The sequence below is a fragment of the Streptomyces niveiscabiei genome (assembly GCF_033794345.1).
Classification (GTDB): Bacteria; Actinomycetota; Actinomycetes; order Streptomycetales; family Streptomycetaceae; genus Streptomyces; species Streptomyces niveiscabiei.
Map to the genome: position 1 here is coordinate 288,358 of NZ_JARAYJ010000005.1, position 107,291 is coordinate 395,648.

General features: G+C 72.6%; 96 protein-coding genes, 1 rRNA gene, 1 pseudogene and 1 riboswitch (1 of these 99 running past the window's edge). Of the genes and pseudogenes, 67 read left to right on the plus strand and 31 right to left on the minus strand.

Features of this window, described 5'->3' with window-relative positions:
• From aroB to nusB, 5 genes are all read left to right on the plus strand, one after another.
• On the plus strand, window positions 1-840 hold the 3' portion of the coding sequence (gene aroB / locus PV682_RS09580; protein WP_319726091.1) for a 3-dehydroquinate synthase. 237 nt of this gene lie to the left of the window's left edge; the window shows 840 of its 1,077 coding nt (coding positions 238-1,077); its start codon lies beyond the left edge, outside the window; its stop codon occupies window positions 838-840.
• Between the two features lie 181 nt (window positions 841-1,021).
• Complete coding sequence (locus tag PV682_RS09585) at window positions 1,022-1,999, plus strand: AAA family ATPase (RefSeq protein WP_319726093.1); 978 nt, start codon at window positions 1,022-1,024, stop codon at window positions 1,997-1,999.
• A 122-nt stretch (window positions 2,000-2,121) separates the two neighbouring features.
• The gene (locus PV682_RS09590) at window positions 2,122-3,213 is read left to right on the plus strand and encodes an aminopeptidase P family protein (protein WP_319726096.1); all 1,092 of its coding nucleotides are present in this window, start codon (window positions 2,122-2,124) and stop codon (window positions 3,211-3,213) included.
• Window positions 3,214-3,259: 46 nt separating this feature from the next.
• Entirely contained in the window at window positions 3,260-3,826 is a 567-nt protein-coding gene (gene efp, locus PV682_RS09595; protein WP_319726099.1) for an elongation factor P, read from the plus strand.
• Window positions 3,827-3,828: 2 nt separating this feature from the next.
• Window positions 3,829-4,254, plus strand: coding sequence for a transcription antitermination factor NusB (gene nusB / locus PV682_RS09600; protein WP_055718956.1), 426 nt, complete (start codon window positions 3,829-3,831; stop codon window positions 4,252-4,254).
• Window positions 4,255-4,463: 209 nt separating this feature from the next.
• Here nusB and bldD read toward each other — a convergent pair whose 3' ends face one another.
• Window positions 4,464-4,964 carry a transcriptional regulator BldD gene (gene bldD, locus PV682_RS09605; protein ID WP_010357917.1) on the minus strand — a complete coding sequence of 167 codons (501 nt, stop codon included), beginning with the start codon at window positions 4,962-4,964 and terminating at the stop codon, window positions 4,464-4,466.
• Window positions 4,965-5,216: 252 nt separating this feature from the next.
• Here bldD and pyrR point away from each other — a divergent pair, with 252 nt between their 5' ends.
• The 13 genes from pyrR (at window position 5,217) to metK (ending at window position 19,542) form a co-directional block, all read left to right on the plus strand.
• Complete coding sequence (gene pyrR / locus PV682_RS09610) at window positions 5,217-5,774, plus strand: bifunctional pyr operon transcriptional regulator/uracil phosphoribosyltransferase PyrR (protein ID WP_010357918.1); 558 nt, start codon at window positions 5,217-5,219, stop codon at window positions 5,772-5,774.
• 85 nt (window positions 5,775-5,859) lie between these two features.
• Window positions 5,860-6,864 (plus strand): aspartate carbamoyltransferase catalytic subunit, encoded by a 1,005-nt coding sequence (locus PV682_RS09615; protein WP_319726105.1) that lies wholly within the window; start codon window positions 5,860-5,862, stop codon window positions 6,862-6,864.
• A gap of 5 nt (window positions 6,865-6,869) precedes the next feature.
• Window positions 6,870-8,156, plus strand: coding sequence for a dihydroorotase (locus tag PV682_RS09620; protein ID WP_319726107.1), 1,287 nt, complete (start codon window positions 6,870-6,872; stop codon window positions 8,154-8,156).
• Entirely contained in the window at window positions 8,153-8,722 is a 570-nt protein-coding gene (locus PV682_RS09625) for a PH-like domain-containing protein (protein WP_319726109.1), read from the plus strand. The genes PV682_RS09620 and PV682_RS09625 overlap by 4 nt, the downstream gene beginning before the upstream one ends.
• Window positions 8,719-9,876: a glutamine-hydrolyzing carbamoyl-phosphate synthase small subunit gene (gene carA, locus PV682_RS09630; RefSeq protein WP_319726111.1), complete on the plus strand. Its 1,158-nt coding sequence runs from the start codon at window positions 8,719-8,721 to the stop codon at window positions 9,874-9,876. The genes PV682_RS09625 and carA overlap by 4 nt, the downstream gene beginning before the upstream one ends.
• Window positions 9,869-13,177, plus strand: coding sequence for a carbamoyl-phosphate synthase large subunit (gene carB / locus PV682_RS09635; RefSeq protein WP_319726113.1), 3,309 nt, complete (start codon window positions 9,869-9,871; stop codon window positions 13,175-13,177). The genes carA and carB overlap by 8 nt, the downstream gene beginning before the upstream one ends.
• 67 nt (window positions 13,178-13,244) lie before the next feature.
• Window positions 13,245-14,345: a quinone-dependent dihydroorotate dehydrogenase gene (locus PV682_RS09640; RefSeq protein WP_319726116.1), complete on the plus strand. Its 1,101-nt coding sequence runs from the start codon at window positions 13,245-13,247 to the stop codon at window positions 14,343-14,345.
• The gene (gene pyrF, locus PV682_RS09645) at window positions 14,342-15,178 is read left to right on the plus strand and encodes an orotidine-5'-phosphate decarboxylase (RefSeq protein WP_055718949.1); all 837 of its coding nucleotides are present in this window, start codon (window positions 14,342-14,344) and stop codon (window positions 15,176-15,178) included. The genes PV682_RS09640 and pyrF overlap by 4 nt, the downstream gene beginning before the upstream one ends.
• 247 nt (window positions 15,179-15,425) lie before the next feature.
• Entirely contained in the window at window positions 15,426-15,749 is a 324-nt protein-coding gene (locus PV682_RS09650; RefSeq protein ID WP_003977346.1) for an integration host factor, read from the plus strand.
• A gap of 59 nt (window positions 15,750-15,808) precedes the next feature.
• On the plus strand, window positions 15,809-16,402 hold the full coding sequence (gmk, locus tag PV682_RS09655) for a guanylate kinase (RefSeq protein WP_055718948.1): 594 nt from the start codon (window positions 15,809-15,811) through the stop codon (window positions 16,400-16,402).
• 68 nt (window positions 16,403-16,470) lie between these two features.
• The gene (rpoZ, locus tag PV682_RS09660; RefSeq protein ID WP_010357929.1) at window positions 16,471-16,740 is read left to right on the plus strand and encodes a DNA-directed RNA polymerase subunit omega; all 270 of its coding nucleotides are present in this window, start codon (window positions 16,471-16,473) and stop codon (window positions 16,738-16,740) included.
• Window positions 16,741-16,889: 149 nt separating this feature from the next.
• Window positions 16,890-18,092, plus strand: a complete 1,203-nt coding sequence (gene coaBC, locus PV682_RS09665) for a bifunctional phosphopantothenoylcysteine decarboxylase/phosphopantothenate--cysteine ligase CoaBC (protein WP_319726308.1) — start codon at window positions 16,890-16,892, stop codon at window positions 18,090-18,092.
• A gap of 241 nt (window positions 18,093-18,333) precedes the next feature.
• Window positions 18,334-19,542 (plus strand): methionine adenosyltransferase, encoded by a 1,209-nt coding sequence (metK, locus tag PV682_RS09670; RefSeq protein WP_319726121.1) that lies wholly within the window; start codon window positions 18,334-18,336, stop codon window positions 19,540-19,542.
• A 60-nt stretch (window positions 19,543-19,602) separates the two neighbouring features.
• On the opposite strand, the gene PV682_RS09675 is transcribed toward metK, so the two are convergent.
• Together PV682_RS09675 and PV682_RS09680 are read right to left on the minus strand one after the other, a co-directional pair.
• Window positions 19,603-20,268, minus strand: coding sequence for a hypothetical protein (locus tag PV682_RS09675; RefSeq protein ID WP_319726123.1), 666 nt, complete (start codon window positions 20,266-20,268; stop codon window positions 19,603-19,605).
• On the minus strand, window positions 20,216-20,812 hold the full coding sequence (locus PV682_RS09680; protein WP_319726126.1) for a TIR domain-containing protein: 597 nt from the start codon (window positions 20,810-20,812) through the stop codon (window positions 20,216-20,218). Before PV682_RS09680 ends, PV682_RS09675 begins: the two co-directional genes overlap by 53 nt.
• Window positions 20,813-20,873: 61 nt before the next feature.
• On the opposite strand from PV682_RS09680, the gene PV682_RS09685 reads away from it, so the two are divergent.
• Window positions 20,874-23,015: a primosomal protein N' gene (locus PV682_RS09685; protein WP_319726128.1), complete on the plus strand. Its 2,142-nt coding sequence runs from the start codon at window positions 20,874-20,876 to the stop codon at window positions 23,013-23,015.
• A 360-nt stretch (window positions 23,016-23,375) separates the two neighbouring features.
• On the opposite strand, the gene PV682_RS09690 is transcribed toward PV682_RS09685, so the two are convergent.
• Complete coding sequence (locus PV682_RS09690) at window positions 23,376-23,909, minus strand: hypothetical protein (RefSeq protein WP_109362927.1); 534 nt, start codon at window positions 23,907-23,909, stop codon at window positions 23,376-23,378.
• Between the two features lie 378 nt (window positions 23,910-24,287).
• Between PV682_RS09690 and fmt the strand changes: the two genes are divergently transcribed.
• From fmt to PV682_RS09745, 11 genes are all read left to right on the plus strand, one after another.
• Window positions 24,288-25,220, plus strand: coding sequence for a methionyl-tRNA formyltransferase (gene fmt / locus PV682_RS09695; protein WP_319726131.1), 933 nt, complete (start codon window positions 24,288-24,290; stop codon window positions 25,218-25,220).
• 150 nt (window positions 25,221-25,370) lie between these two features.
• Window positions 25,371-26,717, plus strand: coding sequence for an RsmB/NOP family class I SAM-dependent RNA methyltransferase (locus PV682_RS09700; RefSeq protein WP_407705632.1), 1,347 nt, complete (start codon window positions 25,371-25,373; stop codon window positions 26,715-26,717).
• A 125-nt stretch (window positions 26,718-26,842) separates the two neighbouring features.
• Window positions 26,843-27,523 carry a ribulose-phosphate 3-epimerase gene (gene rpe, locus PV682_RS09705; RefSeq protein ID WP_319726135.1) on the plus strand — a complete coding sequence of 227 codons (681 nt, stop codon included), beginning with the start codon at window positions 26,843-26,845 and terminating at the stop codon, window positions 27,521-27,523.
• Between the two features lie 109 nt (window positions 27,524-27,632).
• On the plus strand, window positions 27,633-28,643 hold the full coding sequence (locus PV682_RS09710; protein ID WP_319726311.1) for a sugar-binding transcriptional regulator: 1,011 nt from the start codon (window positions 27,633-27,635) through the stop codon (window positions 28,641-28,643).
• Window positions 28,644-28,683: 40 nt separating this feature from the next.
• Window positions 28,684-29,091, plus strand: coding sequence for a ribonuclease (locus PV682_RS09715; RefSeq protein WP_319726138.1), 408 nt, complete (start codon window positions 28,684-28,686; stop codon window positions 29,089-29,091).
• Window positions 29,088-29,342 (plus strand): barstar family protein, encoded by a 255-nt coding sequence (locus PV682_RS09720; RefSeq protein WP_319726140.1) that lies wholly within the window; start codon window positions 29,088-29,090, stop codon window positions 29,340-29,342. Before PV682_RS09715 ends, PV682_RS09720 begins: the two co-directional genes overlap by 4 nt.
• 79 nt (window positions 29,343-29,421) lie before the next feature.
• On the plus strand, window positions 29,422-30,864 hold the full coding sequence (locus PV682_RS09725; RefSeq protein WP_055722654.1) for a GuaB1 family IMP dehydrogenase-related protein: 1,443 nt from the start codon (window positions 29,422-29,424) through the stop codon (window positions 30,862-30,864).
• 54 nt (window positions 30,865-30,918) lie between these two features.
• The gene (locus tag PV682_RS09730) at window positions 30,919-31,419 is read left to right on the plus strand and encodes a GNAT family N-acetyltransferase (protein WP_319726142.1); all 501 of its coding nucleotides are present in this window, start codon (window positions 30,919-30,921) and stop codon (window positions 31,417-31,419) included.
• Between the two features lie 21 nt (window positions 31,420-31,440).
• Entirely contained in the window at window positions 31,441-31,881 is a 441-nt protein-coding gene (locus PV682_RS09735; protein ID WP_055722656.1) for an Lrp/AsnC family transcriptional regulator, read from the plus strand.
• A 151-nt stretch (window positions 31,882-32,032) separates the two neighbouring features.
• Window positions 32,033-32,821, plus strand: coding sequence for a carbon-nitrogen hydrolase family protein (locus PV682_RS09740; protein WP_319726145.1), 789 nt, complete (start codon window positions 32,033-32,035; stop codon window positions 32,819-32,821).
• A gap of 33 nt (window positions 32,822-32,854) precedes the next feature.
• The gene (locus PV682_RS09745) at window positions 32,855-34,552 is read left to right on the plus strand and encodes a flavin monoamine oxidase family protein (RefSeq protein ID WP_319726148.1); all 1,698 of its coding nucleotides are present in this window, start codon (window positions 32,855-32,857) and stop codon (window positions 34,550-34,552) included.
• 2 nt (window positions 34,553-34,554) lie between these two features.
• Here PV682_RS09745 and PV682_RS09750 read toward each other — a convergent pair whose 3' ends face one another.
• Both PV682_RS09750 and PV682_RS09755 read right to left on the minus strand, forming a co-directional pair.
• Entirely contained in the window at window positions 34,555-35,244 is a 690-nt protein-coding gene (locus PV682_RS09750) for a DUF5995 family protein (protein WP_319726150.1), read from the minus strand.
• Between the two features lie 76 nt (window positions 35,245-35,320).
• A complete protein-coding gene (locus PV682_RS09755; RefSeq protein ID WP_319726152.1) occupies window positions 35,321-36,508 on the minus strand; it encodes an MFS transporter in 1,188 nt (395 codons plus the stop codon).
• Window positions 36,509-36,625: 117 nt separating this feature from the next.
• Between PV682_RS09755 and PV682_RS09760 the strand changes: the two genes are divergently transcribed.
• Window positions 36,626-38,008, plus strand: a complete 1,383-nt coding sequence (locus PV682_RS09760; protein WP_319726154.1) for an ROK family transcriptional regulator — start codon at window positions 36,626-36,628, stop codon at window positions 38,006-38,008.
• 88 nt (window positions 38,009-38,096) lie between these two features.
• On the opposite strand, the gene PV682_RS09765 is transcribed toward PV682_RS09760, so the two are convergent.
• Window positions 38,097-38,831: an SDR family oxidoreductase gene (locus tag PV682_RS09765; protein ID WP_319726156.1), complete on the minus strand. Its 735-nt coding sequence runs from the start codon at window positions 38,829-38,831 to the stop codon at window positions 38,097-38,099.
• A gap of 123 nt (window positions 38,832-38,954) precedes the next feature.
• A riboswitch (FMN riboswitch) is annotated at window positions 38,955-39,085 on the plus strand.
• 159 nt (window positions 39,086-39,244) lie between these two features.
• On the opposite strand from PV682_RS09765, the gene PV682_RS09770 reads away from it, so the two are divergent.
• The 9 genes from PV682_RS09770 to PV682_RS09810 all read left to right on the plus strand — a co-directional run bounded on the left by PV682_RS09770 (window position 39,245) and on the right by PV682_RS09810 (window position 46,676).
• Complete coding sequence (locus PV682_RS09770) at window positions 39,245-39,853, plus strand: riboflavin synthase (protein ID WP_319726159.1); 609 nt, start codon at window positions 39,245-39,247, stop codon at window positions 39,851-39,853.
• Window positions 39,850-40,473 (plus strand): nicotinamide mononucleotide transporter family protein, encoded by a 624-nt coding sequence (locus tag PV682_RS09775; RefSeq protein ID WP_319726161.1) that lies wholly within the window; start codon window positions 39,850-39,852, stop codon window positions 40,471-40,473. The genes PV682_RS09770 and PV682_RS09775 overlap by 4 nt, the downstream gene beginning before the upstream one ends.
• Window positions 40,470-41,918: a GTP cyclohydrolase II gene (gene ribA / locus PV682_RS09780; protein ID WP_319726164.1), complete on the plus strand. Its 1,449-nt coding sequence runs from the start codon at window positions 40,470-40,472 to the stop codon at window positions 41,916-41,918. The genes PV682_RS09775 and ribA overlap by 4 nt, the downstream gene beginning before the upstream one ends.
• Window positions 41,915-42,400: a 6,7-dimethyl-8-ribityllumazine synthase gene (ribH, locus tag PV682_RS09785; protein WP_319726167.1), complete on the plus strand. Its 486-nt coding sequence runs from the start codon at window positions 41,915-41,917 to the stop codon at window positions 42,398-42,400. The genes ribA and ribH overlap by 4 nt, the downstream gene beginning before the upstream one ends.
• 33 nt (window positions 42,401-42,433) lie before the next feature.
• Window positions 42,434-42,706, plus strand: a complete 273-nt coding sequence (locus PV682_RS09790; RefSeq protein ID WP_319726170.1) for a phosphoribosyl-ATP diphosphatase — start codon at window positions 42,434-42,436, stop codon at window positions 42,704-42,706.
• Window positions 42,707-42,752: 46 nt separating this feature from the next.
• Complete coding sequence (gene hisG, locus PV682_RS09795; RefSeq protein ID WP_319726173.1) at window positions 42,753-43,601, plus strand: ATP phosphoribosyltransferase; 849 nt, start codon at window positions 42,753-42,755, stop codon at window positions 43,599-43,601.
• 11 nt (window positions 43,602-43,612) lie between these two features.
• Entirely contained in the window at window positions 43,613-44,053 is a 441-nt protein-coding gene (locus PV682_RS09800; RefSeq protein WP_319726175.1) for a PH domain-containing protein, read from the plus strand.
• 213 nt (window positions 44,054-44,266) lie between these two features.
• Window positions 44,267-45,592, plus strand: coding sequence for a hemolysin family protein (locus tag PV682_RS09805; protein WP_319726178.1), 1,326 nt, complete (start codon window positions 44,267-44,269; stop codon window positions 45,590-45,592).
• Between the two features lie 37 nt (window positions 45,593-45,629).
• Complete coding sequence (locus PV682_RS09810; RefSeq protein WP_319726183.1) at window positions 45,630-46,676, plus strand: hemolysin family protein; 1,047 nt, start codon at window positions 45,630-45,632, stop codon at window positions 46,674-46,676.
• A 15-nt stretch (window positions 46,677-46,691) separates the two neighbouring features.
• Here the strand turns inward: PV682_RS09810 and PV682_RS09815 are convergent, their stop codons facing one another.
• Together PV682_RS09815 and PV682_RS09820 are read right to left on the minus strand one after the other, a co-directional pair.
• Window positions 46,692-48,554, minus strand: a complete 1,863-nt coding sequence (locus PV682_RS09815) for an AAA family ATPase (RefSeq protein ID WP_319726184.1) — start codon at window positions 48,552-48,554, stop codon at window positions 46,692-46,694.
• A 450-nt stretch (window positions 48,555-49,004) separates the two neighbouring features.
• A complete protein-coding gene (locus PV682_RS09820; protein WP_407705633.1) occupies window positions 49,005-49,607 on the minus strand; it encodes a uridine kinase family protein in 603 nt (200 codons plus the stop codon).
• Window positions 49,608-49,743: 136 nt separating this feature from the next.
• Here PV682_RS09820 and PV682_RS09825 point away from each other — a divergent pair, with 136 nt between their 5' ends.
• From PV682_RS09825 to PV682_RS09835, 3 genes are all read left to right on the plus strand, one after another.
• Window positions 49,744-51,066: a peptidase C39 family protein gene (locus PV682_RS09825; RefSeq protein ID WP_319726188.1), complete on the plus strand. Its 1,323-nt coding sequence runs from the start codon at window positions 49,744-49,746 to the stop codon at window positions 51,064-51,066.
• A 46-nt stretch (window positions 51,067-51,112) separates the two neighbouring features.
• A complete protein-coding gene (locus PV682_RS09830) occupies window positions 51,113-51,253 on the plus strand; it encodes an SCO1431 family membrane protein (RefSeq protein WP_319726190.1) in 141 nt (46 codons plus the stop codon).
• A gap of 106 nt (window positions 51,254-51,359) precedes the next feature.
• Window positions 51,360-52,022, plus strand: coding sequence for a TetR/AcrR family transcriptional regulator (locus PV682_RS09835; RefSeq protein ID WP_319726193.1), 663 nt, complete (start codon window positions 51,360-51,362; stop codon window positions 52,020-52,022).
• Between the two features lie 100 nt (window positions 52,023-52,122).
• On the opposite strand, the gene PV682_RS09840 is transcribed toward PV682_RS09835, so the two are convergent.
• Together PV682_RS09840 and PV682_RS09845 are read right to left on the minus strand one after the other, a co-directional pair.
• Complete coding sequence (locus PV682_RS09840; RefSeq protein WP_319726195.1) at window positions 52,123-52,374, minus strand: hypothetical protein; 252 nt, start codon at window positions 52,372-52,374, stop codon at window positions 52,123-52,125.
• 142 nt (window positions 52,375-52,516) lie between these two features.
• Window positions 52,517-52,978: a hypothetical protein gene (locus PV682_RS09845; protein ID WP_319726197.1), complete on the minus strand. Its 462-nt coding sequence runs from the start codon at window positions 52,976-52,978 to the stop codon at window positions 52,517-52,519.
• Between the two features lie 265 nt (window positions 52,979-53,243).
• On the opposite strand from PV682_RS09845, the gene PV682_RS09850 reads away from it, so the two are divergent.
• The 4 genes from PV682_RS09850 to fxsA all read left to right on the plus strand — a co-directional run bounded on the left by PV682_RS09850 (window position 53,244) and on the right by fxsA (window position 57,723).
• The gene (locus tag PV682_RS09850; protein WP_010357977.1) at window positions 53,244-53,684 is read left to right on the plus strand and encodes an Lrp/AsnC family transcriptional regulator; all 441 of its coding nucleotides are present in this window, start codon (window positions 53,244-53,246) and stop codon (window positions 53,682-53,684) included.
• Between the two features lie 115 nt (window positions 53,685-53,799).
• Window positions 53,800-55,389, plus strand: a complete 1,590-nt coding sequence (locus PV682_RS09855) for an amidohydrolase (RefSeq protein ID WP_319726200.1) — start codon at window positions 53,800-53,802, stop codon at window positions 55,387-55,389.
• 805 nt (window positions 55,390-56,194) lie between these two features.
• Window positions 56,195-57,022 (plus strand): polyprenol monophosphomannose synthase, encoded by an 828-nt coding sequence (locus PV682_RS09860; RefSeq protein WP_319726202.1) that lies wholly within the window; start codon window positions 56,195-56,197, stop codon window positions 57,020-57,022.
• Window positions 57,023-57,162: 140 nt separating this feature from the next.
• Window positions 57,163-57,723, plus strand: a complete 561-nt coding sequence (gene fxsA / locus PV682_RS09865) for an FxsA family membrane protein (protein ID WP_319726204.1) — start codon at window positions 57,163-57,165, stop codon at window positions 57,721-57,723.
• A gap of 140 nt (window positions 57,724-57,863) precedes the next feature.
• Here fxsA and PV682_RS09870 read toward each other — a convergent pair whose 3' ends face one another.
• The 4 genes from PV682_RS09870 to yczE form a co-directional block, all read right to left on the minus strand.
• Window positions 57,864-58,238 carry an RNA polymerase-binding protein RbpA gene (locus tag PV682_RS09870; RefSeq protein WP_010357981.1) on the minus strand — a complete coding sequence of 125 codons (375 nt, stop codon included), beginning with the start codon at window positions 58,236-58,238 and terminating at the stop codon, window positions 57,864-57,866.
• 266 nt (window positions 58,239-58,504) lie between these two features.
• Complete coding sequence (locus tag PV682_RS09875) at window positions 58,505-59,845, minus strand: MFS transporter (RefSeq protein WP_319726207.1); 1,341 nt, start codon at window positions 59,843-59,845, stop codon at window positions 58,505-58,507.
• Window positions 59,846-59,884: 39 nt separating this feature from the next.
• A complete protein-coding gene (locus PV682_RS09880) occupies window positions 59,885-60,652 on the minus strand; it encodes a glycerophosphodiester phosphodiesterase (RefSeq protein WP_319726210.1) in 768 nt (255 codons plus the stop codon).
• Window positions 60,649-61,311: a membrane protein YczE gene (yczE, locus tag PV682_RS09885; protein WP_055721427.1), complete on the minus strand. Its 663-nt coding sequence runs from the start codon at window positions 61,309-61,311 to the stop codon at window positions 60,649-60,651. Before yczE ends, PV682_RS09880 begins: the two co-directional genes overlap by 4 nt.
• Window positions 61,312-61,409: 98 nt before the next feature.
• On the opposite strand from yczE, the gene PV682_RS09890 reads away from it, so the two are divergent.
• Window positions 61,410-62,909 (plus strand): SCO1417 family PLP biosynthesis transcription factor, encoded by a 1,500-nt coding sequence (locus PV682_RS09890; RefSeq protein WP_319726214.1) that lies wholly within the window; start codon window positions 61,410-61,412, stop codon window positions 62,907-62,909.
• Between the two features lie 79 nt (window positions 62,910-62,988).
• On the opposite strand, the gene PV682_RS09895 is transcribed toward PV682_RS09890, so the two are convergent.
• The gene (locus PV682_RS09895) at window positions 62,989-64,554 is read right to left on the minus strand and encodes a P-loop NTPase family protein (RefSeq protein ID WP_319726217.1); all 1,566 of its coding nucleotides are present in this window, start codon (window positions 64,552-64,554) and stop codon (window positions 62,989-62,991) included.
• 34 nt (window positions 64,555-64,588) lie between these two features.
• The gene (locus PV682_RS09900; RefSeq protein ID WP_010357990.1) at window positions 64,589-64,783 is read right to left on the minus strand and encodes a hypothetical protein; all 195 of its coding nucleotides are present in this window, start codon (window positions 64,781-64,783) and stop codon (window positions 64,589-64,591) included.
• Between the two features lie 272 nt (window positions 64,784-65,055).
• On the opposite strand from PV682_RS09900, the gene PV682_RS09905 reads away from it, so the two are divergent.
• The 5 genes and pseudogenes from PV682_RS09905 (at window position 65,056) to PV682_RS09925 (ending at window position 71,007) form a co-directional block, all read left to right on the plus strand.
• The gene (locus PV682_RS09905; protein ID WP_319726220.1) at window positions 65,056-65,448 is read left to right on the plus strand and encodes an ankyrin repeat domain-containing protein; all 393 of its coding nucleotides are present in this window, start codon (window positions 65,056-65,058) and stop codon (window positions 65,446-65,448) included.
• Between the two features lie 336 nt (window positions 65,449-65,784).
• The gene (locus tag PV682_RS09910) at window positions 65,785-67,203 is read left to right on the plus strand and encodes a HEAT repeat domain-containing protein (RefSeq protein ID WP_319726223.1); all 1,419 of its coding nucleotides are present in this window, start codon (window positions 65,785-65,787) and stop codon (window positions 67,201-67,203) included.
• Between the two features lie 224 nt (window positions 67,204-67,427).
• Complete coding sequence (locus tag PV682_RS09915) at window positions 67,428-68,558, plus strand: glycosyltransferase family 4 protein (protein WP_319726226.1); 1,131 nt, start codon at window positions 67,428-67,430, stop codon at window positions 68,556-68,558.
• A 260-nt stretch (window positions 68,559-68,818) separates the two neighbouring features.
• Window positions 68,819-69,988 (plus strand): annotated as a pseudogene (locus tag PV682_RS09920) (glycosyltransferase); the annotation flags it as partial.
• A gap of 152 nt (window positions 69,989-70,140) precedes the next feature.
• Window positions 70,141-71,007 (plus strand): SGNH/GDSL hydrolase family protein, encoded by an 867-nt coding sequence (locus PV682_RS09925; RefSeq protein WP_319726228.1) that lies wholly within the window; start codon window positions 70,141-70,143, stop codon window positions 71,005-71,007.
• 128 nt (window positions 71,008-71,135) lie between these two features.
• On the opposite strand, the gene PV682_RS09930 is transcribed toward PV682_RS09925, so the two are convergent.
• The 5 genes from PV682_RS09930 to PV682_RS09950 form a co-directional block, all read right to left on the minus strand.
• Window positions 71,136-72,005: a 5-oxoprolinase subunit C family protein gene (locus PV682_RS09930; protein WP_319726231.1), complete on the minus strand. Its 870-nt coding sequence runs from the start codon at window positions 72,003-72,005 to the stop codon at window positions 71,136-71,138.
• On the minus strand, window positions 72,002-72,685 hold the full coding sequence (pxpB, locus tag PV682_RS09935; RefSeq protein ID WP_319726234.1) for a 5-oxoprolinase subunit PxpB: 684 nt from the start codon (window positions 72,683-72,685) through the stop codon (window positions 72,002-72,004). The genes PV682_RS09930 and pxpB overlap by 4 nt, the downstream gene beginning before the upstream one ends.
• A gap of 163 nt (window positions 72,686-72,848) precedes the next feature.
• Window positions 72,849-73,598: a LamB/YcsF family protein gene (locus PV682_RS09940; RefSeq protein ID WP_319726237.1), complete on the minus strand. Its 750-nt coding sequence runs from the start codon at window positions 73,596-73,598 to the stop codon at window positions 72,849-72,851.
• Window positions 73,595-74,470 carry a putative hydro-lyase gene (locus tag PV682_RS09945; protein ID WP_319726240.1) on the minus strand — a complete coding sequence of 292 codons (876 nt, stop codon included), beginning with the start codon at window positions 74,468-74,470 and terminating at the stop codon, window positions 73,595-73,597. Before PV682_RS09945 ends, PV682_RS09940 begins: the two co-directional genes overlap by 4 nt.
• Window positions 74,467-75,726, minus strand: a complete 1,260-nt coding sequence (locus tag PV682_RS09950; RefSeq protein ID WP_319726242.1) for an MFS transporter — start codon at window positions 75,724-75,726, stop codon at window positions 74,467-74,469. The genes PV682_RS09945 and PV682_RS09950 overlap by 4 nt, the downstream gene beginning before the upstream one ends.
• Before the next feature lie 135 nt (window positions 75,727-75,861).
• Between PV682_RS09950 and PV682_RS09955 the strand changes: the two genes are divergently transcribed.
• The 4 genes from PV682_RS09955 (at window position 75,862) to PV682_RS09970 (ending at window position 83,691) form a co-directional block, all read left to right on the plus strand.
• Window positions 75,862-76,566, plus strand: coding sequence for a GntR family transcriptional regulator (locus PV682_RS09955; protein ID WP_109362906.1), 705 nt, complete (start codon window positions 75,862-75,864; stop codon window positions 76,564-76,566).
• Window positions 76,567-76,637: 71 nt separating this feature from the next.
• On the plus strand, window positions 76,638-78,164 hold the full coding sequence (locus PV682_RS09960) for a hypothetical protein (protein ID WP_319726246.1): 1,527 nt from the start codon (window positions 76,638-76,640) through the stop codon (window positions 78,162-78,164).
• A gap of 18 nt (window positions 78,165-78,182) precedes the next feature.
• Window positions 78,183-79,061 (plus strand): hypothetical protein, encoded by an 879-nt coding sequence (locus PV682_RS09965; RefSeq protein ID WP_319726249.1) that lies wholly within the window; start codon window positions 78,183-78,185, stop codon window positions 79,059-79,061.
• A gap of 79 nt (window positions 79,062-79,140) precedes the next feature.
• Window positions 79,141-83,691 carry a coiled-coil domain-containing protein gene (locus PV682_RS09970; RefSeq protein ID WP_319726251.1) on the plus strand — a complete coding sequence of 1,517 codons (4,551 nt, stop codon included), beginning with the start codon at window positions 79,141-79,143 and terminating at the stop codon, window positions 83,689-83,691.
• Window positions 83,692-84,840: 1,149 nt separating this feature from the next.
• On the opposite strand, the gene PV682_RS09975 is transcribed toward PV682_RS09970, so the two are convergent.
• Window positions 84,841-85,278, minus strand: a complete 438-nt coding sequence (locus tag PV682_RS09975) for a hypothetical protein (RefSeq protein WP_319726252.1) — start codon at window positions 85,276-85,278, stop codon at window positions 84,841-84,843.
• A gap of 418 nt (window positions 85,279-85,696) precedes the next feature.
• Between PV682_RS09975 and PV682_RS09980 the strand changes: the two genes are divergently transcribed.
• The 4 genes from PV682_RS09980 (at window position 85,697) to PV682_RS09995 (ending at window position 90,299) form a co-directional block, all read left to right on the plus strand.
• Window positions 85,697-88,396, plus strand: a complete 2,700-nt coding sequence (locus tag PV682_RS09980; protein WP_319726254.1) for a nitrate- and nitrite sensing domain-containing protein — start codon at window positions 85,697-85,699, stop codon at window positions 88,394-88,396.
• The gene (locus tag PV682_RS09985; RefSeq protein ID WP_319726257.1) at window positions 88,393-88,833 is read left to right on the plus strand and encodes a roadblock/LC7 domain-containing protein; all 441 of its coding nucleotides are present in this window, start codon (window positions 88,393-88,395) and stop codon (window positions 88,831-88,833) included. The genes PV682_RS09980 and PV682_RS09985 overlap by 4 nt, the downstream gene beginning before the upstream one ends.
• Window position 88,834: 1 nt before the next feature.
• A complete protein-coding gene (locus PV682_RS09990; protein WP_055720162.1) occupies window positions 88,835-89,230 on the plus strand; it encodes a DUF742 domain-containing protein in 396 nt (131 codons plus the stop codon).
• A 463-nt stretch (window positions 89,231-89,693) separates the two neighbouring features.
• A complete protein-coding gene (locus tag PV682_RS09995; protein ID WP_055720161.1) occupies window positions 89,694-90,299 on the plus strand; it encodes a GTP-binding protein in 606 nt (201 codons plus the stop codon).
• 67 nt (window positions 90,300-90,366) lie between these two features.
• Here the strand turns inward: PV682_RS09995 and glpK are convergent, their stop codons facing one another.
• The 4 genes from glpK to PV682_RS10015 form a co-directional block, all read right to left on the minus strand.
• Window positions 90,367-91,869, minus strand: coding sequence for a glycerol kinase GlpK (gene glpK / locus PV682_RS10000; RefSeq protein ID WP_319726261.1), 1,503 nt, complete (start codon window positions 91,867-91,869; stop codon window positions 90,367-90,369).
• Between the two features lie 10 nt (window positions 91,870-91,879).
• Entirely contained in the window at window positions 91,880-92,050 is a 171-nt protein-coding gene (locus PV682_RS10005) for a hypothetical protein (RefSeq protein ID WP_319726262.1), read from the minus strand.
• Between the two features lie 911 nt (window positions 92,051-92,961).
• Complete coding sequence (locus PV682_RS10010) at window positions 92,962-94,152, minus strand: lipid-transfer protein (protein ID WP_109362899.1); 1,191 nt, start codon at window positions 94,150-94,152, stop codon at window positions 92,962-92,964.
• Complete coding sequence (locus PV682_RS10015; protein WP_319726315.1) at window positions 94,149-94,574, minus strand: Zn-ribbon domain-containing OB-fold protein; 426 nt, start codon at window positions 94,572-94,574, stop codon at window positions 94,149-94,151. The genes PV682_RS10010 and PV682_RS10015 overlap by 4 nt, the downstream gene beginning before the upstream one ends.
• 114 nt (window positions 94,575-94,688) lie before the next feature.
• Here PV682_RS10015 and PV682_RS10020 point away from each other — a divergent pair, with 114 nt between their 5' ends.
• Window positions 94,689-95,495, plus strand: coding sequence for a M15 family metallopeptidase (locus PV682_RS10020; RefSeq protein WP_319726264.1), 807 nt, complete (start codon window positions 94,689-94,691; stop codon window positions 95,493-95,495).
• A 47-nt stretch (window positions 95,496-95,542) separates the two neighbouring features.
• The gene (locus PV682_RS10025) at window positions 95,543-96,079 is read left to right on the plus strand and encodes an NUDIX domain-containing protein (RefSeq protein WP_055720156.1); all 537 of its coding nucleotides are present in this window, start codon (window positions 95,543-95,545) and stop codon (window positions 96,077-96,079) included.
• Here PV682_RS10025 and PV682_RS10030 read toward each other — a convergent pair.
• On the minus strand, window positions 96,070-98,454 hold the full coding sequence (locus tag PV682_RS10030; protein WP_319726267.1) for a glycoside hydrolase family 31 protein: 2,385 nt from the start codon (window positions 98,452-98,454) through the stop codon (window positions 96,070-96,072). The two genes, PV682_RS10025 and PV682_RS10030, sit on opposite strands and share 10 nt — an antisense overlap.
• A gap of 179 nt (window positions 98,455-98,633) precedes the next feature.
• Between PV682_RS10030 and PV682_RS10035 the strand changes: the two genes are divergently transcribed.
• Window positions 98,634-100,601, plus strand: coding sequence for an acetoacetate--CoA ligase (locus PV682_RS10035; RefSeq protein WP_319726269.1), 1,968 nt, complete (start codon window positions 98,634-98,636; stop codon window positions 100,599-100,601).
• 21 nt (window positions 100,602-100,622) lie between these two features.
• Here the strand turns inward: PV682_RS10035 and PV682_RS10040 are convergent, their stop codons facing one another.
• Entirely contained in the window at window positions 100,623-101,942 is a 1,320-nt protein-coding gene (locus PV682_RS10040) for an aminotransferase class I/II-fold pyridoxal phosphate-dependent enzyme (protein ID WP_319726270.1), read from the minus strand.
• Window positions 101,943-101,987: 45 nt separating this feature from the next.
• On the opposite strand from PV682_RS10040, the gene PV682_RS10045 reads away from it, so the two are divergent.
• The gene (locus tag PV682_RS10045; protein ID WP_319726272.1) at window positions 101,988-103,262 is read left to right on the plus strand and encodes an MFS transporter; all 1,275 of its coding nucleotides are present in this window, start codon (window positions 101,988-101,990) and stop codon (window positions 103,260-103,262) included.
• A 29-nt stretch (window positions 103,263-103,291) separates the two neighbouring features.
• Entirely contained in the window at window positions 103,292-104,188 is an 897-nt protein-coding gene (locus PV682_RS10050) for a hypothetical protein (protein WP_319726274.1), read from the plus strand.
• A 99-nt stretch (window positions 104,189-104,287) separates the two neighbouring features.
• Here the strand turns inward: PV682_RS10050 and ptsP are convergent, their stop codons facing one another.
• Together ptsP and PV682_RS10060 are read right to left on the minus strand one after the other, a co-directional pair.
• Window positions 104,288-105,958 (minus strand): phosphoenolpyruvate--protein phosphotransferase, encoded by a 1,671-nt coding sequence (ptsP, locus tag PV682_RS10055; RefSeq protein ID WP_109362892.1) that lies wholly within the window; start codon window positions 105,956-105,958, stop codon window positions 104,288-104,290.
• A 112-nt stretch (window positions 105,959-106,070) separates the two neighbouring features.
• Window positions 106,071-106,520 (minus strand): PTS sugar transporter subunit IIA, encoded by a 450-nt coding sequence (locus PV682_RS10060; RefSeq protein ID WP_319726276.1) that lies wholly within the window; start codon window positions 106,518-106,520, stop codon window positions 106,071-106,073.
• Between the two features lie 674 nt (window positions 106,521-107,194).
• On the opposite strand from PV682_RS10060, the gene PV682_RS10065 reads away from it, so the two are divergent.
• A 16S ribosomal RNA gene (locus PV682_RS10065) occupies window positions 107,195-107,291 on the plus strand; the annotation flags it as partial.

The window sequence follows — 107,291 nt, forward strand, 5'->3', positions numbered from 1 at the left end:
GCCGCGTACTGCTGGAAGGCGCTCGGGCAGTCCGGGTTCACGCGCACCGACGTCATCGTGGGCGTCGGCGGCGGGGCGACGACCGACCTCGCCGGGTTCGTCGCGGCGACCTGGCTGCGCGGGGTGCGCTGGATCGCCGTACCGACGACCGTGCTGGCCATGGTCGACGCGGCCGTCGGCGGGAAGACCGGCATCAACACCGCCGAGGGCAAGAACCTCGTCGGGGCGTTCCATCCGCCGGCCGGGGTGCTGTGCGACCTCGCCGCGCTGGAGTCGCTGCCGGTCAACGACTACGTGTCGGGGCTCGCGGAGATCATCAAGGCCGGGTTCATCGCGGACCCGGTGATCCTCGACCTGATCGAGGCCGACCCCGAGGCGGCGCGCACGCCGGCCGGGCCGCACACCGCCGAGCTGATCGAGCGGTCGATCCGCGTGAAGGCGGACGTCGTGTCGTCCGACCTCAAGGAGGCGGGGCTGCGGGAGATCCTCAACTACGGGCACACCCTCGCGCACGCCATCGAGAAGAACGAGCGCTACAAGTGGCGGCACGGCGCCGCCGTATCCGTGGGGATGCACTTCGCGGCCGAACTCGGGCGGCTCGCCGGGCGGCTGGACGACGCGACCGCCGACCGGCACCGGACGGTCCTGGAGTCGGTCGGGCTGCCGCTGCACTACCGCTACGACCAGTGGCCCAAGCTGCTGGAGACGATGAAGGTCGACAAGAAGTCGCGCGGCGACCTGCTGCGGTTCATCGTCCTGGACGGACTCGGCAAGCCGACCGTCATGGAGGGCCCCGACCCGGCGGTGCTGCTCGCGGCGTACGGCGAAGTGGGGCAGTAGGACCCGGAGATCACCTTCGCCCGATTCTCTTTCCACACCGGGCACTTCGGACCGCCCCCGGTCGTTCACCAAACGACGGCCGGGGGCGGTACCGTTCGGTAGGGGGAGCGGGGTCCGCCCGACCGCCTTCGCGCCCCGGAGGCGAACCGAGCCCGCACAGAACGAGACGGAGTGGCACCGGATGCAGCACGCAGTGGGTTCTCCGCTGCCGCCGCCCCACCAGTGGGGGCACGGTCCGGTCGGCTGGTCGCCGGCCGCACAGCATTCGGGGCCGTATCCCTCCCAGCCCTCCCCTCCCCACCCGCAGGCGCAGCCGGCGCCGGGCTTCACACCGCCGCAGGTCCCGCAACCGCAGGTCCCGCCGGTCCCCCCGGCCCCGCCGGCCGCGCATCCTCCGGCGCCCCACGCCCCGGCGCCCCACCCGGCGGCGCCCCGGCCCCCGGTCCCCCCGGCGGGCCACCCGCAGGGGATGCCGGTCCCGCCCCCGCCCCCGCAGTACTCCCCGCCGCCCCGGCAGACCCCGGGTGACGTCACCGGCCATGTCCCGCTGCCGCCCGGCGAGCCCGTCGCCGCCCCGGCCCCGGCCGTCCCCGACCCGGCGACCGCGATGCTGGCGGTGCTGCTCATCGGCCCCGCGGGCGCCGGCAAGACCAGCGTCGCCAAGTACTGGGCCGACCACCGCCGCACCCCCACGGCCCACATCAGCCTCGACGACGTCCGCGAGTGGGTCCGCTCCGGCTTCGCCGACCCGCAGCGCGGCTGGAACGACCACTCCGAGGCCCAGTACCGCCTGGCCCGCCGCACCTGCGGCTTCGCCGCCCGCAACTTCCTCGCCAACGGCATCTCCTGCATCCTCGACGACGCGATCTTCCCCGACCGCCCCGCGGTGGGCCTCGGCGGCTGGAAGCGGCACGTGGGCCCCGGCCTGCTGCCGGTCGTCCTCCTGCCCGGCCTGGAAGTCGTCCTGGAGCGCAACGCGGAGCGCTCCGGCAACCGCCGCCTCACGGACGAGGAGGTCGCGCGCATCCACGGCCGGATGGCGGGCTGGTACGGCTCGGGCCTGCCGATCATCGACAACTCGCAGCTCGACGTGGAGTCCACGGCGCGCGTTCTGGACGAGGTGCTGGCGAGGGCGATTGCAAGTCCGCCGAAGTGGTAGCCGAACACAGGTAACCCCTATCCGGCATCCCGCACCCGGCAGTCGCTCAGGAGCCCCCCTTGGTCCCCCGAACGGCACTCCCAGAACCGGCACATTTCGCCACAGACTCCTACGCTCGACTCATGTCAGACGCGTACGCAACCCGCCGAACCCGCCTCAGGGACCGGTGCGCCGCGGCGGGCAGCGCCACCGCGCTCGTCACCCGCCCGGCCAACGTGAGATACCTCTCCGGCGCGGCCCCCGAGAACGCCGTCCTCCTCGTCGGCGCGCGGGAGGACGTCCTCCTGTGCACCGAGCCCCCGGACAACCGCCCCGACGACTTGCTGCGGGTCCACGTCCTGCCGGGGGAGGGCGGTGACCCGGCGGTCGCCGCCGCCGACTTCCTCACCGCGCAGGGCATCGACACCCTCGCCGTCGAGGAGCACCACCTCACGGTCGCCCGCCACCGGGCGATCCACTCCGTCGCCCCCCACCTCCTCCTCGCCGACCTCGCGGGCACGGTCGAGCAGCTGCGGATCGTCAAGGACGAGGAGGAGATCAGCTGCCTGCGCGTCGCCGCCGAGATCGCCGACCAGGCCCTCGGCGAGCTTCTGGAGTCGATCCTGGTCGGCCGCACGGAACGCCACCTCGCCCTGGAGCTGGAACGCCGCCTCGTCGACCACGGCGCCGACGGCCCCGCCTTCCCGACGTCCGTCGCGACCGGCCCGCACGCGGGTCTGCGCGGCCACAGCCCCACCGACCGGCGCGTGGAGGAGGGCGACTTCCTCTCCGTCTGCCTGGGCGCGGCGTACCGCGGCTACCGCTGCGAGATCGGCCGCACCTTCGTCATCGGCACGGCCCCGGCGGACTGGCAGATCGAGCTGTACGACGCCGTCTTCGCCGCTCAGCGCGCCGGCCGGGAGGCCCTCGCGCCCGGCGTGGAGTACCGGGACGCGGACCGCGCGGCGCGCCAGGTCCTGGAGGCCGCGGGGTGGTCCGAGGGGCTGCCCAGGCTCATGGGACACGGCGTCGGACTGGAAATCGAAGAGGACCCGCAGCTCGCCCCCGCGGCCATGGGTAAACTGGACGCTTGCGTGCCGGTCACCGTCGAACCCGGGGTTCACCTCCCGGGCCGGGGCGGCGTCCGGATCGATGACACGCTCGTCGTACGCCCCGAGGCGGACGGCGGACCCGAGCTACTCACCATCACGACCAAGGAGCTGCTCGCGCTGTAGCGCTTGCCCCGGGGTCGTCCACGTCAGTCCAGGAGATTCCGCAACCGTGGCTTCCACGAACGACCTCAAGAACGGCCTGGTGCTCAAGCTCGACGGCGGCCAGCTGTGGTCCGTCGTCGAGTTCCAGCACGTCAAGCCCGGCAAGGGCCCGGCCTTCGTGCGCACCAAGCTCAAGAACGTGCTGTCCGGCAAGGTGGTCGACAAGACCTTCAACGCCGGCGTCAAGGTCGAGACGGCCACTGTCGACAAGAGCGACATGCAGTTCTCGTACATGGACGGCGAGTACTTCGTCTTCATGGACATGGAGACCTACGACCAGCTGCACATCGACCGCAAGACCGTCGGTGACGCCGCCAACTTCCTCATCGAGGGCTTCGAGGCGACCGTCGCGCGCCACGAGGGCGAGGTGCTCTTCGTCGAGCTGCCGGCCGCCGTCGAGCTCGTCGTCGCCGAGACCGAGCCGGGTCTCCAGGGCGACCGCTCCACCGGGGGCACGAAGCCGGCGACGCTGGAGACCGGCCACCAGATCCAGGTGCCGCTCTTCATCACCACCGGCGAGAAGATCAAGGTCGACACCCGTACGAGCGACTACCTCGGCCGGGTGAACAGCTAACCGTGGCTGCTCGCAACACGGCTCGCAAGCGTGCCTTCCAGATCCTCTTCGAGGGCGACCAACGCGGGGCCGATGTGCTGACCGTGCTCGCGGACTGGGTGCGGTTGTCCCGGTCCGACGACCGGCAGCCGCCGGTCAGCGAGTACACGATGCAGTTGGTCGAGGGGTATGCGGAGCATGCCGCGCGGATCGACTCGCTGATCTCCCAGTACTCGGTCGGGTGGACGCTCGACCGGATGCCGGTGGTGGACCGGAACATCCTGCGGCTCGGCGCGTACGAACTGATCTGGGTGGATGCGACGCCGGACGCGGTGGTGCTGGACGAGATGGTTCAGCTCGCGAAGGAGTTCTCGACGGATGAGTCTCCGGCGTTCGTGAACGGGCTTCTGGGGCGGTTCAAGGAGCTGAAGGCTTCGCTGCGCCGGTAGGTCGTGGGGGGTTCTGTGTTCGGGCGGCTGCGGGTTCGTCGTGGTTGCTCGCGCAGTTCCCCGCGCCCCTGGGGCGTCGCAGATCCCTGCGTTCTCCAGCGCCGCTGCTTCACAAAAAACGTGCCGCCAGGTGGCTGGAACCGAATCACTCGGTTCTGGCCAACCCGGCGGCACGTTTCTGCTCAGGCGGGGCAAGCGTTGTGGCCTGCTCAGCCTTCCTCGTGGGTCACCGCGCGGCGCGCGTCCGCGTCGAGGACGCCCCAGCTGATCAGCTGTTCCGTGAGGACCGAGGGGGACTGGTCGTAGATGACCGCGAGGGTGCGCAGGTCGTCCTGGCGGATCGAGAGGACCTTGCCGTTGTAGTCGCCGCGCTGGGACTGGATCGTCGCCGCGTAGCGCTGGAGGGGGCCCGCCTTCTCGACCGGGACGTGGGCGAGGCGCTCCAGGTCCAGGACCAGCTTCGGCGGCGGCTCGGCGGCGCCGCCCGGGGTGGTGCCCGGCAGCAGTTCCTGCACCGGGACGCCGTAGAAGTCCGCCAGTTCGGCGAGGCGCTGCACGGTGACGGCGCGGTCCCCGCGCTCGTACGACCCGACGACGACCGCCTTCCAACGGCCCTGGGACTTCTCCTCGACACCGTGGAGGGAAAGGCCCTGCTGGGTGCGGATCGCGCGGAGCTTGGCCCCGAGCTGTTTGGCGTATTCGCTGGACATATAGCTCCCGGCGCTGTGTCGACGCGGACGGCTGTGTTGCCGTGCCGCTCGGCTGGTAACTCATTGTGAGGTTACGCAGCGTGATTCTCCTGCGTCAAGCCGAATGGTCCACACCGACCCTTCCGTGGTATCGATGGCCGATTACTCCAGGGGGGTGATCAGGCCCGTCCCGGCGGCCTGCTACGGTTGATGGCGCAAACCCGACGTCCTTTAAGGTCCGTCCCGTGAGGCGGAGAAGGAGGTCCCTTCCGTATGGACATCCGATCGTCCGATGCGCGGCCCGTTCTCGAAGGCCCCGACATCGCGCGGGTACTGACCCGCATCGCCCACGAGATCGTCGAGCGCGCCAAGGGCGCCGACGACGTGGTCCTCCTCGGCATCCCGACCCGCGGCGTCTTCCTCGCCCGCCGGCTGGCCGAGAAACTCGAAGAGATCACCGAGCGCCCGATCCCGGTCGGCTCGCTGGACATCACGATGTACCGCGACGACCTGCGCATGCACCCCCCGCGCGCGCTGGCCCGCACCGAGATCCCCGGCGACGGCATCGACGGCCGGCTGGTGGTCCTCGTCGACGACGTGCTCTTCTCCGGCCGCACGATCCGCGCCGCCCTCGACGCCCTGAACGACATCGGGCGCCCGCGCGCGGTGCAGCTCGCGGTGCTCGTCGACCGCGGCCACCGGGAACTGCCCATCCGCGCCGACTACGTCGGCAAGAACCTCCCCACGTCGCTGCGGGAGACGGTCAAGGTCCAGCTCGCCGAGGAGGACGGTCGCGACACCGTGCTGCTCGGCGCGAAGCCGGACCAGTAAGCACCTGGAGGGGTCCCGCTTCGCGCGGGTGTGCCCCCGCGTGCCCAGAATCTCCCTGTTTGAACAGTCTTACGGAGCCTGACAGATGCAGCGTCATCTCATCTCGGCCGCCGACCTCACCCGCGACGACGCCGTCCTGATCCTCGACACCGCGGAGGAGATGGCCCGGGTCGCCGACCGGCCCATCAAGAAACTGCCCACCCTGCGCGGGCGCACGGTCGTGAACCTCTTCTTCGAGGACTCCACGCGCACGCGCATCTCCTTCGAGGCCGCCGAGAAACGCCTCTCGGCCGACGTCATCAACTTCACCGCCAAGGGCTCCTCCGTCTCCAAGGGCGAGTCCCTGAAGGACACCGCGCAGACGCTGGAGGCGATGGGCGTCGACGCCGTCGTCATCCGGCACGGCGCCTCGGGAGCCCCGTACCGCCTCGCCACCTCCGGGTGGATCGACGCGGCCGTCATCAACGCCGGCGACGGCACCCACCAGCACCCCACCCAGGCCCTGCTGGACGCGTTCACGATGCGCCGCCGGCTCGTCGGCCGCGACGCCGGGCTCGGCCAGGACCTGAGCGGACGGCGGATCACCCTCGTCGGTGACGTCCTGCACAGCCGGGTCGCCCGCTCCAACGTGGACCTGCTGCACACGCTCGGCGCCCACGTCACCCTGGTCGCCCCGCCCACCCTGGTGCCGGTCGGCGTGGAGAGCTGGCCGTGCGAGGTGTCGTACGACCTCGACGCGGTGCTGCCCAAGTCGGACGCGGTGATGATGCTGCGCGTCCAGCGCGAGCGCATGAACGCGGCCTTCTTCCCGACCGAGCGCGAGTACTCGCGCCGCTACGGCCTCGACGGCGACCGGATGGCGCGGATGCCGGAGCACGCGATCGTGATGCACCCCGGCCCGATGGTCCGCGGTATGGAGATCACCGCCGAGGTCGCCGACTCCCCGCGCTGCACGGTCGTCGAACAGGTCGCCAACGGCGTGTCGATCCGGATGGCCGTCCTGTACCTGCTGCTCGGCGGCAACGAGCCCGCCGTCAGCCACGCCCGCGCCAACGCATCCGACGCATCCGACGCATCCGAGGAGAAGTGAGACCCATGAGCAAGATCCTGATCCGTGGTGCGAAGGTGCTCGGCGGCGAGCCGCAGGACGTCCTGATCGACGGCGAGACGATCGCCGCGGTGGGGGCTGATCTGGATGCGGACGGCGCCGAGGTCGTCGAGGCGGCCGGCAAGGTGCTGCTCCCCGGCCTCGTCGACCTCCACACCCACCTGCGCGAACCCGGCCGCGAGGACTCCGAGACCGTGCTGACCGGCACGCGCGCGGCGGCGTCCGGCGGCTACACGGCCGTCTTCGCCATGGCCAACACCTTCCCCGTCGCCGACACGGCCGGCGTCGTCGAGCAGGTCTACCGGCTCGGCCGGGAGCACGGCTACTGCGACGTCCAGCCGATCGGCGCGGTCACCGTCGGCCTGGAGGGCAGGAAGCTCGCCGAGCTGGGCGCGATGCACGAGTCGGCGGCCGGTGTGACGGTCTTCTCCGACGACGGCAAGTGTGTGGACGACGCGGTGATCATGCGCCGCGCGCTGGAGTACGTGAAGGCGTTCGGCGGGGTCGTCGCGCAGCACGCGCAGGAGCCCCGGCTCACCGAGGGCGCCCAGATGAACGAGGGCGTCGTCTCCGCCGAACTCGGGCTCGGGGGCTGGCCGGCCGTCGCCGAGGAGTCGATCATCGCGCGGGACGTGCTGCTCGCCGAGCACGTCGGCTCGCGCGTGCACATCTGCCACCTCTCGACCGCCGGGTCCGTCGAGATCGTCCGCTGGGCCAAGTCCCGCGGCATCGACGTCACCGCCGAGGTCACCCCGCACCACCTGCTCCTCACCGACGAGCTGGTCCGCTCCTACAACCCGGTCTACAAGGTCAACCCGCCGCTGCGCACCGAGCGCGACGTCCTCGCGCTGCGCGAGGCGCTCGCCGACGGCACGATCGACATCGTCGCCACCGACCACGCGCCGCACCCGCACGAGGACAAGGACTGCGAGTGGGCCGCCGCCGCGATGGGGATGGTCGGCCTGGAGACCGCGTTGTCAGTGGTGCAGGAGACCATGGTGGAGACGGGCCTGCTGGACTGGGCCGGGGTCGCCGAGCGCATGTCGTCCAAGCCGGCCCGGATCGGGCGGGCGAGTGGGCACGGCCGCCCCGTCTCGGCAGGTGAGCCCGCCAACCTCACGCTCGTCGACACGGCATACCGTGGGTCCGTGGACCCCGCGGGCTTCGCCTCGCGCAGCCGGAACACCCCGTACGAGGGGCGTGAGCTGCCGGGCCGCGTGACGCACACGTGGCTGCGGGGCAAGGCCACGCTCGTCGACGGGAAGCTCACGTGACATCTGCACTACTGATCGCGGCCGGCCGGGAGTCGGCCCCGGTGACGGACTGGGCCGCGCGGATCGGCTGGGTCGTCGGACTCTGCCTGTTCGTCGCGCTCGTCTACTGGCTGATGCGCGAGGGCTGGAAGTGGCGCGGCACCCTCCAGAGCGACCTGCCCGAGCTCCCCACCGCGCCGGACGAGCCCGGTGAGCCCAGACTGACGATGACCGGCCGCTACCACGGCTCCACCACCGCCGGGCAGTGGCTGGACCGCATCGTCGCGCACGGCCTGGGCACCCGCAGCCGGGTCGAGCTGACCCTGACGGACGCAGGGCTGGACGTGGTCCGGCCCGGTGCCACCGACTTCTTCGTGCCGGCAGGCTCCCTGCGCGAGGCGCTGCTCGGCAAGGGCATCGCGGGCAAGGTCCTCAGCGAGGGCGGCCTCCTCGTGGTGACCTGGGCGCACGGCGACAAGCTGATCGACTCCGGTTTCCGCTCGGACCACGCGGCCGAGCACACGGACTGGGTCGAGGCCATCAACTCCATGATCAAGAACAACCAGACGGAAGGCGCCGAACGATGACGACCTCCACCAGGGGGACCAGCAAAGTCCCCGCCGTACTCGTCCTGGAGGACGGCCGGGTCTTCCGGGGCCGCGCCTACGGGGCCGTGGGGGAGACCTTCGGCGAAGCGGTGTTCTCCACCGGCATGACCGGCTACCAGGAGACCCTCACCGACCCGTCGTACGACCGCCAGATCGTGGTCGCGACCGCCCCGCAGATCGGCAACACCGGCTGGAACGACGAGGACGACGAGTCGTCCCGCATCTGGGTCTCCGGCTACGTCGTCCGCGACCCCGCGCGCGTGCCCTCCAACTGGCGCGCCAAGCGTTCGCTGGACGCTGAACTGGTGGCGCAGAGCGTCGTCGGCATCTCCGGCGTCGACACCCGCGCCCTCACTCGCCACCTGCGCGAACGCGGCTCGATGCGCGCCGGGATCTTCTCCGGCTCGCAGATCGCGCCGGAAGCCGACCTTGTCGCGCGTGTGCAGGCCCAGCCGCCGATGAAGGGCGCGTCGCTGTACGAGGAGGTCGCCACCAAGGAGGCGTACGTCGTCCCCGCGATCGGCGAGAAGCGCTTCACGGTCGCCGCGATCGACCTCGGCATCAAGGGCATGACCCCGCACCGCATGGCCGAGCGCGGCATCGAGGTGCACGTCCTGCCCGCGACGGCGACCGAGGACGACGTGTACGCGGTGAACCCGGACGGCGTGTTCTTCTCCAACGGCCCCGGCGACCCCGCCACCGCCGAAGGCCCCGTCGCCCTCATGACGGCCGTCCTCGCGCGCAAGACGCCGCTGTTCGGCATCTGCTTCGGCAACCAGATCCTCGGCCGCGCCCTCGGCTTCGGCACCTACAAGCTGAAGTACGGCCACCGCGGCATCAACCAGCCCGTGCAGGACCGCACGACCGGCAAGGTCGAGGTCACCGCGCACAACCACGGCTTCGCCGTCGACGCGCCTCTCGACCAGGTCAGCGAGACCCCGTTCGGGCGTGCCGAGGTCTCCCACGTGTGCCTCAACGACGACGTGGTGGAGGGGCTGCGGCTGCTCGACCAGCCCGCCTTCTCCGTCCAGTACCACCCCGAGGCGGCGGCGGGCCCGCACGACGCCGCCTACCTGTTCGACCGCTTCACGGCTTTGATGGAAAACGCTCTGTTGGAGGGCCAGCGTGCCTAAGCGCACCGATATCCAGTCCGTCCTGGTCATCGGCTCCGGCCCGATCGTCATCGGCCAGGCCGCCGAGTTCGACTACTCCGGCACCCAGGCCTGCCGCGTCCTGCGCGCCGAGGGCCTGCGGGTCATCCTGGTCAACTCCAACCCGGCGACGATCATGACCGACCCGGAGATCGCCGACGCGACCTACGTCGAGCCGATCACCCCCGAGTTCGTCGAGAAGATCATCGCCAAGGAGCGCCCGGACGTCCTGCTGCCGACCCTCGGCGGCCAGACGGCCCTCAACACCGCGATCTCCATGCACGAGCAGGGTGTGCTGGAGAAGTACGGCGTGGAGCTGATCGGCGCCAATGTCGAGGCGATCAACAAGGGCGAGGACCGCGACCTGTTCAAGGGCGTCGTCGAGGCCGTCCGCGCGAAGACCGGGCACGGCGAGTCCGCCCGCTCGGTGATCTGCCACTCCATGGACGACGTCCTCGCGGGCGTCGACACCCTCGGCGGCTACCCCGTCGTCGTCCGCCCCTCCTTCACCATGGGCGGCGCCGGTTCGGGGTTCGCGCACGACGAGGAGGAACTGCGCCGCATCGCCGGACAGGGCCTCACGCTCTCCCCGACCACCGAGGTGCTCCTGGAGGAGTCGATCCTCGGGTGGAAGGAGTACGAGCTTGAGCTGATGCGCGACAAGAACGACAACGTCGTGGTCGTCTGCTCCATCGAGAACTTCGACCCGATGGGCGTCCACACGGGTGACTCGATCACCGTGGCGCCCGCGATGACGCTGACCGACCGCGAGTACCAGATCCTGCGGGACATCGGTATCGCGATCATCCGCGAGGTCGGCGTCGACACGGGCGGCTGCAACATCCAGTTCGCGGTCAACCCCGTCGACGGCCGGGTCATCGTCATCGAGATGAACCCGCGCGTGTCCCGGTCCTCGGCGCTCGCCTCCAAGGCGACCGGCTTCCCGATCGCCAAGATCGCCGCGAAGCTCGCCGTCGGCTACACGCTCGACGAGATCCCCAACGACATCACGCGGGAGACCCCGGCGTCCTTCGAGCCGACGCTCGACTACGTCGTCGTCAAGGCGCCCCGGTTCGCGTTCGAGAAGTTCCCGCAGGCCGACTCGACCCTGACGACCACCATGAAGTCGGTCGGCGAGGCGATGGCCATCGGCCGCAACTTCACCGAGGCGTTCCAGAAGGCGCTGCGCTCGCTGGAGAAGAAGGGCTCGCAGTTCACGTTCGTCGGCGGGACGGGCGACAAGGCCGAGCTCCTTGAGGCGTCCGTACGCCCCACCGACGGCCGGATCAACACCGTCATGGAGGCCATCCGCGCGGGCGCCACGCCCGAGGAGGTCTTCGAGTACACCAAGATCGACCCCTGGTTCGTCGACCAGCTCTTCCTGATCAAGGAGACCGCCGACGAGCTGGCGAAGGCCCCCGAACTCACCGCGGACCTGCTCGCGGAGGCCAAGCGGCACGGCTTCTCCGACCAGCAGATCGCCGAGATCCGCGGCCTGCGCGAGGACGTCGTCCGCGAGGTCCGGCACGCGCTCGGTGTCCGCCCGGTCTACAAGACGGTCGACACCTGCGCCGCCGAGTTCGCCGCCAGGACCCCGTACTTCTACTCGTCCTACGACGAGGAGACCGAGGTCGCCCCGCGCGAGAAGCCGGCCGTCATCATCCTCGGCTCCGGTCCCAACCGCATCGGGCAGGGCATCGAGTTCGACTACTCCTGCGTGCACGCCTCCTTCGCGCTGTCCGACGCCGGGTACGAGACCGTGATGGTCAACTGCAACCCCGAGACCGTCTCCACCGACTACGACACCTCCGACCGGCTCTACTTCGAGCCGCTCACCCTGGAGGACGTCCTGGAGATCGTCCACGCGGAGACGCAGGCCGGGCCCGTCGCGGGCGTCGTCGTCCAGCTCGGCGGGCAGACGCCGCTGGGCCTCGCGCAGGCGCTCAAGGACAACGGCGTACCGATCGTCGGCACGCCCCCCGAGGCGATCCACGCCGCCGAGGACCGGGGCGCCTTCGGGCAGGTCCTCGCCGACGCGGGCCTCCCGGCCCCCAAGCACGGCACGGCGACCACCTTCGCGGGCGCCAAGGCCATCGCGGACGAGATCGGCTACCCCGTCCTGGTGCGGCCCTCGTACGTCCTGGGCGGGCGCGGCATGGAGATCGTGTACGACGAGGCCCGCCTGGAGTCCTACATCGCCGAGTCGACCGAGATCAGCCCCTCGCGGCCGGTCCTCGTCGACCGGTTCCTCGACGACGCGATCGAGATCGACGTGGACGCCCTGTACGACGGCCGGGAGCTGTACCTCGGCGGCGTCATGGAGCACATCGAGGAGGCCGGCATCCACTCCGGCGACTCGGCGTGCGCGCTGCCCCCGATCACCCTCGGCGGCCACGACATCAAGCGGCTGCGCGCCTCCACGGAGGCCATCGCGCGCGGGGTCGGTGTCCGCGGTCTGATCAACATCCAGTTCGCGATGGCCGGGGACATCCTGTACGTCCTGGAGGCCAACCCGCGCGCGTCCCGCACGGTCCCCTTCACCTCCAAGGCGACCGCCGTGCCGCTCGCCAAGGCCGCCGCCCGGATCTCCCTGGGCGCGACCGTCGCCGAACTGCGCGCCGAGGGGCTGCTGCCCGCGCGCGGGGACGGCGGCGAGCTGCCCATGGACGCGCCGATCTCCGTCAAGGAGGCCGTCATGCCGTGGTCGCGGTTCCGCGACATCCACGGCCGGGGCGTCGACACGGTCCTCGGCCCGGAGATGCGCTCCACCGGCGAGGTCATGGGCATCGACTCCGTCTTCGGCACGGCGTACGCCAAGTCGCAGGCGGGCGCGTACGGGCCGCTGCCCACCAAGGGCCGCGCGTTCATCTCCGTCGCCAACCGCGACAAGCGCTCGATGATCTTCCCGGCGCGCGAACTCGTCGCCCACGGCTTCGAGCTCCTCGCCACCTCCGGCACGGCCGAGGTCCTCAAGCGCAACGGCATCAACGCGACCATCGTCCGCAAGCTCAGCGAGGGCGAAGGCCCGAACGGCGAGAAGACCATCGTCCAGCTCATCCACGACGGCGAGGTCGACCTCATCGTCAACACCCCGTACGGCACCGGCGGCCGTCTCGACGGCTACGAGATCCGTACGGCGGCCGTCGCGCGCTCCGTGCCCTGCCTGACGACCGTCCAGGCGCTCGCGGCGGCCGTCCAGGGCATCGACGCGCTCAACCACGGCGACGTGGGCGTGCGCTCGCTCCAGGAACACGCCGAGCAGCTGACAGCGGCACGGGACTAGCAGCCACAGCAGCCAGGGGGACACCGGGAACGGTGTCCCCCTCCTTATGGGGACCCTCTGGGGAGTTATGTACAACCTGTTCTTCCGACTGTTCTTCCAGCGCATGGACGCCGAGCAGGCCCACCACCTGGCCTTCCGGTGGATCCGCCTGGCCGCGCGCGTGCCCGTGCTGCGGACGTTCCTCGCCGCCGCGCTCGCGCCCCGCTACAAGGAGCTGCGCACCGAGGCGTTCGGGCTGCGGATGCACGGGCCGTTCGGGCTCGCCGCCGGGTTCGACAAGAACGCCGTCGCGGTCGACGGGATGGCGATGCTGGGGTTCGACCACGTCGAGATCGGGACCGTCACCGGGGAGGCGCAGGACGGCAACCCGAAGAAGCGGCTGTTCCGGCTGGTGCCCGACCGCGCGCTGATCAACCGCATGGGCTTCAACAACGACGGCTCCCTGCGCGTCGCCGCGCGCCTCGCGTCCCGGGAGGCCGTGTTCAAGACGGTCGTCGGCGTCAACATCGGCAAGACCAAGGTCGTCCCCGAGGAGGAGGCCGCCGGGGACTACGTGAAGTCCGCCGAGCGCCTCGCGCCGTACGCCGACTACCTCGTCGTCAACGTGTCCTCGCCGAACACGCCCGGCCTGCGGAATCTGCAAGCGGTTGATCACTTGCGACCGCTTCTCGCCGCCGTGCGCGAGGCCGCCGACCGGGTCGTTCCCGGGCGGCACGTGCCCCTGCTGGTGAAGATCGCGCCGGACCTCGCGGACGACGACGTCGACGCCGTCGCCGACCTCGCCGTCGAACTGGGCCTCGACGGGATCATCGCGACCAACACGACCATCGCCCGCGAAGGGCTGCTTTCCGGGGCGTCGCTGACCGGAGAGACCGGCGGGCTCTCCGGCGCGCCCCTCAAGGCGCGCTCCCTGGAGGTCCTGAGGCGCCTGTACGCGCGCGTGGGCGACCGGATCACCCTGGTGGGCGTCGGGGGCGTCGAGAGCGCCGAGGACGTCTGGGAGCGCATCCTCGCGGGCGCGACCCTCGTCCAGGGCTACAGCGCGTTCATCTACCAGGGGCCCTTCTGGCCCCGCGCCATCCACAAGGGGCTCGCCGCGCGCCTGCGCACGAGCCCGTACGCCACCCTCGCCGACGCGGTCGGCGCCGACGTGAGGAAGACGGCATGAGCACCTTCGGTACGCGCCTGCGCCGGGCGATGGACGAGCGCGGGCCCCTGTGCGTGGGGATCGACCCGCACGCCTCGCTGCTCGCCGAGTGGGGGCTCGACGACGACGTCGCCGGGCTCGAACGGTTCAGCCGTACCGTCGTCGAGGCGGTCGCGGACCGGGTCGCCGTCCTCAAGCCGCAGAGCGCGTTCTTCGAGCGGTTCGGGTCGCGCGGGGTCGCCGTCCTGGAGAAGTCCGTCGCCGAGGCCCGCGAGGCGGGCGCGCTGGTCCTCATGGACGCCAAGCGCGGGGACATCGGCTCCACGATGGCCGCCTACGCCGAGGCGTTCCTCTCGCCGGACTCGCCCCTGTTCTCCGACGCGCTGACCGTCTCGCCCTACCTCGGGTACGGCTCCCTCGCGCCCGCCGTCGCGCTCGCGCGGGAGAACGGGTGCGGGCTGTTCGTCCTCGCGCTGACCTCCAACCCCGAGGGCGGCGAGGTCCAGCACGCGGTCCGTGCCGACGGACGCAGCGTGGCGGCGACGATCCTGGCCCACCTCGCCGCCGAGAACGCCGGCGAGGAGCCGCTCGGCTCCTTCGGGGCGGTCGTCGGGGCGACGCTGGGCGACCTGTCCGCGTACGACCTCGACATGGGCGGGGCGCTCCTCGCGCCCGGCGTCGGGGCGCAGGGGGCGACGCCCGCCGATCTGCCCGGCGTGTTCGGGGCCGCGCTGCCCCGGGTCGTACCGAACGTGAGCCGGGGCGTCCTGCGGTTCGGGCCCGACGTGAAGGCGCTGCGGGACGCCGCCGAGCGGTTTTCCGGGGAGATCCGCGAGGCGGTGGGATCGGCCTGACCGGCCGGTTCTCGCCGACTTGAGGATGGATACAGTCTCAAATCCGGGGAGTTTTGCGGCATATGTCCGGTCCCGTAGAGGCTGACCAGGACTTTTCCGCTGTTCTCGCTGACTCAGGCGGAGTTGGCCGCTAGTCTCCGACGGAGAGTGAACGGGCAAGCGTGTTGCTCGTCGCTCGCCAGGTGTGGGGCGACTAGGTTCCTCACCGGTCCGTATCCGACAGTTCGACATCCGAGGTGACGTAGGCGTGGCTCTTCCGCCCCTTACCCCCGAACAGCGCGCAGCCGCGCTCGAAAAGGCCGCCGCGGCTCGCCGGGAGCGGGCCGAGGTCAAGAATCGACTCAAGCACTCCGGCGCCTCCCTGCACGAGGTCATCAAGCAGGGCCAGGAGAACGACGTCATCGGCAAGATGAAGGTCTCGGCGCTTCTGGAGTCCCTGCCGGGCGTGGGCAAGGTCCGCGCCAAGCAGATCATGGAGCGACTCGGTATCTCCGAGAGCCGCCGCGTGCGCGGTCTCGGCTCCAACCAGATCGCTTCCCTGGAGCGTGAGTTCGGCAGCACCGGTTCCTGATCCCGGCGCCGCCGGGCAGGGCGTCCCGGGCACTCCGGGATTGCTGGAATAATCGCTGCATGGCTGCATCATTCCGGGGGACGACCCCCGAGCCCCCGGACGTACGTCCGCGGCTGACCGTGCTCTCCGGCCCCTCGGGGGTCGGCAAGAGCACGGTCGTCGCCCATATGCGCAAGGCCCACCCGGAGGTGTGGCTGTCGGTGTCGGCGACGACCCGCAAGCCCCGTCCGGGCGAGAAGCACGGCGTCCACTACTTCTTCGTCGGCGACGACGAGATGGACAAGCTGATCGCCAACGGCGAGCTCCTGGAGTGGGCCGAGTTCGCCGGCAACCGCTACGGCACGCCCCGCGCGGCCGTGCTGGAGCGGCTGGAGAACGGCGAGCCGGTGCTCCTGGAGATCGACCTCCAGGGGGCCCGGCAGGTCCGCGAGTCCATGGCGGACGCCCAGCTCGTGTTCCTCGCGCCGCCCTCCTGGGAGGAACTGGTGCGCCGGCTCACCGGGCGGGGCACCGAGGCGCCCGACGTGATCGAGCGCCGCCTGGACGCCGCCAAGGTCGAGCTCGCGGCCGAGCCCGAGTTCGACGAGACGCTGGTCAACACCTCTGTCGAGGATGTGGCGCGTGAGCTGCTAGCCTTGATGGATGTGGTGTGACCGTTATGGTCACCAATGTTTTTGGACAACACAGTCTGAGATTTTCTCCCATCCACGGAAGGTAGAGCGTGTCCTCTTCCATCTCCGCGCCCGAGGGCATCATCAACCCTCCGATCGACGAGCTCCTCGAAGCCACGGACTCGAAGTACAGCCTCGTGATCTACGCGGCCAAGCGCGCCCGTCAGATCAACGCGTACTACTCGCAGCTCGGTGAGGGCCTTCTGGAGTACGTCGGTCCCCTCGTCGACACGCACGTCCACGAGAAGCCGCTGTCGATCGCGCTGCGCGAGATCAACGCGGGTCTGCTGACGTCCGAGGCCGTTCCGGACCCGGCGTAAGCACGGCTCGTTCGTACGGCCGATAAGTACGATCGTCAGTTCGCGACTGACTTATCCACAGGCCCGGCAAGCAGATTGCCGGGCCTGTGGTGTGTCATGGGGTCGTACGGATTTCCGAGATCGCATCGGTTCGGGGAGTGGGAGTGACGGTGGACAAGCCCAAGGTCGTCCTGGGGGTCAGCGGGGGCATCGCCGCGTACAAGGCGTGCGAGCTGCTGCGCAGACTGACCGAGTCGGGGCATGACGTCCGCGTCGTCCCCACCGCCTCCGCACTGCACTTCGTCGGCGCCGCGACCTGGTCCGCGCTCTCCGGGCACCCGGTCTCCACGGAGGTCTGGGACGACGTCCACGAGGTGCCGCACGTCCGCATCGGCCAGGGCGCCGACCTCGTCGTCGTCGCGCCGGCCACCGCCGACATGCTCGCCAAGGCCGCGCACGGCCTCGCGGACGACCTCCTCACCAACACGCTCCTGACCGCCCGCTGCCCCGTGGTCCTCGCCCCCGCCATGCACACGGAGATGTGGGAGCACCCGGCGACGCGGGAGAACGTGGCGACGCTGCGCCGCCGCGGAGCCGTCGTCATCGAGCCCGCCGTCGGGCGCCTGACCGGCGTCGACACCGGCAAGGGCCGCCTCCCCGACCCGGCGGAGATCTTCGAGGTCTGCCGCAGGGTCCTGGCGCGCGGGGTGCGCGAACCCGACCTCGCCGGGCGTCACGTCGTCGTCACCGCCGGCGGCACCCGCGAGCCCCTCGACCCCGTGCGCTTCCTCGGCAACCGCTCCTCCGGCAAGCAGGGCTACGCCCTCGCGCGTACGGCGGCGGCGCGCGGCGCCCGCGTCACGCTGATCTCGGCGAACGCGAGCCTGCCCGACCCGGCCGGCGTCGACGTCGTCCCCGTCGGGACGGCCGTCCAGATGCGCGAGGCGGTGCTGAAACACGCAACGGACGCCGACGCGGTCGTGATGGCGGCGGCCGTCGCGGACTTCCGGCCCGAGACCTACGCGGCCGGGAAGATCAAGAAGAAGGACGGACAGGAACCGGAGCCTATCGTTCTCGTACGGAATCCGGACATTCTCGCGGAGATCTCCCAGCACCGCGCCCGGCCCGGGCAGGTGGTCGTCGGGTTCGCCGCCGAGACCGACGACGTCCTCGCCAACGGGCGGGCGAAACTCGCCCGCAAGGGGTGCGATCTGCTGGTCGTGAACGAGGTGGGGGAGCGCCGCACCTTCGGCTCCGAGGAGAACGAGGCGGTCGTCCTCGGCGCCGACGGCAGCGAGACCGCCGTACCCCACGGGCCCAAGGAGGATCTGGCCGAAATCGTGTGGGACCTGGTGACGCGGCGCCTCGAATGACGCTTGGATGCGCACCCCGGAACCACTGGAGACTCGGGCGGTTCGCGAGCGGCGGCTCTGGCCAAGGTCGACGGGCATCGGTCAGAATGCCCGTACCGCAGCTCACGGCGCTCCCGAGAGGCGAGACAGGTGGGCCGGTGGTGAGGCACGACCGATAAGCTGTTCCCGGACCACTCCGGGCGCAGCTCCCGGCGGGTCCGCCAATGATCAGCCAGCAGCCGCTGCAACCACAGGGAGCGTTGTGTCCCGTCGCCTGTTCACCTCGGAGTCCGTGACCGAAGGTCACCCCGACAAGATCGCTGACCAGATCAGCGACACGATTCTCGACGCGCTGCTGCGCGAGGACCCCACGTCCCGCGTCGCCGTCGAGACGCTGATCACCACCGGCCTCGTGCACGTCGCCGGTGAGGTCACCACCCAGGCGTACGCGCCGATCCCGCAGCTCGTCCGGGAGAAGATCCTGGAGATCGGCTACGACTCGTCCAAGAAGGGCTTCGACGGCGCGTCCTGCGGCGTCTCCGTGTCCATCGGCGCGCAGTCCCCGGACATCGCGCAGGGTGTCGACACCGCGTACGAGTCCCGCGTCGAGGGCGACGAAGACGAGCTGGACAAGCAGGGCGCCGGCGACCAGGGCCTGATGTTCGGGTACGCGTCCGACGAGACGCCGACCCTCATGCCGCTGCCGATCTTCCTCGCGCACCGCCTCTCCAAGCGCCTCTCGGACGTTCGCAAGAACGGGACCATCCCCTACCTGCGGCCCGACGGGAAGACCCAGGTCACCATCGAGTACGACGGCGACAAGGCCGTCCGCCTCGACACGGTCGTCGTCTCCTCGCAGCACGCCTCCGACATCGACCTGGAGTCCCTCCTCGCGCCCGACATCCGCGAGTTCGTGGTCGAGCCCGAGCTGAAGGCCCTCCTCGACGACGGCATCAAGCTCGACACCGAGAACTACCGCCTCCTGGTCAACCCGACCGGCCGCTTCGAGATCGGCGGCCCCATGGGCGACGCCGGCCTCACCGGCCGCAAGATCATCATCGACACGTACGGCGGCTTCGCCCGCCACGGCGGCGGCGCCTTCTCCGGCAAGGACCCGTCCAAGGTCGACCGCTCCGCCGCGTACGCGATGCGCTGGGTCGCCAAGAACGTCGTCGCCGCGGGCCTCGCCTCCCGCTGCGAGGTCCAGGTCGCGTACGCCATCGGCAAGGCCGAGCCCGTCGGTCTCTTCGTCGAGACCTTCGGCACCCACAAGATCGACACGGACAAGATCGAGAAGGCCATCGACGAGGTCTTCGACCTCCGTCCCGCCGCGATCATCCGCGACCTCGACCTGCTGCGGCCGATCTACGCGCAGACCGCCGCGTACGGGCACTTCGGGCGCGAGCTGCCGGACTTCACGTGGGAGCGGACGGACCGGGTGGAGGCGCTGAAGAAGGCCGCGGGGCTGTAGGTCCCTGATCGTTTCGCGCGAGGCCCGGTGTCCCGGTGGGGTGCCGGGCCTCGGTGCGTGTCACGCCCGCGGGTAACCGGCCTCGGTCAGCTCCTTGGCCAGGGCGGCGAGGGTCACCTCCGGGTTCAGCCGGGTGACGACCTCCTCGGTCAGCGGGCGTGAGGCGAGGACGTGGCGTATCGCCTCCAGGTCGACCTCGGTCTCGTAGTAGTCCTCCGCCCACTCCTGGAACGCTTCCGCGCTGCGGTCCGTGAGCAGCGCGAACAGGGACTCGGCGCCGTCCGGGTCGCCGTGGAACGACTCCGGGAAGTCGATGGCGCCCGCCGACCAGGCATCGTCCCCGGTCCGCCGCCACAGGCACACGGTGACGACGGGCATGCCGTCCTCGTCGCTGAACGCGGGCTCGTCGACGTACGGGGCGAAGACCTCGGGAACCTCGTCGAGAACCCCCGGCCAGGGGCCGTCGTTGCCGTACGGGCTCATGGGCGACTCGTGGGCGTAGCCGCGCAGGTAGGCGCCGGCCGGGGAGAAGACGATCGAGTACTCGTCCCCCGAACCGTCCCGCATCGACGCGGCCTCCTCGGTCTCCGACCAGTCCGTGTCGAAGGAGTGGCAGCGATCCGCCCACTCCGGGCTCAGGATCGCCTCCAGTACGGCCAGCGAGCGGCAGTGGTCACGCAGTTCGGTGATGCCGGGCAGCTCCCGGGCGACGTCGTGTGCGGTCATCCGAACATCCAACCGGCTCCCTCGGCGAAACGGAAACCCCTGCTCGCGCATGGATCGCGTCCAGCATCGCGAGGCCGGGGAGCTGCCGGGTGAGGCGGTTCGCGAGCTGCTCCATGTCGTAGTCGAAACGGCTCAGCTCCAGGCGGATGTACTGACGGGTTGCGAGTGCCGCGATCGACCTGGGTAATCGGCCGGGAGGCAGCTGCTCCACCTTCCGCCCGGTGAACACCGGCACCACCAGGGCCTCCGCCGCGAGCGCTTCCTCGATCTCCCTGCGCACCCAGTCCTCCGGGTCGTCCAGGGCCCGGCCACCGGGGTCGTTCCGGTCCGGAGCCTCCAGCCACTCCTCACTGATCAGAACCAGGAGCGCCTGGCAGTGGCGTGCGGCTCGGAGCAGGGTCTCGGCGTAGTCGCTGCCCAGACCGATCGATCTCCTGGCGAGGAAGACGGCGTCCGGGCCGAACCGGGAGGTCAGGGCTCGGTCGCACAGGTAGGCGAGCTCCTTGCCGCCCTTGGTGCGGTAGTTGACGAAGATTTCGTGCATCGGTCGGCTCCCGGCTGGTGGTGGGCGGGCGTTGTCAGTGGGGTTTGGTATCTATGAGGGTGTGAGCAGTGGGAACGGGTCGGGGAGTGGGGGCGAGGTGGGGGCTGAGCAGTTGGCTTTTATGCGGGAAGGGGTGAAGAAGGCGCGGGCCAAGCCGGGGACGTGGCGGGGGGCGGCGTTGGCGGGGGAGTTGCCGGTGGCTCGGGTGTTGGTGGACAAGGGGGTGCTGCATCTGGATCGGTTGTTTGATTACGCGGTGCCGGCCGAGTTGGATGCGGTGGCTCAGCCGGGGGTGCGGGTGAGGGTGCGGTTCGGGGCTGGGAGGGGGAAGGTGCGAGGGGGGCGGCGGGAGGGGGGTGCGTTGATCGACGGGTTTCTCGTCGAGAGGGTTGCTCGGTCCGAGTACTCCGGGCCCCTGGCCGCGCTGGCGCAAGTGGTGTCGCCTGAAGTCGTGCTCGGGCCTCAGCTGTTGGCGCTTGCCCGGGGGGTCGCGGATCGGTACGCCGGGAGTCTTGCCGACGTGTTGCAGCTTGCTGTGCCGCCCCGGAGTGCCCGGGCCGAGCAGCAGGCTTCGCCGGCGCCGTCGGGGCCGCCCGCGATGCCGTCGGCCGGGTCCTGGGAGCGGTACGAGGCCGGGGCGGCGTTCGTCGAGGCGTTGGGGCGCGGCGGGGTGCCCCGGGCGGTGTGGAACGCGCTGCCGGGGAGCGCCTGGAGCGAGGAGGTGGCCCGGGCCGTGGGGGCTACGCTCGCTTCGGGGCGGGGGGCCCTTGTCGTCGTACCCGACGGGCGGGCCGTCGGGCGGGTCGATGCCGCGTTGACGCGGGTGCTGGGGGAGGGGCGGCACGCCGTGCTGACCGCCGACGCCGGGCCCGAGAAGCGGTACCGGGAGTGGCTCGCCGTGTCGCGGGGGAGTGTGCGGGCCGTCGTGGGGACCCGGGCCGCGATGTTCGCGCCGGTGCGCGACCTGGGGCTCGTCGTCGTGTGGGACGACGGGGACGGCAGCCACAGCGAGCCGCATGCCCCTCAGCCGCATGTGCGGGACGTGCTGCTGCTGCGGGCCGCGCAGGAGAAGTGCGGGTTCCTGCTGGGGAGTTGGAGCTGCACCGTCGAGGCCGCGCAGCTCGTCGAGAGCGGGTGGGCCCGGCCGATCGTCGCCCGGCGGGAGCAGGTGCGGCTCGCCGCGCCGCTCGTGCGGACCGTGGGTGACCAGGACCTCGCGCGGGACGAGGCGGCCCGGGCCGCGCGGCTGCCGACCCTTGCCTGGCAGGCCGTACGGGAGGGGCTGAAGTCCGGGCCCGTGCTCGTGCAGGTGCCCCGGCGGGGGTACGTGCCCCGGATGGCCTGCGCGCAGTGCCGTGAGCCTGCCCGGTGCCGGCACTGCGCGGGGCCGTTGGAGGGGGGCGACGGGGGCGGGCTCTCGTGCGGGTGGTGCGGGCGGGGGGAAGCCGCCTGGAGCTGCCCCGAGTGCGGCAGCGTGCGGTTGCGGGCGCAGGTCGTGGGGGCCCGGCGGACCGCCGAGGAGTTGGGGCGGGCGTTTCCCGCCGTGCCGGTGCGGACGTCCGGGCGTGAGCAGGTGCTGGACACGGTGTCGGGGGCGCCCGCGCTGGTGGTGAGTACGCCGGGTGCGGAACCCGTCGCCGACGGGGGGTACGCGGCTGCCCTGCTGCTCGACGGGTGGGCCATGCTCGGGCGGCCCGATCTGCGGGCCGGGGAGGAGGCGCTGCGGCGGTGGATCGCCGCGGCGGCCCTGGTGCGGCCCCAGGGGGAGGGGGGGACCGTCGTCGTGGTCGCCGAGCCGACTCTGCGGCCGGTGCAGGCGCTCGTGCGGTGGGATCCCGTGGGGCACGCGGTGCGTGAGCTGGCCGAGCGGGCGGAGCTGGGGTTTCCGCCGGTTTCCCGGATGGCCTCGGTGTCCGGGCCGGCGGACGCTGTCACCGGGTTCCTGGCCGTCGCCGAACTGCCTGCCGAGGCCGAGGTGCTGGGGCCTGTTCCCGTGCCGGTGACTCCTGTCGGCCGGCCCCGGAGAGTCGGGGGGCCGCCGCCGGGGGAGCGGTGGGAACGGGCGTTGGTGCGGGTGCCGCCGGGGCGGGGCGGGGCGTTGGCGGCGGCGTTGAAGGCGGCTCAGGCTGCGCGGATGGCTCGGGGGGGTGGGGGAGAGGAGGGGCGAGTTTGGGTTCGGGTTGATCCGGCGGATATCGGGTGAGGGTGGGGGTGGTGGGGCGAGGGTGAGGGCTGGGGCCGTTGGGATGGGGGAGGGGGTGGGTGGTTTTGGTGGTGGGGCGGGTGCGGTGAGGGGTGTGGCCGGCTGTGGCTACGGCAAGGTGGGTGTGGGGTGCGGTGTGGCTGGCCGTGGCTAGGGCAAGGCTGGTGCTGGTGCTGGTGCTGGTGCTGGTGCTGGTGCTGGTGCTGGTGCGGGCTGCGGTGTGGCCGGTCGTGGCTACGGCAAGGTGAAGGTGGGTGAGGGGTGTGGCGTGGTCGGCCGTGGCTGAGAGGGCGGTATATGCCGCTGCCCTCTCGCGGTCGGGCAAGAGGGCAGCGGCGGGGCGGGCGTGCCGGGGTGGGGTCAGCCGTTTCGGGGGCTGGGGAAAGGGGTGGGGCGGGGGTCTTCCCGGAGGGCGGGGCTGCCTGCTGTGGGCTGGGTCGGCATGGAGCGGGCCGCGGGGACGGTGGGGACCGTGGTGATGCCGGTGCCGACGTTCAGGGGGCGGGTGGGGTCCGAGGGGAGGGACGGTTCGGGGGTGGCGGCCGGGGCGCGGCGGGCGCCGTAGCGGCGGTGGACCGCCTGCTTCGTCACGCCCAGGGCCGAGCCCACCGCGTCCCAGGAGAAGCCGAGGGAGCGGTCGAACTCGACCGCCGCCGTCACCAGCGTCTCCACGCTGTCCCGGAGCTCCTGGGCGAGGCGGACGGTGGGGGCGGGGGCGCGGCCGTAGACCACGAAGCCCGTGGAGGGGCCGGAGCGGCGGGGGCGGTAGACGTTGCCCAGTTGGGCGGTGAGGGTGCGGAGTGCGTCCACCTGGCGGCGGACCCGCTCGATGTCCCGCACCAGCAAGTGCAGGCTGGCCCGGGCCTGGGCGTCGTGGGTTGCGTGGTCGGCCATGAACAAGCCTCTCGAACCGGCGTTAAGAGATAGGGGTCAACTCTTTCTTGACCAACGCGGATTCGCTCCGCGGGTCACGGGGTGGGGGCGTATGGGCATATGCGTACGCCCCCCGGCTCGCCTTCGGCTTCGCCGTGGGGGTTCCCCGCCCGCGCACCGCCCGTTTCCAGTTCGTTGAGAGGCTGGACTCTCCCGTGGGGCGTACTCGCCGTCGGCGGCTTTCCCTCGTGGGCAGGAGATCCGCGCGGCTTCTAGACTGCTGTGCTGGTCGTCTTCCTCCCTGTCCTCCCTGTCCTCCCTGTCCTCCCTGTCCTCCCTGTCCTCCCCGCCCCCTCTGTCTCCCCTGTCCCCCTTCTCCCCGAGAGGTTCCCCCCTTCCATGAGGCTTGTCTTCGCTGGTACCCCCGAGGTCGCCGTTCCCGCTCTGGACGCTCTGATCGGGGCGGGGCGGCATGAGGTCGTGGCCGTGGTGACGCGGCCGGACGCGCCGGCGGGGCGGGGGCGGCGGCTTGTCGCGTCGCCGGTGGCCGAGCGGGCGATGGAGGCCGGGATCGAGGTGCTGAAGCCGGGGCGGCCCCGGGAGCCGGAGTTCCTGGAGCGGCTGCGGGAGATCGGCCCGGACTGCTGCCCTGTCGTCGCGTACGGGGCGCTGCTGCCCAGGGTCGCGCTGGACGTGCCCGCGCGGGGCTGGGTCAACCTGCACTTCTCCCTGCTGCCGGCCTGGCGGGGAGCCGCCCCCGTACAGCACTCGATCATGGCCGGCGACGAGATCACCGGGGCGTCCACGTTCCTCATCGAGGAGGGCCTCGACTCCGGCCCGGTGTACGGCACTGTCACGGAGACGGTCCGGCCCACCGACACGAGCGGCGACCTCCTGACCCGCCTCGCGTTCGCCGGCGCCGGCCTGCTCGCGGCGACCATGGACGGCATCGAGGACGGCACCCTGGAGGCGGTGCCGCAGAGCACCGAGGGCATCTCCCTGGCCCCGAAGATCACCGTCGAGGACGCGCGCGTCGACTGGCGGGCACCGGCCCTGCGCGTCGACCGCGTCGTACGGGGCTGCACCCCCGCCCCGGGCGCCTGGACCACGTTCCGAGGCGAGCGCCTCAAGCTGATCCAGGCGGTGCCGCTGCCCGACCGCACCGGCCTCGCGCCCGGTCAGCTGGCCGTGGGGAAGAACAACGTGTACGTCGGAACCGGCTCGTACGCCGTGGAGTTGCTGTGGGTCCAGGCCCAGGGCAAGAAGCCGATGCGCGCGGCGGACTGGGCGCGGGGCGTCCGGGGGGCGGACGGGGAGACGCTGGGGGCGTAGCACGCGGGGCGCGGGCGCGGGCCCGCCCCGGCGTACGCTTGAGCTCTGACCTTTCGTGATGACCCGGAGCACCTTTTCGTGAGCGACACCTCTGCGCAGCCCCGTAAGACCGGTAAACCGTATCGGCGGCCCAAGAAGGACCCCGTACGGATGTTGGCGTTCGAGGCGTTGCGGGCGGTGGACGAGCGGGACGCGTACGCGAATCTCGTGCTGCCGCCGCTGCTGAGGAAGGCGCGGGAGAAGGGGGAGTTCGACGGGCGGGACGCCGCGCTGGCCACCGAGCTGGTGTACGGGACGCTGCGGCGGCAGGGGACGTACGACGCGGTCATCGCCGCCTGCATCGACCGCCCGCTGCGGGAGGTCGACCCGCCGGTGCTGGACGTGCTGAGCCTCGGCGCGCATCAGCTGCTCGGGACCAGGATCCCCACCCACGCCGCCGTGTCCGCCTCGGTCGAGCTCGCGCGGGTGGTGCTCGGCGACGGCCGCGCCAAGTTCGTCAACGCGGTGCTGCGGAAGATCGCGCAGGACGACCTGGACGGGTGGACCGAGAAGGTCGCCCCGCCGTACGACGAGGACCCGGAGGACCACCTCGCCGTCGTCCACTCGCACCCCCGCTGGATCGTCTCGGCGCTGTGGGACTCGCTGGGCGGCGGCCGGGCCGGGATCGAGGAGCTGCTGGCGGCGGACAACGAGCGCCCCGAGGTGACGCTGGTGGCGAGGCCGGGCAGGTCGGTCGTGGGGGAGCTGCTGGAGGAGGAGGCGGCGGTACCCGGCCGCTGGTCGCCGTATGCCGTGAGGCTGACGGAGGGCGGGGAGCCGGGCGCGGTCGACGCCGTCCGCGAGGGCCGGGCCGGCGTGCAGGACGAGGGGAGTCAGCTGGTCGCGCTGGCCCTCGCGAACGCGCCGGTCGAGGGCCCGGACCGGCGGTGGCTGGACGGCTGCGCGGGCCCCGGCGGCAAGGCCGCACTGCTCGCCGCCCTCGCCGCCGAGCGCGGCGCGACCCTGCTGGCGTCGGAGAAGCAGCCGCACCGCGCGGGCCTGGTCGCGAAGGCGCTGGCCGGCAATCCGGGGCCGTACCAGGTGATCGCGGCGGACGGGACGCGCCCCCCGTGGCGGCCGGGCGTCTTCGACCGTGTGCTCGTGGACGTCCCCTGCACCGGCCTCGGCGCCCTGCGCCGCCGCCCGGAGGCCCGCTGGCGGCGTCGCCCCGAGGACCTCGAAGGGTTCGCGCCCTTGCAGCGGGACCTGCTGAGGACCGCGCTGGAGTCGGTGCGGGTCGGCGGAGTCGTCGGGTACGCGACCTGCTCGCCGCACCTCGCGGAGACGCGGGCGGTCGTCGCCGACGTGCTGAAGCAGTTCCCGGCGACGGACCTGATCGACGCGCGCCCCCTGCTGCCGGGTGTGCCGGGGTTGGGGGAGGGTCCCGACGTACAGCTGTGGCCGCATGTGCACGGGACGGACGCGATGTACCTCGCGCTGATCCGCCGGGTCGGATGATCGCACAAGCGCCGACGGGCACCCCTGGAAGGTAAAGGGCGATTAAATAAGATCATCGCACCAAATGTTGTCCCGCCTCCCCCACCGGTGCTCACCACCCCGCCCGGTCGTGGGAGGCTAGCCCCATGGCCGTGCAGATCAACCCCAGCATCCTCTCCGCCGACTTCGCCCGCCTGGCGGACGAGGCCAAGGCCGTCGAGGGAGCCGACTGGCTCCACGTCGACGTCATGGACAACCACTTCGTCCCCAACCTCACCCTCGGCGTCCCGATCGTGGAGTCCCTGGCGAAGGCGACGGACACCCCGCTGGACTGCCACCTGATGATCGAGGACCCGGACCGCTGGGCCCCGCGGTACATCGAGGCCGGCGCCTCCTCGGTCACCTTCCACGTGGAGGCCGCCGCCGCCCCCGTCCGCCTGGCCCGCGAGATCCGCGCCGAGGGCGGGCGCGCGTCGATGGCCCTGAAGCCGGCGACGCCCATCGAGCCGTACGAGGACCTCCTCCCCGAGCTCGACATGCTGCTGATCATGACCGTCGAGCCGGGCTTCGGCGGCCAGGCGTTCCTCGACATCATGCTGCCGAAGATCCGCCGCACCCGGCAGCTCATCGACAAGCACGGCCTCCAGCTGTGGCTCCAGGTCGACGGCGGCGTCTCCGCGAGCACGATCGAACGCTGCGCCGAGGCGGGCGCGGACGTCTTCGTCGCCGGTTCGGCGGTGTACGGCGCCGAGGACCCGGCAGCGGCCGTGCGCGGACTGCGGGCCCAGGCCGAGGCGGCATGCGACCACCGGGCCACGGGCAAGTGAACGAACCCTGCAACAGAGCCGTTCAGGGCTGATCAAGACCGCCGGATCTGCGAGGATGAACGGCGAATCCAGAGTGTGAAACAGCAGTGAGGAGATCGCCGTGTCGGGTATGTCGGCGGGCCGGTCGGCCATGCGGATGGGACCCGCGGAGCTGGTGCAGGCGGCGGCCATGGCCCGCCGCTTCTACCTGGAGGGCAAGTCCAAGATCCAGATCGCCGAGGAGTTCGGCGTCAGCCGCTTCAAGGTGGCCCGGGTCCTGGAGACCGCTCTCGAACGGGATCTCGTACGCATCGAGATCCGGGTACCGGCCGAGCTGGACGCCGAGCGCTCCGACGCGCTGCGCGCCCGCTACGGCCTGAGGCACGCGGTCGTGGTCGAGTCCCCGGCGGACGCCGAGGACTCCCCCGACCCCGAGAACCTGGGCGAGGTCGCCGCCGACCTGCTCGGCGAGCTCGTCGACGAGGGCGACGTCCTGGGCCTGGCCTGGGGCCGCTCCACCATCAACATGGCCGCGGCCCTCGACCGGCTGCCGCCCTGCACGGTGGTGCAGCTGACGGGGGTGTACGACGCGGGCACGGCCGAGCGCGGCTCGGTCGAGGCGGTCCGCCGGGCGGCTCAGGTGTCCGGCGGCGACGCCCACCCCATCTACGCGCCCATGCTGCTGCCGGACGCGGCCACCGCCGCCGCGCTGCGCAGCCAGACCGGGATCGCGCGGGCCTTCGAGTACTTCGACAAGGTCACGGTCGCCTGCGTCTCCATCGGCTCCTGGGAGCCGGGCGTCTCCACGGTCCACGACATGCTGACGGACGAGGAGCGGGCCCACTACTCCTCCCTCGGCGTCGCGGCCGAGATGTCCGCGCACCTCTTCGACAGCGAGGGGCGCCGGGTGGGCCGGGACCTCGGCGAGCGGTGCATCACCGTCAAGGCCGACCAGCTGCGCCGTATCCCCGAGGTCGTCGCCATCGCGGGCGGGCAGCGCAAGGCGGCGGCGATCGACGCGGTGCTCAGGTCGGGGCTGGTGACGAGCCTCGTCACGGACACCTCGGCGGCGGACTATCTGATGACCGCGGGGCCCACGCCCAAGCCGGCGCTGAACCGGTCCGACCCGGACGGGGTCTGACGGAAGGCCGCGCGGGGACGGCCGTGGCAGCATCGACGGCATGCTGCTGCGGTTCGTCTCCCGGGTGCTTCTGTGTGTGCTGGTCCTGGCCGGGGGTGTCGCCGGATGCTCGTCGGACCATCGTACGAATGATCGGTCCCGTACGAGCGCCGAGACCAGCTCTGCCAACGGCCTCGCCACCGTCAAGGCCGCCGACCTCCCCGCCGAGGCCCGCACCACCCTCGCCCTCATCGACAAGGGCGGCCCCTACCCCTACTCCCGCGACGGCGTCGTCTTCGGGAACTTCGAGGGACGGCTGCCGAAAGAGAAGCGCGGCTACTACCACGAGTACACCGTGAAGACCCCCGGCTCGCGCGACCGGGGCGCCCGGCGCATTGTCACCGGCCAGGGCGGCGAGATCTACTACACCGATGATCACTACGACTCGTTCCGGACGGTACTGAGATGACCGACATCGTGATCGACCTCGACGGCGTCACGGACAAGGCCGGACTGATGGACCGGTTCGCCGAGGGCCTGCGCCTGCCCGACTGGTTCGGCCGCAACTGGGACGCGCTCACCGACGTCCTGCGCGACCAGGAGGAGCGGCGCGTCGTCGTCCGCGACTGGCGGCCGTACGCCAAGGCCAGGCCCGACGAGTGGGAGATCGCGCTGGAGATCTTCGAGGAGGCGCGGGTACCCGTCCTGCTCGCCCTGTAGGAAGCTCCAGGACGTCCCCGCACAGCCTGGACGTTTCTCCCGGAGTGCCATCGGCCCTCCGCGTGGGAGAATCAAGTACGTGCGTTTTCTCCATGACATCAAGCCCGCGTACGACCTCACCTACGACGACGTCTTCATGGTCCCGAGCCGCAGCGCGGTCGGCTCCCGCCAGGCGGTGGACCTGCGCTCGCCGGACGGGACGGGTACGACGATCCCCCTGGTCGTCGCCAACATGACCGCGATCGCGGGGCGCCGGATGGCCGAGACGGTGGCCCGGCGCGGCGGGCTCGTCGTCATCCCGCAGGACATCCCGATCGACGTCGTCACGGACGTCGTCTCCTGGGTCAAGAGCCGCCACCACGTCCTCGACACGCCGATCGTGCTGTCGCCCCAGCAGACCGTCGCCGACGCCCTCGCGCTGCTCCCGAAGCGCGCGCACAACGCCGGTGTCGTCGTCGACGAGGAGCGCCGTCCCGTCGGCGTCGTCACCGACCAGGACCTCACCGGCGTCGACCGGTTCACGCAGCTCGGCGAGGTCATGTCCCGTGACCTGCTGCTCCTCGACGCGGACATCGACCCGCGCGAGGCGTTCACGACCCTCGACGGGGCGAACCGGCGGTACGCGCCGGCCGTCGACAAGGACGGCAAGCTCGCCGGCATCCTCACCCGCAAGGGCGCGCTGCGGGCGACCCTCTACACGCCGGCCGTGGACGCCGACGGCAAGCTGCGCATCGCCGCCGCCGTCGGCATCAACGGGGACGTCGCCGGCAAGGCCAAGCAGCTCCTCGACGCGGGCGTCGACACGCTCGTCATCGACACGGCCCACGGCCACCAGGAGTCGATGATCAGCGCGATCCGCACGGTCCGCGCCCTGGACCCCCGGGTGCCGATCGTCGCCGGCAACATCGTCTCCGCCGAGGGCGTACGGGACCTGATCGAGGCCGGCGCGGACATCATCAAGGTCGGCGTCGGTCCCGGCGCGATGTGCACGACCCGCATGATGACCGGCGTCGGACGCCCCCAGTTCTCCGCCGTCCTGGAGTGCGCGGCCGAGGCCCGCAAGCACGGCAAGCACGTCTGGGCCGACGGCGGTGTCCGCCACCCGCGCGACGTCGCGATGGCCCTCGCGGCCGGCGCGTCCAACGTGATGATCGGCTCCTGGTTCGCCGGGACGTACGAGTCGCCGGGCGACCTCCAGCAGGACGCGAACGGGCGCCTGTACAAGGAGTCCTTCGGCATGGCGTCGGCCCGCGCGGTCCGCAACCGCACGTCCGAGGAGTCCGCGTACGACCGCGCCCGCAAGGCGCTGTTCGAGGAGGGCATCTCGACGTCCCGCATGTTCCTCGACCCGGCCCGGCCCGGCGTGGAGGACCTGATCGACTCCGTCATCGCCGGGGTGCGCTCGTCCTGCACCTACGCGGGCGCCGGTTCCCTCGCCGAGTTCGAGGAGAAGGCGGTCGTCGGCATCCAGAGCGCTGCCGGGTACGCCGAGGGCAAGCCGCTGCACGCCAGCTGGAGCTAGGGACTTCGGCAAAGGGGAGGCGGACCGGGGGCGGCGCGTTCTAGCGTCGTCCCCATGGAGATCTTGGCCTGCCGCCGCAAGGACCTCGTCACGCTGGAGCGTGTCATGCCGTCGGCCAGCGTCGACGGCAGCCACCCCCTGCGCTTCGCCCGCCAGGAGGCGGGCGGCAGCACCTATCTGATCCCGTGGCTCGACGGCCGTCCCGTCGGCCACGCGGATGTCCTCTGGACCGGCTGCGAGGCCCCCGAGGTCCAGGCCGCCCACCCCGGCTGCCCCGAGATCAACGCCCTGTTCGTGTGGCCCGAGAACCTGCGCTCGCAGGGCATCGGTACGGCGCTGATCCGGGCCGCCGAGGAACTCGCGCTCGACCGGGGCGTCGAGGTCATGGGGCTCGGCGTGGACGACCGCAACCCGCGTGCGGCGGCGCTGTACGCGCGCCTCGGGTACCGGCCCGGCGTGCGGTACGTCGACCGCTGGACCGAGGTCGACCCGCGGGGCGTCCGGCACGAGCACGTCGATCCGTGCCGGTTCCTCACGCGGGAGCTGAGCCGCTGAGCGCGTGGTCTACTGCCGTATGTGTTGAACGACCTGGACGAACGTATCGTGCACGCCCTCGCCGAAGACGCCCGGCGGTCCTATGCCGACATCGGGCAGCTCGTCGGGCTGTCCGCGCCCGCCGTGAAGCGCAGGGTGGACCGGCTGCGGGAGAGCGGGGCCATCGCCGGGTTCACCGTGCGGGTCGATCCGGTGGCGCTCGGGTGGGAGACCGAGGGGTTCGTCGAGATCCACTGCCGCAGGAACACCTCGCCGGAGACCATCCGGCGGGGTCTTGAGCGGTATCAGGAGGTCGTCGCCGCGTCGACCGTCACCGGGGACGCCGACGCCATCGCCCAGGTCTTCGCCTCCGACATGCGGCACTTCGAGCGGGTGCTGGAGCGCATCGCGGGGGAGCCGTTCGTGGAGCGCACCAAGTCGGTGCTGGTGCTGTCGCCGCTGCTGAGGCGCGCGCCCGCGTAAGAGGCACACGCAACGAATCGCCGGGGTCTGCCCGCATCGCGCAACGAATCGCTCGCCTGTGTGCAATGGGTGCCTATTGTCCGCCCGGCCCGGCCGACCGTACCGTCTATCTGGCCCCCGACACCCCCCTTCCGCCCAGGTGAGGACACGTATGCGCATCGCCCTGCTCCAGAGCTCCGGACGCCCCGGCGCGGTCGAGGGGAACCTCAAGGCGCTCGGCGAGGCGGCCGGGCGGGCGGCCGAGGCGGGCGCGGAGCTGCTGGTGGCACCGGAGCTGTTCCTGACGGGGTACGCGGTCGACGTCGAGGGCCTCGCGGAACCGGCGGACGGCGACTCCGCGGACGCGGTCGCGGACCTGGCCGCACGGCACGGCCTCACGATCGCGTACGGCTACCCCGAGCGGGCCGGCGAGAGCGTCTTCAACGCGGCCCAGGTGATCTCGGCGAGCGGCGACCGGCTCGCCAACTACCGCAAGACCCACCTCTTCGGCCGCTTCGAGCACGACCACTTCACACCCGGTGAACAGCCCGTCGTCCAGGTGGAGTTGGGCGGGCTGACCGTCGGCCTGATGATCTGCTACGACGTCGAGTTCCCGGAGAACGTCCGCGCGCACGCCCTCGCCGGCACCGACCTGCTGATCGTGCCGACGGCCCAGATGCACCCCTTCCAGTTCGTCGCGGAGGCGATGATCCCGGTCCGGGCGTTCGAGAGCCAGATGTACGTGGCGTACGTCAACAGGGTCGGCGCGGAAGGGGAGTTCGACTTCGTCGGCCTCTCCGTGCTGGCCGGCCCCGACGGAGTCGCCCGCGCCCGGGCCGGCCGCGCCGAGGAACTGCTCCTCGCGGACGCCGACCCCGCGTTCCTGGCCGCCTCCCGCGCGGCCAACCCCTATCTAGCCGACCGCCGCCCGGGCCTGTACGGCTCCCTCGCGCGCCCCTGAACACCCGTAGAACCGCAAGGAGTCCGTACCCCCATGACGTCCATGGTGCCCAACGCCGTAGAGCACGCCGACGCGCAGCAGCCGCCGATCACGATGTTCGGGCCGGACTTCCCGTACGCCTACGACGACTTCCTCGCGCATCCGGCGGGCCTCGGACAGATACCGGCGACCGAGCACGGCGCCGAAGTCGCCGTCATCGGGGGCGGGTTGTCGGGGATCGTCGCCGCGTACGAGCTGATGCGGATGGGGCTCAAGCCGGTCGTGTACGAGGCCGACCGGATCGGCGGGCGGCTGCGGACCGTCGGCTTCGAGGGCTGCGACCCCTCGCTGACCGCCGAGATGGGCGCGATGCGCTTCCCGCCGTCCTCCACGGCCCTCCAGCACTACATCGACCTGGTCGGCCTGGAGACCCGCCCCTTCCCCAACCCCCTCGCGGAGGCCACCCCTTCGACGGTCGTCGACCTCAAGGGCGAGTCCCACTACGCGGAGACGATCGAGGATCTCCCGCAGGTGTACCGGGACGTGGCCGAGGCGTGGGCCACATGCCTTGAGGAAGGCGCCGAGTTCGCGGACATGAACCGGGCGCTGCGCGAGCGGGACGTACCGAGGATCCGGGAGATCTGGGGGCGGCTCGTCGAGCGGCTCGACAACCAGACGTTCTACGGATTCCTGTGCGCCTCCGAGGCGTTCAGGTCGTTCAGGCACCGCGAGATCTTCGGCCAGGTCGGCTTCGGCACGGGCGGCTGGGACACCGACTTCCCGAACTCCATCCTGGAGATCCTCCGGGTCGTCTACACGGAGGCGGACGACCATCACCGGGGGATCGTCGGCGGCTCGCAGCAACTCCCGCTCAGGCTCTGGGAGTCGGAGCCCGCGAAGCTCGTCCACTGGCCGTACGGCACGTCCCTCAAGTCGCTGCACGCGCAGGGCGAACCCCGGCCCGCCGTCACCCGGCTGCACCGCACCGCCGGGAACCGGATCACCGTCACCGACGCCGACGGCGAGATCCGCACGTACCGCGCGGCCGTGTTCACCGCGCAGTCCTGGATGCTGCTGTCCAAGGTCGTGTGCGACGACGACCTCTTCCCCGTCGACCACTGGACGGCCATCGAGCGCACCCACTACATGGAGAGCTCCAAGCTGTTCGTCCCCGTCGACCGCCCGTTCTGGCTCGACAAGGACCCGGCGACCGGGCGGGACGTCATGTCGATGACCCTCACCGACCGGATGACGCGCGGGACGTACCTCCTCGACGACGGGCCCGACAAGCCGGCCGTGATCTGCCTGTCGTACACGTGGTGCGACGACAGCCTCAAGTGGCTGCCGCTGTCCGCGAACGAGCGGATGGAGGTCATGCTGAAGTCGCTCGGCGAGATCTATCCGGGCGTCGACATCCGGCGCCACGTCATCGGCAGCCCGGTGACCGTGTCCTGGGAGAACGAGCCCTATTTCATGGGCGCGTTCAAGGCCAACCTGCCCGGCCACTACCGCTACCAGCGCCGCCTGTTCACCCACTTCATGCAGGACCGGCTCCCCGCCGACCGGCGCGGCCTGTTCCTCGCCGGGGACGACATCTCGTGGACCGCCGGGTGGGCGGAGGGCGCCGTGCAGACCGCGCTGAACGCGGTGTGGGGCGTGATGCACCACTTCGGCGGGCAGACCGACCCGGGCAACCCCGGCCCGGGGGACGTGTACGACGAGATCGCGCCGGTCGAACTCCCGGAGGACTGAACCTAGTTAGGCAGCGGCGTCAGCAGCATCCGCCCCGCGAACCCCACCGCCGCGTCCAGCCGCTCCTCGAACTCCTCGGTGAGGTCGGGGAACCGGCGCAGCGCCCACAGCGCACGGGCCGTCGACCAGGTCGCCGCCCGGGCCCGCTCCAGGCTCCACGAGCCCAGCAGGTGCGTGAGCGGGTCGGCGAGCTGGAGCAGATCGGGACCCGGCATCAGCTCCTCCCTGATCCGCTCCTCCAGCGTGACGAGAATGTCCCCCACCTGGTCGAACTCGTCCTCCAGCTCGGCCGGTTCGCAGCCGAGTTCACGGCACGCGTCCACGACGGCCAGCGCCAGGTCGTGCCCGATGTGCGCGTTGATCCCGGCCAGCGCGAACTGGAGCGGCCGGACCCCCGGATGCCGCCGCATCTGGAACAGCGGACGCCAACAGGCGGGCGTACGGCGGTCGTTCAGGTCCGCGTCGACGGCGTCCAGGTACCGCAGCGCGAACCGCACGTCCAGGGTGACCGCCGCCAGGGGGTCCGGGAAGCGGCCCGTGTCGATGCGCCGGTCCACCTCCTCGGTGACGGCCAGATAGACCCCGTTGAACACGGCGACCCCGTCCCGCGCGGGCAACTCCGCGCCCAGGGCCCGCATCCGGGCGATCACCGCGTCTACGGCGGACGACGTGTAGCGCTCCAACTCCGGCATGGAGGAAGGGTGACAGGCCCGGCAGGGGTTCGGGGCGCGGACGGGCGGGCTTCCCCGGAACGAGGGACACCGGATGTCAGGGACGCGGGTCCGGCACCGCTGCGGCCTCAGGATCGGCCTTCGCGCGTTCGGCCCCGCGCAGCACGCCCGCGAAGAGCAGCAGCCCGCACGACAGGGCCGTGACCAGCCCGAACGACACGGTCAGGCTGCTCGCGTGCGCCACCCCGCCGATCAGGCTCGGCGCGATCAGCCCCGACGTGTACGTGATCGTCGCCACGCCCGCGATCGCCTGACTGGGATTCGGCCCCGCGTGCCCCGCCGCCGCGAAGCACAGCGGTACGACGACGGCGATGCCGAACCCCGTCAGCCCGAACCCGGCCATCGCCACGGCCGGGTGGTCCGCGACGACGACCAGCGCGCCGCCCGCCACGGCGAGCCCCCCGCCGGCGCGCACGGTCCGCACCACCCCGAACCGGTTCACCACCGCGTCCCCGGCCAGCCTCGCGATCGCCATCGTCAGCATGAAACCGGTCGTGCAGGCCGCCGCGAGCCCCGCCGACGCCGTCAGCCGGTCCTCCAGGTACACCGCCGACCAGTCCATGCTGGCGCCCTCCGCGAACACCGCGCAGAAGCCGACCGCGCCGATCAGCAGCGCCGAGCGCGGCGGCAGCGTGAAACGGGGCGGCGCCTCTTCGCCCTGCGTCGGCCGCAGGTCCAGGACCCAGTGGCAGGCGGCCAGGCCCAGGGCCGTCAGGATCAGCGCGGCCAGCGCGTGATGGATACGCGCGTCCGCGCCGAGGTGCGCGGCGAGCGTGCCCGCGCCCGAGCCGATCAGCGTGCCCACGCTCCACATGCCGTGCAGACCCGACATGACCGACTTACCGAGCCGGTGCTCGATCTCCACGCCCATCGCGTTCATCGCGACGTCCGCCATCCCCGAGGTCGCGCCGTACGCGAACATCGCCAGGCACAGGGTCAGCACGTTCGGCGCCAGCGACGGCAGGACCAGGGAGAGCGTCCACAGCGCGAGCAGTGTCCGCAGCGCCGTCCGCGTGCCCAGGTGGTGCGTGACCCAGCCCGCCAGCGGCATCGCGCAGGCCGCGCCGAACGCGGTGAACGCCAGCGCGAAGCCCAGCTGGCCCGCGCCGAGGCCCGCGTGGTCCTGGATCCACGGGACGCGGGTCGCGAACGACCCCGTCACCCCGCCGTGCACGGCGAACACCGCCGAGATCGCGTACCGGCCCCGGCGTACGTCCGTCCCCATGCCCACCCCTCGGTCGAGCCGCTGTTCCCTGCCGCGCGGAAAACTATCAGGGACCCTTCCTGATAAATAGAGGGCGCCTGCGGTCCGAGACGGTCCCGGCCATGGGAGGATCCCGCCATGCCCGCATCACCGAGCACGGCCCGAGCCATCAACGACCGGCTCGCCCTGCGCCTGCTCCAGCGCGAAGGTCCGCTGACGGCAGGGCAGTTGAAGCAGCTCACGGGGCTCTCCCGGCCGACGGTCGCGGACCTCGCGGAACGCCTCACGGCCGCGGGGCTGATCGAGGTCGTCGGTGAGACCGGCGCGCACCGGCGGGGGCCCAACGCGAAGCTGTACGGGATCGTCGCGAGCCGGGCCTCGCTGGCCGCGCTCGACGTACGCACCGACGGGGTCGCCGTCATCGTCTCCGACCTCGTGGGGCGCGTGCTCGCGGAGGCGGCCGTCCCGATCGCCGGGGACCTCGCCGCGGACCTCGCCCTCGACCAGGCGGTCAGCCTCGTCGAGCGGGCCGCGAAAGAGGCGGGGGCCGACACGCTCCACACGGTCTGCATCGGAGCGCCGGGGCTGATCGAGCCGGCCACCGGAGACCTCCGCGACTCCAACGGGCTCCCCACCTGGCACCGGCGTCTTGTGGCGGTTCTCCAGGAACGTTTCCCCTCAGCCCGCGTACTCGTCGAGAACGAGACGAACCTCGCGGCGCTGGCCGAGCGAGGGGAAGGAGCGGCCCAGGACCGCGACACGTTCGTCCTGCTCTGGCTCGGACAGGGAGTCGGCGCCGCGGTGGTCCTCGACGGGACCCTGCGCCGGGGCGCCTCCGGCGGCACCGGCGAGATCGGGTTCCTGCCGGTGCCCGGGGTGGGGCTGCCGTCGGCCACGGACTGCGAGGGCGGGTTCCACTCCGTCGCTGGGGGGTGGGCGGTCGAGCGGCTGGCGCGGGAGTTCGGGGTGCCGGGGGAGGGGGCCGCGGAGGTGGTGCGGGGAGCGGCCGACGCGGTGACCCGGGCGGAGGCCCGGGCCGACGACGCCGGGACGGCTTCCGGGGGCGGGGCGGGGACGCCGGCCGAGAACACCGCCGGGGGAGAAACCGCCGACGGTACGGGCACGGCGGGTGCCGGGGACGCCGGGTCCGGGAGCACGGCACTGCCGACACCCACTGCCGCTGTCGAACTTCGTGCTGGTGTCCCCGTCGAGGAGGCTGCCGCCGTCCCGCCCCTCCCCGATCCCCCCGCCGCCCTCTTCCTCGACGCCCTCGCCGACCGTCTCGCCCTCGGTGTCGCCTCCGTCGTAGCCGTCCTCGACCCGGGATGCGTCGTCCTCGGCGGCGAGGTCGGGCAGGCCGGCGGGGACCCCCTCGCCGGCAAGGTCGAGGCGCGGATCAGGCGGATGGCGCCGTTGGCCACCGAGGTCAGGGCCAGCGCGTTGGGCGGCGGGGCCGTGTTGCGCGGGGCCCTGCTGACCGCTCGGGAAGCCGCGCAGGACGAGCTGTTCGGGGCCTCGTAGGGGGCCGGGGACGCCCGCGGACGGCTCCAGACATCGGCGTACGGCATCAGCACCCGTATGCGGCGCCAAGCCCCTCCCGCCCCCCGCCCTACCCACCCGCCAAGTACTCCTCGAACGTCCGCTTCCCCACCGCGTTCCCCGGCGTCAGATGCCCGCCCGCGCGGAACGCGCGGTACGTCGTGCCCCACAGGGGGACCCGGAGCAGCCGGCGTTTTCCGCCCCGGGCCTTGAGGTACGACCGGGCGAGGGAGTCGAACGTCCGGATCTCGGGGCCGCCCATGTCCGGGACTCGTCCCTGGGGCTCGGTCGAGGCCAACTCCGCGAGGCGTTCGGCGACTTCGGTGACCTCGATGGGCTGGTCGCTCACTCCGGCGGGGACCGGCAGCAGGGGGGACTTGGCGAGCGTGCCCAGCACGTGGGCGACGAGGTCGTGGAACTGGGTCGCCCGCAGGACCGTCCAGCCCATGCCCGACTCCTCCACCAGGTGTTCGACGGCGAGTTTGGCCCGGTAGTAGCCGAGCGGCACCCGGTCGACCCCCACGATCGAGATGAACACGAGATGCCCCACCCCGGCCTCGCGCGCTGCCCCGATGAGATGGCGGGCGGCCTTCTCGTCACCCCCGCGGGGCGAAGTCGCGCAGTGCACGACCGTGTCGACGCCCGCCAGCGCCGTACGCAGAGCGGGCCCGCCGACGGTCAGGCCGACGGCGTACTCCGGCCCGCGACGGCTCAGTGCCCGGACCTCGTGACCCCCCGCCCGCAGGCGTTCGACGACGGGCCGCCCCAGGGTTCCCGTCCCGCCGGTCACCAGAATCGTGGACATGGTTCAACTCCTTCGAGAGGGCGATCCATACCCAGCGTGCCGGACCGCTGCCTGTGAGCCACCCCACATGCTTCACCCGTATGGACGACCGTCCGCCGTGGCACACTGACCGTGTACCTAAAGCAGCGCACTCCGGGGTCGGTGAAAGTCCGAACCGGCGGTTACAGTCCGCGACCCGATCGCTTCCAGTGATCGGTTGACCAGGTGGAATTCCTGGACCGACGGTTAAAGTCCGGATGGGAGGCAGTGCGCGGCGGGTTCACGCACCTCTGGTGCGCCGCCGTACGTGCGCTCGTCCGAGGACGAGCGCGTACGTGTGTCCGGCGTCCCCCTGTGTGCTTGCGCCCGTGTTCTCTGTCGTCTCTCGACAGGCCCCGGAGTCCGTGCCCGATCGTGGCAGGAGGACCCGGGAAGTGTTCACCGGAATCGTTGAAGAACTGGGTGAGGTCACCGCCGTCGAGACCCTCGGCGACGCGTCCCGGTTCAGGCTGCGCGGCCCTGTCGTCACCGACGGCGCGAAGCACGGCGACTCCATCGCCGTGAACGGGGTCTGTCTCACGGTCGTCGAGCACGAGGGCGACGAGTTCACCGCCGACGTGATGGCCGAGACCCTCGACCGCTCCAGCCTCGGCGCGCTGACCGTCGGCTCCCGCGTCAACCTGGAGCGCCCGATGGCCCTCGGCGCGCGGCTCGGCGGGCACATCGTGCAGGGCCACGTCGACGGCACCGGCGAGATCCTGGCCCGTACGCCGTCCGAGAACTGGGAGATCGTCAAGATCTCGCTGCCCGCCGACCTCTCGCGGTACGTCGTCGAGAAGGGCTCGATCACGGTCGACGGCATCAGCCTCACGGTCGTCGAAGCGGCCCCGGACCACTTCACCGTCAGCCTGATCCCGACGACCCTCGACCTGACCACGCTCGGGCGCAAGCAGCCCGGCGAGCCGGTCAACCTCGAAGTGGACGTCGTCGCGAAGTACGTCGAGCGCCTGATGGGCGACCGGGTCCCGGGAGCGGCGGAGTGAACTGGCTGAACTCCGAGGCGTTCGTCCTGTTCGACCAGCACATCATCTGGTCGGACATGATCGGCAACATCCTCGGCCTCATCACCCTCGCGCTCGGCTGGCGCCGCTCGCTGGCGACCTGGTCGGTGCAGTTCCTCTCCGGGCTCGTCCTGTTCATCGCCTTCTACGGGCATCTCGCGGGCAGCGCGGGCAAGCAGGTCATCGTCATGGTGGTCGCGCTGTACGGCTGGTGGCAGTGGAGCCGCGACCGCACGCGCACCGGGATCGTCCCCCGGTTCGCCACGTGGCACGAGCGCGGCGCGATGATCGCCGCGGGCGCCGCCGGCACGGTCGCCGTCGCCCTCCTCTTCAAGGCGTACCCCAGCCTCTCCTGGGACCCCTGGCCGGACGCGTACATCTTCGTCGGCACGATCGTCGCCATGTACGCGCAGGCCAAGGCCATGGTCGAGTTCTGGATCGCCTGGCTCCTGGTCGACGCCGTCGGCGTCCCCCTCAACTTCGCCAACGGCTACGCCTTCTCCGGCTTCGTCTACGTCATCTACGGCGTCCTCGTCCTGTGGGGGATGCGCGACTGGTGGCTGCGCTCACGCCGGACCGCTCTGGAAGGAGTCCCCGCATGAGCACGGCAACCGTCCTCTACGACACCGACACCGACGACCTCACCCTCGACCCCGTCGCCCAGGCCGTCGCCGACATCGCCGCCGGCCGGCCCATCGTCGTCGTCGACGACGAGAACCGCGAGAACGAGGGCGACCTGGTCGTCGCCGCGGAGAAGATCACCCCCGAGATCGTCGCGTTCATGATGAGCGAGTGCCGGGGCCTGATCTGCGCCCCCATGGAGGGCCCCGACCTGGACCGGCTGGCGCTGCCCCAGATGGTCGCGGACAACACGGAGTCGATGACGACGGCCTTCACGGTCTCGGTCGACGCGTCCGCCGCGCACGGCGTCACGACCGGGATCTCGGCGGCGGACCGGGCGACGACGATCCGGCTGCTGGCGGAGGGGGCGGGCGGATCGACCGAGGCCGGTGGCGCGGCTCAGGCGAACCGCCCGGTTCAGCCGGGCGACTCCGTCCACGCCGACGACTTCGTCCGCCCCGGCCACGTCTTCCCCCTGCGCGCCCGCCCCGGTGGCGTACTCGTCCGCAACGGGCACACCGAGGCCGCCGTCGACCTCGCCCGCCTCGCGGGGCTGCGGCCGGCCGGGGCGATCGTCGAGATCGCCGGGGAGGACGGCCGGATGCTCCGGCTCCCCGAGCTGATCCCGTTCGCCCGCAAGCACGGGCTGACGATCATCTCCATCGAGGACCTGGTCGAGTACCGCGGGCAGCGCGAACTCGCCGAGCGCGCCGACCTCACGAGGGTCGGCTCCGGCGAGCTGGACGCCCGCGCCGCGACCCCCGTCGCAGAGACCCCCGCCGTAGAGACCCCCCTCGTCCACCGCGAGGCCGAAACCCCCCTCCCCACCCCCCACGGCACCTTCACCGCGTACGGCTACCGGGCCGCCGACGGCATCGAGCACATCGCCCTCGTGCACGGCGAGATCGGCGACGGCCACGACGTACTGGTCCGCCTCCACTCGGAGTGCCTCACCGGTGACGTCTTCGGCTCGCGGCGCTGCGACTGCGGGCCCCAGCTGGAGGCGTCGCTGAAGCGCGTCCGGGACGAGGGCCGGGGAGTCGTCGTGTACCTGCGCGGGCACGAGGGGCGCGGGATCGGCCTGCTGCCCAAGCTGCGGGCGTACGAGTTGCAGGAGCAGGGCCACGACACCCTGGACGCCAACCTGGAGCTCGGGCTGCCCGCCGACGCCCGGGACTACGGCGCCGGCGCGCGCATCCTCGCCGACCTCGGCGTGCGCACCGTACGCCTGATGACCAACAACCCCGAGAAGACCGCCGCGCTGGCCCGGTACGGCCTGACCGTGAGCGGCCGGGAACCGGCCCCCGTGCAGGCCGGCGAGCACAACATCCGGTACCTGCGCGCGAAGCGGGACCGGATGGGACACGACCTGCCCTGGCTGGAAGCGGCCGGCGGCGACCAGGGAACGACCGGAGGAGAGAAGTGAGCGGCAAGGGCGCACCGGAGCTGTCCGTACGCAATGTGGGTGACCTGAGGGTCGCCGTCGTCGCGGCGCAGTGGCACGAGAAGGTGATGGACGGCCTGGTGGACGGCGCCCTGCGCGCCCTGCGCGACCTCGGCATCGACGAGCCGACCCTGATCCGGGTCCCGGGCAGCTGGGAACTCCCCGTCGCGGCGAAGGTCCTCGCGGGCCGCGGCTACGACGCGATCGTGGCGCTCGGCGTCGTCATCCGCGGCGGCACCCCCCACTTCGAGTACGTCTGCCAGGGCGTCACCCAGGGCCTCGCCCAGGTCTCCGTGGAGACCGGCGTCCCCGTCGGCTTCGGCCTGCTCACCTGCGACACCGAGGACCAGGCCCTGGACCGGGCCGGCATCGAGGGCTCGAACGAGGACAAGGGCCACGAGGCGGTGACCGCGGCGCTCGCGACGGCGGCCGTCCTGCGCTCAGTATCCGAACCGTGGCACTGAGCCGAAAGAGCATCGGGCTAGAGTGACCTCACCATGTCCAAGAAGACGTTCGAGGAGCTGTTCACCGAGCTCCAGCAGAAGGCCGCCACCGGCGACCCCGCCACCTCCCGCACCGCCGAACTCGTCGGCAAGGGCGTCCACGCCATCGGCAAGAAGGTCGTCGAAGAGGCCGCCGAGGTCTGGATGGCAGCCGAGTACGAGAGCAAGGACGCGGCGGCCGAGGAGATCTCACAACTCCTCTACCACGTCCAGGTGATGATGGTCGCCCGCGGAATCTCGCTGGACGACGTCTACAGCCACCTGTAGAAACCCGCTTTCCGACAATCCGCTCACACAGAAGGAAGCCGACCTCATGCTGCGCATCGCCGTCCCCAACAAGGGTTCCCTCTCCGGCCCTGCGGCGGACATGCTGCATGAGGCCGGCTACCAGCAGCGCCGCGAGTCGAAGGAGCTGCGGGTCGTCGACCCGGTCAACGAGGTGGAGCTGTTCTACCTCCGCCCCCGCGACATCGCGATCTACGTCTCCTCCGGCCGCCTCGACATCGGCCTCACCGGCGAGGACCTCCTCGTCGACTCGGGCGCGAGCGCCGAGGTCATCCTCCCGCTCGGCTTCGCCCGCTCCACGTTCCGCTTCGCCGCCAAGCCGGGCACGGCCACGACCTTGGCGGACCTGAACGGCAAGACGGTCGCCACCTCGTACGAGGGGATCGTCGCCAAGTACTTCGCCGACAACGGCATCGACGCCTCCGTCGTCCACCTCGACGGCGCCGTGGAGACCGCGATCGAGCTGGGCGTCGCCGAGGTCATCGCGGACGTCGTCGAGACCGGGACCTCGCTGCGCAACGCGGGACTCGAGGTCTTCGGCGAGCCCATCATGAAGTCCGAGGCGGTCGTGATCCGCCGTACCGGCGCCGACACCGAGGACCCGAAGGTCCAGCAGTTCCTGCGCCGCCTCCAGGGCGTCCTGGTCGCCCGGACGTACGTGATGATGGACTACGACTGCCGCGTCGAGCAGCTGGAGAAGGCCGTCGCGCTCACCCCCGGCCTGGAGTCCCCGACGGTCTCCCCGCTGCACAACGAGGGCTGGGTCGCCGTCCGCGCGATGGTCCCCACCAAGGAGGCGCAGCGCATCATGGACGACCTGTACGACATCGGCGCGCGCGCGATCCTCACGACGGCCATCCACGCCTGCCGGCTCTGAGGGACCGCACGATGCCCGAACTGCCCGTCACCTTCCGGCCCGGCCGCACCCGCGCGGTGCTGCTCGGCTCCGGTGTGATGATCTTCCTCACCATCTCCGCCGTGGCCCTGCTGCTCGAACAGCTCGGCCCGGGGGAGCGGCTCAGCTTCATCGTCACCGGCGGCCTCGTCTTCTGGGTCCTCGCGCTGCTCTCCCGGGTGCGCGTCGTCGCCGACGAGGCCGGGGTCACCGTCGTCAACATCGTGTCCCGCAGGCGCCTGGACTGGGCGGAGATCCTCCAGGTCAACCTCCGTCCGGGCGACCCGTGGGTGTTCCTGAACCTCAGCGACGGCACCAGCCTGCCCGCGCTCGGCATCCAGCCGGGCTTCGACAAGAAGCAGGCCATCACCGACGCGAGCGCCCTGCGCGCGCTGGCCGACGCCCGCTCGATCCAGGACCCCGAGACGTCCTAGGACGACATCCGGGTCGCCGGGCCTGCCGCTGAGGCCCCTGTCTTGATTAATCTGGTGGCGGAGACTTTCCCTTGCGTCTCCGCCCCCGCCGTACCGCGCCCCGGCGGGCGGGGGCCACCTGCTATCCGAGGAGTGACTCCCTCCGGCAATGGACGGATCGTCCTGTAGTACCTGCGCCGCCCCCTTCCCCCTCACCCCGGAGGCGGCGGCATCATGACCACCCCCCTGCTGCTCCTGACGGCCGCGTTCGTCCTGATCCTGGCCAACGGCTTCTTCGTGGCCGCGGAGTTCGGACTCGTCACCGTGGAGCGCCCGGACGCCGAGAAGGCCGCCGCCGAGGGCGACAAGCGCGCCCGTACGGTCGTGGAGTCGCTGAAGGAGCTCTCCTTCCAGCTCTCCGGCACCCAGCTCGGCATCACCATCACGTCCCTCGTCGTCGGCATGCTCGCCGAACCGGCCCTCGCGGAGCTCCTCGGCGGCCCGTTCACGGCGATCGGTGTGCCCGAGGGCGCCGTCTCCGGTGTCGCCGTCGTCGTGGGCATGCTGCTGGCCTCGGCCGTCCAGATGGTCATCGGTGAACTCGTGCCGAAGAACTGGGCGGTGTCCAAGCCGCTCCAGGTCGCGCGGTTCGTCGCCGGCCCGCAGCACGCGTTCTCCCGGCTCTTCCGCCCGGTGATCGCCGCCCTGAACACCGTCGCCAACCGTCTCGTGCGCGCCCTCGGCGTCGAGCCCACCGACGAGCTGGCCTCCGCCCGCACCCCCGGTGAACTGGTCTCCCTGGCCCGGCACTCCGCGCAGGCGGGCGCCCTGGAGCAGGACACGGCCGACCTGTTCGTCCGCACCCTGTCCCTGGCCGAGCTGACCGCGCAGCACGTGATGACGCCCCGCGTGAAGGTCAGCGCCCTCCAGGCGTCGGCCACCGCCGAGGACGTCGTCAACCTGACCCGCGCGACCGGCCTGTCCCGCTTCCCCGTCTACCGCGAGAAGATCGACGAGATCGTCGGCATGGCCCACCTGAAGGACGCGCTCGCCGTGCCGGTCCACGACCGGCTGCGCACCCCGGCGAGCCGCATCGCCCGCCCCGCCCTCCTGGTCCCCGAGACCCTCCCCGTCCAGCCCCTGCTGGCCCGGCTGCGCAGCGAGCAGCCCATCGCCGTCGTCGTCGACGAGTACGGCGGCACGGCCGGGGTGGTCACCCTGGAGGACATCGTCGAGGAGATCGTCGGAGAGGTCCGCGACGAGCACGACGGCCAGGACACCCCCGAACTCGCCGCTGCCCCGCCCGAGGACGGACGGCCCGCCTGGGACGTCGACGGCAGCTGCCGCGTCGACACCCTCCAGCGCATAGGCCTCACGGTCCCCGAAGGGCCGTACGAGACGGTCGCCGGCCTCGTCGCCGACCTCCTCGGCCGCATCCCCGCCGTCGGTGACCGCGCGGAACTCCCCGGCTGGCGCCTGTCGGTACGCCGGGTGGGCCACTACCGGGCCGAGCGGGTGCGCGTGGTGCGTACGGGCGTCGTCGTGGAGGTGGCGCGATGAGTTCCGGTCGTGTCCGCCTCGCCCCGGAGGCCGTCCGATGAGCCTCCTGCAACTCCTCTTCGCCGCGCTCCTCGTGCTCGCCAACGGCTTCTTCGTCGGCGCCGAGTTCGCGCTCGTCTCCGTACGCCGCTCCCAGATCGAACCCCTGGGCACGGCGCGGGCCCGGCAGGTGCTGTACGGGCTTGAGCGGCTGCCCCAGATGATGGCGGCGGCCCAGTTCGGGATCACCGTCTGCTCGCTGACCCTGGGCGCGGTCGCAGAACCGACCGTCGCGCACCTCCTGGAGCCGGTCTTCGAGTGGATCCACCTCCCGCACGGCATGATCCACCCCCTCGGGTACGTCATCGCGCTGGCGGCGGTCGTCTTCTTCCACCTCGTGATCGGCGAGATGGTCCCGAAGAACCTCGCGATGGCCGCCCCCGAGAAGGCGGCGCTCTGGCTGAGCCCCGGCCTGGTGTGGTTCGCGCGCCTGTGCAAGCCGGTCACGATCGCGCTCGGCGCGGTCGCCCAGGGCATCCTGCGCCTCTTCCACGTCGAGCCCAAGGACGAGGTCGAGGCGGTCGTCACCAGCGAGCAGCTCAACCGCCTCCTGGAGGACTCGGGCCAGGCGGGCCTCCTCGACCCGGAGGAACGCGAACGCCTCGAAGACGCCCTGGAGCTGGGCTCCCGCCCGATCACGGACGTCCTCCTGAAACGCGAGGCGCTGGTGACGGTGACCCCGGCGGTCACCCCGGGCGAGATCGTCGCCCTGACGGCCCGCACGGGCTACTCCCGCTTCCCGATAGCCGCCGAGAACGGCGCCTTCATGGGCTACCTGCACATCAAGGACGTCCTGGACCTGGAGGACTCGGAAGGCGCGGTCCCCCAGCACCTGTGGCGCCCGATGACGACCCTGCGCTCCGAACTCCCCCTGGACGACGCCCTGACGGTGATGCGCCGAGCGGCCACGCACCTGGCCCAGGTGGCGGACGGCTCGGGGAAGGTGCTGGGTCTTGTGGCGCTGGAGGACGTCCTGGAGATGCTGGTGGGCGAGGTGACGGACCCGGCACACCGGGAGGCCCCTGAAGGGGCGCTGGCCGTCTGACGCGGGGCGCGGGTCTCACATGGCCGAGGGGTCCTGAGGCCCGCGCCCCGACAGCACTTCCCCGTACGCCTGCATCAGGTCCGCCAGCCGCAGCGTCGCCAGGTCGTCCCGCGACAACGCCCCCGTGTACATCGACAGCCGCAGATCCCGGTACGCGCAGCTCTTCTCGTACAGCGTCCGCAGGAACCGCCCGTTGCCCAGCTCGTCGATCCACCCCTGCTCCACGACGTGCCCGGCGATGGAGCGCAGTTCGTCGAGGGCCTCCTCGTCCCACACGTCCCCGTTCTCCGCCGCCAGCACCTCCCCGATGGAGGTGAGTTCGAGCGGCCGGTAGGAGGGGAAGTCGACGCGCGAGGTGAACCGGGACGACAGCCCGGGGTTCGCCGCGAGGAGCCGGTCCATCCCCTCCGGGTACCCCGCGAGGATGACGACGAGGTGATCCCGGTTGTCCTCGGCGCGCTTCAGCAGCACCTGGAGCGCCTCGTCGCCGTACGCGTCCCCCTTGCCGTAACCGGAGTTGGAGAGCGAGTACGCCTCGTCGACGAAGAGGACACCCCCGAGCGCGGAGTCGATGAGTTCGTTGGCCTTGACGGCGGTCTGCCCGAGGTACTCCCCGACGAGGTCGGCGCGCTGGGCCTCGACGAGGTGATCGCCGCCGAGGAGCCCGAGCGCGTAGAAGACCCGCCCGAGGATGCGCGCGACGGTGGTCTTGCCGGTGCCGGAGGGACCGGAGAAGACGAAGTGTCGTTTCGGCGGCTGGACGGGCAGCCCCTGACCGGCGCGCAGCCGGGCCATGTTGAGCTGCGCGGAGAGCGCCTTGACCTGCCGTTTCACGGGTTCGAGCCCGACCATGCGCTCCAGTTCGGCGAGCGCTTCCTCAAGTAGGACGGGGTCGGCGGGCCCGGGCGGCAGCGAGGAGGCGACGGACTTCTCCCGCACCCCGGACTCCCCGACGGGCGGCAGCGGCACGACGGGCGGCAGGTCACCGGGGTCGGTGAGCTTCAGGTCGCGCCCCTCCGTGCCGAACAGCGGATCGAACCCGTCGGCGGCGTCCACGCTGTCCTGCCCGAACCCGGTGAGGGTGATCGCGGCGAGGTCGGCGGAGTCGTCGTACCCGTCGCCCTCGGCGATAGCGGCGAGCCGCGCGGACGTGTCCATGAACGCGGCGTCGACGCGGTGGACGGCGCGGTAGAGGGGGAGGGCGGCGGCGGAGCGCCCGGTGCCCTCGTGCGCGCGGGCGAGCCAGTAGCGCAGTTCCTTGCGCTGGGGCTGTTCGCTGCGGCAGCGCATGAGCGCGGTGGACAGCAACGGCTCGGCCTGGCCGTACATTTCGAGCCGGACGCGGGCCATCCCGCCGAACAGCCCCGCCTCGATGCCGAGCAGCGGATCGTCGAGCAGCGGGTCGGTGTGGCGGGTCAACTGCTCCCAGTCCTTGACCAGATAGGCCCGGCAGGCGTGCAGGAACCGCACCTGGTGGTCGGTGTCGACGGGCGGCAGGCCCGCCAACGCCCGGTCCAGTTCGGGGACATGGCGTCCGTCGAGCCAGTGCGAGGCGTGCGCGAGCAGCAGATCGCGCGGGCTCTCCAGCACGGGCTGCACCCACCAGCCCAGCCAGTACCAGGAGTTGAGGGTGCGGCGGTGGCGGGTGCGCTGTTCGCCGAAGCGGTCGCGGTGCCGGAACATCCGCAGCAGCGCGGTCGTCGTGTCGACGCGCAGCGCGTGCAGCCCGAGCCAGCCGTCGGCCATGCCGGGGTCGATCCGCACGGCGGTGCGGAACTCCTCCTCGGCCTGCGGATAGGCGCCCATCGTGTAGGCGTCCACGCCTCGCAGCCAGGCGAGGTCGGCCGGGGCGTCGGGGCCCCGGGTGCCGAAATCCATCACGTCCCCCACAAACCGTGCCCCCGTCGGATGGCCGGTGGGCCGTCGCCCGCCGACCGCCAGAGCCGAACCGCTGTGCATCAGACCGGAGTTGAGAGCATCCGCCGGTAGGTCGCACCGAGGGCATCGTACCCGCGTGGGAGGGGTCGGCCGTAGGGTGCCGCACCGGACGTTTGACGAGGTGGGAGCAGATGGGGCGCATCCGGAACGGTGACCCTGGGTGAGCGGAAGGGGTCGTTCCACGGCCGGAGAAGAGACTCACGGACCGGGGGAGGACAGAACGAAGCCCCCGATCACGGGGGAACAACCGGGGGCTTCGCGTCTTCGGGCGGCTTCGAATGCCGCACATTGAGAACGTAAGTCCTGTACGGCCCCTCGGTCAAGCCGAGTTGAAGCAGTGAGGCGCATTCGTCCGCAAGACCCTTCACCGTTTCACCACAACACGGGCGTTTAACTACCGTGTGTGACATCCCGGTACGGACCAAGCGCTCCCGAGGGCCCCGGCAGCACCTCGTACCCCTCAGTTGTCTGCCGTACCAGGAGATTCGCGGAAGGTCGTGTGGGGTCTTCGGCGAAATGCGCCCGCTCCGCCTCGACCCAGCCGTCCCAGAACCCCCGCTGCTCCGCCCCGTCCCGCGCCCGCCCCCGCGCCCAGGCGCTCGCGTGGCCCATCTCCATCCACAGCACCGCCGCGAGATACGGCCGCAGCGCCCGCCGCCCGGCCCCGACGCCCTCGATCAGCACCACGGGCGCCGCGGGCAGCACCCGGGCCGGCCCGAAGACCCGCGCCCGCCAGTCGTACGGCGCGTACGAGGCGTCCTGTCCTCGCCGGAACGGCTCGACGACCCGCGTCAGCACCCGCTCCGTCCAGCCGAACAGCTCCTCGTGGCTCGCGACGTCGTCGATACGCAGCACCGGCGCCCCGCCCAGCTCCCCGGCCAGCCATCCGGCGAACGTCGACTTCCCCGACCCCGCGTGCCCGTCCACCCCGACCAGCCGCACCGGACCGCAGGACGGCGGGAGGTCACGCAGGAGGGCGGCGAGCTGATGGATGGCGGGTCCTGTGCGTCGTACGGGAAGGGGAGAGGGCGAGGTCAGTCTAGGTCGCGCCCATGTCGGTGCCGGACAGTGCGGACACGCGGGGTCATAGTGGGCGGACAGTCCGCCGAATCCCCGGGGGTGCCGTCCCATGAGCAATGCCGAGCAGCCGTCCCGCCGGACCGTCCTCGCGGCCGTCGTCACCGCCGCCGCGACCGTGACGGCCGCCGCGTCCCCGCCGCCACCGCGCACGGTCGACTTCCGGGGGTGGACGTCGCAGGGGGACTGGTGCGCGGGGGAGGCGGACGGGGTGACCGTGACCGAGGGGGCCGGCATCGTGATCGGGGACCCGGCCGGTACCGCGCCGTACACCGACCCGCACACCGGGACCACCGCCGACTGGGAGTACGCGACCTGGACCTCCCCGGCGTACCGGTTCGCCGTGCCCGCCACCGAGGTGATCGCCTCCTGGAACGCCGACACCCCGCCGGGCACCTGGCTCCAGACCGAGCTGACCTGCACGTACTCCGACGGCACGGCGACCCCCTGGTACGTCATGGGCCGCTGGGCCGCCGGTGACCAGGACATCAGGCGGACCTCCGTCGACGGCCAGAAGGACGGCCGCAGCACCGTCTGGACGGACACCCTCGCGATCGACGACCCCGCGACCGGCCCGCGCCTCACCGCCTGCCGCCTGCGCCTGACCCTCCACCGCAGACCGGGCACCCGCCTCACCCCGACGGTCTGGCGCGCGGGCGCGATGGGCTCCGACGTCCCCGACCGCTTCACCGTCCCGGCCTCGGCCCCCGGCCTGGCGCGGGAGTTGATCGTCCCGCGCTACTCCCAGGACATCCACCGGGGCCGGTACCCGCAGTACGACGGCGGCGGCGAGGCCTGGTGCAGCCCGACCTCCTCGCAGATGATCGTCGAGTACTGGGGCGGACGCCCCACCGCCGAGCAACTCGCCTGGGTGGACCCGGCGTTCACCGACCCCCAGGTCTGCCACGCCGCCCGCCACACCTACGACTTCCAGTACGAGGGCTGCGGCAACTGGCCCTTCAACGCCGCCTACGCGGCCACGTACGCCGGACTCCGGTCCGTCGTCACCCGGCTGACCTCCCTCACCGACCTGGAGACCCTGATCGCGGCCGGCATCCCGGCGATCACCTCGCAGTCGTTCAGGAAGGAGGAACTGCCCGGCGCCGGGTACGGGACGGCGGGCCACCTGATGACGGTGATCGGGTTCACGCCGGACGGGGACGTCATCGCGGGCGACCCCGCCTCGCCGACCGATCAGGCGGTGCGGCGGGTCTATCCGCGGCGCGAGTGGGAGAACATCTGGCTGCGGACCAAGCGCTACGACGCCGAGGGCAAGGTCGCCTCCGGCAGCGGGGGCATCTGCTACCTGTACTTCCCCGCACGGCCCGACGCGCGGCAGCGGGCCGCGCTCACGGCGGTCGGCGTCACCGTGTGAGCAAGCTCTCGGCCGCAAAAGCCCTGAACGATGGCAAGGTGGACGAATGACAGCGAACTCTGCCACCGCCGCCGAGGTCCGCACCGGCGGCCCCCGCGAAGACGGCCCGAAGGTCCTCGAACACGCCCTCGGCTGGGTCCTCGTCGCGGTCGTCGCGATGCTCGTGACCCAGCTCGGCCTCCTGTGACATGTGCCGGTGGCCTATGCCGGATGCGACGGCCGATGTGACCTGACCCACGCTTGACCTGACATACTGCGGTGGTCCCGCCACCGCCCGAGACCAGGGTCGAGTATTGAACATCAGTGCACAGCGCGACGCCGCCCGTCCCAAGGCCCGCGGCACCGAACGCTCGTTGGCGCGCCGCGCCGAACTCATCTCCATCGGGCGGAAGTTGTTCGCCGACACCTCCTACGACGCGCTGTCGATGGACGACATCGCGCGCCAGGCGCACGTCGCCAAGGGGCTGATCTACTACTACTTCCAGTCCAAGCGCGGCTACTACCTGGCGATCATCCAGGACTCCGTCGCCGACCTGGTCACCTTCGCCGCGAGCGGCATCGAACTGCCCCAGGTGGACCGCGTCCACCGCACGATCGACAGCTACCTGCGCTACGCCGAGCACAACCAGGCCGCCTACCGCACGATCGTCAGCGGCGGAGTCGGCTTCGACGCCGAGGTGCACGGCATCCGGGACGGGGTGCGCGAGGCGATCGTCGCGACCATCGCCGAGGGCGCGTACGGCCGTACCGACATCGCGCCGCTCGCCCGGATGGGGCTGCTGTCCTGGGTGTGCAGCGTCGAGGGCGCCGCACTCGACTGGATCGACCGGGACAGTCCCCTCTCCCGGGACGACATGCGGGAGTTGCTCGTGAAGACGCTGGGCGGGGTGTTCCGGTCGATCGAGGAACTGGACGCGGGATACCCGGCGCCGAAGGAGGCCCGGCGGGAGGGGTGAGGGAGCAACGGGGGGCCTGGGGCGGGGAGTTGGGGGTCGGGGGTTCAACGGCCGGTCGGTGAAGGTGGGTTGGAGCCTTCGCGCGCTGAACACCCCTCGCCTACAGCCCCGTCGGGAGCTCGCCTCCCGGCACCCCGCCGAACTGGCCCGGCCGCACCTGCGGCGCCGCCAGCCTGCTCCACTCCGGGTCGTGGTGACCCGGCAGAGTCCGCCCCCGGTCGGCCCAAGTCCGCATCAGGGCGCGGTAGATGGGCGGGTCCGGCGGTGACTCCGCACCGGCCGGTAAGAACTCGAAGGGCGCGGGGACGAACCGCTGCCGGTGCCGGCCCGGTGTCGAATATGTGGGAGTCATACTTTGGCAACGCCGTGAGCCGTGTGGAGGTCACGGGCGTGCCGGTCGGGCGTCAGTTCGTGAGGTGCCCCGGTCCGGGTACCGGAACCGGGGCGTCGACGAACCGTCAACTCCCTTGAGAAAGCCGCGCGTTGGAGTGAAATCAGGCGGCGCGGCGGACCGCCGCCGGCACCTGCGCGGGCCGTGCCGGACGCACCGGGCGCGAACCGGGGCCGCCGACGTGCGAGAACGGCTGGGTGCGCCAGTCGAGCCCCTGAGGGAGCGTCAGCACCGGCGCGATGTCCTGCGTCCGCTCCTGGAACACCTCGTCGGCGGACCGGGCGTCCGTCGCCGCGCGGCCGGTCCCCGCGCAGACCGTGAGCCCGAACGGGTTCCACGGCGAGGCGCACAGCGCGTGCTCCGGCAACACCTCCTGGTCCGCCAGCAGCGCGATCGGCTGCGCGCAGTCCGGGCAGACCACCCGGAACAGGTCGGCGCCCTCGTACGCGTCGAACTCGTCGTCCCCGTAACCGTCTTCGTCCGGATCGACACCCTCCGGAACGAGCTCGACGACGGGCTGGAGCCGCTTGGGCGCGGTACGACCAGGGCGGTTGGCACTCTGCATGGGATTCTCCCCCTCGGGCTGGGGCCGTTCAGGCGCTGCGGCCTCGACCACAGCAAGCACTTCCCAGTCGGTCTCGGCGGTAATCACGGGAGCATCACGGAGCACGTTCGAGCGGTGTGGCCTTCGTCACATGCCGCGGGGAGATGTCAGGTCGCCCGGACGCCGCCCCAGGGGTCCCCGCGGCCCCTCCCGTACATCACGAACCGGCTATGACCTGGGCCGTATAGGTATACGAAGAGTTCAAGCGCACTGTAGGTTCAGCGCCATGGAGGAGCTGGACCGACAGATCGTGCAGCTGCTCGTCAAGGACGGGCGGATGAGCTACACCGACCTGGGCAAGGCCACGGGCCTGTCCACGTCTGCCGTGCACCAGCGGGTGCGGCGGCTGGAGCAGCGGGGCGTGATCCGCGGGTACGCGGCCGTCGTCGACCCCGAGGCCGTCGGGCTGCCCATGACCGCCTTCATCTCGGTCAAACCCTTCGACCCCAGCGCGCCCGACGACATCGCCGACCGGCTCTCCGGAGTACCCGAGATCGAGGCGTGCCACAGCGTCGCCGGGGACGAGAACTACATTCTGAAGGTCCGGGTGGCCACGCCCCACGAGCTGGAGGAACTGCTGGGGAGGCTGCGGGCGCTGGCGGGGGTGTCGACGCGGACGACGGTGGTGCTGTCGACGCCGTACGAGGCCCGGCCGCCGCGGATCTGAGGATCGGGCGGGCAGAGGATCGGGCCGGCATATGAGCTGATCGTCGTACAGACTGCGGGTTCTGTGTCCGGCCCCTGCGTGCCGCGCTGTCAGTGCCGGGCGGGACACTGTCCCCATGAGTGAGCGCATCCCCGACCCCCAGACCGTCCTGCTCCGCCGAGGAGAGGTCCACAGCCCCGCCGACCCGTTCGCGACCGCGATGGTCGTCGAGCGCGGGCAGGTCGCCTGGGTCGGCTCGGAGGGCGCGGCGGACGCGTTCGCGGACGGGGTCGACGAGGTGGTCGACCTGGACGGCGGGCTCGTCACCCCCGCGTTCACCGACGCCCACGTGCACACCACCTCCACCGGCCTCGCCCTCACCGGCCTGGACCTCTCCGACGCGCCCTCCCTCGCCGACGCCCTCGCGCGCGTACGGGCGTTCGCCGAGGCCCGGCCCGCCGACAAGGTCCTCCTCGGACACGGCTGGGACGCCTCCCGCTGGCCCGGCGGGCGCCCGCCCACACGCGCGGAGCTGGACGAGGCGACCGGCGGGCGGCCCCTGTACCTGTCCCGCATCGACGTCCACTCGGCCGTCGCCACGACCGCGCTCCTCGACCTCACGCCCCTCGGCCGCCCCGAGGGCCCCCTCACCGCCGACGCGCACCACGCGGTCCGCGCGGCGGCGTTCGCGGCCGTGACGCCGGCCCAGCGCACCGAGGCCCAGCGCACCGCCCTCGCGCACGCGGCGTCCCTCGGCATCGGCTCCGTCCACGAGTGCGCCGGCCCCGAGATCTCCTCCGAGGACGACTTCACGGGCCTGCTGAAGCTCGCCGGGGAGTCGGCCGGTCCGCGTGTCGTCGGCTACTGGGCCGAGCAGGACGTCGCCAAGGCCCGCGAACTCGGCGCGGTGGGCGCCGCCGGCGACCTCTTCGTCGACGGCGCCCTCGGCTCCCACACGGCCTGCCTGCACCAGCCGTACGCCGACGACGCCGGCACCGGCCTCGCCTACCTGGACGCGGGCGCCGTCGCCGCGCACGTCGTCGCCTGCACCGAGGCGGGGCTCCAGGCGGGCTTCCACGCGATCGGCGACGCCGCCGTCACCGCCGTCGTCACGGGGTTCCGTACGGCCGCCGAGAAGCTCGGCCTCGCCCGCGTCCGCGCCGCCCGGCACCGGGTCGAACACGCCGAGATGCTCACGCCGGACGCGATCGCCGCGTTCGCGGAGCTGGGCCTCACGGCGTCCGTCCAGCCCGCCTTCGACGCCCTGTGGGGAGGCGAGGACGGCATGTACGCGCAGCGCCTCGGCGCCGAGCGGGCCCGTACCCTCAACCCCTTCGCCGCGCTCCTGCGCGCCGGCGTCCCCCTCGCCTTCGGCTCCGACTCCCCGGTCACCCCCCTCGACCCCTGGGGCACCGTCCGCGCCGCCGCCTTCCACCACACCCCCGCGCACCGCGTCTCCGTCCGCGCCGCCTTCACCGCCCACACGCGGGGCGGCTGGCGCGCGACGGGCCGCGACGACGCGGGCACCCTGGTCCCCGGCGCCCCCGCCGACTACGCCGTCTGGCACACCGACGAACTCGTCGTCCAGGCCCCCGACGACCGGGTGGCCCGCTGGTCGACGGACCCCCGCTCGGGAACCCCGGGCCTGCCGGACCTCACCCCGGGCCGGGACCTGCCGGTCTGCCTGCGGACGGTGGTCGGGGGGCGGACGGTGTTCGAGAGGTAGGGGGCGCATTCACGGGCTCGGGCCGGGCGGATCAGGGGCGGCGGGGGAGTGCGGCCGAGGCGTTCGCGGGCGGGAGGGCTCGGGGCGTACGCTCCCGCCGCATCGGTCGCGGCGCTGAATTCCGATCATCAAAGCCGCGGTGCCGACGGGGTCTGCACCGCGCCCCGCCGACCGGCACCCCTCTCCGTCCCCGGCCCGCTTCCCGCCGGAGGCTCCTGCGTCCGCCCGAGTGACCCCACCCCCCTCCCCGCCGCAGGATCACCCGTCTGCGCGGGCTACCCGCACGGCGGCCTCCTCCCCTCTGACCAGCGCGTTGAGGAGAGAAGTGCAGGTGGCGCGGGTGTTGACAGTGGGCGGCGGGGGACCGGTAGGTTCGGCCGAGTCCACTGCCGGACGCCCCTTCGGAGAACCTCCGGGACTCGCCGCGGCGCCACTGGGTCAGGGACGGTGCACTGCCGAGGGCACCGCCACTGGGAGCCAGGCCCAGCGCTCGCACAGCGGCGACGGAACGTTCCGCCGAACGGGGAGGTGCGACCCGGGTGGGGCCCGGCGTTCAGTAGACAACGGCTTTCGGTCGACCCGCAGCCAGCGGGCCCCTGGTCGGCCCGAAGGGCGCCGGGCCTCCACCCGCAGAGTTCACCTCGCGCATCCTCGTCGTACACCGCGAAGTCGGGGAGCGGGGCGGGCGAACGTGCAGTCTTACCCCACTCTTGGGGATTCGACACCACTGTATGCATGATCCGGCATGTCGCCGCAGACAGCGGCCACTATGGTGGTCCCCTGCGTACGACTTGAAGGGGTAGCGGTGAACGACGGCGACGGGACCTCGGCACAGGACCGCGAACGGCGGTTCGGCCCGCTGGGCGAGACCTTGGTGATCATTCCGACCTACAACGAGGCGGAGAACATCAAGCGCATCGTCGGCCGGGTCCGCGAGTCGGTCCCCGAGGCCCACATCCTCGTGGCGGACGACAACAGCCCCGACGGCACCGGGAAGCTCGCGGACGAGCTGGCGGCCGAGGACGAGCACGTCCACGTGATGCACCGCAAGGGCAAGGAGGGCCTCGGCGCCGCCTACCTCGCGGGCTTCCGCTGGGGCATGGAGCACGACTACGGCGTCCTGGTCGAGATGGACGCGGACGGCTCCCACCAGCCCGAGGAACTGCCCCGCCTGCTGACCGCCCTGAAGAGCGCCGACCTGGTCCTCGGCTCCCGCTGGGTGCCCGGCGGCCGGGTGGTGAACTGGCCGAAGTCCCGCGAGTTCATCTCCCGCGGCGGCAGCTTCTACTCCCGCCTCGCGCTCGACCTCTCGCTGCGCGACATCACCGGCGGCTACCGGGCCTTCCGCCGCGAGACCCTCGAAGGGCTCGGCCTCGACGAGGTCGCCTCCCAGGGGTACTGCTTCCAGGTCGACCTGGCCCGCCGCGCGGTGAAGGCCGGGTTCCACGTCGTCGAGGTCCCCATCACGTTCGTCGAGCGCGAACTCGGCGACTCGAAGATGAGCCGGGACATCATGGTCGAGGCGCTGTGGCGGGTCACGGCGTGGGGCGCCTCGGAGCGGGTCGGCAAGCTGACCGGCAAGGGCGGCAAGCCGGCGCCCGCGCGCCCGGTGGAGGGGCAGCAGCAGCCGTAACCGCTGGTGTGTGGGGCGGTGAGGGGTGCGCGGCGCGGTGGCGTAGGGGGCCTGGAAGCGCGCGGCCCGAGCGGAGCCGTACAGCTTGCGCCGATCATGCCCTTATGCCGCTCTGAGCCCCTTCCAGGCACACTGGACGTATGACTGGCGCATCGACCCCCACGTCCTCCGTACGGCCCCCGCGCTCCCGTCTGCGGACGTTCCTGCCGCTCGGGATCGCGGCCTGGCTGGTGCTGGAGATCTGGCTGCTGACCGTGGTGGCGAAGGCGGCGAGCGGTTTCGTCGTCTTCCTGCTGCTGGTGGCCGGGATCGTCCTGGGCGCGGCGGTCATCAAACGCGCGGGCCGCAGGGCGTTCCGCGCCCTGAACGAGGCCCTCCAGCGAGGCGGCTCCCCCGCGGAGTCCGGCGGCGGCAACGGCTTCATGATGCTGGGCGGCCTCTTCCTGATGCTCCCCGGCCTGATCTCCGACGCCCTGGGCCTCCTCCTGCTGATCCCCCCGGTCCAGAAGGCCCTCTCGGCCCACGCGGAACGCACCGTGACCCGCAGACTGAGCACCACCACCCCCGGCACCCTGGGCGACGCCTTCCAGCAGGCCCGCATCCACCGCCCCGACGGCAAGGTCGTCCAGGGCGAGGTGATCAGGGAGGACGGCACGAAGCCGGACACCCCGAGGGACGAGCGCCCGCCGCTGACGTACTGAGCTTCCGGCTCTGTCGGTTCCCGCGCCGACCCCGCAACCGGCAGCCGAAAGACCGCGGGCGCCGTACGCAAACCTCACGTACGGCGCCCGCGGTCATCGAAATCAACGCATGCTGAAAAGCCGGCCCGAGCCTCGCGGGGCTATGCCGACTTGCGGCTGTCCCGAGGATGCACCGCAAGGTTCATCGCCCCGGACCGCAGCACGGCCAGGCGCTCCTCAAGAACCTCTTCGAGTTCCTCGCGGGTGCGCCGCTCCATCAGCATGTCCCAATGCGTACGCGCGGGCTTGGCCTTCTTCTCCTCAGGGCCGTCGCCGTCCACGAGGAGTGCCTGGGCTCCGCAGACCTTGCACTCCCACTCCGGCGGGATCTCCGCCTCGACCGAGAAGGGCATCTCGAACCGGTGCCCCTTCTCGCATGCGTACTCCACGGCCTGGCGCGGGGCCAGGTCGATGCCGCGGTCCGTCTCGTAGCTGGTCACCACGAGGCGCGTGCCGCGAAGAGCTCGCTCACTCATGAATCGTGCCTCCCGGGCTTGTCGCCCACAGGACAGGTGTCGCTGTCGTCGTCATCCGGTCAACGTCCGGTCGGCGGTAAAGATTCCCGTTCCGGGTCATGCGTCGCCGTCGTAGCCGCAGCCTTCTCAATCAGTGCAGTACCCACCGGCGCCCGCTTTGTCACATCTGTTCAGAGATGCAACCCAGCGTTTCGGCATCTTTGACGCGCAGTAACGGTACGCCTGGCAGGCCAAACGCGTACACTACCGCCCTTTCGCCCTGAGCGCTAAATCTTCTCGGGTACGGGATTTCCCGCGTCGCGGATCGCCCGCTCCACCGGGACCCTCGCGAGCAGCGCGAACCCGAGGGCGAAGAAGGCCACGAGGGAGATGATCGCGTCCCGGTAGCTACCGGTCAGTTGGTAGGTGACGCCGAAGAGCAGCGGGCCCAGCCAGCTCATCCCGCGGTCGCTCATCTCGTACGCGGAGAAGTACTCGGCCTCCTTCCCGGGCGGCACCAGGTGGGAGAAGAGCGAGCGGGAGAGGGCCTGGCTGCCGCCGAGAACCATCCCGATGGCGGCGGCCAGCAGGAAGAACCCGGCCGGGTTCCCGGCGGGCAGGAAGTAGCCCGCGCCCAGGGTGAGCGTCCAGGCGGCCAGCGAGCCGAGAATCGTCCGCTTGGCGCCGTACGTCCGGGCGAGCCGGCCCATCCCGAGGGCGCCCGCGACCGCGAGCACCTGGACCAGCAGGACGGCCCCGATGAGCGTGGACTGGCTCAGGCCCAGCTCCTCGGAGCCGTACACGGACGCCTGGGAGATCACCGTCTGGATGCCGTCGTTGTAGATCAGGTAGGCCAGCAGGAAGGCGAGGGTCAGCCGGTGGCGGCGCATGTCGCGGAGCGTCGCCGCGAACTGCCTCAGACCCGGCGCTGACGCGCCCGCGCGCGGGGCCGAGGGCCGGTCGCGCAGCCGCAGCAGGGGGATCAGCGTGAAGGCGCCCCACCACAGGCCCGCCGAGGCGAGACAGATCCGTACGGCCGTCGACTCGGACACCCCGAACGAGTCGTGCGCCAGATACAGCACCAGGTCCACGACCAGGACGATCGACCCGGCCGCGTACCCGAACGCCCACCCGCGCGAGGAGACCGCGTCGCGCTCCTCGGGGCCGGCGATCTGGGGCAGGTAGGCGTTGTAGAGCATCATCGACACGGCCTGGGAGGCGTTCGCCACGATCAGCAGCAGCCCGCCCAGCAGATAGCGGTCGCCGTCCAGGAAGAACATCCCCAGCGTGGCCGCGGCACCGGTGTACGCCGTGATCCCCAGGAGCGGCTTCTTGCGGCCCGTGCGGTCGGCCGCCGCGCCCACCAGGGGCATCAGGACGACGGCCACGATCACCGACAGGGACACCGAGTACGCGAAGAACGACCCCGCGCGCACGGGCATGCCCAGCGGATGGACGTACCCGTCCGCGTCGGCCGCGTTCTCGGCCACCGATGTCAGATAGGGGCCCAGGAACACCGTGAGGACGCTCGTCGAGTAGACCGAGCACGCCCAGTCGTAGAAGTACCAGCCGCGCTGCTCGCGCCGCCGGTCCGTGGTGTCGGCCACCAGGGTGCCGGTGCTCCCCACCCGTGCCTCGCTTCCCCGTGGGACCGCCGCGCGGGGGGCTCAGGCCCAGACGCCCCGCTCCCGCATGACCTCGCGCAGCGTGTCGATGTGATCGGTCATGATGCCATCCACGCCGAGGTCCAGAAGCCGGTGCATGCGGCCGGGTTCGTTCACCGTCCACACGTGGACCTGGAGCCCGCGCGCGTGCGCGAGGCGCACGAAGCGCCGGTCCACCACCTGGATGCCCGACTGCGCCTCCGGCACCTGCGCGGCGACCGCCGTACGCCGCAGGGCCGCGGGCACGCCCCAGGACCGCAGCCGCAGGTTCAGCACCCCCCGGGTGCCGTACGACGTGGCCAGGCGCGGGCCCGCCAGGCGCTGGGCGCGGATCACGCGGGCCTCGGAGAAGGAGCCGACGCAGACGCGGTCCCAGGCGTTCGCGCGGGCGATCAGGTTGAGCAGCGGGTGCATCGCGGGCTCGGCCTTGATGTCGACGTTCCAGCGGACCTCGGGGAACGTCTCCAGCAGCTCCTCGAAGAGCGGTACGGGCTCCTCGCCGCCCACGCGCGCGCGTGCGACGTCCTTCCACAGCAGGTCGGCGATCCGTCCGGCGCCGTCGGTGACCCGGTCGAGCGTGGAGTCGTGGAAGGCGACCAGCTTGCCGTCGCGCGTGGCGTGCACGTCCGTCTCGATGTACCGGTAGCCCAGCTCCACCGCGCGCCGGAACTGCGCCACGGTGTTCTCCAGGCCGTCCGCGGCCCCGCCGCGGTGCGCGAACGGGATGGGCCCCGGGTGGTCGAGGTACGGGTGGCGTATCAGCGTGGTCACCGCGGCAGTATGGCCCCCTCCGGTGTCCCGGTGGCAACGGCCGCGCTGCCGCGCGGTGCCGGCGCGACGGCGAACACCTTCAGGAACACCTGCGCCAGCGGCCCGATCGCCAGCGCGTACAGCACCGTCCCGGCCCCGAGCGTCCCGCCCAGCGCGAACCCGGTCACCACCACGGCCACCTCGACCGCCGTCCGCATCAGCCGGATCGAGCGGCCGGTACGCCGGTGCAGCCCCGTCATCAGCCCGTCCCGCGGCCCCGGACCGAACGCCGCCGCGATGTACAGCCCGGTCGCCACGCCGTTCAGGACGATCGCGGCGGCCATCAGCGGGACCCGTACGGCGAGGCCGTGCGCGTCGGGGACGAGCGCGAGGGTGGCGTCCATCGCGAGGCCGATCGCGAAGACGTTGGAGACCGTGCCGAGCCCCGGACGCTGGCGCAGCGGGATCCACAGCAGCAGCACCAGCGCGCCCACGACGATGGCGACCTCGCCGATCGTCAGCCCGGTCAGCTCCGCGAGCCCCTGGTGGAGCACGCCCCACGGCTCCAGACCGAGCCCCGCGCGGACCAGGAGCGCCGAGCTGACGCCGTACAGCGCCAGCCCGACGTAGAGCTGCACGAGACGGCGTCCCAGACGGTGACGCGTGACCGAGGCGGACAAGGGGACCCCCTGGTAGTGAAAGTGGACTGGTGCGTGTCACTCTGTGGGGGGATGCGTGACGCATCCAGGGCCAATTCGGGGAAGGTGGACTGATCTTTATGGCGCAGTGGACCTCGGCGGTGGGGCCCGCGCAACTCGCGCGGCTGCTGACGTCCCAGCAGGAGCGTCCGGCCGGGCCCGGCACCCGCCGTCCGCCCGCCTACCGCGCGCTCGCCGACGGCGTACGCCTCCTCGTCCTGGAGGGCCGCGTCCCGGTCGCCGCGCGCCTGCCCGCCGAACGCGAACTGGCCCTCGCGCTGTCCGTGAGCCGTACGACCGTCGCGGCGGCCTACGAGGCGCTGCGCGCGGAAGGGTTCCTGGAGTCGCGGCGCGGGGCCGGCAGCTGGACCGTCGTCCCCGCCGGCAACCCCCTGCCCGCGCGCGGGCTCGAACCGCTCGCCCCCGAGGACCTCGGGTCGATGATCGACCTGGGCTGCGCGGCCCTGCCCGCGCCCGAGCCGTGGCTCACCCGCGCCGTCCAGGGCGCCCTGGAGGAACTGCCGCCGTACGCGCACACGCACGGCGACTACCCGGCGGGCCTGCCCGCCCTGCGCGCGATGATCGCCGAGCGGTACACCGCGCGCGGGATCCCCACCATGCCCGAGCAGATCATGGTGACGACCGGCGCGATGGGCGCCATCGACGCGATCTGCCACCTCTTCGGCGGGCGCGGCGAACGCATCGCCGTCGAGTCGCCGTCGTACGCCAACATCCTCCAGCTCATGCGGGAGGCGGGCGCGCGGCTGGTGCCCGTCGCGATGGCCGAGGGGCTCGCCGGGTGGGACATGGACCGCTGGCGGCAGGTCCTCAGGGAGGCCGCCCCGCGCATCGCCTACGTCGTCGCCGACTTCCACAACCCGACCGGCGCCCTCGCCGACGACGACCAGCGGCGCCGGCTCGTGGAGGCCGCCCGGTCCGCCGGGACGGTGCTGGTCGCCGACGAGACGATGACCGAGCTGTGGCTCGACGAGGACGTCTCGATGCCGCGCCCCGTCTGCGGGTTCGACCCCGCCGGGTCCACCGTGATCACTGTCGGCTCGGCCAGCAAGGCGTTCTGGGCCGGGATGCGCATCGGCTGGGTGCGGGCCGCCCCCGACGTCATCCGCAGCCTCGTCGCCGCGCGCGCGTACGCCGACCTCGGTACGCCCGTCCTGGAGCAGCTCGCCGTCAACTGGCTCTTCTCGACGGGTGGCTGGGCGCAGGCCGTCGAGCTGCGGCGGATCCAGGCCCGCGAGAACCGGGACGCCCTCGTCGCCGCCCTGCGCGCCGAGCTGCCCGCCTGGGAGTTCTCGGTGCCCCGGGGCGGGCTGACCCTCTGGGTGCGCGCCGGGGGGCTGTCGGGGTCGCGGATCGCCGAGGCGGGGGAGCGGGTCGGGGTGCGCGTGCCGTCCGGGCCGCGGTTCGGGGTGGACGGGGCGTTCGAGGGGTACGTGCGGCTGCCGTTCACCGTGGGGGGCGCGGTGGCGGACGAGGCGGTGGCCCGGCTGGCCGCCGCGGCGCGGCTGGTGGAGAGCGGGCGGTCGGGGGGCGGGGAGACGCCTCGGACGTTCGTGGCGTGAGTTTCGGGGCGTGAGTTGCGTGGCGTGAGTAAGGGGCGCTCTCCCTGGAGAACGCCCCTTACCTCTCTGTCCTAGCGCGTCACGCCTTCTCCAGTGACACCGTCTCCACCGACACCGTGTCGTCGTCCAGCAGCGGTGCGCTGCGCGGGGGCAGGAGGTCCAGGACCGCCTGGCGGTCGGCGTCGCTGGTGGCGTCGTCGTACGGGTCCGGGGTCGCCGGGACCTGGAGGCGGTGGACCGGGCCGGTGCCGAGGCGGGCGTAGCCGCGGCCCGGGGGCATGTGGTCGACGGGGGTGGTGTGCGGGGGTGCGCCGAGGACGGCCGCCAGCTGGTGGGGGGAGGCCGGGCCGAGCACCACACGCGCGCGCGTGTGCTGCCGTACGGCGTCGCCGAGGGCGTCGAGCGCGTCGAACTGTTCCGTCACGACCACGGTGACCTGGGCGGCGCGGCCGTGCCGGAGGGGCGTCTGGAGGTGGGTCTGGGGGTCCTTCTGGCCGTCGGTGGCCGCCAGGTGGGTGAAGGCGGTCGGGCGGTCCAGGAGGAGCCACAGGGGGCGCTTGGTGTCCTCGGGCGGGGGGTGGCCCTCCTGCCGGGCACGGTTCGCGGCGATCAGCCGCCGTTCCGTCTCCTGCGCCGCCCACTCCAGCGCGGTGAGCGCCCCGGCGAGCCCGACCTCGACGCCGAGGACGCCGTCGCGGCCGGTCAGGCACGCGTACTCGCCGGTGCCGCCGCCGTCGACGATGAGGACGTCGCCGTACCGCAGGGCCTGGAGGGCGATGGAGCGCAGCAGGGTGGAGGTGCCGGTGCCGGGCTGGCCGACGGCCAGCAGGTGGGGTTCGGTGGAGCGGATGCCGGTGCGCCAGACGACCGGCGGGACGTCGCGGTGCTCCTCGCCGTGGGTGAGGGGGAGCGTGCGCTGGGTGTGGGAGGGGTCGGTGAAGCCGAGGACCGTCTCGCCGGGCGCGGTGACGAAGCGCTGGGCGGCGAGGTCGGTGGGGAGCGGGTCGAGGACGTCGACGCCGAGTTCGTTGCCCTCCTCGTCCCAGGCGAAGAGGTACTCGCGGCCCCGGCCGGCCTTGGCGGACAGGAGCTGCTCCACGCGCGCGCGTGCCTCCGGCTCGCCGTCCGGGAAGTACGCCGGGTAGCGGATGCGCAGGCGCGCGACGCGCCCGGAGTCGTCGAAGTCGTACGCCGGGAACGCCTTCTCCCAGTCACCGCCGTGGGCGTACAGCGGGGAGGGGTCCTCGGCGGTGGAGAAGTACGGGACGAGGGCCTCGTACAGGGAGCCGAGGCGGGCCGTCTGGGCCTCGTCGGGGCCTTCCGGGGCCGGTGGGGTGCGGTCCCGGCCCTGCCAGGCCGCCGCCGCCATCAGCGCGACGACGGCGAGCAGCGGCCCGTACGGCACGAACGCCACGACCAGGACCACCGAGGCCACCAGGAACAGCAGCGGTCCGCGCTTGTCCTTGGGGGTCTCGGTCCATCTGCGCCGCCCGGCCGAGGCCAGCCGGCGCAGCCCGCGCGAGATGGTGATCAGCGGGTGGAGGACGTCGGTGGCGCTGTCGGCCGCCGTCCGGGCCAGCTCCCGGCTCCGGGCGATCTGCGCGCTGCCTGTGCTCAGAATGCGGGGGAGAGGGCGCCGGGCCACTGCTGTCTCCTGGAGGTGCGTACGGGATGGGTGGTCAGAACTTGATGCCGCCGAGCAGGCTCGCGAGGCTCTCGCCGCCGGCCTTGATGCTGGGGGCGATGGCCGTGGAGGCCATGTAGAAGCCGAAGAGCGCGGCCACCAGCGCGTGGGACGCCTTGAGCCCGTCCTTCTTGAAGAACAGGAAGACGATGATGCCGAGCAGGACCACGCCTGAGATGGACAGGATCATTTGAGTTCTCCTGGCTAGGGGGGACAGTCACCATGAGTACTTCCAGGCTCACAGGATGTATCTATACGATAAAAGGTGCAAAAGGGTGAATTGGTGAGAATTTCCACCGTTCGGGGTAACTCTGCTTGCGCCACCTGAAGGGGATGATTGCCTCGAACGGTCCTGTTCGTGATCTTTGCCACGGCGGGCGCCGCCCATGTGCGTGACGAGCCAGTACCCTGTCGATTCACCCGTACGGCACAGCGCCGGCATCCGAGAGGCGGTCCGAACCGATGGCTGAAGCCCCCGACCCCGAGGTCGTGGAGCTGGCGACCAAGATCTTCGATCTGGCCCGGCAGGGTCGGACCGAGGCGCTCGTGGCGTACGTGGACGCGGGCGTTCCGGCCAACCTCACCAACGACCGCGGCGACACCCTCGTGATGCTGGCCGCCTACCACGGCCACGCCGACGCCGTCCGGGCCCTCCTGGAGCGCGGCGCGCCCGCGGGGGACGTCAACGACCGTGGCCAGACCCCCCTCGCGGGGGCCGCGTTCAAGGGTGAGACGGAGGTCGTACGGGTCCTCCTGGCGGCCGGCGCCGACCCCGCCGAGGGCACCCCCTCGGCCGTCGACACCGCCCGCATGTTCGGCCGAGCGGAGCTTCTGGAGCTGTTCGGCGTTGGGTGAACAACGGCCCTGAGGGCGGCTGTTCACCAGGTGATAAACAGATTTTCGGCAGGTAAATCGACCACAACGGGGGAGGCGGTACCAAGCCGCCGGATATTTCGGTCGCGGCAGGCAGAACGGCCGGGTCATCATGACGTCGTGATTCACGGACATGATGGCTGGGCAGGTGTTGCCGCACCGCGTGGGCCGTGACGCGGCCCGCATGGGCCACCGACGAGAGGCAGAGGAAGATGGTCTACAGCAAGCAAGAGACGGCGGGCGCCCCGACGTGTTGTCACGCGGCCAGGTAGTGCACGATCCCCGGTTGCGTCGACGCTTGATGTGAGGCTGTTTCCCATGTTCGATCCGGTCATAGCGCCCAGCGGAACCCTGCTCGGCCTCCTCCAGAGGGGCCGCGGCGACGGCACGCTGCACGCGCTCACCGCACCGCGCGCCGAGGCGCTCGCGGCCCTGAACCACTGTGTGCTGCGCGATCCACGCCACGACTGGCAGGTGGAGAACCGCTCCCTGTACTACGCCCGTCTCTACCTCGACCTGAACGGCGAGCTGGACGACATCGAGGCGCATCTCTTCGACGCCGAGGACGCCTTCGACACCGAGGAGTCCCGTACGGGCCTGGCCCTCGCCGTCCTCGGCCACCTCGCCTCGTACGGCAGGCGCGACGCCCTGTGGCTGCTGCGCCGGTACGCCACCTCGGGCGCCAACTGGTCCTGGGCGCTCGACGAACTCGCCCTGCGCGACGACGACACGGGCCTGCGCGCCCTCGCCATGCCCGTGCTCGCCCGGTTCGCCACCGACGCCGAGGGCGAGGCCGAACTCGCGGCGACCGTCCGCGACGCCTTCGAGCCCCGGCCCTGGCGGCTGTGGGCCGAGGATCCGCGCGAGTACGTCTCCGCGCGTGTGCGCGCCGCCCAGGAGACCGGCTGTTTCGACCGCTGGCAGCGCCAGATGAGTCCCAGCGGGCCACGCCCCGGCTGGAGCGTCGCCGCCGTCTTCGAGTGGGCCCAGCAGGGCGTCGAGCGCGGCGCCGCGCTCCATGTGCCCGCCGCTCGCTGTCTCGCGGCCGTCGCGGGCCCCGAGGACCGTCCCGAGATCCTGCGGGCCGCCCAGGACGGCACCGAGGGCGCCCGCTGCACCGCGCTGCGCTACCTCGCCGACAGCCACGACCCCGCCGTCCTCGACCTCGTCGAACAGGCCGTCGCCACCGGCACGACCCCTGTCGTCGAGGCCGCCGTCGACTCCTTCGAGCGGATGCGGTCCGTCGCCGCCGTCGACCGCGCGCGCGGGTGGGTCCACCGGCCCGACCCGCTCGGCGCCGCCGCCGGACGCGTCCTCGCCTGCCGGGGCGCCACCCGCGACAGCGACCTCGTCCTCGGCGCCCTGCGCGAGGCCGTACGCGGGGACGGATGCGACGCGACGACCCTGTGGCCCCTGATCGACGGCGCCCGGCGGCTCGGCATCGTCTGCGCGGCCCCCGTCCTGCGGCACATCTACCGCGAGACCGCCTCCTCGCACCTGCGCGGCCACTGCGCACAGGCGCTCGCCGCCACCGACCCCTCCTTCGCCACCGGCTTCGCCGTCGAATGCCTCTGGGACTGCGAGGAGACCACCCGGGAGGTCGCCGCCCGCCACGCCGAGACCGGCGACGCGCGCGTGGTGGAGCGATTGCGCCGGCTCGCCGCCGACCCCGCCGAGGAGGCGGAGGTCCAGACGGCCGTACGGAGCCGGATCGGCCCGGACACGGCCGCCATGTGACCGCTTCCGATTTCGCGTGATCGTTCTTGATCGGAACAGGCTCCCCCGTGTGATCGAAACGGGCCCCCTTCCGCCCGCCGGGTGAACACCCGACGACCCTCGGGTCAGACGGACATGGACACCGTCTGACCTGCTCGGGTGTGCAGCTCAACGCTCATGCGGCGTTCGTCGTTCGGAAAGATCCACTTTGACGCGTTCACGTCCGGCGCGGAGACAACACCCGTATGCGTGTCGTCATCGTGACCGAATCCTTTCCCCCCGACGTGAACGGCGTGGCCCACTGCGCGCTCCAGACCGCCCGGCACCTCGTAGATCGCGGTCACGCCCCCGTCGTCGTCGCCCCGGCCCCCGCGCCCGGGCACCGGCCGGACGCCTCGGCGCCCTGCCCCGTCGTGCACGTCCCCTCCCTCCCGCTCCCCGGCTACCCCCAGGTCCGCGTCGCCCTCCCCAGCCGACGCCTCGCCGCGACGATCGTCGACCACCGGCCCGACGTCGTCCACCTGGCCAGCCCCTTCGTCCTCGGCGTGCGCGGCATGGCCGCCGCCGCCAAGTTCGGCGTCCCCGCGCTCGCCGTCTACCAGACCGACCTCGCCGGCTACGCCCGCACCTACATGGGCGCCGGAGAGGCCGCCGCCTGGCGCCGCATCCGCTCCGTCCACTCCGCCGCCGACCTCACCCTCGCGCCCTCCAGCGCCTCCCTGCACGACCTCTCCGCCCACGGCGTGCCCCGCGTGAAGCTCTGGCCCCGCGGCGTCGACACGGTACGGTTCCGTCCCGACCTCCGCGACGACGCGGTCCGCCGCGAACTCGCGCCCGACGGCGAGACGATCGTCGGCTATGTCGGCCGGCTCGCCCCCGAGAAGCACATCGAGCTCCTCTCCGGCGTCTGCGCGCTCCCCGGCGTCAAGGTCGTCGTCGTGGGCGACGGGCCCAGCCGGCCCGCGCTCGCCGAGCAGCTCCCCGGCGCCGTCTTCCTCGGCCGCCGCACCGGCGACGAACTCGCCCGGATCTTCGCCTCCCTCGACGTCTTCGCCCACACCGGGCCCTTCGAGACGTTCTGCCAGACCGTCCAGGAAGCCATGGCCAGCGGCGTCCCGGTCGTCGCACCCGCCGCCGGCGGGCCGCTCGACCTCGTCGCCGACGGGCGCACGGGGCTGCTCTTCCCGGCGGGCGACCGCGACGCCCTGCGGGACGCCGTCGCCGCCCTCGCCGCCGATCCCGCGCGCAGGACGTCGTACGGCGCCGCCGCGCGCGCGATGGTCGAGGGGCGGACCTGGGCCGCCGTCGGGGACCAGCTCATCGGGCACTACGCGGACGTGCTGGCCGCGCGGCGTCGGCAGGCGGTGGCGGCGTGAACCGGGAGCCGGACGAGGGGCTGCGTCGGCGTGAGGACGTGGGCGGGCGCGAGGGGGTGCGGGGGGTCTCCGGGGCTGAGGGTGCCTTCGAGGGGCTGGGCGCGGCCTCCGGGGCGCCTGAGGGGGCCTCTGAGGGCCTGCGTGCGGGCTCCGGGGTGGAGGGCGCCTTCGATGGCCCGGGTGAGGACTTCGGGGCGCCTCGGGGTGCCTTCAAGGGGCCGCGTGAGGGCTCCGGGGGGCGTCGGCGCGCGCGTTCGGGAATCCGCGAGGGCGACTGGCCGCGGGCCGTCCGTAACGGTGAGGGGCTGCGGATCGTGCGGCTCGCCAACTTCGTCGCGCCTGCCTCCGGAGGGCTGCGCACCGCCCTGCGTGAGCTCGGCAAGGGGTTCCGCGAGGCGGGGCACGAGCCCGTGCTGATCGTTCCCGGGCCCCGCCACACCGACCAGGACACCGAGCAGGGGCGGGTCATCACCCTGCCCGGGCCGGTCGTCCCCGGGACCGGCGGGTACCGCGTGCTCACCGACAAGAGCCGTGTCGCGCGCCTCCTGGAGGAACTCGGCCCCGACCGGCTGGAGGTCTCCGACCGGACGACCCTCAGGTGGACCGGCCGCTGGGCACGCCGCGCGCGCGTGCCCGCCGTGATGGTCTCCCACGAGACCGCCGACGGCGTCCTGCGCACCTGGGGCCTGCCCGAGGGCGCCGCCCGGCGCGCCGCCGACGCCCTCAACGTCCGTACGGCGCACACCTACGCGCGCGTGGTGTGCACCACCGAGTTCGCCGAGCGGGAGTTCGTCCGCATCGGGGCCCGCAACGTCGTCCGCGCCCCGCTCGGCGTCGACCTCGTCCAGCGCCACCCCTCGCTGCGCGACCCCGCCCTGCGGGAACGGTACGCGCGCGCCGACGAGGTCCTCCTCGTCACCTGCACCCGCCTGTCCGTCGAGAAGCGGCCCGGTACGGCGCTGGACGCCCTGGAGGCGCTCCGCGCGCGGGGCGTTCGGGCCCGGCTCGTCGTCGCCGGGGACGGGCCGCTGCGGGCCCGCCTCGAACAGCGGGCCCAGGGGCTGCCGGTGACGTTCCTCGGGCACGTCGGCGACCGGGGCGTCCTCGGGGCGCTCCAGGCGTCCGCCGACGTGTGCCTCGCCCCCGGGCCCGCCGAGACCTTCGGGCTCGCCGCGCTGGAGGCCATGGCCTGCGGGACGCCGGTCGTCGTCAGCGCCTCGTCCGCGCTGCCCGAGGTGATCGGGGGCGCGGGAGCCGTCGCCGCCGACCGGGGGGAGGCGTTCGCGGACGCCGTCGAGTCGCTTCTCGCGCGGCGCGAGGAGGAGCGGCGCGGGGAGGCTCGGGCGCGGGCGGAGTGCTTCGGGTGGGAGGGGGCGGTGGACGCGTTCCTCGCCGCTCACGATGCGGCGGTGCCGTGTCGGTCCGGTGGGGTGGGGAGGGTTGCGACGATACCGTTGCGTTCTGACGTTGACGATGCGACGCAACCGTCTCGTCCCGACGTGTCTGACGCAGCGGTCCTGTCTCGTCCCGACGTGTCCGACACGACGGTCCCGTCCCGTCCCGGCGTCTCCCGGAGCCTCGCGTGAACCCCGTCCGTTTCGTCGCTCTCGGGGACTCGCTGACCGAAGGAGTCGGCGACCCCGTGGGCGAGGGCTGGCGCGGCTGGGCGGCGCTCCTCGCGGGCGGGCTCAGCGGGGAGCCGGTCGCCTTCACCAACCTCGCCGTCAGCGGGGCGCAGACCCGGGACGTGGTGGAGCGCCAGCTCCCGACGGCCCTGGCGCTGCGGCCCGACGTCGCCTCCGTCGTCGTGGGCGTCAACGACACCCTCCGCTGCACCTTCGACATCCAGGCCGTCGCCAACCGGCTCGACACGGTGTACGGCGCCTTCGCGGGCCGGGGCGTGACCCTGCTGACCGCGTGCCTGCCCGACCCGGGGGAGATGCTGGGCCTTCCGGCCGCCCTCGCCCGCCCCCTGGCCCGGCGCCAGCGGGCCGTCAACACGGTCGTGCACGCCCTGTCCGAACGGCACGGCGCTGTCCATCTGCACGCCGCCGAGGGCGCCTGGATCAGCGACCGGACGATGTGGAGCGCCGACCGGCTGCACCCCGGTGAACGGGGGCACCGGCAGCTCGCGACACGGTTCCACGCGCTGCTCCGCGAGTCGGGGCGGGCGACGGGGCCCGCGCCGTCCCCCGACCCCGAGTTCCCGGCGCCGACCCGGTCGGCCGGCCTCTGGTGGCTCGCCACCCAGGGCAGCGCCTGGGTGGCCCGGCGGTGCACCGATCTGCTGCCTCAGCTGCTGACCCTGGCCGCCGACGAACTGCGCCACCGCGCGCGGGGGACCAGCGCGCGGCTGGATCTGCGGGCCGCGGCAGCGGTTTCGGCGGCGTTGGGGGCGGTTTCGGTGGGCGCCGCCTCGGTGGGGGAGAGGCGGGCGGACGTGGCGTGAGCGGTTGACGGCAGGAGGTCCGCGTCGGCGCGGGCGTTCACAGCGCCGAGTCCGGCACGGTGAAGGCGCGCCACGCGTTCACGGCGTCGAGCCAGGCACGGCGGACGCCCGCGCGCGCCCTCGGCCCTTCACCGCCGCCGCACCTCCACGAACCGCACCGGCGTCCCCGGCACCGCCTGAGCCGCCGCCGCGAGATCCCGCGCGCGGACGACCGCGATCACCGGATACCCCCCGGTGGTCGGGTGGTCGGCGAGGAACACGACCGGATGCCCGTCCGGCGGGACCTGCACGGCGCCCAGGACCATGCCCTCGCTGGCGAGTTCACCGGTCCTGGCCCGCTCCAGGACGGGCCCCTCGGTGCGCAGGCCGATGCGGTTGCTGGCCGGGGAGACCCGGTACGCGCGCGTGGTGAACGTTTCGAGGGCCCGGGGGGTGAACCAGTCGGCGCGGGGGCCCGGGGTGACGTGGAGGACCAGTTCGGCGGGCGGCGCCGGTCGGGGCGCCGTGTCCACGCGCGCGCGTGGAGGCGACGGACAGCCCAGAGGGAGGACCGTGCCGTTCGCCAGCGGCGCGGGGCCCAGGCCCGACAGGAGGTCCGTGGACCGGCTGCCGAGGACGGGTTCGACGAGGAAGCCGCCCGAGACGGCGACGTACGAGCGGACACCGGACGTCACCGCGCCGACCTCCAGCAGCGCTCCGGCCGGGACGTGGACCGGGGCACTCCAGGGCGCCGGACGCCCGTCCACGGTCACCGCGCAGGGCGCGCCCGCGACGGCCACGGTGACCGTGCAGCGGGGGCGCAGGGCGCAGCCGTCGAGGGTGGTCTCCAGGACGGCGGCGGAGGTGGGATTCCCGACGAGCCGGTTGACGAGGGCGGCCGTACCGGGGTCCAGCGCGCCGGAGCGCGGTACGCCCAGGTGGGCGTGGCCGGGGCGGCCCTGGTCCTGGAGGGTGGTGAGAACGCCGGCGCGGACGACGGCGAGAGCGCGATCGGTCACGTCCGGGCTCCAGGATCCACACGGCCCACGGCGACGTCCTGCCCGGCCGGGACTTCACGGCCCACCGGAACGAACCGCACGCGCGTCCCCGGCGACAGCAGCGCGGCCGGCGTGCGCGTGTGGTCCCACAGCACCGCGTCCGTCGTGCCGATCAGCTGCCAGCCGCCCGGCGAGGAGCGCGGGTACACGCCGGTGTACGGGCCCGCGAGGGCGACCGAGCCGGCGGGGACGGCGGTGCGTGGAGTGCTGCGGCGGGGCACGTCGTAGCGCGCGGGCAGGCCCGTGAGGTACCCGAAGCCGGGGGCGAAGCCGCAGAAGGCGACGCGGAACTCGGTGGACGCGTGGATGCGGGCGACCTCTTCCTCGGTGACGCCCCAGTGCGCGGCGACGTCGGCCAGGTCCGGGCCGTCGTAGCGCACCGGGATCTCCACGGCCGCCTCGGTCCGCGCGGCGACCGGCGGGATCTCGGCGCCCGCCAGCTCGGCGGCGAGCCCGGAAGGGTCCGTGAGGCCGTCCAGGAGGACCGTACGGGCCGCGGGGACGAGTTCACGGACCGCGAGCAGTCCGGCGGAGCGGCGACGGCTCAGCTCGGCGTGCAGCGCCTCGGCCTCGGCGCCGGAGGACACCTCGACGAGGAGCGCGTCGTCGCCGACGGGGAGGATGCGGAGGTTCGTGCTCATGGGTGCCTCTCCCGGCCGGCCCGTACCTGTGCCCGCGTCGGTGGCCTGCCGGGGCCGTGTTCCCGCCGTCCGCCCCGTACGGCGGTTCCGCGCGGCCGGCCCTGCGCGGGGCCCTCACCGCGACCGCCCTCACGCGCGCCTCTCACCTCGACCGTAACTCTCCTCACGCGAACGCCCCCACCCGCACGCCCGCCTCCTCCAGCCGCTCCCGCACTCTGCGTGCGAGGTCCACCGCCCCCGGCGTGTCCCCGTGCAGGCACAGCGACCGCGCCCGGACCGCGACGGAACCCCCGGTCCGGGAGAGAACGTGCCCCGACGACGCGAGGGCGAGGGAACGTTCGACGACCGCTTCGGGGTCGTCGATGACGGCCCCCTCCTGCGTGCGCGGGACGAGCGTCCCGTCGTCCGTGTAGGCGCGGTCCGCGAACGCCTCCGGCACCGCCGTCAGTCCCGACCGCTCCGCCAGCTCAAGGAAGCGGGAGCCCGGCAGGCCGAGCACCGGCAGGGGGCCCGCGAGGAGGACGCCGTCGACGACCGCGCGCGCCTGTTCCTCGTCGTGGACGATCCGGTTGTAGAGCGCGCCGTGCGGCTTGACGTACGCCACGCGCGCGCCCGCGGCCCGCGCGAAGACGTCGAGCGCGCCGATCTGGTACGCGACCTCCGCGGCGAGCTCGTCGGCCGGGACGTCCATCGCGCGCCGCCCGAACCCGGCGAGGTCCCGGTAGGAGACCTGCGCGCCGATCGTCACGCCGTTCTCGGCCGCCAGCGCGCACACGCGCCGCATGGTGACCGGGTCCCCGGCGTGGAAGCCGCAGGCCACGTTGGCGCTGGTGACGACGGACAGGAGCCGTTCGTCGTCGGTGAGCCGCCAGCGGCCGAAGCCCTCGCCGAGGTCGGCGTTCAGATCGATCATGCTGTCTCCTGCCGGAGGCCGGGGCGAGGGCCGAGGTCGAGTGCGGGTGAGCCCACGCGGTAATGATCGTCCCGCGCGTCCGTGAGGAACATCTGTCCCGGCGCGTGCGTGAGGGCGAACGGCGGGCGCGAGGCCATGACCGCTGCCTGCGGGGTGACGCCGCAGGCCCAGAACACCGGGATGTCGTCCGGTCCGGCGTCCACCGGGTCGCCGAAGTCGGGCCGGGCGAGGTCGGCGATGCCGAGCCCCGCCGGGTCGCCCAGGTGTACGGGGTCGCCGTGCACGGCGGGCAGCAGCCCGGTCTCCCGTACGGCCGTCTCCAGGTGCCGGGCGGGCACCGGGCGCATGGACACCACCAGGGGGCCCGACAGGCGCCCTGCGGGGCGGCAGGGGCGCTCGGTGACGTACATCGGGACGTTGCGGCCCTGCTCGGTGTGGCGCATCGGGACGCCCGCCCGGGTAAGCGCGGACTCGAACGTGAAACTGCACCCGATGAGGAACGCGACCAGGTCATCGCGCCAGTACGCGCGCGCGTCCGCCGGCTCGTCCGCCAGTTCCCCGTGCCGCCACACCCGGTAGCGCGGCAGATCGGTCCGCAGGTCGGCGCCCTCGGCGAGCGGCGTCGTCCAGGAGCCCGCGTCCGTCACGTCGAGCACGGGGCACGGCTTCGGGTTGCGCTGGCAGAACAGCAGCATGTCGTACGCCCAGTCGGCGGGGACGGCGATCAGATTGGCCTGGGTGTGGCCCGCCGACACGCCGGCCGTGGGTCCCGAGAGGCCCTCCCGGAAGCGGGCGCGGGCGGTTTTCGGGCTCCACGCGTGTGCGCGCGGGTCGACGGCGGCCACGGGACGGTCGTACGAAGTCGCCTTCACGTCAGTGTCCTTCCCTTGGTCTCCGGCAGGCCCAGGAGAGCCAGTGCCGCGATGCCGTAGCCGATCGCGCCGAAGACAAGGGCGCCGCCGACGCCCCAGCTGTCGGCGAGGAAGCCGACGGTGGTGGGGAAGACGGCGCCGACCGCGCGGCCGGTGTTGTACGTGAAGCCCTGGCCGGTGCCGCGCACGGCCGTCGGGTACAGCTCGGCGAGGTAGGAGCCGAAGCCGCTGAAGATGGCCGACATGCAGAACCCGAGGGGGAAGCCGAGCACCAGCAGGAGCGTGTTCGCGCCGGGCGGGATGTTCGCGTACGCCAGGACGCAGACCGCCGACAGGAGTGCGAACACCCAGATGTTGCGCCGCCTGCCCAGCCGGTCGGTGAGGTAACCACCGGTCAGGTAGCCGAGGAAGGCGCCCGAGATCAGGAACGTCAGATAGCCGCCCGTCCCGACGACCGACAGGTTCCGGTCGTTCTTCAGGTACGTCGGCACCCAGGTCGCCAGCGTGTAGTAGCCGCCCTGCACGCCCGTGGAGAGCAGCCCGGCGAACAGGGTCGTCCGCAGCAGAGGCCGCTTGAAGATGGCCGTGAACGAGCCCCTGCTGGCGCTCTGTTCGCGTACGGCGACCGCCTTGGGGGCGTCCTGGACGCGGCGGCGCATCCACAGCACGAGGACGGCCGGCAGGGCGCCCGTCCAGAACATCACGCGCCACGCGAGGTCGTCGTCGAAGACCGAGAAGACCAGCGTGTACACGATCGCGGCGAGTCCCCAGCCGACGGCCCAGGAGGACTGCACCGCGCCGAGCGTGCGCCCCCGGTGCCTGTCGCTCGCGTACTCGGCGACCAGGATCGCGCCGACCGCCCACTCGCCGCCGAAGCCGAGGCCCTGGAGGGCACGGAAGACCAGCAGCGTCTCGTACGTGGGCGCGAAGCCGCAGGCGACGGTGAACACGGCGTACGTGACGACGGTGATGATCAGCGCGCGCACGCGCCCGATGCGGTCGGCCAGCACGCCCGCGACGGCGCCGCCGACCGCCGAGACGACCAGGGTGACGGTGGTGAACAGGCCGGTCTGGCCGCTGTCCAGGCCGAAGTACGCGGCCAGCGCGACCATGCTCAGCGGCAGCGTGAAGTAGTCGTACGAATCGAGGGCGTAGCCGCCGAACGCGCCCGCGAAGGCGCGCCGGCCCTTCGGCCCGAGCGCGCGCAGCCAGTTGTCGGCGTCGGTCGTGGGGGAGTGCGTGTCGGTCGTGCTCATGGGACACCTCGCAGGGAGTGCGTGGGGATGAGCCGTGCGGGACCTGGCCAGGATGCGTAGCAAGGTAGAGGATCGTTGAACGATCCTTCAATACCCATGTTGTTTCGTTGAGATGTCTGCGGTTGAATTCCGGGCATGACGGAGCGGGTGGAGCAACGGGCGGGACTGGCGGACGATCGCGCGCTCCTGGGGCGCACCAGCACGGCCGAACGGGTCGCGGACATCCTCCGCAGCCGCATCGCCGAGGGCTACTTCCTGCCCGGCACCCGGCTCTCCGAGGACAGCATCGGCGGCGCCCTCGGCGTGTCGCGCAACACCCTGCGCGAGGCGTTCCGGCTGCTCACCCACGAGCGGCTGCTCGTCCACGAACTCAACCGGGGCGTCTTCGTGCGCGTCCTGACGGTCGAGGACGTCGAGGACATCTACCGCACGCGCGCGCTGATCGAGTGCGCCGTCGTCCGGGGCCTCGGCGAGCCGCCGTACGCGCTCGACGCGCTCGCGGCCGGGGTCGCCGACGGGGAGGCGGCGCTGCGCGAAAGTGACTGGAAATCGCTGGGCACCGCCAACATCCACTTCCACCGCGCCCTCGTCGCCCTCGCGGGCAGCGAGCGCACCGACGAGTTCATGCGCGGCGTGTTCGCCGAACTCCGCCTCGCCTTCCACCTGGTCGACGACCCGCGCGCCCTGCACGAGCCGTACCTGACGCGCAACCACCAGATCCTCGAGGCGCTCCGGGCGGGCGACCGGGACGGGGCGCGGCGGCTGCTGGTGACCTACCTCCGGGATTCACGCGAACGAGTGACAGAGGCGTACGAACGCCGTGTGTCAGACATGCCCTAGTACGCCCCGGGATCCACCGGCGCACCCCGGCGTTTGGGTCGTTGTCAGACCGAGGACCTAGTCTGTGCACCGTGACTTCGCCTGCATCGACGGACCGCGTTCCGCCCCAGCTCAGCGCGGCGCCGCGCCCCGCACCGGGCCCGGCCGCCGACGAGGGCCTGGCGCGTCGGCTGCGCGCGCTCGCCTGCACGGCCCCGCTGCACGACCTGGACGCCCGCAAGGCCAATCTCGCGGGCGAGTACTCGGTGTACGGCATGGCGGAGATCGCCCTCTCGGCGATCGACCTGGTCACCCTGAACATGGACTTCGACACCGGCGCCGACCACGACCACGTCGTCGCCCGCCTGCTGCCCCGCATCGCCGCCCAGGCCCCCGAGCGTCCCGCCGCCGAGCACGAGCGCGTGGCCCGCTGGGTCCTGGAGAACCTGATCAACGTCGGCAGCGTCGACCGCGGCTTCCGCGCCGTGTACGGCACGTTCGCCGCCGACGGCAGCTATGTGCGCCGCGACTACGACTTCAAGCTCGTCGAGGAGGTCCCCGGCTTCGACGGCGCCGTCTACCTGCGGACGACGGACGAGGCGGTCAACGTCCTCGTCGGCGCCCTCGACACGGACGTCACCAGCGCCCAGATCGCCGCCGAGGTCAAGCTCGAAGTCCTCATCCGGCGCGGCCGGCTCGCCGACGCGCAGCTCGCCGCCGAGCAGGCCCGCTACCGCACCGTGCAGTACTCCGAGACCCTCCGCCGCGCCCTGGAGGCGACCCGGCGCAACGTGCGCGCGGTCGACTGGCTGAACGCCGTACCGGACATGATCGCCGAGGCCCTCGACCACGTCGCCGACCGGTACCGCCACGAGAACGCGATCCTCACGAACATCCGCAAGGCCCGCGACGAGATCGAGGACGCCGAGAACAAGCGCCGCGCCGCCGAACTCGTCGACATCGTCAAGGACTGCATCCGCCGCCACACGCAGTTGCAGTCACGCCTCCTGGAGGCCGGCCCGCTGTTCCGCGCGGAACAGGACCGGCAGGCCTTCTCGACACCCATGACGTCCTCGGGGATAGACCTCTACGGCCATCTCGTCGCGCCCGTGCTGCCGCTGCCGCTGGAACAGGCGAGCCGCGTCACCGGGGCCTTCTTCGCCAAGGGCGCCGGCATGCGCACGCCGGTCTCCGTCCGGGTCGCCGACCTCGTCGAGATCCTGCTCACGCCCCCCGTCGAACGCGAGCACCTCGGCGCGGAGATGCCCGAACCGGACCTCATCGCCACCCCGGACGACAGCCGGTTCAGCGAGGAGCAGCTGGCCGCCGCCAAGGTGCTCCTCGACCTCCCCGCCGACGCCCCCCGCAGGCTCTCCGGCCTGCTCGCCGAGGCCCGGCGCGCCGACCCCGAACTGCCGTACCTGGTCGCCCTGCTGGCCGTGCACGCCGCCAGCCCCGCGGTGGGCACCGCCTACCGGCAGGGCGAGGAGAAACTGCTGTTCGCCGTGGACGACGGCACGGAACTCGACGACCCCGAATTCGGTGGCGCGGACCTGATCGTCGGAACCGCATTGTTGGACGCTGTCGGAATGGCCGCCGATCGGACCGAGGCGGCTTGATGTTCTGGAGTTCTTGTCGTGAATGAGCCCGTCGAGTGGAGTGAACCGGAAACTCCCGCACCCCCGGCGCCCGCCGCCGTCACCCCCGCCGACGCGGCCGACGCCGCCCGGCTCGTAGCCTTCGGACTCCAGCCGAAACTACAGCCCGCGCGCGACCAGGAGTACGCCGAACTGCTGCGCCGCTACCGCGAGGACCCCGCCTTCGCGCGGCTCGCCGATGCCGTCGCCACCGGACTCGGCCTCGTCGTCCTGGAGGTGTCCCCGCGCGCGGGCATGGCCGTCACCGCGGGCGAGGACTCCGTGTTCGCCGTCCGCATGGGCGACTACGCGCGTCGCACCTCCGCCGACGGCAGCGACCGCTTCCTGCACGGCCTCGCCCACCTCGCCGTCGCCGCCCTGGCCTTCCCCCGCCCGGAGGACCTCGCCGATGACGGCTACATCGGCCGCGTCAGCGTCCACGGCGTCGACGCCTTCGTACGGCAGGCCTGCCGGCGCCTGGAGGAGCGCGCCGCCGAGGACGGCGAGAACACCGACCCGGCGTCCGACGCGCCCGGCCTGGAGTCCGCCTGGCGCGTGTGGACGCGCCGCAGCGCCACCGGCGCGACGAAGGACGCCCGCCGCCTCGCCGGGTCCACCACCGGCATCGTCGGCAAGGCCGTCGCCTTCCTCACCGACTCCGGGTTCCTCCAGCGCACCGGCGACGACAACGGCGGCACCTACCGCACCACCGCCCGCTACCAGCTCCAGGTACGGGACATGGCGGGCAGCGCCGCCCTCGCCGAACTGCTGGAACTCGGCATCGTGCCGGTGACCGACGGGACACCGACGCTGATGCCCGCCGAGGAGACCGAGGACCTGGACCTGGTGGCCGACGCCGGACTGCCGTTCCACGCGTGAACCGTTCGCGCCTCCCAAAACGATCCACTGACACAACCTGCCGACGATCCACCGCCGAGATTCAACGACGAGAGCCGCCATGTACGAGCTGTCCCGGGTCCGCCTCTACTCCATCGGTCCGGCCGGTGCGCGCTATGCCGACACCGTGCTCGACCTGCGAGGAGTGGGCGACGTGGTGCCCGACCCCGCACCCACCCAGGCGGAGTTCTTCCAGGACGAGCCCGTCGGCCCGCCGCGCCGCCCCGCGCCCGCGGGTGTGCTGTTCCTGGAGAACGGCGGCGGCAAGTCCGTCCTGCTCAAGCTGATCTTCTCGGTCATGCTCCCGGGCCACCGCAACACCCTCGGCGGCGCCTCCTCCGGCGTCCTGCGCAAGTTCCTCCTCGCCGACGACTGCGGACACGTCGCCCTGGAGTGGCAGCACGTGCTGACCGGCGAGTGCGTCGTCGTCGGCAAGGTCAGTGAGTGGCGCGGCCGGCAGGTCTCCAACGACCCCCGCAAGTTCGCCGAGGCCTGGTACTCCTTCCGGCCCGGCCCCGGCCTCTCCCTGGACAGCCTGCCGGTCGCCGAGTCCACCGCCGTACGCGCGCCCGTCGAGGGCGCCTCCGGGGCGCAGGGGCGCCGCCGGACCATGAAGGGGTTCCGGGACGCCGTCACCGACGCCGACAAGGCCTACCCGCACCTGGAGGTCCACTGGGAGGAGATCCACGACCGGTGGGTCGAGCACCTCACCGAACTCGGCCTGGACCCCGAACTCTTCCGCTACCAGCGCGAGATGAACGCCGACGAGGGCGAGGCCGCCGGCCTCTTCGCCGTCAAGAAGGACGCCGACTTCACCGACCTGCTGCTGCGCGCCGTCACCGACACCCGGGACACCGACGGCCTCGCCGACCTCGTCGGCGGCTTCGGCAACAAGCTCGGCCGGCGCGCCGAACTCATCGCCGAACGCGACTTCACCGCCGGGTCGGTCGACCTCCTCGGGCGGATCGTCGACGCCGCCGACACCCGCGCGCGTGCGCGGGAGGTCCACACCGCCGCCGAGCGCCGTACCCGCGCGCTGGCGCGCAGGCTGTCCGCGCGCGGCGTCCAGGAGCGGGCGCGCGCCGCCGACCTCGCCCAGCGGGTGACGGCCGCCGCCTACGCCGTCACCCACTCCGAGAGCGCCCGCGAGCGCAGCGCGCTCACCGCCGCCGAACTCGCCTTCCGGCACGCCTCCCTGGCGCTGGCCGCCGCAGAGAAGTCCGCCGCCGCCCAGAAGCGCGAACTGGCCGACGCGCGGACCCTGCACTCCGCCTGGCAGGCCGCCGAGGCCGCCCTGCGCCACCGCGCCGCCTCCGACCGCGTCGCGCGCGTGTCCGCCGCGATCCAGGAAGCCGAACGGGACGCCGCCCCGGCGCTCGCCGCGCGCGCGAAGGCCGCCGTCGACCTCGTCCGCGCCCTGCACGCAGCCGCCGAGAGCGCCGAGGCCCTCGCCAACGAGGGCGAGGAACGCTCGGCGGCCCTCCAGGAGGTCAGCGAGACCGCCTACCGGGACAACACCACCGCCGCCACCGAGGCCCAGCGCGCCCGCAGCGAGGCCCAGCACCTGCGCCAGCGCCTCACCGAGGTCGAGCAGGAGATCGCCGAGGCCGTCCGCGCGGGCTGGCTCGACGACAGCTCCCCCGACGCCGACCCCGCGCGCGCCGCCCTCGCCGCCAGCGACGCCGAGAAGAACGCCGTCGCCGCCTGGGACACCGCCCGCGAAGCCGCCCGCCGGGCCGCCGAGACGGCCCGTGAAGCCGCCTCCGCCGAGTCCCGCGCCGAACTCACCGCCGCCCGCGCCGCCGACGCCTCCACGGCCGCCGGACGGTCGTACGAGGCCGAGCAGCGCATCGCCGAGGCGCTCGCCGCCGAAGAACGGCTCGCCGAACTCCTCAGCAGCGAACCCCTCTCCGCAGCCGACCTCGACCGGTACGCCGACGAACTGCGCGGACTCCTCGACGACGCCGTCACCTCCGCCGAACGCCACCTCTTCGACCTGCGGACGGCCGCCGCCGACGACGCCCGCATCCTCGGCGCCCTCGGCGACGGCGGCCTCCTGCCGCCCAGCCCCGACGTGCTGGCCACCGTCGAGTTCCTCGGTGAGCACGGCATCCCCGCCCTGCCCGGCTGGCGCTACCTCGCGCAGTCCGTCGACCCCACCGACCACGCGCGCGTGCTGGGCGCCCGCCCCGAACTCGTCGACGGCGTCATCATCACCGACCCCGACTCCCACGTCCGCGCGCGCGAGGCGCTCTCCGAGGCCGCCCTCCTGCCCCGCTCCACGGTCGCCGTCGGCACCGCCGCCGCCCTGCTCGCCCCCACGCCCTCCGGCCACGACGACAGCGTCTTCCTCGTCCCCCCGAATCCCGCCATGCACGACGAGCACGCCGCCGACGAGGAACGGCAGGCCCTGCGCGCGCGGGCCACCGCCCGCGACGAGGAGATCCGCACCCTCGCCGCCCGCCTCGGCAAGGACCGCGAACTGTCCGCGCGGCTCGCGTCCTGGCGCACCGGCTGCCCCGCCGGACGGCTCGTCGAGATGGAACGGGCCGCCGAGGAGGCGCGCGCCTTCGCCGAGGAGACCGAGGCCGAACTCACCGAAGCACGCGTCGCGCGCGCGGAGGCCGAGGAAGCCTCCGCCGAGGCCGCCCAGGTCCGCGACGAGAAGCAGGAGGCCGCCCAGAAGGCCCGTCGTGCCGCCGACGCCCTCGCCGGGCTCGCCTTCCGCCTGCGCGAGCGCGCCGGCTGGCAGGTACGGCTGCGTGAACTCGCCGACGAGGCCACCGAGTCCGAGGCCCGCGCCCAGGCGTGCCTGGAGCGCGCCCGCGCCGCCGACGAGGACCGCCGAGGCGCCCAGCGCGCCGCCGACGACGCCCGCCGCACCGCCCGCGCGCTGCGCGCCGAACGCTCCGAGATCGCCGGCGCGCCCGACGACGTGCCCGAGGACGGCTCCCAGGCCCCCGAAGCGTCCCTGCCCGCCCTCAGGGAGGCCTACCGGGCCGCCTCGCAGGTGTACGAGAAGGTCGGCGTCGGCGCCGACCTCAGGGCCGAGCAGGCGCGCGCGGAGAGCGACGAGAGCGCCGCCCGCGCGGAACTCGACCGGCTCAGCAACAAGGTCCGCACGCGCGCCGAACAGCTCCTCCAGTCGCCCGACGGCTCCGACGGGCCTTCCCGGCAGGCCGCCTCCGCGCGCGCGGAGGAGCTCGTGCAGCTCCTGGAGACCCGCATGTCCACCGCCAGCGAACAACTCGGCCGGCTGCGCGGCGAACACGAACGCCTCGCCCCCGAGGAGGGCGAGGAACACACCGAACTGTCCGAGGAGCTCGTCCCGCGCGATGCCGAGCACGCGCAGGCGCTGCTGCGTACGGCCACCGCCGAACTCGCCGCCCGCACCGAGGCGCTCGCCCAGGCCCGGGACGCGCACGCCGAGATGCTCGCCGCGCACCGCACCGCCGAGGACGGCGCCGGCGGCTTCGACGAGGTCGCCGCGATGCTCCGCGACCTGCTGCGCGAACACGTCTCCGACGACGACCAGGAGACGCCCGAGCCCTACCCCGGGTCCCTGGAGGATGCCCGTACGTCCGCCGCCGAGACCCGGCGCGCCCTGCGCGGCTGCGCGGGCGACCTGTCCGCCGCCGACGCCGCCGTACGCGAGGCGAGCGACGTCCTCGTCCGGCACGCCAACTCCACGCGCTACGAACAGGTACGCACACCCGCGCGCCAGCAGATCCGCGAGCTGCCCGCGTCCGCGCTGCCCGAGCACGCGCAGAAGTGGGCCGACGCGTTCGCCCCGCGCCTGCGCGTGCTCACCGACGAACTCGCCCAGCTGGAGCGCAACCGCGACTCCATCGTCGACCGGCTGCGCGGGCTCGTCGAGTCGGCGCTGGCCACCCTGCGGTCCGCTCAGCGGCTCTCCCGGCTGCCCGAAGGGCTCGGCGAGTGGTCCGGGCAGGAGTTCCTGCGGATCCGGTTCGAGGAACCCGACCAGGCGACCCTCACGGAACGGCTCGGCGAGGTCGTCGACGACGCCACGCGGGCCGCCGTCAAGAAGAACTCCGACCTGCGGCGCGACGGCATGTCCCTGCTCCTGCGCGGGGTCGCCGCCGCACTCCAGCCCAAGGGCGTCGCCGTCGAGATCCTCAAGCCCGACGCCGTCCTGCGCGCCGAGCGGGTGCCCGTCGGGCAGATGGGCGACGTCTTCTCCGGCGGGCAGCTCCTCACCGCCGCCATCGCCCTCTACTGCACGATGGCCGCGCTGCGCTCCAACGACCGGGGCCGCGACAAGCACCGGCACGCCGGCACGCTCTTCCTCGACAACCCGATCGGCCGCGCCAACGCGACGTACCTCCTGGAACTCCAGCGCGCCGTCTCCGACGCCCTCGGCGTCCAGCTCCTCTACACGACCGGGCTCTTCGACACCACCGCCCTCGCCGAGTTCCCCCTCGTCATCCGACTGCGCAACGACGCCGACCTGCGGGCCGGGCTGAAGTACATCACCGTCGAGGAACATCTCCGGCCCGGACTGCCCCGGGAGATTCCTGCGGGGGAGGCGGTGCATACGGAGATCACGGCGACGCGGATGTACAAGAGGCCGGTGGCGAGCGGGGGGTAGGACGGCGCTCTCCGGCGGGCTGGGGGAGGCTGAGGGAGGGCTGTCGGAGAGGGCTGAGGGCAAGAAGGGGGCCGGACGCGGCTGTGTGTGGGGCTGTGGCCCGGGGGCGGCTCGGGCACGGTTCTGGGGGCGCTGTGGCCATGGGGCGGTTCGAGCGCGGTTGTTGCGAGGGCGCCGTGGCCCGGGGTGGCGCGGGCTCGGCTGTGGGGGGCGCTGTGGTTGAGATGCGGTTCGGGCGCGGCTGCTGGAGTGGAGGGCGGCTCTGAGGGGCCCTGGCCAAGGGGGGCGGACGGGGCTGTTGGGGCCAAGAAGGCGCGGCTGTTGGAGGGCGTGCGGGGCAGGCTTGTCCCGGGCCCGGGTCGAGGCTTGCCCGGGGGCGGCTGGGTGGCTGTCCTCGGGGAGCCGGGTGTGATGCCTTGCCAGTGCTCCAGTGCTCCAGTGCTCCAGTGCTCCAGTGCTCCAGTGCGACGCCGTAGACCGCTCCGGGAGCGGGGGCCCTCTGGGCGGGGCGGCCGACCGGGGCACACGTCCCAGGGGCCGAACCAGCCGAGCAGCACACCTTCCCGCGGCTGAACCAGTCGAGCGGAACGCCTTCCGGGGGCCGAACCGGCTTAGTGGCACGCCTTCCTGAGCCACCCCGTCCGCTCCAACGGACCGCCCTCCCGAGGCCCGAACCGGCCGGATCGGCGCACTCCGCGATAGCCCGCCCGCCCCAGGATCCCAAGCCTGAAACCGGCCGTTTCTCCGGAACCCACCCCGAACACCGCGCCTCCGGCTGGACCGTCCGCACGCGGGAAGCCCCGTCCGGTAACCGCCCCTGAGGAAAGCCCCTCCAGGGGCGGCTACTTGAAACATCCCCTCAGGATCGGCCGAGATGAGACGCTCCCCGGCGCCACCGGACGACACGCCCTCGGCCCCACTTTCACAGAAGCCGCCGCGAAACACCGAAGCAGCGACCACCCTCGCCCCGCCAGCCCGCCAGCCCGCCAGCCCGCCAGCCCGCCAGCCCGCCAGCCCGCCAGCCCGCCAGCCCGCCAGCCCGCCAGCCCGCCAGCCCGCCAGCCCGCCCCCGGCGCTGCGGGAGCCGACCCCGCGCCCCCGCGTGCGGGAGCACAGGCGCCTCGTACCCCCGCCCCGCCGGAACTCCCCTCAGGGGTGCGAGAGTTGCCCGGTCCCGCCCTGCTGCCGGCGTATCCGCTCCTGCGCCCGCTCCGCGGCGCGCGCCTCGCGGCGGGCCACTCGGCGTTCGCGGCGCAAGGCGCGCGCCGTGCTGCTGGGGGCGGAGACGACGCCGTAACGCTGGTTCCAGACCTGGCGGGTCACCCAGACGTCGAGAGCGGCCCAGGTCGCGACGACGGTGCTGGCGACGCTGCTGATCACCATGGGGAAGGCCAGCCAGGACTCGGCCATGGTGCAGAAGAACGCGATCATCGCCTGGAGCAGCGTCACGGCGATGATCAGGAACGCCCGGACCGCCGCCGTCCGCACCGGATCCGGCATCCGCCGCCGCTTGGCGGGCTCCTCCACCCACAACGGCCGCGCCCGGGGCCGCTGTTGCCGGGTCTGACTGCTCTGCGCCGTGCCCATCACGTGTCACACTCCCCACCGCCGGCCGACCCCTCGCCCGGTCCGAAGACCGGGTTCCCCAGTGGTTGCCCGGCTTGCGCTCATTTACGCCGCCGAGGTGCGGCATGCGGCCCATGTGGCCGGTTCCGCTCCCAATTCCCGATGAGTAGGACGAACGAGACGCCCGGAAGATTCCCAAGCGCCGATAAATTCTCGCCAACCCCGGAAGGGAACAGTTTGGCCACGGTCGTGCGACCGGCGTCCGATTCCTGACGGCAATCTCCCGCAATGCCCGGACAACTCCCCACGCCCCGACCCCGGAGCGGAGGTTCGGCCTCCGGACTGGTCTTCGAGTTGGCTGTGGGTCGGTAGTAGGCTCGCGGCGTTTGTTGACGCACATCCGTACCCCGGTCAGACGGGGTCCGAGCTGGGGGAGGCCATGCGCTTTCGCGGGAAGTCGATCCGCAGGAAGATCGTGGCGCTTCTCCTCGTGCCGCTCGTTTCCCTGACGGCGGTCTGGGGGTTCGCCACGATCCTCACCGGCCGTGAGGCGAGCCGTCTCTTCACGGTCTCGTCCCTGATGGAGAAGGTCGGGTACCCCCTGGAGGACACCGTCAGGGTCATCCAGCAGGAACGCCGCCAGACCCTCGTCTACCTCGCCGACCCCGACGCGCAGAACGCCCTCGCGGCCCTGCGCCGTACGCGCTCGGCGACCGACGAGGCGTTCACCGAGATCCGGAGCAACACCAAAGACCCGGACCTGCGCGACAGCCTCGACAAGGACGACGTCGAGGGCCTCACCACCGTCCTGGACGCCTTCGACGGCATCGCCTCCCTGCGCCGCGGCGTGGAGGACGGCACCCTCGACCGCAGCCAGGCCCTCGACCAGTACAACCGCCTGGTCGACCCCTGCTACACGCTCCTGGCCAAGCTGGACGTCGTCGACAGCGTCGAGATGGACAAGCAGTACCGCGCCCTCGTCGCCGTCGCCCGCGCGCGGGAGCTGCTCTCCCGCGAGGACGCCCTGCTCGGCTCGGCCCTCGTGAGCGGCCGGATCGGTCACGAGGAGAGCCGGATCATCTCCGACCTCCAGGCCCAGCGGCAGGTCATCTACGAGATCAGCCTCCCGCAGCTGCCCGACGCCGAGCAGGAGCGCTACGAGAGCTTCTGGTCCGGCGCCGGCACCGCGCCCCTGCGCAGCGCCGAGAACGCCGCCATCGACGCGATGGAGAACAACGGCGTCCCCAAGGGCGTCACCGCCCGCAGCTGGGACACCGCCGCCGGCAGCGTCCTGGAACAGCTCGGCACGCTCGACGAACAGGCCAACGACCGCTACCAGGACCGCGTCCGCCCGGTCGCCGTCGAGGTCATCGTCAAGGCCGTCGTCGCCGGCGTCTTCGGCCTGATCGCACTGCTCCTGTCGCTCTTCCTGTCGGTCCGCATCGGCCGCGCCCTCATCCGCGACCTGCGCCAGCTGCGCCTGGAGGCCCACGAGGCGTCCGCCGTACGGCTGCCCAGCGTGATGCGCCGGCTGTCCGTGGGCGAACAGGTGGACGTGGAGACCGAGGTCCCCCACCTGGAGTACGACAAGAACGAGATCGGCGAGGTCGGCCAGGCCCTCAACACCCTCCAGCGCGCGGCCGTCGAAGCCGCCGTCAAGCAGGCCGAACTGCGCTCCGGCGTCTCCGAGGTCTTCGTGAACCTCGCCCGCCGCAGCCAGGTCCTGCTGCACAAGCAGCTCACCCTGCTCGACACGATGGAACGCCGTACGGAGGACACCGAGGAACTCGCGGACCTGTTCCGCCTGGACCACCTCACCACGCGCATGCGCCGGCATGCCGAGGGCCTCGTGATCCTCTCCGGCGCGGCCCCCTCCCGGCAGTGGCGCAAGCCCATCCAGCTCATGGACATCGTGCGCGCGGCCGTCGCCGAGGTCGAGGACTACGAGCGCATCGAGGTACGGCGCCTGCCGCGGATCGCCGTCACCGGGCCCGCCGTCGCCGACCTCACCCACCTCGTCGCCGAGCTCCTGGAGAACGCCACGGTGTTCTCCCCGCCGCACACGGCCGTCCAGGTGCTCGGTGAGCGCGTCGCCAACGGCTTCACCCTGGAGATCCACGACCGGGGCCTCGGCATGACCCCGGAGGCGCTCCTGGACGCCAATCTGCGGCTCGCGGAGACCCCCGAGTTCGAGCTGTCCGACACCGACCGGCTCGGCCTGTTCGTGGTCAGCCGGCTCGCCCAGCGCCAGAACGTCCGCGTGTCCCTCCAGATGTCGCCGTACGGCGGGACGACAGCCGTCGTGTTCATCCCGGAGACGCTCCTCACGGACGACGTCCCGGACACCAACGGCATCGGCTTCCGCCTCGACCGCCCGCGCACGCCGAAGGACAAGAGGGACCTCCCCGTCCAGCTCCCGGGCATGCCCGCGCCGGTCCTGGACGGCCCCGTCGAGCTGGAGGCGCCGGTCGGCCTGGACTTCCCGCTGACCGAGGACGACGCCCCCTTCGGCCGCCGGCGCGCCGACCGCGAGCCCGCGCCCGTCGCCGAGCTCCCCTCGCGCCGTACGCCCAAGCTGGTCAGCTCGCACGGCCGTCCCGTCGGCGAGGACCCGCGCACGCGTACGGACGACAACGGCTACCCGGCGTCCCACGAGTCGCCCTGGGACCAGGGAGCCGGCGACCCCCTCGCCCCGCTGCCCTCGCGCCGCAGGGGCGCCTCCAGCCATCTGCCGCGCGCGGACGAGCCGGCACCGGGCGCGTCGGGCGCACCCGGCCACGGCTTCGGGGAGAGCGACCGCCGCCGCCCCGAGACGGCCCTCCCGAGGCCGCGCCCGGAGGCCGTCACGCCGCTGCGCCCCGAGACCCCGCGCGCGCGCCCCGGAGCCGCCCCCGCAGCCCCGGGAGCGGGCCCGCTGCCGCGCCGCGTCCGGCAGGCCAACCTGGCCCCGCAGCTGCGCCAGAGTCCCGCCGCGCGCACCGAGGACCGGACCGACCTCGCCGACCGCGACGCCGACCAGGTACGCAACCGTATGGCCTCGCTCCAGCGCGGCTGGCAGCGCGGGCGCGAGGAGAACGCCGAGGGCGACGACGCCCACGGCACAGCACCACGAGGAACGACTAAGGGGGACGGTCGATGACCGCACCGAAGACGAGCGGCCACACGCCCGAGCAGCGCGAGCTGAACTGGCTCCTCGACGAGCTCGTCGGCCGCGTCGCCAGCATCCGCAAGGCCGTCGTGCTCTCCGGGGACGGCCTGCCCACCGGGGTCTCCAAGGACCTCACCCGGGAGGACAGCGAGCACCTCGCCGCCGTCGCCTCCGGCTTCCACAGCCTCGCCAAGGGCGTCGGCCGGCACTTCGACGCGGGCAGCGTCCGCCAGACCCTCGTCGAGCTGGACGACGCGTTCCTGTTCGTCACCGCCGCCGGCGACGGCAGCTGCCTCGCCGTCCTCGCGGACGCGGACTCCGACGTCGGCCAGGTCGCGTACGAGATGACCCTGCTGGTCAAGCGGGTCGGCGTGCACCTGGGGACCGCGCCGCGCACCGACCTGCCGTCCGGCGGGCCTGTGGGATGACATGAGCACAGACGGTCAGGGAACGAAGCACTGGTTCGACGACGAGGCGGGTCCCGTCGTCCGCCCGTACGCCATGACGCGCGGGCGCACCACCGGCACGGGGCACCACCGCCTCGACCTCATCGCCGTGGTCGTCGCCGAACCCGACGCGGGCGACCCGGAGGACGACCACACGCTCTCTCCGGAGCACGTGGACATCGTCGGCCTGTGCCGCGTCGCCCCGCAGTCGGTCGCGGAACTCGCCGCCGAACTCGACCTGCCGATCGGCGTGGTCCGGGTGCTCATCGGGGACCTCGTGGACAAGAAGTTCGTCCACGTGAACCGTCCGGTGCCGCCCGCCGAGCTGCCGGACGAGAGCATTCTCCGCGACGTGATCACCGGCCTGCGGGCGCTGTGAACCGTGCGGGAACAACGGGGTGAGGACGTGAGTAGGCAGCCGCCGACGGACCGGGGGAGCGGCACGCCCGCCCTGGCCCCGCGCCGCCCGCACGACTGCCCACCGCCCCGTGAGCCGCTGTCGGAGCACCCCTGGAGGTCCTCCGGCACGGCGGCCCTCGCGCGCGTGCGCCCGACACCGCCGTACGACACCCTCCCGGCCGCCTCCGGGATTCCCCGCCCGTTACGGGTCCCCCCTTCTCCACGACTCCTGTACGGTTCCGGAACCGCCCTCCCGCGCGCGTGCGTCGTACAGACGCGGCGCAGGCCGCCCGGCGCAGCCGTCCCCGGATCCCAGCGACGGCCCTCGGCCGGTCCGCGAACCCCTTCGGCACGGTCGTCGGACCCGGCGGCAGCGAGAGACCCGGCGGCGCGGGCCACGGCCGACCGCCTTCCCCCATCCCAGCAAGCAGGAGAAGTGAACGATGATCTTCGGGCGTTCTGAGCGCGGGAAGCCGCCGGTCGAGCCCGTCACGCTCAAGATCCTGGTCGCCGGCGGCTTCGGCGTCGGCAAGACCACCCTCGTCGGCGCGGTCAGCGAGATCAGGCCGCTGCGCACCGAGGAGATCCTCACCGAGGCCGGCCGCCCGGTCGACGACACCACCGGGGTGGAGAGCAAGCACACCACCACCGTCGCCATGGACTTCGGGCGCATCACCCTGCGCGAGGACCTCACCCTGTACCTGTTCGGGACGCCCGGCCAGGAGCGGTTCTGGTTCATGTGGGACGAGCTGACCGAGGGCGCGCTGGGCGCGGTGGTCCTCGCGGACACCCGCCGCCTGGAGGACTGCTTCGCCGCCGTCGACTACTTCGAACGGCGCTCCATACCGTTCATCATCGGCGTCAACTGCTTCGAGGGCGCGGCCCGTTACCCGGTCGAGGCGGTGCGCCAGGCGCTCGACCTGGACGACAGCATCCCGGTCCTCCTGTGCGACGCGCGCGACCGGCGCTCCGTCAAGGACATCCTCGTCGGCGTCGTCCAGCACGCGATGGACTTCGGCACGCGCCGCCGGCACACCGTCGGGACCTGAGCCGTGCGGCCCTGAGCGGCCCGTACCCCCGCCGACCGGGGTACGGGCCGCGGTTCATGAGGGGGTGTCACTCCTCCAGCCAGCCGAGGCTCCGGTCCACCGCGCGGCGCCAGTTGCGGTACTCACGCGCGCGTACGGACGCGTCCATGGCCGGCGTCCAGCGCGCGTCCTCGCGCCAGTGCGCGCGCAGTTCGTCGAGCCCGTCCCAGACGCCGGTGGCGAGACCGGCCGCGTACGCCGCTCCCAGGCACGTCGTCTCCGGCACGCGCGGGCGGATCACCGGGACGTCCAGGACGTCCGCCTGATGCTGCATCAGCAGGCCGTTGCGGGTCATCCCGCCGTCCACCTTCAGGGACGTGAGAGCGACACCGGAGTCCTGCCGCATGGCGTCCACGACCTCCCGCGTCTGCCAGCTCGTCGCCTCCAGCACCGCGCGCGCGAGGTGCGCCTTCGTGACGTACCGGGTCAGACCGGTGACGACCCCGCGCGCGTCGGAGCGCCAGTACGGCGCGAACAGCCCCGAGAAGGCGGGGACGACGTAGGCGCCGCCGTTGTCCTCGACGCTCGCGGCCAGCGGCTCGATCTCGTCGGCGCTGCGGATGATGCCGAGCTGGTCGCGGAACCATTGGACGAGCGCGCCCGTTATGGCTATCGAGCCCTCCAGGCAGTACACCGGGGCCTCGCCGCCGATCTTGTAGCCCAGCGTCGTCAGCAGCCCGTGCTTCGACGGCACCGGCCGGTTGCCGGTGTTGAGCAGCAGGAAGCTCCCGGTGCCGTAGGTGTTCTTCGCGTCGCCCGCCGCGTAGCACGCCTGCCCGAAGACGGCCGCGTGCTGGTCGCCGAGCGCGGACGCGACCGGTACGCCCGCCAGTTGGCCCACGGCGGTGCCGTACACCTCGGCCGAGGAGCGGATTTCCGGGAGCATGGCCTCGGGGACGTCCATCGCGGCCAGCACGGAGGGGTCCCACTGGAGGGTCTCCAGGTTCATCAGCATCGTGCGGCCGGCGTTGGTGACGTCGGTGACGTGCCGGCCGCCGTCGGGGCCGCCGGTGAGGTTCCAGATCAGCCAGGAGTCGATCGTCCCGAAGGCGATCTCGCCGCGTTCGGCGCGGTCGCGCAGTCCGGGGACGTGCTCCAGGAGCCAGGCGACCTTGGGGCCGGAGAAGTAGCTCGCGAGCGGCAGTCCGGTGCGGTCACGGAAACGATCCTGCCCGTCCGCGCCGCCGAGCCGCGCACAGAGTTCGGCGGTGCGGGTGTCCTGCCAGACGATCGCGTTGTGAACGGGTTTGCCCGTTCCTCGATCCCACAGGACCGTCGTCTCGCGCTGGTTCGTGATCCCGAGGGCCGCGATCCGGTCGGCCCGCAGTCCCGCCTTGGCGAGCGCCCCGGCGACCACAGCCTGGGTCCGCGCCCAGATCTCGGTCGCGTCGTGCTCCACCCAGCCGGGCTTCGGGAAGATCTGCCGGTGCTCGCGCTGGTCCACGGCGACGATCGCGCCGTCGTGGTCGAAGACGATGCAGCGGCTGGACGTGGTGCCCTGGTCGATCGCGGCGACGTACCGCTCCGTCATGGCTGCCTCCTCAGGGGGCCGCGTTGCGGACGATCCCGGCGGACACCGCGCGGGCGACCGGCGCACGCGCGTGACTCCCGCCGGAGGCATGCGGGGAGGACGGCGCCTCGCCGCGTCGGACGGCGTCCCGCGCGCCGGTCCCCGGCGTCACCCCCGTACCGAAGGCCTCTCCGTTGCTCATGGCGTCTCCCGGGCCCGGTGCTCCGGCCTGGACAGGGTTCCCGCGCCCCGCCCGGCCTCCGTGACGAGCGTGCCGTCGCATCGGGGGAGTGCGGACAGCGCCCACACGGCGGCATGCCGGGACACGCCGAGAATGTGCGGCGATGTCACCCGACACCGGGAAGTTTTCACCGCCCCTGAGGGACCGTCAAGAAGGCGGACACGGGATGTGTACGAGGCCGGCTCGGGCGTCTCGCGCGGGCACCGCGGAGGCATGACGCGGGCCGAAGGCTCGGGGAGGCGCGGGGGCTGCGGGCCCGCTCCCCGGCCTCGGCCCACCCTGCGCTCCGCCCGCACAGGAGCCGGACCACTGCATAGCGCGTACCGAGCGAACCCCGCCCGCCTTGAGGACCCGTCCTGCCCTGTTGAGCGCCATGGCCGCCTTCCTGGGCGCCGCTCGGCAGACGGCGGCACCATCCGTGGTCGGTGACGCTGCCGGGCCCGCACAGGGACGCTCCGGGCCTGCGCGGGACAGTGGAGAGCGGCAGGGGGGCCGGCCGTCTGTCCGTCCGTGGACCAGGGGGTGCCGAGGATGGCGAGGGCCGGAGCGTCGAGGTCCGCCGGGGCAGTGGGGCGAGGAGGCCGTCGCCGATGTGCCCCGCGAGTGGAGCCCGGCAGTCTCCTCGCCTCGCGCTCACTGTGCGCCCTCCGCCCGCGTGGTCTCGTGCTGCCGGTCGGCTCTGAGGCTTCCGGCGCCCCGCGTGGCCTCGTGCCGCTGCTTGATCCTGACGCTTCCGGTGCCCGCCCGCGCGCGGTTCCTGGCTGCGGTACGCCCGTTCCCGGCCGAGGCTCATCCCGGCGCCCGCCCGCCTGCGGTTCCTGAGATGTTCACGTGGGTTTCCGGCCGGCCTGCGCCCCCTCGGCGGGGGCCGTTCACCGCACCGCGACCACCGCCGACCCGTGCCCGAAGAGCCCTTGGTTCGTGGCGATTCCCACGCGCGCGCCTGCCACCTGTCGCTCGCCGGCCTCCCCGCGCAACTGCCAGGTCAGTTCGCACACCTGGGCGATCGCCTGCGCCGGGACCGCCTCTCCGAAGGAGGCCAGTCCGCCGCTGACGTTCACCGGGGTCCGGCCGCCGAGTGCTGTCTCCCCGGCCTGCAACAGCTTGGCGCCCTCGCCCTCGCCGCACAGTGCGAGGTCCTCGTACCACTGGAGCTCCAAGGCAGTCGACAGGTCGTACACCTCCGCGAGCGACAGGTCCTCGGGTCCGATGCCGGCCTCCTCGTACGCGGCCCGGGTGATGGACGCCCGCAGCGTCTCCCCGTACGGTTCGGCGCCCGTCGCGGAGTCGGTGGCGATGTCCGGGAGGTCCAGCACCCGGGTGGGGTAGCGGGGCGTCACCGTCGACACCGCGCGGATGCGCACCGGCCTGCGGCTGCTGTGCCGGCGCGCGAACTCCGTCCCGGCCAGCACCAGGGCCGCGCCGCCGTCCGAGGTCGCGCAGATGTCCAGCAGCCGCAGCGGATCGGCGACGACGGGGGAGGCGTCGACCTCCTCGGGGGTGACCCGCGCGCGGTAGCGGGCGTTCGGGTTGAGCGCCCCGAGAGCCGCGTTCTTCACCTTGACCCGGGTGAAATCCTCCAGCGTGTCGCCGTACACGGCCATGCGCCTGCGCGCGTACAGGCCGAAGTAGGCCGGGTTCGTCGCTCCGAGGAGCCGGAAGCGCAGCCAGTCCGGGTCGTCGGGGCGGTCGCCCCCGGCGGGGCGGAAGAACCCCTTGGGCGCGGCGTCGGCGCCCACCACCAGCACTACGCGGGAGAGCCCGGCGAGGATGCGCGCCCGCGCCACGTCGATGGCCTGCGCCCCGGACGCGCACGCCGCGTACACGCTCGTCACGCGCGCGCCCTGCCAGCCCAGCGCCCGCGCGAACGTCGCCCCCGCGACGAACCCCGGATAGCCGCCGCGCACCGTGTCCGCGCCGACGACCGCGTCCACGTCCCGCCAGTCGAGCCCCGCGTCGGCGAGCGCCGCCCGCGCGGCCGTCACGCCGTACTCGGTGAAGCCGCGCCCCCACTTGCCCCAGGGGTGCATGCCCGCGCCGAGCACGGTCACCTCCGCCGTCATGACTCCACCTCCACCGGCCGCCAGTTCCACGTCGTCCACACCGTCCCGGGTTCTTCGCCCAGCACCCCCGCCACCGCCTCGACCTCCATGCCCACCGCCAGCTCACCGACCCCCACCCCGGGCGCCGCCTGCCCCAGCACCACCATCCGCTCCGCCGCCAGCTCTACCGCGACCAACGCGTACGGCTCCCACGGAAGTTCCCGGTCGCTCACGTAGGGTGACGGCGGCCGGTAGCGGCAGTCGGTGTACGACCAGATCCGGCCGCGCCGCGAGAGGGGCACCTCGGTCAGCTCGCCGCCCGCGCAGCCGGGGTTGCGGCAGTGGACGTCCTCCCGGGGGAAGAACACCGACGCGCACGCGCCGCAGCGCGTCCCGAGCAGCCTGAAGTCGTCCCCGTCCCCGGTGAACCAGCCGTCCACCACGGGCCTGCGCACGTGTGTCACGCGACCTCCCCGCACCAAGATCTGACGGAACGTCAGGAGTCTGTCACGGCCGCCCGCAAATGGGCAGGGCCCGGCGGGGGAAGTGTGCACGGCATGAGACGACCCTTCCGAGCCGCCCTCACCGCGCTCGCCGCCCTGCTGGCCGCGGCCCTCGCCCCCGCCCCGGCCTCGGCCTCGGCCCGCACCGAACCGAAGGCACCCGCCGACTTCGTCGCCCTGCGCTCGGTCGACCCGACGATCCGCCAGGAGATGCGCTACACCACCGTCCACAACTTCGTCGGCGCGCGCGTGGACGGCTACCGCGAACCCCTGTGCATCCTCACCCGCCCCGCCGCCGAGGCCCTCCACCGCGCGCAGGCGCGCCTGCTGCGCAAGGGCTACACCCTCAAGGTCTACGACTGCTACCGCCCGCAGCGCGCGGTCGACCACTTCGTGCGCTGGGCCGAGGACCTCGACGACCAGGCGATGAAGGCCGAGTTCTACCCCGAGGTCGACAAGACCCGCCTCTTCACGGACGGTTACATCGCCGAGAAGTCCGGCCACAGCCGAGGCTCCACCCTGGACGTCACCCTCGTGAAGCTCCCGGCGCTCCCGACCCGCCCCTACGTCCCCGGCGAACCGCTGGTGTCCTGCCGCGCGCCCCGATGGGAGCGATTTCCCGACAACTCCGTCGACATGGGGACCGGATTCGACTGTTTCGACACCCTCTCCCACACGCTCGACCCGCGCGTGCGGGGCGTCCAGCGCGCCAACCGGCTGCTCCTGAAGAACACCCTGGAGAGCCTCGGTTTCGTGAACCTCGCCGAGGAATGGTGGCACTACACCTTCAAGCCGGAGCCCTATCCGGACACGTACTTCGACTTCCCGGTGGCGACCGCGTCGCTCACCAGGGGGGATTGAAACCCGTCGACGAGACGCCCTCCGCGCGATCGGATACAGTCCGCCGCGTGTCACAAACTCAGCACACCACTTCGAACTCCGCACGGGACAGCCACTGTTCGAGCTGCGGAGCCCCCTACGGGGAAGGCGTCACCGGCTGGCCCCGCATCTGCCCGGCCTGCTCCACCGTGCACTACCGCAACCCCCTGCCGGTCGGCATCGCCCTCCAGCCCGTGTACGACACCCTGGGCACCGCCCTGGTCGTCATCCAGCGGACCGTCGAACCCGCGCGCGGGGGCATCGCCCTGCCCGGCGGCTACGTCGACGACCGCGAGGACTGGAAGCACGCCGTCGTCCGCGAACTCAAGGAGGAGACGGGCATCGACGCGGCGAGCCGCGACGTCCGCCTCGCCGACGCCATGAGCTCCCCCGACGGCCACCTCCTGCTGTTCGGCCTGCTCCCCGAGCGCCCCGCCGACCGCCTGCCGGCGTCCGCCGCCACCGACGAGACGGACGGCTGGCAGCTCCTGCGGCGCCCCGAGGAACTGGCCTTCCCGCTGCACACGATCGCCGTACGGGCCTTCTTCGAGGGCCGCTACATCTGAGCCGTCGGCCCGCCCGGCCCCCGCAGCCGCACCGGACAGGACGGTTCGAGCACGCCGTCCTCGTCCTCACGGCTCTCCCGCTCGACGACGACCCGCGGTCCCTCCCAACGGGTGACGTACCACTCGATCTCCGGCTCGTCCCAGCCGTCGCCCGCGTCCCGCACCACCAGGCCGCCGCCCGTCCGCCCCCGGGCGGGCGCCCACACCTCCAGCTCCAGGCCGCCGTCCGCGCCCCGCACCGGGATCACCGAACCCGCGCGCACGAGCACCGGGATCCGCCCCGCGGGCGCGTCCACCAGGACCTGCCCCGGCCCCTCGTACGCGCGCTCCGTCGCCGTGTCGTACCAGAGCCCCCTCGGCAGCTGCACCGCGCGCCGGTCCACGCCCGGCCCCAGCACCGGGGCGACCAGCAGACAGTCACCCAGCAGGAACGCGTCCTCGCAGTCCCGCAGCGCCCGGTCCTCCGGCGCACCCCACCACAGCGGGCGCGCGTACGGCGCACCGGTACGGTGCGCCAGGTGCGCCAGCGTCACGAAGTACGGCGCCAGGCGCCGCCGCTCCAGCAGCGCCTCGCGCGCGTGCGCCAGCACCTCGGGACCGAACTCCCACGGCTCCCGGCGCCCCGCCCTGATCGCCGCGTGCGTCCGGAACAGCGGCAGGTACGCGCCCAGCTGGAACCAGCGCAGGTACAGCTCCGGCGAGGGACTCCCGTCGAAGCCGCCGATGTCGGGGCCCGAGTACGGGATCCCGCACAGGCCGAGACCGAGCACCAGCGCCAGCGACGCCCGCAGCCCCGGCCAGCCCGTGGAGACGTCCCCCGACCACGTCCCGCCGTACCGTTGCAGGCCCGCCCAGCCGGACCGGGAGAACACGAACGGCCGCTCCTCGGGGGCCAGCGTCCGCAGGCCCTCGTAGCCCGCCCTGGCCATGCACAGCGCGTACACGTTGTGCGCCTCGCGATGGTCGCCGCCGCGCCCCTCCAGGTCGTGCCGCGCCGAACGGGGCAGCGTCGTGTCCCCGAAGGCCGCGAACGACGTCGGCTCGTTCATGTCGTGCCAGAACCCCGAGAACCCCTGCGCCAGCCGCTCCGCGTACAGCTCGCCCCACCAGGCGCGCACTCGCGCGTGCGTGAAGTCCGGGAACACCGACTCCCCGGGCCACACGACACCCCGCACGACCCGCCCGGAGGCGTCCCGCACGAACGCGTCCAGGGCCGCCCCCGCGTCGTACACCTCGTTGCCGGGCTCCGCGCGCACGGCCGGGTCGACGATCGACACCAGCCGCACCCCGTCCCGGCGCAGCTCCTGCGCGAACTGCGAGAGCTTCGGGAACCGCTCCTGGTCGACCGTGAACACCTGATGGCCGTCGAAGTGGTCGATGTCCAGGTGGAGCGCGTCCAGCGGCAGCCCGTGCTCCCGGTAGCCGGCGACGACCCGCCGCACCTCCTGCTCGCTGCCGAAGCCCCAGCGCGCGTGGTGGTACCCGAGCGCCCAGGACGGCGGCAGCGCGGGCGCGCCCGTCAGCGACGCCCAGCCGAGCAGTACGCGCGCGGGCGTGCCGACGACGACCCAGCAGCGCAGTGGCCCGCCCTCCGCCCGCACCTCGCTCGACCCGGCCCGGTCGTGCCCCGAACCGGCCCCCTCCTCGCCCTCCCGGAGCGTCACCGTGCCGTCCCAGGACGTGTCGTGGAACACCAGGTGCGTGCCCGCGTCAGCGACGACCACCTGCACCGGCATCGTCAGGTACAGCGGACCGTCCCCGGGCCCGAACGAGCCGCCCGGGTCGGTGTTCCACAGCCGGTACGTCCCCGCGCGCAGGCGCGGCCCGTCCGCGCGCCCGCCCAGCCCGAAGAACCGCGCGTCCGCCGCCACCTCCGAACGCTGCATCCAGCGCGCGGGCCCCCCGTCCACCGGCTCCCACCAGCGCGGCGGCAGATCACGCCGCAGCACCACGCCCCCGGGCGTGCACACCTCGATCGCCCCGTGCCGCGACACCGAGACCGTCGCCCGCTCGGCGACCACCCGCCAGCCGCCGTCCTTGTCGGGCTCCAGCACCGCGCGCGGATCGGCCTCGGGCGCCCCCGCGAGCGCGTACGACGGCTCCGGCTCCGCACCGTCCCAGCCCCAGAACACCGCGCCGTTGACCGCGACCATGATCCGCAGCTCGGACCGCTCGAACCGCAGGACGCCCCCGCCGGGCCCCGGCCGCGCCTCCCGCACGGACCCGGGCACCCGCGCCCGCTCCGCGCCCCGGGGCGGCAGCCCGGAGGCGTCCGTACGCCTCCTGCGCCACGCCGCGCGTACGGTGCGCAACCTCTGGGCCGCCCCCACCGAACCGACCACTTTTATCGAACGCACCAGGTCACGACCGTTCATGCTGCTCACCCTGCCATGTGCCGTTCCCCGCGCACGTGCCGTTCAACTTCCGTTCACCCGCGACGGGATCACGACGTCACGACACCGCCGCGGCGGAGCGCACCCTGGTGCAGAAGTCGATCACATGGCATCGTCCGTGTCAGCCGCCGCCCTCACGCGCACCGCCCGGGAGCCGCCCCATGTCGACCCTGAACCCTCGGCCGCTCTGGCAGCCGGACGCCGAGCGTATCGCCCGCGCCAAGGTGACGAAGTTCCAGGCCTGGGCGGCGCGGCAGCACGGCGCGCCCGCCGACGGCGGCTACCCCGCCCTGCACGCCTGGTCGGTCGCCGAACCCGAGGCGTTCTGGACGGCCGTCACCGAGTGGTTCGACGTCCGCTTCTCGACGCCCTACGCGCGCGTGCTGGGCGACCGCTCGATGCCCGGCGCCCAGTGGTTCCCCGGCGCCACCCTCAACTACGCCGAACACGCCCTGCGCCACGCCGCCACGCGCGCGCACGAACCGGCCCTCCTGCACGTCGACGAGACCCACGAGCCCCGCCCGGTCACCTGGTCCGAGCTGCGCCGCCAGGTCGGCTCCCTGGCCGCCGCCCTGCGCCGCCTCGGAGTACGGCCGGGAGACCGCGTGAGCGGCTATCTGCCGAACGTTCCGCAGGCGGCGGTCGCCCTGCTCGCCACGGCCGCCGTGGGCGCCGTGTGGACCTCCTGCGCCCCCGACTTCGGCGCCCGCAGCGTCCTCGACCGGTTCCAGCAGGTCGAACCGGTCGTCCTGTTCACCGTCGACGGCTACCGCTACGGCGGCAAGGAGCACGACCGCCGCGAGGTCGTCGCGGAACTCCGCCGCGAACTGCCCACTGTGCGCGCGGTCGTCCACATCCCCCTCCTGGGCACCGGCACGCCCGAGGGAGCCGTCGACTGGGCGTCCCTCACGGACGGCGACGAGGAACCCGTCTTCGAACAGGTCCCCTTCGACCACCCCTTGTGGGTCCTGTACTCCTCCGGCACGACCGGCCTGCCCAAGGCCATCGTCCAGTCCCAGGGCGGCATCCTCGTCGAGCACCTCAAACAGCTCGGCCTGCACTGCGACCTCGGCCCCGAGGACGTCCTGTTCTGGTTCACGTCCACCGGCTGGATGATGTGGAACTTCCTGGTCTCCGGCCTCCTCACGGGCACGACGGTCGTCCTGTACGACGGCAGCCCCGGGTACCCCGACACGGGCGCGCAGTGGCGCGTCGCCGAACGCACCGGCGCCACCCTCTACGGCACCTCGGCGGCGTACGTGATGGCCTGCCGCAAGGCCGGCGTGCACCCCGCGCGCGACTACGACCTCACGCGCGTGCAGTGCGTCGCCACCACCGGCTCCCCGCTGCCCCCGGACGGCTTCCGCTGGCTGCACGACGAGGTGGGCGCCGACACCTGGATCGCCTCCGTCAGCGGCGGCACCGACGTGTGCTCCTGCTTCGCCGGCGCCGTCCCCACGCTCCCGGTGTACACGGGCGAGCTCCAGGCCCCCGGCCTCGGCACCGACCTCCAGGCGTGGGACCCCCAGGGGCGGCCCGTGACCGACGAGGTCGGCGAACTCGTCGTCACCAACCCCATGCCGTCCATGCCGATCCGCTTCTGGAACGACCCCGACGGCAGCCGCTACCACGACAGCTACTTCGACACCTACCCCGGCGTCTGGCGCCACGGCGACTGGATCACCGTCACCGCGCGCGGGTCGGTGATCATCCACGGCCGCTCCGACTCCACGCTCAACCGGCAGGGCGTACGGATGGGCTCCGCCGACATCTACGAGGTCGTCGAACGCCTTCCCGAGATCAGGGAATCCCTGGTCATCGGCGTCGAACAGGCCGACGGCGGCTACTGGATGCCGCTCTTCGTGCACCTGACACCCGACTCCGTCCTCGACGAGGCCCTCCTCGACCGCATCCGCGGCACCATCCGCGAACAGCTCTCCCCGCGCCACGTCCCGGACGAGGTCATCGAGGTCCCCGGCATCCCGCACACCCTCACGGGCAAGCGCATCGAGGTGCCCGTCAAACGCCTCCTCCAGGGCACCCCGCTGGAGAAGGCCGTCAACCCGGGCTCCATCGACAACCTCGACCTGCTGGGCTTCTACGAGGACCTCGCCCGCAAACGGGCCTGAGAACGCCCCTGAGGGCCCCTCTCAGCCCCCGTAGGTGGCCTCGGACTCGCCCAGGACGCCGGCGAAGTCCTGGGCCAGCAGCGCCCCGTCAGCGGGTTCGAGGTCGGCCACCGAGATCCGTACGCCCGGCCCGGCCGCCAGCCGGAACCGGGCCCCTGCCGCGACCCACCAGCCGCGCGAGCGCAGCCCGTTGACGACCGCCGACTCGTCGCGCACCGGCACCCACACGTTCATCCCGCTCACGCCGTGCGCGGCGATCCCGCGCGCGGACAGCTCCCGCAGCAACGCCGTCCTGCGCAGCCCGTACGCCTCGCGCGCACGCGTGACGAGCGCGCGCGTCGCGTCGTCGGTCATCAGGCCGTGCACGGTCTCCTGGAGCAGGTGACTCACCCAGCCCGAGGTCAGCAGCAGCCGCCCGTCGTGCCGGGCCAGCGTCGTCGCGTCACAGGCCGCCGCCGCCCACCTGAGGTCGGTGCCGAGGAACTTGCTCACCGTACGCACGTGCACCCAGCGCGCGGGTCCGCCGTCGGTGAGCGTCCACAGCGGCGCGCCGGCCACCTCGGAGGCGTGGTCGTTCTCCACGACCAGCACGTCCGGCGCCGTACGCAGCACCCCGGCGAGCGCGTCCCTGCGCGCACGCGTGAAGCACCCGCCGTACGGGTTCTGCGCGCGCGGGCTGCACACCACCGCCCGCACGCCCGCGCGCAATGCCGCCTCCAGTGCCTCGGGCCGCACCCCCTCGTCGTCCACGGCGACGGGTACGGCCCGCAGGCCCAGGGCGGCGACCAGGTCCAGGAGGTGGTGGTACCCGGGGTCCTCCATGGCGACGGCGTCGCCGGGGCGCAGCTCCACGGAGAGCAGCCGGGCGATCAGATCGAGCGCGCCGTGCGCGAACGTCACGTGCTCCACCGGCACACCGTCCGGCGCGAGCCGGTCCCGTACGGCTTCTTCGAGGCGGGCCAGCCGCGGTGTCGAGCGGTGCGAGCGGGCGCCGGGGGAGAGGCGTGAGGGCGGGACCAGGCCGGGGAGCAGCGCGGGGTCGGGATGGCCTCCGGCGAGGTCCCGCAGGCCCTCCGGGACCCTCGGCGGGCGGCGCGGCGCCACCGACGGCACCTCTGCCACCACCGTCCCGCCCCGTCCCCGGGTCACGACGATGCCCCGCGCGCGGAGCTCCTTGTAGGCGGTGGCGACCGTCCCGGGACTCACCCCGAGGCCGTCCGCGAGCCGCCGTACCGGGGGCAGCGCTGAGCCCGGCCCCAAGGAGCCGTCGGATACGCCCCGTTCCACGGACGCGGCAATCTCCTTGGCCGTCGCCCCTGTGATCGCATATTGTGTTGCCACATTTGACATTATGTATCAATACAAAAAATGACGCAAGGGGGAACCATGGCGCTGACGCGTCGGAAAACCACCGGAGAGCCCCGCATACCCGGCGGACCCGACGGCCGCCGCATGGTCGTCATCGCCCTCGTCGACCGCATCGGCAGCGGCCTGTGGGCCACCGTCTCCGTCCTGTACTTCACCTACGTCGCCCACCTCTCCCTCGCCGAGGTCGGCACCCTCGCCGCCGTCGCCGGAGCCCTCGGCATCGCCGGCGCCCCCAGCGGCGGCCTGCTCGCCGACCGCTTCCCGCTCACCCGCGTCCTCGTCGCCGTCCAACTCCTGCGCGCCGCAGCCTCCTTCGGCCTCCTCGCCACCGACCGGTTCGCCCTCCTCCTCGCCCTCACCGCACTCGGCGGCTTCGGCGACCGCGCGAGCAGCGTCCTCACCAAGCTCTACGCCACCCGCGTCGCCGGCCCCGACCGCGTCCGCTACCAGGCCGTCCAGCGCACCGTCGCCAACGCGGGCTGGGCCATCGGCGGCCTCGTGGCAGCGCTGGGCCTCGCCCTCGGCGGCACCGCCGCCTACCGCTGGCTCCTCCTCGGCGACGCCCTCTCCTTCACCGCCGTCGCCCTGCTCACCCTGCGCTGCGGCGAACCCCCCTCGCCCGCCCGCACCGTCGCCGACTCCGACACCCCGGCGCAGGCGGCCCGGCCCCGAGGTCCCTGGCGCGACCGCACCTACCTCGCCTACGTCGCCACCGAAGCCGTCCTCTTCCTCGACGACGCCGTCTTCAAGGTCGGCCTCCCGCTGTGGATCGTCCACCTCGACACCGCACCCCACGGCCTCGCACCCCTGCTCATGGTTCTCAACAACCTCCTCGTCGTGGCCCTCCAGGTCCCCATGGCCCGCTTCGGCGCGACCACCGCCGCCGCCCGCGGCCTCCTCCTCCCGCTCTCGGCCGCCTTCGCCGCGGGCGGCGCCGCCATGGCCCTGGCCGCGACCGGCGGCGCCGTCACCGCGACCCTGCTCCTCACCGCCGCGGCCACCGCCTTCACCCTCGCCGAGATCCTCCACGCCACCGTCTCCTGGGAACTCTCCGTCGCCCTCGCCCCCGACACCGCCCAGGGCGCCTACCTCGGCGTCCACGGCCTCGCCCAGTCCGCCCAGCGCACCGTCGGACCACTCGCCGTCACCGCCGCCATCGCCACCGGCCCCCTCGGCTGGGCCGCATTCGGCACCGTCATCGCCCTGACCTGCGGAATCCAGCACCGACTCGTACGAGCCAGGCTCGCGCAGACCCCGTTGTCAGTGCCGCCGGTTACTGTGAGTGAGCATTGACCGAACGCTCTGCACACAGGGGGAACCCCATGAACCACACCGACCAGCGGACCATGCGCCGGGACCTGCGCCGCGAGATCGCCGGCACCATCGGCCTCCTCACCGACGAACACGACTTCAGCGCCATGCGCCGCTACCGCACCTTCACCTTCGACGACCACACCACCTACCTCCGCCAGGTCGAAGCCGTCCTCAAGACCCGCGCCGCCGAAGGCACCCACACCAGCCTCGCCCTCTTCGACCCCCAGGACTACGCCGACTACTGCGCCGACCACGGCCTCGACCCCGACACCCCGCAGACCCGAGGCCGCTACACGGCCGAACTCGCCGCCACCGGCCCCGTCATCGCCTACGACGGCGGCCCCCTCACCGACCTCGTCCCCACCCTCGTCGACGAAGCCGTCCGCCGCGCCACCTGGGAATATGCCGCGACCCTCCTCGCCCGCCTCGGCGCCTGCGCCTCCTGCGGCGAGGACATCGGCCGCGCCGCCTTCACCCGCGCCTCCGCCCTCCTCACCCGCATCCTCGCCAGCGCACCACCCGGCCACCGCCACCTCGTGTGCAGCGTCTCCACCGCACCCGAAACCCTCATCGCCGTCCTGCACGCCGAATCCGCCCCCGACGGCACCGCCCGGCTCGACGAGACCGAAGCCCTGGAGTTCACCACGATCCTCGCCCTCGGCATCGCCACCCACAGCCCCGGCGGACTCGTCCTGCGCGTCACCGCCCCCGGCACCCGCGACCGCGTCCACGGCTGGCGCCTGCGCGGCGAGGACCTCGAACCCCTCACCGCCGCCGAGGTCTTCGACGCCTACTGCACCGACGCCGAGTCCGGCGACCTGATCTCCCCCGAGTCCGACGTCGACTACTGCGCCCCGCCCGACCTCGGCGACGACCCCCTGCCCCCGACCGACCACCACCACTGACCAGGACAAGGACGAAAGACACCGGACGACGCCAGGGGCGCCCCACCCGAAGGCGGGACGCCCCTGAACCCGAACCGCAGAGAGGAGCACGCCCCTCGACTACTCGCCCGACAGCACCGCCTGAGCCGCGGCCCGCGCCTCCTCGGCACTGTCCGTCGCCCGCGCCGCCGCCGCGGCCCGCTCGCACTGCGCCAGCGTGTGCTTCGCCAACGCCGCCCGCACATAAGGAATCGAAGCCGACCCCATCGAGAGCGAGGTGACCCCCAGACCGGTCAGCACACACGCGAGCAACGGGTCCGCCGCGGCCTCACCGCAGACACCACAGCTCTTGCCCTCCGCCCGGGCCGCCTCCGCGGACAGCGCGACCAGATCCAGCAGCGCCGGCTGCCACGGATCCTGGAGCCGTGACACGGCACCCACCTGACGGTCGGCGGCGAACGTGTACTGCGCCAGGTCGTTCGTCCCCAGCGACAGGAACTCGACCTCCTGGAGGATCGACCGAGCCCGCAACGCCGCCGAAGGGATCTCCACCATCGCCCCGAACTTCGCCCGCAGCCCCGCCGCACGGCACGCGTCCGCGAACGCCCTCGCGTCCGCCCGGTCCGCCACCATCGGCGCCATCACCTCAAGGTGCACCGGCAGCCCCTCGGCAGCCTCCGCCAACGCCGCCAGCTGCGTCCCCAGCACATCGGGGTGCTCCAGCAGCGACCGCAGCCCCCGCACACCCAGCGCCGGGTTCGGCTCGTCGGCCGGCGTCAGGAAGTCCAGCGGCTTGTCCGCGCCCGCGTCCAGCACCCGCACGACGACCCGGCCCTCGGGAAACGCCTCCAGCACCTGCCGGTACGCCTCGACCTGCTTCTCCCGCGACGGCGCCTTCGTGCTGTCGTCAAGGAACAGGAACTCCGTACGGAACAGCCCGACACCCTCCGCGCCCGCCTCCACAGCGGCAGGCACGTCCGCCGGACCACCGACGTTCGCCAGCAACGGCACCTTGTGCCCGTCGGCGGTCAGCCCCGGCCCTGTCGACGCGGCCAGCGCGGCCTTCCGCGCGGCGGCAGCGGCCGTCAGCTCCGCCTTCTTCTCCTCGCCCGGCTCCACGAAGACCTCACCGGAACTCCCGTCCACGGCGATCACCGTCCCCTCGGCCAGCTCCCCGGCCCCGGGCAACGCCACCACGGCCGGCACCCCGAGCGCCCGCGCCAGAATCGCGCTGTGGCTGGTGGGCCCACCCTCCTCGGTCACGAACCCGAGCACCAGCGCCGGATCCAGCAACGCCGTGTCGGCCGGCGCCAGATCCCGCGCCACCAGCACGTACGGCTCGTCACTGTCCGGCACACCGGGCATCGGCACCCCCAGCAACCGCGCGACGATCCGGTTCCGTACGTCGTCGAGGTCGGCCACCCGCCCGGCGAGGTACTCCCCGGCACCCGCGAGCAGCTCGCGGTACGAGGCGAAGGCGTCGTACACGGCACGCTCGGCCGTGCTGCCGACGGCGATCCGCCGGTCCACGTCGGCCATCAGCTCGGGGTCCTGCGCCATCATCGCCTGCGCTTCGAGGACCGCCTGGGCCTCGCCGCCGGCCAGGTTGCCGCGTGCGGTCAGATCGGCCGCCACCGCGTCCACGGCCTGGCGGGCGCGGCCCTGCTCGCGCTCCGCCTCGTCGGCCGGGATCTGCTTGGCGGGCGGTTCCAGGACCGCCGTCCCCATGTGCCGTACCTGGCCGATCGCCACACCGTGGCTCACACCGACGCCTCGCAGCGTTGTCTCCATCTCACCGTCTCCGATAGTTGCGACGGCACGCGCCGCCGCGATGGTCGTGCCTGCCCACCGGCCGTCGGCCTACAGCCGGTGTGTCACTGCTGTCGTGCTCACTGCTGTTGTGTCACCGCCAGGAGAACAGAACGTCCCCGGACTTCACATCGCCATCCTCGCGTACGTCACCGAGGGAGTCGGCGGTGGCCTCCAGCGCCACGACCGGGCACACGGGGGACTTGCCCGCCTCCTCCACGGCCGCCGGGTTCCAGCGCACGACCGCCTGCCCGCGTGTGACGGTGTCGCCCTTGTTCACCAGCAGATCGAAGCCCTGCCCGTTGAGCTGCACGGTGTCGATGCCGAGGTGGACGAGGACACCGTGCCCTTCGGCGTCGACCACGACGAACGCGTGCGGATGGAGAGAGACGACGACACCATCCACGGGGGCGACGGCCTCGGAGGGCTCACGCACCGGGTCGATCGCCGTACCCGGGCCGACCATGGCACCGGAGAAGACCGGATCCGGCACGGCGGCCAGTCCGATGGCGCGTCCTGCGAGCGGGGACGTCACGGTGGTCACGGAGTGCCTCCCAGAGGGTGGAGGGGATGGAGATGTACATGGACCGTCACTGCCTGTCTCCGGCAGTGCACTGTGCAGCAGCGTATGTCATATGAAGTACCAGTTCCGCACGAGAGTTCCCTATCTGCGGTCTAGACCAGTGGTCCAGACCATGACCCTAATCGATTTGCATGCCGTCTGGCGCCGCGTGTACAGTCGTACCCCTGCTTGAGGGTGAGCGACGCGGTCTCGCGTCCTGCTCCAGGTAGCATCCAACTAGCTCAGACTCCTTTTTCTAAGGCTTCTTTCTGCATGCTCGCAGAACGGTGGTCAGAAGGACCCGGAGAACCTGATAAAGTCGGAGCCGCCGGAAAGGAAACCGCGAAACAAAAGCGGGGAACTGGAAAGCACCGAGGAAATCGGATCGGGAAAAGGATCTGATAGAGTCGGAGACGCAAGACCGAAGGGAAAAGCCCGGAGGAAAGCCCGAGAGGGTGAGTACAAAGGAAGCGTCCGTTCCTTGAGAACTCAACAGCGTGCCAAAAATCAACGCCAGATTAGTTGATACCCCGTCCCCGGCCTTCGGTCGAGGATGAGGTTCCTTTGAAACAAACACAGCGAGGACGCTGTGAACGAGGGGATCATTCCTCCTCTCGTTCCGCTCTCGTGTGTGCGAACCGGATTACCGGTAAACATTCACGGAGAGTTTGATCCTGGCTCAGGACGAACGCTGGCGGCGTGCTTAACACATGCAAGTCGAACGATGAAGCCCTTCGGGGTGGATTAGTGGCG

Bases quoted from the DNA above. Each gene is read 5' to 3' on its own strand.
- PV682_RS09585 (WP_319726093.1), top strand. From the start codon at position 1,022: ATGCAGCACGCAGTGGGTTCTCCGCTGCCGCCGCCCCACCAGTGGGGG.
- PV682_RS09640 (WP_319726116.1), top strand. From the start codon at position 13,245: ATGTACAACCTGTTCTTCCGACTGTTCTTCCAGCGCATGGACGCCGAG.
- PV682_RS09790 (WP_319726170.1), top strand. From the start codon at position 42,434: ATGTCCAAGAAGACGTTCGAGGAGCTGTTCACCGAGCTCCAGCAGAAG.
- PV682_RS09825 (WP_319726188.1), top strand. From the start codon at position 49,744: ATGAGCAATGCCGAGCAGCCGTCCCGCCGGACCGTCCTCGCGGCCGTC.
- PV682_RS09870 (WP_010357981.1), bottom strand. From the start codon at position 58,238: ATGAGTGAGCGAGCTCTTCGCGGCACGCGCCTCGTGGTGACCAGCTAC.
- PV682_RS10045 (WP_319726272.1), top strand. From the start codon at position 101,988: ATGGCGCTGACGCGTCGGAAAACCACCGGAGAGCCCCGCATACCCGGC.
- PV682_RS10035 (WP_319726269.1), top strand. From the start codon at position 98,634: ATGTCGACCCTGAACCCTCGGCCGCTCTGGCAGCCGGACGCCGAGCGT.
- ptsP (WP_109362892.1), bottom strand. From the start codon at position 105,958: ATGGAGACAACGCTGCGAGGCGTCGGTGTGAGCCACGGTGTGGCGATC.
- PV682_RS09850 (WP_010357977.1), top strand. From the start codon at position 53,244: ATGGAGGAGCTGGACCGACAGATCGTGCAGCTGCTCGTCAAGGACGGG.
- fmt (WP_319726131.1), top strand. From the start codon at position 24,288: ATGAGGCTTGTCTTCGCTGGTACCCCCGAGGTCGCCGTTCCCGCTCTG.
- PV682_RS09995 (WP_055720161.1), top strand. From the start codon at position 89,694: ATGATCTTCGGGCGTTCTGAGCGCGGGAAGCCGCCGGTCGAGCCCGTC.
- PV682_RS09805 (WP_319726178.1), top strand. From the start codon at position 44,267: ATGACCACCCCCCTGCTGCTCCTGACGGCCGCGTTCGTCCTGATCCTG.
- PV682_RS09750 (WP_319726150.1), bottom strand. From the start codon at position 35,244: ATGCCGGAGTTGGAGCGCTACACGTCGTCCGCCGTAGACGCGGTGATC.
- hisG (WP_319726173.1), top strand. From the start codon at position 42,753: ATGCTGCGCATCGCCGTCCCCAACAAGGGTTCCCTCTCCGGCCCTGCG.
- PV682_RS09940 (WP_319726237.1), bottom strand. From the start codon at position 73,598: ATGATCGATCTGAACGCCGACCTCGGCGAGGGCTTCGGCCGCTGGCGG.
- PV682_RS10030 (WP_319726267.1), bottom strand. From the start codon at position 98,454: ATGAACGGTCGTGACCTGGTGCGTTCGATAAAAGTGGTCGGTTCGGTG.
- pyrR (WP_010357918.1), top strand. From the start codon at position 5,217: ATGGACATCCGATCGTCCGATGCGCGGCCCGTTCTCGAAGGCCCCGAC.
- PV682_RS09845 (WP_319726197.1), bottom strand. From the start codon at position 52,978: ATGCAGAGTGCCAACCGCCCTGGTCGTACCGCGCCCAAGCGGCTCCAG.
- PV682_RS10005 (WP_319726262.1), bottom strand. From the start codon at position 92,050: ATGAGCAACGGAGAGGCCTTCGGTACGGGGGTGACGCCGGGGACCGGC.
- PV682_RS09620 (WP_319726107.1), top strand. From the start codon at position 6,870: ATGAGCAAGATCCTGATCCGTGGTGCGAAGGTGCTCGGCGGCGAGCCG.
- PV682_RS09955 (WP_109362906.1), top strand. From the start codon at position 75,862: ATGACGGAGCGGGTGGAGCAACGGGCGGGACTGGCGGACGATCGCGCG.
- PV682_RS09590 (WP_319726096.1), top strand. From the start codon at position 2,122: ATGTCAGACGCGTACGCAACCCGCCGAACCCGCCTCAGGGACCGGTGC.
- PV682_RS10010 (WP_109362899.1), bottom strand. From the start codon at position 94,152: ATGACGGCGGAGGTGACCGTGCTCGGCGCGGGCATGCACCCCTGGGGC.
- PV682_RS09915 (WP_319726226.1), top strand. From the start codon at position 67,428: ATGCGTGTCGTCATCGTGACCGAATCCTTTCCCCCCGACGTGAACGGC.
- PV682_RS09890 (WP_319726214.1), top strand. From the start codon at position 61,410: ATGGCGCAGTGGACCTCGGCGGTGGGGCCCGCGCAACTCGCGCGGCTG.
- PV682_RS09710 (WP_319726311.1), top strand. From the start codon at position 27,633: ATGTCGGCGGGCCGGTCGGCCATGCGGATGGGACCCGCGGAGCTGGTG.
- PV682_RS09720 (WP_319726140.1), top strand. From the start codon at position 29,088: ATGACCGACATCGTGATCGACCTCGACGGCGTCACGGACAAGGCCGGA.
- carA (WP_319726111.1), top strand. From the start codon at position 8,719: ATGACGACCTCCACCAGGGGGACCAGCAAAGTCCCCGCCGTACTCGTC.
- PV682_RS09700 (WP_407705632.1), top strand. From the start codon at position 25,371: ATGTTGGCGTTCGAGGCGTTGCGGGCGGTGGACGAGCGGGACGCGTAC.
- bldD (WP_010357917.1), bottom strand. From the start codon at position 4,964: ATGTCCAGCGAATACGCCAAACAGCTCGGGGCCAAGCTCCGCGCGATC.
- PV682_RS09970 (WP_319726251.1), top strand. From the start codon at position 79,141: ATGTACGAGCTGTCCCGGGTCCGCCTCTACTCCATCGGTCCGGCCGGT.
- gmk (WP_055718948.1), top strand. From the start codon at position 15,809: ATGGCTGCATCATTCCGGGGGACGACCCCCGAGCCCCCGGACGTACGT.
- PV682_RS09760 (WP_319726154.1), top strand. From the start codon at position 36,626: ATGCCCGCATCACCGAGCACGGCCCGAGCCATCAACGACCGGCTCGCC.
- PV682_RS09680 (WP_319726126.1), bottom strand. From the start codon at position 20,812: ATGCACGAAATCTTCGTCAACTACCGCACCAAGGGCGGCAAGGAGCTC.
- ribA (WP_319726164.1), top strand. From the start codon at position 40,470: ATGAGCACGGCAACCGTCCTCTACGACACCGACACCGACGACCTCACC.
- PV682_RS09765 (WP_319726156.1), bottom strand. From the start codon at position 38,831: ATGTCCACGATTCTGGTGACCGGCGGGACGGGAACCCTGGGGCGGCCC.
- PV682_RS09900 (WP_010357990.1), bottom strand. From the start codon at position 64,783: ATGATCCTGTCCATCTCAGGCGTGGTCCTGCTCGGCATCATCGTCTTC.
- glpK (WP_319726261.1), bottom strand. From the start codon at position 91,869: ATGACGGAGCGGTACGTCGCCGCGATCGACCAGGGCACCACGTCCAGC.
- PV682_RS09980 (WP_319726254.1), top strand. From the start codon at position 85,697: ATGCGCTTTCGCGGGAAGTCGATCCGCAGGAAGATCGTGGCGCTTCTC.
- PV682_RS09855 (WP_319726200.1), top strand. From the start codon at position 53,800: ATGAGTGAGCGCATCCCCGACCCCCAGACCGTCCTGCTCCGCCGAGGA.
- pyrF (WP_055718949.1), top strand. From the start codon at position 14,342: ATGAGCACCTTCGGTACGCGCCTGCGCCGGGCGATGGACGAGCGCGGG.
- PV682_RS09675 (WP_319726123.1), bottom strand. From the start codon at position 20,268: ATGACCGCACACGACGTCGCCCGGGAGCTGCCCGGCATCACCGAACTG.
- fxsA (WP_319726204.1), top strand. From the start codon at position 57,163: ATGACTGGCGCATCGACCCCCACGTCCTCCGTACGGCCCCCGCGCTCC.
- PV682_RS10020 (WP_319726264.1), top strand. From the start codon at position 94,689: ATGAGACGACCCTTCCGAGCCGCCCTCACCGCGCTCGCCGCCCTGCTG.
- PV682_RS09740 (WP_319726145.1), top strand. From the start codon at position 32,033: ATGCGCATCGCCCTGCTCCAGAGCTCCGGACGCCCCGGCGCGGTCGAG.
- pxpB (WP_319726234.1), bottom strand. From the start codon at position 72,685: ATGAGCACGAACCTCCGCATCCTCCCCGTCGGCGACGACGCGCTCCTC.
- PV682_RS09810 (WP_319726183.1), top strand. From the start codon at position 45,630: ATGAGCCTCCTGCAACTCCTCTTCGCCGCGCTCCTCGTGCTCGCCAAC.
- PV682_RS09755 (WP_319726152.1), bottom strand. From the start codon at position 36,508: ATGGGGACGGACGTACGCCGGGGCCGGTACGCGATCTCGGCGGTGTTC.
- PV682_RS09745 (WP_319726148.1), top strand. From the start codon at position 32,855: ATGACGTCCATGGTGCCCAACGCCGTAGAGCACGCCGACGCGCAGCAG.
- PV682_RS09730 (WP_319726142.1), top strand. From the start codon at position 30,919: ATGGAGATCTTGGCCTGCCGCCGCAAGGACCTCGTCACGCTGGAGCGT.
- PV682_RS09840 (WP_319726195.1), bottom strand. From the start codon at position 52,374: ATGACTCCCACATATTCGACACCGGGCCGGCACCGGCAGCGGTTCGTC.
- PV682_RS09990 (WP_055720162.1), top strand. From the start codon at position 88,835: ATGAGCACAGACGGTCAGGGAACGAAGCACTGGTTCGACGACGAGGCG.
- PV682_RS09615 (WP_319726105.1), top strand. From the start codon at position 5,860: ATGCAGCGTCATCTCATCTCGGCCGCCGACCTCACCCGCGACGACGCC.
- PV682_RS09815 (WP_319726184.1), bottom strand. From the start codon at position 48,554: ATGGATTTCGGCACCCGGGGCCCCGACGCCCCGGCCGACCTCGCCTGG.
- PV682_RS09830 (WP_319726190.1), top strand. From the start codon at position 51,113: ATGACAGCGAACTCTGCCACCGCCGCCGAGGTCCGCACCGGCGGCCCC.
- PV682_RS10050 (WP_319726274.1), top strand. From the start codon at position 103,292: ATGAACCACACCGACCAGCGGACCATGCGCCGGGACCTGCGCCGCGAG.
- PV682_RS09715 (WP_319726138.1), top strand. From the start codon at position 28,684: ATGCTGCTGCGGTTCGTCTCCCGGGTGCTTCTGTGTGTGCTGGTCCTG.
- PV682_RS09800 (WP_319726175.1), top strand. From the start codon at position 43,613: ATGCCCGAACTGCCCGTCACCTTCCGGCCCGGCCGCACCCGCGCGGTG.
- PV682_RS09950 (WP_319726242.1), bottom strand. From the start codon at position 75,726: ATGAGCACGACCGACACGCACTCCCCCACGACCGACGCCGACAACTGG.
- PV682_RS09910 (WP_319726223.1), top strand. From the start codon at position 65,785: ATGTTCGATCCGGTCATAGCGCCCAGCGGAACCCTGCTCGGCCTCCTC.
- PV682_RS09985 (WP_319726257.1), top strand. From the start codon at position 88,393: ATGACCGCACCGAAGACGAGCGGCCACACGCCCGAGCAGCGCGAGCTG.
- PV682_RS09975 (WP_319726252.1), bottom strand. From the start codon at position 85,278: ATGGGCACGGCGCAGAGCAGTCAGACCCGGCAACAGCGGCCCCGGGCG.
- rpe (WP_319726135.1), top strand. From the start codon at position 26,843: ATGGCCGTGCAGATCAACCCCAGCATCCTCTCCGCCGACTTCGCCCGC.
- PV682_RS09690 (WP_109362927.1), bottom strand. From the start codon at position 23,909: ATGGCCGACCACGCAACCCACGACGCCCAGGCCCGGGCCAGCCTGCAC.
- PV682_RS09905 (WP_319726220.1), top strand. From the start codon at position 65,056: ATGGCTGAAGCCCCCGACCCCGAGGTCGTGGAGCTGGCGACCAAGATC.